This window comes from Sphaerotilus mobilis (genome assembly GCF_004216565.1).
In the GTDB taxonomy this organism is placed as follows: Bacteria; Pseudomonadota; Gammaproteobacteria; order Burkholderiales; family Burkholderiaceae_C; genus Sphaerotilus; species Sphaerotilus mobilis.
Genome location: NZ_SGWV01000007.1, coordinates 624,222 through 737,120, shown reverse-complemented (window position 1 = coordinate 737,120; position 112,899 = coordinate 624,222). Strand labels below are relative to the sequence as shown.

The following is a 112,899-nucleotide window of genomic DNA, read 5'->3' as shown; positions in this document are numbered from 1 at the left end:
GGCGACTCGCGGTGCTACGCTGGCGGGCGTGGCGGCGCTTCGGGATGGGCGGCATTTGTTCCACCTCTTTGTGGCGCCTGAATTTCAGAAGCACGGCTTGGCTCGGAAACTCTGGTTGGCGTTGAAGTCCAGGGCGGCGCGAGGTGTCGAGGTATTCACCGTGAATTCGACGCCGTTTGCGGTGCTGGTCTATGAGCGGCTTGGTTTTGTGGTTGCTGGACCGAAGGTGGAAACGAATGGCATTGCATTTGTTCCCATGACGTTGTCGCCCAAGGCTGTGGCGGGTTGATGATTCTTGCAACGCTGATCCAGACCGGAGCCTTCATGTCCTTCAGTCACCAGACTTTTACACCACCCGATTACCACAAAGAGCAATCCAGTGACTATTTCCCTGCGCACCTGCCTCTGGTTCCGTGACGGTCGAGGCCGGGAGGCCGCCGAGTTTTATTGCGGGTTGATTCCGGGGAGCCGGGTCGAAGCGGCCTTTGATATTTCTGGGGACGGTACTTCGTGGGTCATCGATTTCACGCTGGGCGGCGTGCCCTATCAGATCCTGGATGCGGGGCCGATGTTCACGCTCAGTGAGGCGGTGTCGATTTCGGTCGAGACCGATGATCAGGCGGAAACCGACAGGCTTTGGGTGGCGCTCACCTCCAACGGCGGGGAAGAGGGCCACTGCGGTTGGCTGAAGGACCGCTATGGGGTGTCGTGGCAGGTGTTTCCCCGTCGCTTGACCGAATTGACCTTGAGGGCCGACAGGGCCGTGGCTGCCAAGGCGATCGCGGCGATGATGCTGCAGAAGAAGATCGACATCGCCGCCATCGAGGCGGCGGTGGCTGCTTGACGGGCGACGGCGCCAAGGATTCAATCAGGCCGATTCGACCGGGTTCCGTTCACGTGCCATCGGTCGTCCAGGCGGCGCCATCCGGCGTCGTGACATTTTCGGGTCGGCCCGGCCGGCCTCAACCCCCACACGTCATGGAGATTCTGATGGAACCCAGGTTTGTCGATCGTGCCCCGCTGCAGGTCACCGGCATGAAGATCATCACGAAGCCCATGTCGCCGGAAATCCCGCAGCTCTGGCCACGATTTGTGAGCCGGATTGAAGAGATTGATGCCATTCTGGAACCGGAGGTCAGCTACGGCGTCATGGAGATGCTGTCTGGAGAACCTGGCGGATTGAGCTATCTGGCCGCAGTCTCGGTCGCGCACGCCAAGCTCCCACTGCCCGAGGGGATGACGTCTGAAGAGATTCCCGGCGGGCCGTACGCGGTCTTCGAGTTCCCGCTGGCCGACGTGGGGTCCGCCTTCGGCTACATCTTTGAAACCTGGTTGCCGGCATCGGACTATGTGCAGGCCGCGTCGCCGATCTTCGAGCGATACAACGAGAAATTCGATCCCACGTCGCCGTCGTCGCTGGTCGAGGCCTACATCCCGATTCGCCCGCGAAGCAGCGTCGCGTGATCGCTGGTCGGGGAACCCTGACCAGCCTGTGGCGCAACAGGGCTTGCCCCCGGGCGGCTCGATGTGCTCGGTCTTTCCCGATAACCCCACCCCAACCCGAGCACCCACCATGGCCGACCCTGAAAAGCAGATCCTCCGCGCCCTCGACACCTACAAGTCGGCCGTTCTGGCCAAGAACGTCGAGACCTTCATGCACCTCTACGACAAGGACGCGCGGGTGTTCGACACCTGGGGCATCTGGTCCTACGAAGGGGCGGCGGCGTGGCGGGTGGCGGTGGAGGGCTGGTTTGCCTCGCTGGGCAGCGAGACCGTGCGGGTGACGTTCGACGGCGTGAAGATCGTCGGCGACGAGGACTTCGCTTCGGTCAGCGCCTTCGTGCGCTACGCCGCCGTGTCGGCCGAGGGCGTGGAGCTGCGGTCGATGCAGAACCGGATGTCCTGGGCCATGAAGTCCAAGAGCCATGTGCTGCGCATCGTGCACGAGCACACCTCGACGCCGATTGGCTACGAGGACACGAAGGCGATCTTTCAGCGTGATGTGAAGGGCTGAGCGGGCTGGGCGGGCTGGGCGACGGCGGCCGCGCCCTTAAGCATCTCCCGATGCTCCACCCGCAAATACGGCCACAACAGCGCCATCGCCTGCACTGTGCCGCGTGAGATCGCGGCGTCGGCGTTGTCGGGTTCGAGGGCCTGACGCGGGGCGCGCACGTATTCGTAGCTCAGCCAGTAGGTCAGCAGGACGACGATGGACGTGGCCAGGGCGTCGGCGCCGGGCGCGTCCAGGGGCTGGCCGTCGAGGTGGCACAGGGCGGCGACGCGGGCGCGGATCGCGGTGGTCTGGCGTGCCAGGGCGGCTTGGCAGTGCGTTTCGAGCTGGCGGTTGCGGGTCAGCAGGTCGTTCAGGTCGCGGAAGATGAAGCGGTAGTCCCAGGCGAGGCGCAGCAGGGCAGGGACCAGGCGCCAGGCGCCGATGGCGTCGTCGTGGTCGCCGGCCTCGGCCAGGGTGGCGTCGAGCGCCAGTTCGTAGCGTTCGACCAGGGCGTTGACCAGCTCTTCCTTGGCGGGGTAGTGGTAGTAGAGGTTGCCGGGGCTGATGCGCAGTTCGGCGGCGATCACCGTGGTCGACACGTTGGGCTCGCCGTAGCGGTTGAACAGCGCCAGGCTGTGGTCGAGGATGCGCTCGGCCGTGCGGCGTGGCGGCTTGCGCTCGCCGCGGGTCTCGCCATCGAGCGGCATCGGGTCGGTGCGGGTCGGGCGGGAGGTCATCGCAAGGCGGTGGGCGGGCGGATCGTGGGGCAATCTAGCACCGGGTCGGTGCGGCCAGACCGGGGGTTTACGTCGTTCCAGGCGCGGTCTGACCATCAGGCAGCAGTGCCATGGGGCCTGCCTACAATCGCCCGCCGATGAACCCGGCGATTTCCTTCCAGCAGGTCGGTAAGACCTTCCAGACCCCGCGCGGCGCGTTGAACGCGCTGTCCGATGTCTCCTTCGACATCCATCCAGGCGAGTTCTTCGGCCTGCTCGGACCCAACGGCGCGGGCAAGACGACGCTGATATCCATCCTGGCCGGGCTGGCCCGCGCCACCTCCGGGCGGGTCACCGTGCATGGGCATGACGTGGTCGAGGACTACGCCGCCGCGCGCAAGTCGCTCGGCATCGTGCCGCAGGAACTGGTCTTCGATCCCTTCTTCAGCGTGCGCGAGACCCTGCGCATCCAGAGCGGCTACTTCGGCGTGCGCGGCAACGACGCGTGGATCGACGAGCTGCTCGACGGCCTCGGTCTGGCCGACAAGGCCGGCGCCAACATGCGCCAGCTCTCGGGCGGCATGAAGCGCCGGGTGCTGGTCGCCCAGGCGCTGGTACACCGCCCGCCGGTGATCGTGCTGGACGAGCCGACCGCCGGTGTCGACGTTGAACTGCGCCAGACGCTGTGGGGCTTCATCGCCCGCCTGAACCGCGAGGGCCACACCGTCTTGCTGACCACCCACTACCTCGAAGAGGCCGAAGCCCTGTGCGGGCGCATCGCCATGCTCAAGCAGGGCCGGGTGGTCGCGCTGGACCGCACCAGCAACCTGCTGGCCGGCACCGCCAGCACGATGCTGCGCTTCAAGACCGATGACGTCCTGCCGCCCGATCTGGCCGCGCAGGCCCGTGTGACCGGTCGCATCGCCCAGGTCAAGGCGGCCGATGCGGCGGCGGTCGAGGCCGTGCTGGCGCGGCTGCGTGCGGCCGGCATCAAGGTCGAGGACCTGGAGATTGGCCGGGCCGACCTGGAGGATGTCTTCCTGGAGATCATGCAAGGGGCAGGATCGACACGACCGACGATCGCCGAGGAGGCCGCATGAAGGACCCCGTGAGCCCCACCCACCTGCTGTCCGGTGCCCGCACGCTGTTCTACAAGGAGGTGCTGCGCTTCTGGAAGGTCAGCTTCCAGACCGTGGCAGCGCCGGTCCTGACGGCCATGCTCTATCTGCTGATCTTCGGCCATGTGCTGGAGGACCATGTGCAGGTCTATGAGCAGGTCGGCTACAGCAGCTTCCTGATCCCCGGCCTGGTGATGATGAGCGTGTTGCAGAACGCCTTCGCCAACAGCTCGTCCAGCCTCATCCAGAGCAAGATCACCGGCAACCTGGTGTTCCTGCTGGTGACGCCGCTGAGCCACTGGGCGTGGTTCGTGGCTTATGTCGGTGCCTCGGTCGTGCGTGGCCTGGCGGTGGGCGCGGGTGTGTTGCTGGTGACGGTCTGGTTCGCGCCGCCCGGTCTGGCGCAGCCGCTTTGGGCGCTGGTCTTCGCGATCCTGGGCGCCGCGCTGATGGGCACGCTGGGCCTGATCGCCGGTCTGTGGGCCGAGAAGTTCGATCAGATGGCGGCCTTCCAGAACTTCATCGTCATGCCGATGACCTTCCTGGCCGGCGTCTTCTATTCGATCCACAGCCTGCCGGCCTTCTGGCAGGCGGCCAGCCACCTGAACCCGTTCTTCTACATGATCGACGGCTTCCGCCACGGCTTCTTCGGCGTCAGCGATGTCTCTCCCTGGCTCAGCCTGGCGGTGGTCGGCGGCAGCCTGGCGATCGTCTCGACCATCTGTCTGCGGCTGCTGGCAAGTGGCTATAAGTTGAGGCATTGAGGCCTGGGCGAAGTCGATCGCGCCCGGCCCTTCGCGGCCGAGGCGCGCGGAGCGGCCGGTACAATTTCCCACCATGGCCGATCCGACACCCCAGCACGTCCAGTCCCTCATTGCCGCCGGCATGTCCTGCGAGCACTTGCAGGTCGAGGGCGACGGCCGACATTTCTTCGCCACCATCGTCTCGACGCAGTTCGAGGGCCTGAGCCGCATCCGCCGCCATCAGGCTGTCTACGCGGTGCTGGGCGAGCGCATGCGCGAGGAGATCCACGCGCTGTCGATGAAGACGCTCACGCCGGCCGAATGGGCCGTCGCCGCGTCGACGCCCCAAGGCTGATCCGGCCCGGCAGCGCGGCGTCCTTGTGACTGCTGCTGCGCCGGTCTTCCACTTCCCAACGTCGAACCCGCCGATCCTGTTGTCTCGGTCTGCCGCGCCTTCTGCCACGGCCTGCCGTTGACGCCCGATCCCGCTGACGCCTCACGCACCGCACGCCCATGGACAAGCTCGTGATCCGCGGTGGCCGCACCCTGCAGGGTGAGGTCACCATCTCCGGCGCCAAGAACGCCGCCCTGCCCGAACTCTGTGCCGCGCTGCTCTGCCCGGAGGCGATGACGCTGGCCAACGTGCCGCGTCTGCAGGACGTCTCGACGACGCTGAAGGTGCTGCGCCACCTGGGCGTGAAGGCCGATCGCAGCGAGGCTTTGCCCGATCAGGTCGTGCTCGACGCGAGCGAGATCGTGACCCGCGAGGCGCCCTACGACCTGGTCAAGACCATGCGGGCGTCCATCCTCGTGCTGGGCCCGCTGCTGGCGCGTTTTGGCGAGGCGCGGGTGTCGTTGCCGGGCGGTTGTGCGATCGGCTCGCGGCCGGTCGACCAGCACATTAAGGGCCTGCAGGCCATGGGCGCGCAGATCGTCGTCGAACACGGCTACATCGTCGCCCGCGCCGAACGCCTGAAGGGCGCGCGCATCACCACCGACATGGTCACCGTGACCGGCACCGAGAACCTGCTGATGGCCGCCACGCTGGCCGATGGCGAGACGGTGCTGGAGAACGCCGCGCAGGAGCCTGAGGTCACCGACTTGGCCGACCTGCTGGTGGCGATGGGCGCGCGCATCGAAGGGCAGGGCACGCACCGCATCCGCATCCAGGGCGTTGACCGCCTGCACGCGCCGGTGCGGCCGCACGAGATCATTGCCGACCGCATCGAGACCGGCACCTTCCTGTGCGCGGTGGCCGCCGCCGGCGGTGATGTGACGCTGCGCCGCACGCGTGCCGATCACCTCGACGTGGTGCTCGACAAGCTGCGCGAGGCCGGCGTGCAGATCGACGCTGGCCCGGACTGGATCCGCGTGCGCGCCAGCGGCCGGCCCAAGGGCATCAGCCTGCGCACCAGCGAGTACCCGGCCTTCCCGACCGACATGCAGGCGCAGTTCATGGCGCTGAACTGCATCGCGCAAGGCACGTCGCGGGTGACCGAGACGATCTTCGAGAACCGCTTCATGCACGTCAACGAGCTGGTTCGGCTGGGCGCGCACATCGCGGTGGACGGCCACACGGCGATCGTCGAAGGCATCGAGCGCCTGTCTGGCGCGACCGTCATGGCGACCGACCTGCGCGCCTCGGCCAGCCTGGTCATCGCCGGCCTGGTGGCCGAGGGCGAGACCTGCGTCGACCGCATCTACCACCTCGACCGCGGCTACGACCGGATGGAAGAGAAGCTGCGCGGCATCGGTGCCGACATCGAAAGAACCCGGTGAGCGCGATGAGCGACGTGAGCGACGTGAACGAGATGAACGACACCATCACGCTGGCCCTGTCCAAGGGCCGCATCTTCGAGGAGACCCTGCCGCTGCTGGCCGCCGCCGGCATCGAGGTCACCGAGGACCCGGACAAGAGCCGCAAGCTGATCCTGGCGACCAACCGGCCGGACGTGCGCGTCGTGCTGGTGCGCGCCACGGATGTGCCGACCTATGTCCAGCACGGCGGTGCCGATCTGGGTGTGGCCGGCAAGGACGTGCTGCTCGAACACGGCGGCGAGGGCCTGTTCCAGCCGCTGGACCTGAAGATCGCGCGCTGCCGCATGAGCGTGGCCACGCGCGACGACTTCGACTACGACAGCGCCGTGCGCCAGGGCTCGCGCATCCGCGTGGCCACCAAGTACACCGAGATCGCCCGCCGCCACTTCGCCGACAAGGGCGTGCACGTCGACCTGATCAAGCTCTACGGCTCGATGGAGCTGGCGCCGCTGACGGGTCTGGCCGATGCCATCGTGGACCTGGTCTCGACCGGCAGCACGCTCAAGGCCAACCGGCTGCGCGAGGTCGAACCCTTCCTGGAAATCTCCTCGCGCCTGGTCGTCAACCAGGCCGCCCTCAAGCTCAAGCGCGATCGCCTGCGCCCGATGATCGACGCCTTCGCGGCGGCGGTTGCGGCGCGCGGCTGATCCTCCCAACGATCCGACCTTCGAAGCCGACATGTCCATCGCTGTTCGTCACCTCGACACCTCGTCCGCCACGTTCGAAGCCGACTTCCAGCGCGTGCTGCACTGGTCGGCCGAGACCGATGCCGAGATCGAGACCCGCGTGGCCGACATCCTGGCCGATGTGAAGGCACGCGGCGACGCAGCGGTGCTGGCCAACACGGCCCGCTTTGATCGCCTCGACGTGGCCGACATGGCCGCGCTGGAGCTGACCCGCGACGAGCTGAAGGCCGCCTTCGACGCCATCACGCCGGCCCAGCGCCATGCGCTGGAGACCGCCGCCCGGCGGGTGCGCAGCTACCACGAACGCCAGCTGCAGGCCTGCGGGCTGAGCTGGCGCTACCACGACGAGGACGGCACGCTGCTGGGCCAGAAGGTCACGCCGCTGGACCGTGTCGGCATCTATGTGCCGGGCGGCAAGGCGGCCTATCCGTCGAGCGTGCTGATGAACGCGCTGCCCGCCCATGTGGCCGGTGTCGGCGAGATCATCATGGTCGTGCCCACGCCGGGTGGCGAGCGCAACCCGCTGGTGCTGGCGGCCGCCTATGTGGCCGGCGTCAGCCGGGCCTTCACGATCGGTGGCGCGCAGGCGATCGCTGCGCTGGCCTATGGCACCGATCGCATCCCGCGCGTGGACAAGATCACCGGCCCGGGCAATGCCTATGTGGCGAGCGCCAAGCGGCGCGTGTTCGGCCAGGTCGGCATCGACATGATTGCCGGCCCGAGCGAGATCCTGGTGCTGGCCGACGGCACGACGCCGCCGGACTGGGTCGCGATGGACCTGTTCAGCCAGGCCGAACACGACGAGCTGGCGCAGAGCATCCTGCTGTGCCCGGATGTCGCCTACCTCGACGCGGTGCATGCCGCGATGGACCGCCTGATCGACGCCATGCCGCGCCGCCAGGTGATTCGCGCGTCGCTGGAAGGGCGCGGCGCGCTGATCCACACGCGTTCGATGGAAGAGGCGTGCGAGATCAGCAACCGCATCGCGCCCGAGCACCTCGAGGTCAGCTCGGCCGACCCGCACCGCTGGGAGCCGCTGCTGCGCCACGCCGGGGCGATCTTCCTGGGCGCCTACACCAGCGAAAGCCTGGGCGACTACTGCGCCGGACCGAACCATGTGCTGCCGACCTCCGGCACCGCGCGCTTCTCCTCGCCGCTGGGCGTCTACGACTTCCAGAAGCGCAGCAGCCTGATCGAGGTCAGCCAAGCCGGCGCCCAGCAGCTGGGCCCGATCGCGGCCGAGCTGGCCTACGGCGAAGGCCTGCAGGCACATGCGCAGGCGGCCGAGTTCCGCCTCCAGCGTTGACCGGACGAGAAGGAGCCGGCGCCATGTCGAACGCTTCCTTGCCGACCCGCCTGGGCCGCACGCTGCGCCAGGATGTGCAGGACATGCATGCCTACGTGGTTCAAGGTGCCGCCGGGCTGGTCAAGCTCGATGCGATGGAGAACCCGCACACCCTGTCGCCCGAGCTGCAGGCCGAGCTGGGCCGGCGCCTGGGCGCGGTGGCGATCAACCGCTACCCGGGCGAGCGCATCGACACGCTCAAGGCTGCGCTGGCCGCTCACGCCGGCCTGCCCGAGGGCTGGTCGCTGATGCTGGGCAATGGCTCGGACGAGCTGATCTCGCTGCTGGCGCTGGCCTGTGACCGGCCCGGCGCGAGCGTGCTGGCGCCGCTGCCGGGCTTCGTCATGTATGCGATGTCGGCGCAGCTGCAGGGCCTGCGCTTCGTGGGTGTGCCGCTGACGCCGGACTTCGAGCTGGACGCCGAGGCGATGCTCGCGGCCATCGCCGAACACCGCCCGGCGATCACCTACATCGCCTATCCGAACAACCCGACGGCCAACCTGTTCGACGACGCCACGATCACGCGCATCGTCGATGCGGTCGCGGCGCAGGACGGCCTGGTCGTCATCGACGAGGCCTACCAGCCCTTTGCCGCGCGCAGCTGGCTCGGCCGGGCCGGCGCACACGACCATGTGCTGGTGATGCGCACGCTCAGCAAGTTCGGTCTGGCCGGCATCCGGCTGGGCTATCTGTGCGGCCCGGCCGCGTTGATCGGCGAGCTGGACAAGGTCCGCCCGCCCTACAACGTCAGCGTGCTCAATGCCGAGGCGGCGCTGTTTGCGCTCGACCATGCCGACGTCTATGCCGCCCAGGCCGCCGCGATCCGCGACGAGCGCCAGCGCCTGCTGGCCGCGCTGGCGGCGATGCCGGGCGTGCGGCGGGTCTGGCCCAGCGAGGCCAACATGATCCTGATCCGCGTGGCCGACAGTGCCGCCACCTTCGCCGCCCTCAAGGCCGCGGGCGTGCTGATCAAGAACGTCGCCGGTCTGCACCCGCTGCTGGCCAACTGCCTGCGCCTGACGGTGGGCACCGCCGACGAGAATCGCCAGATGATCGATGCGTTGCGGTCGTCGCGCTGAACCTGCCGCGCCGCTTTCCCTTCGTTCCCTCCGTTCCCACTGTTCCCCTTGCCGAGAGACCTGCCGTGAGCACCTCCGCCAGCCCCGCCCCCGTCGACGCCGTCGCACGCATCGCCGAGATCAGCCGCCACACCAACGAGACACGCATCACCGCGCGCATCAACCTCGATGGCAGCGGCGTGTCCAAGCTGGCCACCGGCATCGGCTTCTTCGACCACATGCTCGACCAGATCGCGCGCCACGGCCTGATCGACCTCGACATCCAGGCCGACGGCGACCTGCACATCGACGGCCACCACACGGTCGAAGACGTGGGCATCACGCTGGGCATGGCCGTCGCGAAGGCGGTCGGCGACAAGAAGGGCATCACCCGCTACGGCCACAGCTATGTGCCGCTGGACGAGGCGCTGTCGCGCGTGGTGGTCGACTTCTCCGGCCGTCCCGGGCTTGAGATGGACGTGCATTTCACCGCCGGCTCGATCGGCCAGCTCGACACGCAACTGGTCTACGAGTTCTTCCAGGGCTTCGTCAACCACGCGCTGGTCAGCCTGCACATCGACAACCTCAAGGGCAAGAACGCGCACCACCAGTGCGAGACCATCTTCAAGGCCTTCGGCCGCGCGCTGCGCATGGCGCTGACGCCCGACCCGCGCAGCGCCGGCGTGATCCCGTCGACCAAGGGGAGCCTGTGATGTCGGGCGAGCGTTCGCTGGGGGGATCCACGAACGTACCCGTTCGGCGAGGGGCTCGACGAACAGTTGCCGTGGTGGATTACGGCATGGGCAACCTGCGCAGCGTCTCGCAGGCGGTCATGCATGTCGCGCAGGACTCGGGGCTGGAGGTGATCGTCACGCGCCACCCGGACGATGTGCGCGCCGCCGAACGGGTCGTGCTGCCCGGCCAGGGCGCCATGCGCGACTGCATGCGCGAACTGCACGACTCAGGTCTGCAGGAGGCCGTGCTCGAAGCCGCTGCCAGCAAGCCGCTGATGGGCGTGTGCGTGGGCATGCAGATGCTGCTGGACCATTCCGAAGAGCAGGACACGCCCGGCCTGGGCCTGATCGCCGGACGCGTCAAGCGCTTCCAGCTTGCGGGCCGCATCCAGGCCGACGGCAGCCGCTACAAGGTGCCGCAGATGGGCTGGAACCGCGTCATGCAGGCGCGCACGCACCCGGTCTGGGCGGGGGTGCCCGACGGCGCCTGGTTCTATTTCGTGCACAGTTTCTTTGCCGCCCCGGTCGATGCCGCACACAGCGCGGGTGAAACCGAATATGGCGAGCGCTTTACCAGCGCAGTGGCACGGGATAATATTTTTGCCACCCAGTTCCACCCCGAGAAAAGCGCCGACCAAGGTCTGGCCCTTTATCGCAACTTCCTCAGCTGGAAGCCGTGAAACCTGCCGATGGGACCACCCGCCCGGTCCTGCGCTCGATGTCCCCCCTCGTCGGTGTCCCGCACCAGCGCCTCGCGCGCCATGGTGATGCTGGGTGCCATCCTTTTGACCTCTCCTGACTGACCCACAGCCATCATGCTGCTGATCCCGGCCATCGACCTCAAAGACGGCAAGTGCGTGCGCCTGAAGCAAGGCGACATGAACGACTCCACCACCTTCGGCGAGGACCCGGCTGCCATGGCGCGCCGCTGGGTTGATGCCGGCGCGCGGCGTCTGCACCTGGTCGACCTCAACGGCGCGTTTGCCGGCAAGCCCGTCAACGAAGGCGCGATCAAGGCCATCCTGGCCGAAGTCGGCGACGAGATCCCCGTGCAGCTGGGCGGTGGCATCCGCGACCTCGACACCATCGAGCGCTACCTCGACGACGGCCTGAGCTACATCATCATCGGCACGGCTGCGGTCAAGAACCCCGGCTTCCTGCGCGATGCCTGCACGGCCTTTGGCGGCCACATCATCGTGGGCCTCGATGCCAAGGACGGCAAGGTCGCCACCGACGGCTGGTCCAAGCTGACCGGCCACGAGGTCGTCGACCTGGCGCGCAAGTTCGAGGACTACGGCGTCGAAGGCGTGATCTACACCGACATCGGCCGCGACGGCATGCTCACCGGCATCAACATCGAGGCGACCGTCAAGCTGGCGCAGGCGCTGTCCATCCCGGTGATCGCCTCGGGCGGCCTGTCCAACCTGGCCGACATCCGCGCGCTCTGCGGCGTCGAGAGCGAAGGCGTCGAAGGCGTGATCTGCGGCCGCGCGATCTACACCGGCGACCTGGACTTTGCGGCGGGCCAGAAGCTGGCAGACCAGCTCAATGGCGACGGTGCCTGAGGATGCTCGCCAAACGCATCATTCCCTGCCTGGATGTCACCGGTGGCCGCGTCGTCAAGGGCGTCAACTTCGTCGAACTGCGCGATGCCGGTGACCCGGTGGAGATCGCCGCGCGCTACAACGAGCAGGGCGCTGACGAGCTGACCTTCCTGGACATCACCGCGACCAGCGACGGTCGCGACCTGATCCTGCACATCATCGAGGCGGTGGCCTCGCAGGTCTTCATCCCGCTGACCGTGGGCGGTGGTGTGCGCAGCGTCGAGGACGTGCGCCGGCTGCTCAACGCGGGGGCCGACAAGGTCAGCTTCAACTCGGCAGCGGTGGCCAATCCGCAGGTCATCCGCGATGCGTCGGACAAATACGGCGCGCAGTGCATCGTGGTGGCCATCGACGCCAAGCGCCGGGTCGGCGAGGACCTCGCCAGCAAGGGCCCGGGCTGGGACGTCTACACCCACGGCGGGCGCAAGAACATGCACCTCGATGCGGTGGCCTGGGCCACGCACATGGCGCAGATGGGTGCCGGCGAGATCTTGCTGACCAGCATGGACCGCGACGGCACCAAGAGCGGCTTCGACCTCGACCTGACGCGCGCCGTGGCCGACGCGGTGCCGGTGCCGGTGATCGCCTCAGGCGGCGTTGGCAACCTGGAGCACCTCGCCGAAGGCGTGCAGACCGGTGGCGCCGACGCGGTGCTGGCCGCGAGCATCTTCCACTACGGCGAATACACCGTCGCCGAAGCCAAGGCCGTCATGGCCTCACGCGGCATCCCAGTGAGACTGTGATGTTGGCCCCTCGCCCGGCGGGTACGCCGGGCGATCCCCCGAGGGGATCCCGTGCCGGCTTGGGGCGGCCCGGCGCTCGGCACGGGTGGAGCCCCTCACCCGGCGGGCGCTACACCAGCCCATTCCGGATGGCGTAGACCGTCATCTCGGAGTTGTTCGCCAGGCCCAGCTTCTCCAGCACGCGGGCGCGGTAGACGCTGACGGTCTTGGGGCTGAGCGTCAGTTCGTCGGCGATATCGGACAGGCGCTTGCCCGAGGCGATCATCACCAGCGTCTGAAGTTCGCGGTCGGAGAGCTTGTCGTGCGCCGCCTCGGGTGCGGACGTGGTGAGGTTCTCGACCAGCATCTGCGCCATCTCGGCCGTGATGTATTTGCGGCCCTGGGCGACCATGCGCACGGCGGCGACGATCTGGGCCGGGTCGCCGCCCTTGTTGACATAGCCGTAGGCACCGGCCTTCAGGGCCCGAAGCGCGTACTGGTCCTCGGGATACATCGAGACGATCAGGACCTTGACCGGCGCGCCTTCCTCCTTGAGCGCATGCAGCACGTCCAGGCCGCTGCGGCCGGGCAGGTTGATGTCGAGCACCAGCACGTCGCAGCTCTGCAGGCGCATCAGCGCTCGCAGCTCGCCGTAGTCGCCGGCCTCGCCGACGACCTGCATGTCGGGCTGTTCGGCCAGCGTGTCGCGGATGCCGCGCCGGATCAGGGCGTGGTCATCGCACAGGATCACCCGTGTCATAGCTCTCCCCAGGTCGAAGGGTCGTGGGCACTGCTGCCAGGTGTGGAGGTCGCACGATCGGGCGGTGTGCTGTTCTCGCCGTCGCCCTCGCCGTCGTGGCGCAGGGCGGCGCGGGTGTCCAGCGGCACCGACAGGATCAGCGTCGTCCCCTGCGGCGTGCTCGACAGCTCGACCCAGCCGCCGACCGTGTCGGCCCGCTCATGCAGGCCGCGGATGCCGAAGGATCGTGACTTGCCCAGGTCGCCACTGGCCAGGCCGCGGCCGTTGTCGCTGATCTCCAGCGAGAGCACGCCGGCGGCGATCGTCAGGTCGACCTGCACCCGCGTCGCGCGGGCATGCTTGGAGATGTTGGTGAGCGCCTCCTGAGCCGTGCGGTAGGCCACCAGCGGCACGCCGGCCGGCAGGCGCAGGTGGTCGTGGCTGGTGCGGAAGGTGGTGGCGATGCCGCTGCGGCGCTCGAAGCGCTGGGTCATCCACTGCAGCGCGGCCACCAGGCCCTGCTCCAGGATCGCCGGCCGCAGGTTGTGCATGATCCGCTGGCTGGCCTCGATCGCGTGGTTGAGCGTCTCCAGCGCCTGCTGGGTGCGTTCGACCACGGCCGGGTCCTTGGCGTGGCGCATCAGCCAGGCGAGGTCGAACTTGACCGCCGTCAGCGAGCCGCCGACGTCGTCGTGGATCTCGCGGGCGATCGCCGTGCGCTCCATCTCGATGCTGGTCTGCAGGTGCTGGGCCAGCTCGGACAGGCGCTTGCGCGAGTGCGCCAGTTCCTCGTCAGCCCGCCGTCGGGCGCGCTGGCTCTCGCTCGCATCGACCGCTTGCAGCACCGCCGGCACCAGCCGCGTCAGGTTGCTCTTGAGCAGGTAGTCGGAGGCGCCGTTGCGCATCGCCTCCACAGCGGTGTCCTCGCCGATCTCGCCCGAGACCAGGATGAAGGGCATCAGCTTGTCGCGCTCGCGCAGGAGCTCCAGCGCGATCAGGCCGGAGAAGCCCGGCAGGTTGTAGTCCGACAGCACGATGTCCCAGTCCTGCCCGAGGGCGGCGAGGAAATCGATCTCGTTGTCGACCCGGTGGATCGCCGGTTCGATGCCACCACGGCGCAGGTGGGCCAGCAGCAGCTGGTGGTCCAGTTCGGCGTCTTCCAGGTGCAGCACGCGCAGGCGGCGTGGCTTGGTGGAGCGTTGCATGCGGTGGCCCGTCGGTGGACGGCGAGTTGGCAGACGGTTGAGGGACGAGAAATGGGGCGGGAATCACCGCGTCATCCGGCCAACGACAAATCCCCCATCCGAAAAAATTCTACCCATCGATGCCCCCCAGCGGGGTGCCGCACACACCCTCGTGGCCTGCCTAAATCACGGCAGGACCGCGCCTGTCACGCCACGGAGCCGACATGCCGATGTCCGATCAGCCGAATCCCGATGCGGAACCCCCGTTCCCGCTGCTGCTGGCTGCCGAGCTTCAGGACCATCTGCTGAGCGCGGGCAATGACCTGGACCGCCTGCAGCGGCTGCTGAGCGATGCCAGCGAAGCCCTGATGACCTCGTTCTACGGCGCCAACTCCAGCCTCAACGGGCTGCTGCACCAGGCCGCCGCCATGCCGCATGTCGACACCCATGCGCTGCACGACGCGATGCAGAACCTGGCGGCAGCCGTCACCGCGCTGCAGTTTCAGGACATGGCCTCGCAACTGATCCACCACACCCACCACCGCCTTCGATCCTGCGCCGACCAGTTGGCGCGCGAGGCGATGGGCGGTGACGACGAGGGCGAGACCGTCGTCGAGGCGCCGCCCTTGCGGCCCAACCCGGTCACCCAGGACGAGATGGACGCCGGCTCGGTCGAGCTGTTCTAGCGCCGTCGCCACCCCTCTCGCCTTTCCTCACGCCGCTGTACTCGTCAATCCGTCTTCAACGACACCGCCTTTTTTCCGGAGCGCGACATGCAATCAATCCTCGCCGTGGACGACTCGGCCTCGATGCGCCAGATGGTCTCCTTCACCCTCAAGAGCGCCGGCTACAACGTGGTCGAAGCCGTGGACGGGCAGGACGCCTGGGAGAAGGCCGGCAGCCGCACCTTCGATCTGGTGCTAACCGACCAGAACATGCCCCGCATGGACGGCATCACGCTGACCAAGAAGCTGCGCGAGACCAGCCAGTTCAAGACCACGCCCATCCTGATCCTGACCACCGAGTCGGGTGACCAGATGAAGCAGGCCGGTCGCAGTGCCGGTGCCACCGGCTGGCTGGTCAAGCCCTTCGACCCGACCAAGCTGATCGAGGTCATCAAGAAGGTCGTTCGCTGACCCACCCCACCAACCCGCGCTTCGGCGCGGGCGACCGGACGCCAGCAGGCGCACCGGACTTCCATCGCATCACGGATCACTGGATTCCACCATGGCAGAAATGACCAGCGAGGGCGGCGTCGGCGGCGGCGCCGGCATCGACCTCAGCCAGTTCTTCCAGGTCTTCTTCGAGGAGGCCGGCGAGAACCTGCAGCGCATGGAGCAGCTGCTGCTGGAGCTCGACATCGAGGCCGCAGACGACGAGGCGATGAACGCGATCTTCCGTTGCGCCCACTCGATCAAGGGCGGCGCGGCGACCTTCGGCTTCAGCGACGTCGCGGCCCTGACCCACGAGATGGAGACGCTGCTCGACAAGCTGCGCCGCCATGAGCTGGCCCTGCACGCCCGCATGATCGACGTGCTGCTGGAAGCCGGCGACGCGCTCGGTCACCAGCTCGGCCGCCATCAAGGTTCCGGTGCGGATGCGCTGGACACCAGCGAGCTGCTGCTGCACATCAAGTCGCTGGCCTCGGGCGAAGCCCCGCCGCCCGCTGCGCCACCGGCGCCGGTGGCGGCCGCACCCGTGTCCGCCGCGCCCGTGTCCGCCGTGTCGGTGGCTCGTCCGGTGATCCAGGCCCCGGTCATCGCCGCGCAGCGCGAGCTGGACTTGCGCGTCGGCCCGCTGGCCGACCCGAAACAGGCCGACAACCTGATCGAGCTGTTTGCCGAGATCACCGACCTCGGCACCATCGAGCCGCTCGACATGGGCCAGTCCAGCGACGGCATGCGCCGCTTCAAGGTCGTGACCCGCAGCACCGATGCCGAGCTGCTGGACCTGTTCACCTTCCACGTCGCCCGCGAGGTCGTGCAGCTGAGCCCCTTCGGCGCCGGCTACGGCTTCCATGCCGGCAACCCGGGCGTGCCGATGGGCGCTGCGCCGCTGGACACCGACCCGGCACCGGTGGCCGCGCCCGCACCGGCGGCCGTCGATCCGGGCTACGGCTTTTTCGACGACGCACCTGGCGCGCCGGGTACCGCTGCGGCCACGCCAGCTAGCCCCGCCGCACCCGCGCCGGACGTCGCCGAGCACAAGGCCGCTGTCGTCGCCAAGCCGGCCGCCGTGCGCCACGAGAAGCCCGCCAGCGGCGGCCTCGACTCAAGCACGCTGCGCGTCTCGGTGGAGAAGGTCGACCAGCTCATCAACCTGGTCGGCGAACTCGTCATCACCCAGGCCATGCTGGCGCAGAACAGCCGTGACCTGGACCCCGTCGTCTACCAGACCCTGATCGCCGGCCTCAACGACCTGGACCGCAACACCCGCGACCTGCAAGAAGCGGTGATGTCGATCCGCATGATTCCGATGTCGACGGTCTTCAACCGCTTCCCGCGGATGCTGCGCGACCTTGCCGCCAAGCTCGGCAAGAAGGTCGAGCTGATCACGCAGGGCGAGGCCACCGAGCTGGACAAGGGCCTGATCGAGAAGATCACCGACCCGCTGACCCACCTGGTGCGCAACTCCTGCGACCACGGCTGCGAGATGCCCGAGGACCGGCTGGCCTGTGGCAAGCCCGAGACCGGCACGATCACGCTGTCGGCCTCGCACCAGGGCGGCTCGGTCGTCATCGAGGTGCGTGACGACGGCCGCGGCCTGTCGCGCGACAAGCTCATCCGCAAGGCCCGCGAGCGCGGCATCGACGCGCCCGACTCGATGACCGACGCCGAGGTCTGGGGCCTGATCTTCGCGCCCGGCTTCTCCACCGCCGAACAGGTCACCGACGTGTCCGGCCGCGGGGTCGGCATGGACGTGGTCAAGAAGAACATCACCAGCCTGGGCGGCACCGTCGAGATCGATTCGGCCGAGGGCTATGGCATGAGCGTCAAGGTGCGCCTGCCGCTGACGCTGGCCATCATGGACGGCATGAGCGTGGGGGTGGCCGACGAGGTCTACATCCTGCCGCTGGCTTCGGTGGTGGAGAGCTTCCAGGTCACCGACAAGACCATCAAGACGATCGGCGGCAATGGCCGCGTCGTGCAGGTGCGCGACGAGTACATGCCGGTGATCGAGCTGGAAAAGGTGTTCGAGGTGCCACGCTTCGACTTCGAGCACATCGCCGCAATCATGGTTGTGGTCGAGGCCGAAGGCGGGCGTGTCGCCCTGCTGGTCGACGAGCTGCTTGGCCAGCAGCAGGTCGTGGTGAAGAACCTCGAAGCCAACTACCGCCGCGTCCCGGATGTCTCGGGCGCCACCATCATGGGCGACGGCCGTGTCGCGCTGATCCTCGACACCGGCTCGCTGGTGCGTCGAACCCGCCACTGAGTCACCCACGCCGTCAGACCCGCCTCGGTCCTGCACGGCGGTCCCTTCGGAGCCACGATGGACACCCTCAAGAATCTGCTGCGCCAGTTCACCATCCGCACCCGCATGAACGGTGCCATCGCGATGGTGCTGGCGCTGTTCATCGCCTTCGCGGGCATCGGTGTGGCCATCGGCAAGCACCTGCAGGACCTCAACCTGCACTTCATGGAGCACTCTGTGGCGGAGTCCGGCCATGTCGCCGACCTGCGCTCGCTGCTCGGCGAGGTCCGCATCGCCGAGAAGAACATGGTGATCGACTACGACCAGCCTGAGCGGCTCAAGGCCCACAAGGTTGCCTGGGACCAGGCCCAGGTCGCGCTGCGCAAGGCCTTCGAGGACATGACGCTGGGCGAGGCCGACGACGACAACCCGATCGCGCTGGACGCGATCAAGCGGCTGGACGAATACGTCGCCGCCACCGCCCGAGCGGTCGACAACACGATGACCGGTGCCTACGACGGCCACCATGCCGTCGACCGGGTGCTCGATCGCTCCAAGGTCCTGATGGACGGCATCGTCAAGAACGTCGCTGCCATCGATGAGATCGTCCGGGCCGAGGCCGAGGCGACCCAGGCTGAACTGGCCGAGGCGTCCCGCCAGGCCTTGGTGATCTTCGGGATCGCGCTGGGTCTGGTGATCCTGGTCGTCGCGCCGCTGACGCTGATGAATTCGCACAGCATCGTCGGCCCGATCGACGAGGCCCGCCGCTTTGCCGATGCCATCGCGGGTGGCGATCTGAGCGCCCGGCTGAAGGTTGTCGGCCAGGACGAGCCGGCCGAGCTGATGCGCGCGCTGGGCTCGATGCAGCAGTCGCTGCAGGGCATCGTCGGCAACATCCGCCACACGGCCGAATCGATCTCGGTTGCCAGCGCCCAGATCGCCACTGGCAACCAGGACCTGTCGGGTCGCACCGAACAGACCGCCAGCAGCCTTCAGCATGCCGCCAGCTCGATGGAGCAGGTCAGCGGCACGGTGCGCCAGACGGCCGAATCGGCCCGCACCGCCAACCAGCTCGCCAGCTCGGCCGCCGATGCGGCACACCGCGGCGGCACGGTGGTCTCGCAGGTCATCACGAACATGGAGGAGATCAACACCTCCAGCCGCAAGATCGCCGAGATCATCGGCGTGATCGACGGCATCGCCTTCCAGACCAACATCCTCGCGCTCAACGCGGCCGTCGAGGCGGCGCGTGCCGGTGAACAAGGGCGCGGCTTCGCGGTCGTGGCCGGCGAGGTCCGCAGCCTGGCCCAGCGCAGCGCCAACGCCGCGCGCGAGATCAAGAGCCTGATCGGCGCCAGCGTCGAGAAGGTCGACAGCGGCGCCCGCCTGGTCCATGACGCCGGCAGCACGATGACCGAGATCGTCGCCAGCGTGCAGCGCGTCACCGACATCATCGGCGAGATCACCGCCGCGACGACCGAACAGAGCGGCGAGCTCGGCCAGGTCAGCAGCGCCGTCACCCAGCTCGACCAGATGACGCAGCAGAACGCCGCGCTGGTCGAACAAAGCGCGGCAGCCGCCGAAAGCCTGCGCGAACAGGCGCTGAGCCTGAGCAGCGTGGTCAGCCAGTTCCGCGTCGATGAACACAGCGCAGCCTCGCTCGCGCCGTCGCCGGCCCGCGTGTCGGCGCCGCTGTCCGCATCGCTGTCCGCATCGGTACCCGCTGCCCAGGCGATCCCTGCGAAGGCGACCCCACCCAAGTCGACCGCATCGAAGATCACCCACACCCCGAAGGCTCAGGCCGCCCGACCGTCGCCCCCCAAGGCGGCCGTGCCGGCGCTGGCGGCCACCTCATCGGCATCCGCCGCGATCACCGCGCCGGACGACGACTGGACCAGCTTCTGAGCCGACCGGTCAGCCCCCTAAAGAGATCCGAGACAAGTCCATGAACCTCACCTTGCGCCGCCTGCTGTGGCTGCCGCCCGTCCTGATCGGCCTGGTCCTGGCCGTTGCCGCCACCCTCGCCTGGATCGCCACCAGCCGCGACGTCGACCGCTCCGGCGCGCTGATCATCGAAAGTCAGACCAAGCTGGAGACCAGCATGCGCTGGTCCGGCCTCACCCAGGTCAACGCAGCCCGCACGATGGCCCTGCTGGTCAGCCGTGACGAGGCCCTCAATGCCACGCTCAAGACCGAGATGAAGGCCACCAGTGCCGAGATCTCGACGTTGCAGAAGGCGCTGGAAGCCCGCAGCGACGATGCTGAGCTGCAGGCCTCGCTGGCCGAGGTCGGCGCGCGTCGCAAGGCCTACATCGCCGCCCGCGATGCCGCGCAGGCCCGCAAGGCCGCCGAGCCCGATGTCGACAGCCAGGCGCTGCGCGACATGGTCTTGCCGGCGCTGCAGGCCTACACCGCCGCGCAGCAGGCCACCGTCAAGCTCGAGTCCGAACAGACCGCCCAGCAGATGAACGCATCGGGCGACCGGCGCATGCTGACCATCACGCTGGTGTGCGGTCTGCTGGCCTCGATCGTCGTGGGTCTGGGTGTCTCCAGTGCCGTGCTGGTGCGCAAGATCTGCGGCCCGATCGAATCGGTCTGCGCCCAGGCCGAACGCATGGGCGCCGGTGACCTGACGCAGCGCTTCGAGACCTCGCGGCGCGACGAGATCGGCGACCTGCAGCGGGCCTTGGCCACCACGCAGGAGGCCTTGGGCCGCACGGTCTCCGAGGTGCGCGTGTCGGTCGACTCGATCCACACCGCATCGCGCGAGGTCGCCGCCGGCAACCAGGACCTGTCGGGCCGGACCGAACAGACCGCCGGCAGCTTGCAGCAGACCGCCAGCTCGATGGAGCAGCTCAACGGCTCGGTGCGCCAGACGGCCGATGCCGCCCGCACCGCCAACCAGCTCGCCAACTCGGCGTCCGATGCGGCCCAGCGCGGCGGTCAGGTCGTCTCGCAGGTGGTCAGCAACATGGACGAGATCAACGCCGCCAGCCGCAAGATCGCCGAGATCATCGGTGTCATCGACGGCATCGCCTTCCAGACCAACATCCTGGCCCTGAACGCAGCGGTCGAAGCCGCACGGGCCGGCGAACAGGGCCGCGGCTTCGCCGTCGTCGCCAGCGAGGTCCGCAGCCTGGCCGGCCGCTCGGCCGAGGCCGCCCGCGAGATCAAAAGCCTGATCGGCGCCAGCGTCGAAAAGGTCGACAGCGGCTCACGCCTGGTCAGCGACGCCGGCTCGACGATGCAGGAAATCGTCGCCAGCGTGGCCCGCGTCAACGACATCATTGCCGAGATCACGGCGGCCACCAGCGAGCAGAGCAGCGAACTCGGCCAGATCAACGGCGCGGTGCTGCAACTCGACCAGATGACCCAGCAAAACGCCGCCCTGGTCGAACAGAGCAGCGCAGCGGCCGAGAGCCTCAACGACCAGGCCCAACGGCTCAACCAGGTCGTGCAGGTCTTCCGCACCAGAGAAGGCGCGCACGCCTGAGCGTCTCGATTCGTCGCTGCCAACACAGGCCGCGTCCCGCAAGGGGCGCGGCTTTTGTCATTTGTGGGGCGGGGCTGGTCGCACGACTGCGCCGGCCCTACCGGGCTGCATGGCCGATGCCCGGCCGGGCGAGGCCCCCTCGTCCAGCCACGGCAGATCGATGCCAAGTACCTTCTGATGCAGCAACTGCAGCGCCGTCCGCGCCTGCGACGGCGTCGACGCACTGACGTTGCGCTCGGACGCCAGATGCGTCAGGAAGGCCGTTACCTCCGGTTCTCCCAAATCTTGATGATGACGCCGGCCGTGAAAATGAATATAGCGCCGAGCCCAACCGACATATACCTCCTCGGTCCGCAGGGCATATTGACGGACACGGATGGCCTGGCGCAGCCGGGTCAGCAACCTGGGCTGGGGCGATGCAGGTGCGTCGGCCAGTTCTTCGCTCATGGATACCTTCGGGAGTTCGATGTGGGAGGCCAAATTTAGGCGGCCTATTCACGCCGCATCGTCACCTTCAAGAGGGGGGCGACGGGGGCTGTTCACCTCGGGCCGAGAGCGCTAGGATCCGCGCGAGGGCGGCATCGGGACTGCGCGTTAGGCTGCAGGTTTTCGTATGTTGGGTGCTGCCTAAACAACGTTAGGCCACTCGCCCATTCATGCCCGAACCGCGTCAATCATGAAAACCGAGCCCCTCACGCTGTTCACCGCTGCTGCCCAACTTCACACGCTGGCGCGTCCGGCCTCGGTTTCTTGCCGCCGCGTGTCGCTCTGGCCGTTCCAAACGTTGGTTAACCCGCGAGCCAAATACAGCCAAGGTTTGCGCCTAACCCGGCATTCAAGCGGACTGCCTTCGGCAGCCGCTTATTTTTGACGTTGGGCGTCATGCTGAACACACGCGCAAATATAGCCGATGAGCTTGCTTGGTTGGCGTCTGAACTCAGGGGACCAATGCCGCCAGCCTGCACGAAGGACGGTTGGTCGCAGGAAATATGGCAAAAGTGGCAGTCCATTTTCGAAACACTTCATGCACGCGTGGTAGCTGGAGAGTCGGACTTCTCTGGTGCAATAGCTCGCGCAATGGACTTTGACGGTGTGATCAATGGGCAAATCCTGGAGCGCGCCGCAGCTGTGGGGAATGCTCTTGGTCGCCTCTAAACTGCGCCCTATCCGAAGGTCCCAATTCGTGAATCACCGAACGCCCAACCCATCATTCCACCGGACCGCCTCCGGCGGCCGGTGAATTCAAACGTTAGGCGTCACAAGCGTATTTGCATGCTTCCACCACGTCTCGTCCTTGCTCTATGCGTTGCGGCATCGGCTTCGGCTTGCGGACAGCGGCCAACTGCCGAGTTAAGCCGAGCCCTGCCACCGAACATGCTGGCGACCTGCGAGCCGCCATCGGAACGGGAGCTAAAAGTTCTTGACACGGCCGCCGATGCCATCGCACTGGACGAAGAGCCGATTTCCAACTGGTTGACCATCGGCGCACAGAAGACCCTTGGAAATGGTCTCATCCGTAGCGGGCCGAAAGGGAGTGTGCCAATTTGCACTCCTGACACAGTGATGAACAGAGTTGGGGCCTCACTCAAAGCACCGAAGGGTTTAGGGGCTGGACAGCTTGTCGAGTACCAGCTTCAGCTCGCCAGCAAAATACCAATGCCGGATGAAATCGTGATCGAGCAGGTCGGCAAGGCGGCCTTCAATGAATCTAAGCAGCACTCCGAAGTGTTCCCTCGCCAAGACATTCGGCCACTTGGCCGGTCCACACTCGCCACTTTCGGCAAGAGAGCAATTGCATTCCGAGACGTTGCAGTACAGCAGATGTCCGGCGAAACACCACTTGGGACAGGCGCAGCGCAAGTAGCCGCGGTTGTGGGAGATCCCACAGCTCTTCCTCGGATAGTCGAGATGATCAACGTCAAGGTCGGAAACCTGCCCCCGAATGCGGTCATCCAACTGGACGCACGAGACCGACTTCTTGAGCTGGCATGGGCCATCTACTTCGCCGGGGATGCCGGTCGCACCGCAAGTGCATCCATCCACAAGGTAATGGAGCGCAAGGTTGAGAGCCGTGCACCACCGTTTGGAATCGTCGAGCTCAACCCCAAGCGCTTCTGCCGCGTCCTTGAACTAATCGAAGGACCGGCCGCAACTGTCGCGTATCCGTACTGCAGCGATCCATCTGTTCCATTCGAGCAATGACGCCTAACCTGTCGCTCGAGCCGACTCGCGTCGGCAAGCCGCCGCTCGCGGCTCAGCTTCAACGTTGAAGCGCATGGACACTCGCTGGTACACGTTCGCTGAGATTTGCAGCCGCGACTTTGCGGAGTGCTCGTTTAAGGGCGAACTAGTGGCCAGTTGCGGCGGAAGCGAAGACATTGCTTGGGCATTGTTCTTTCATCTTCGGGGCGAAAGTCTCGCTTGGCTTCAGCGCAGCGTTCCGGCGCTGGACAACCAAATGCCCGCCAGGCTCATTGCCGACGGGCAAGCAGATCGTGTTCGCGACTGTCTCTGGAGCATGCCATGCTGATGCGCTTCAACCATTCGCTGCAGCGGACGGCTTCGCCGTCCGCTGAGCTCAAACGTTAGGCGTCACAAAGACAAACCACCCTATGGCAGCACCCGGAGGCCCCGATCCCGAGACTTGCCGCAAGATGAGTCCAAGAGCCCGATTAATCTATTGGATCGTGATATCAGCCATTGCAGGCTGGATCATCTATGGATTGATTCGATAGAAAACGCACTAAATCGAATCGCGAAACAGCCAGAGGTATCAATGAGGTATACAACGTTTTCCCAGATGCCAGAGACCTGGTTGCGACAGGTGCTGTATACCGTCTACGCAGCGCCATTTTCACGAAAGCAAACATGAAACAATGGTAACGGATGTTGAAAGAGAGAAGTAGCCCAACATCCTCAGCGCACCCTCGGGTTCATGGGTACATACATGTTCAACTTCCATCAGGCGAAGCTCGAAGTCATGCGCAGCACCGCAGTGACGCCTAACCATTCGCTCAGCCGGACCCATTGCGGCATGCGGCTAAAGGCCCGTCATTTCATTCTGGACCTTTAGCCACATACCGCAACGGTCCGGTTAGCTCAAACGTTAGGCTCCTCCGCAAGCATATGAGCACCTCTCCAAAACCATCAGCCTTCTGGCTTTTCATGCTTTGGATCGCCATAACCCTAGTTTGGGCGTTATCCGGTTTCTTGCTCGATGGAGTGAAGGAGCGCGGGACCTTTGGTGACATGTTTGGGGCAGTAAATGCGCTTTTTTCCGGACTAGCGTTTGCCACCCTGATATACACGACATGGATGCAGCGCGATGAACTGGCTCTTCAACGAGAAGAGTTGGCTTCAACCAGAGAGGAACTCGCCGGACAAAAGGAGCAACTTGAACAGCAAAGCGCCACCTTTGAGCTACAGCGCTTCGAGTCAACATTCTTCTCACTTCTTGAAGCGCATGGGCAAATCGTTTCGTCAATGGATCTTGTAAGTGACGGCAACCGCGTTACGAAGTCTAGGGATTGCTTTAAGGTCTGGTTCAATCGATTAAAAAATCATCACGCGGCCCACGCCGTTTATCCGCCTGAGGCGGGCGCAGCGTTAGCCACCGTGCAAGATGTCTATTCGCGCTTTTACGAAGAACACCAATCGGAGGTCGGTCATTACTTTCGCACCCTCTATCACATCATCAAGCTTGTCGATGAGTCGGGGGTACCGAATAAGCGCCGCTACACAAGTCTTGCAAGAGCTCAACTGTCAAGTTACGAGCAGGCTTTTTTGTTCTACAACTGCTTAAGCCAGAATGGGAACAAAAAATTCAAACCACTTGTGGAGCGCTATGCCCTGCTAGAAAACATGCCGACCAATTTGCTTCTTGCTCCCGATTTGCACATACCACTGTATGCCCCATCTGCATACGGTGACGACTACGCGCAAATCAAAGAGCGCTACAAACTGGGTTAACTTTATGCAAAGCAGAAAGGCGCCTAACTGGGCGGTCAAGCGGACGCCAACAAAGCCCATGGCTTCGCCATTTTCATGGGCTTTGTTGGTGCCCTCCACTCGCTGCGCTCCTTCCGGCGCCGCTTACCTTGGGCGTTAGGCGTCGCAGGCCACCGCTATCACCAACCGAGCGCAGAAGCCAATGTCACCCTCCAGTCCTTCGTACAGCCTTTCGGATGTCTTCAACGAGAGCGATCTACCAGTGCTCACCTTCGTCCAGCCCAGTGAGTTCGACGATATGGTTGGCTCACTGGTCACGGCTGGAAAGCACCTCACGCTCAGTGGCCCATCGGGCTGTGGCAAGACCACTCTTGCCAAGAAGGCGCTCGAAGAAGCGCAGTTCGGCCCTGGGAACACAGTGTGGATATCTGGAAGAGACCACACCAGTGCTCAAACCGTTGGCGACCTATTCTCCAAGGCCTTGTCGTGCAACAACTCAGAAGAAGAGGTAGTTGCGCTCCTCGCAGCAGCTGGAATCGTAGTCCTTGATGACTTCCATCACCTCCAAGAGATGCTCCGGAAAGATATCGGCTACAAGCTTAAGCGCTGGAACGAACTCGGCCTCCGATTCTTCATTATCGGAATCGCTAGCTCCAACAAGAAGATGCTGGATATTGATCCGGAACTTGGCATCCGTAACGATGTATACGAGATCAAGCGGCAGTCTGACAAGTTCTTGACCGACATTCTTGAGCTGGGTGAGAAGCACTTAAACGTGAAGTTCTCGCCCTCCGCGAGATCGGACTATGTCAAAGCAGCCTCCGGAATTCCGTCTGCGATTCAGGTTATTTGCCGCGTCGCGTGCATTCGAAGTAAGGTGCTCAAGACACACCCCGAGCCAGAGCCGAAGCCTATTGATCTCGGCATGGATTCCGTGAAAGACGGAGTGCTCAGAATATATCGAGGCAAATACCACAACCGCCTGATTGGGCTTTGCAAAGGAAAACAGCAGGCTAGGTCAGTTCACAACACTTATTTCGACATAATCAAGATCATTAGCCTGATCGGGAAGAGCGAGGTTCAGTTTCAAGAGGTTCAGCAGCGCTTGCTCTACGGGCTGGACGATGCCAAAGAACGGGCAAAAAAGACCACTTCGTTTCACAACTGCCTAAAGTATCTTCCTTCAGTGATTGAGGAACGTGGCCTTGACGACGCGATCTACTTGAATAAGGACTCTGAGAGCATCACTATCGAGGATCCCTCATTTGGCCTCTACCTCACGCTTGCGAATCTCGACGAGATAGGGCAAGCCATCCGCCTGCGGCGTTCTGGCTACCCCTGGGATGTTGCAGTGTCCTTTGCTGGGGAAGATCGCGAGGTCGTAGAGCGCTTGAAGAATATCTTGAACGATTCGGGATACACGGTCTTCTACGACTTCGATGTACAGCATCAATTGTGGGGCATAGATCTTCGAGCAAAGTTGGCTGACGTTTATGCGAATGACGCGCAATACATGCTCATATTTCTTTCCAGGCATTATCCTGAGAAAGACTGGACCAACTTCGAGTTCGAGATCGGCAAGGATGCTCGCTCAAAGAGAACGGCAACCTACCTTCTGCCGGTCCTAATTGATGATGTCACCGTTGTGGGTCTCTCTAGCAACGTTGGGCATATAGATTTGCGTCGCTGTAGCGTCGAGCAACTTGCTGCGAGTCTGATCGACAAGATCGAGCAGGAATGAATGCCCACCCAACTCATAGCGTGGCGACGCCTAACCATTCGTTCAACCGGACGCAGTGGGGCATGCCGCCGTTTGGGGCTCCATTTCATTCAGCCCCAAACGTCGTCATACCCCACCGCTCTGGTTAACTCGCACCCCCAGTCTGCATTTGTTTTCTCTTTTCGATGTTGATTTTCTTGAGCTGCCGACGCGCGCTGAAACGGCTGAACAGAGAACAGACTGCCACTCTACAGACGGCCTTGTTGCAACTGGCGGTGCGCACGCGCGATGCCAGCGGCGGACCCAGATACGAGTCGCTGAGCGGGGCTCCACTCCTATCGCATGGCTTCGGCCTTGCGGCCCCACCAGGGGTTAGTCGAGCTTGCCCGCTGCTGGTCTGACCTGTCAGTGCATCTTCATCGTGTCGTCGTGCAAGGAAGCGATGGCGCCAGTGGCGCGATTCATGCCGGCCTTGGATTCATCGACGTTGAGGTTTGTCTGGCGGCGGGTTGGACGCTGACGTGATGGTGATCGAAGCGGTCAAACCGCATCAACACCGCCCACAGAATGCGGGCATTCTTGTTGGCCAGCGCCACCACCGCCTTCTGCCACCCTGACCGCTCGTTCAAAGCGAGCACCCAGCAGCTGATCGGGTCGCTGCGCGAATCGGCGGTATTGACCACGGATTTCGCCCCCTGAATCAGCAGCGTGCGCAGGTACACGTCACTGCGCTTGGTGATGCTGCCCAGTTTGGTTTTGCCGCCCGTCGAATTCTGTTTGGGCACCATGCCCAGCCAAGCGCCGAAGGGGTCGGCACTCTTGAACCGCTTGTGAAGCAGTGGCGGACTCCAACAGCTTCAGTTTGAGGGAGCTACCCGCCGCTTCACTCCTGCGCCCGCCTCAACGTCTCCGTCACCGGCCGCCTGAGCACCTCGCGCAGGCTGTACCAGCCGGCGGCCCCGGCGAGCAGGGCGCCGGAGAGGCCGCCGGCTGGGACGGTCCACCAGGGGGCTTGCCAGTTGAAGTTGAAGGCGTACTTCGCCAGCGCCCAGCCGACCGCCAGGGCGGCGATGCTGGCGAGCGTGCCGGCGAGTGCGCCGGTGCCCAGCAGTTCGGCGCGCTGAACGGTTGCCAGCAAGGTCTGGCGGGCGCCCATGGCGCGCATCAGGGCGTATTCGCGCTCACGCGCCTCGCGGGTCGCGCTGACGGCGGCGAACAGCACCAGCAGGCCGGCGGCGAGGGTGAACAGGAAGAGGAACTCGACCGCCGCGATGACCTGGTCGAGGACTTGCTGGACCTGGGCGATCTGGGTCGACACGTCGATCACCGTCAGGTTGGGAAACTGCTTGAGCAGGGCGCTGTCGAAGCCCCGGCCGTCGGGTGCGCGGAAGGCCGCGATGGTGGTTGACGGCAGCTCGGGCATGGATGCGCGCGGCGCCATCACGAAGAAGTTGACCCGCATCGAGGTCCAGTCGACCTTGCGCAGGCTGGTGATGCGCCCGCTCATCGGCAGGCCGGCCACGTCGAAGCGCAGGTGGTCGCCGAGCTTGAGGCCGAGCGTGTCGGCCAGGCCTTGTTCGACGCTCATGGCGTCGGGCTCGTCGTCGGTCCACTGGCCGGCGCTGACCTCGTTGTGCGACGGCAGCACAGCAGCGTGGCTGAGGTTGAACTCGCGGTCGACCAGGCGGCGGGCGCGGTCGTCGCGGTAGGCGTCGACCTGGATCTCGCGGTCGTTGATGGCCACCAGCCGGCCGCGGATCATCGGGTACCAGTCGTAGCGGGTGACGCCAGCGGCCCGCAGCGCGGTCTGGAAGTCGTCGCCTTGCTCGGGCTGGATGTTGATGACGAAGCGGTTGGGCGCATCGGCCGGCGTGGCCGCGCGCCAACTGGCGATCAGGTCGGTGCGCAGCAGCACCAGCAGCACCAGCGCCATCAGGCCCAGGGCCAGCGAGCTGACCTGCAGCACGACCAGGGCCGGGCGCGCGCCGAGCTGGCGCGTGGCCAGCGTCAGCCAGCGCGGCGCGGTGGCCTCGGGTACGTAGCGGCGCAGTGCCCGCACGGCGAGGTAGGACAGGCCGGCGAACAAGGCCCAGGCGGCGGCGAAGCCGCCGATGGCGATGCCGCCGAGCTTCCAGTCGGCGGCGACCGCCAGCAGCAGCGCGGCATAACCGGCCACGCCCGCGATCAGCACCACCGCGCTGGCGGCCTGGGTCTGGCCCAGCTCGCGCCGGATCACCCGCAGCGGCGGCACCCGTGCCAGTTGCAACACCGGCGGCAGGCCGAAGGCGGCCAGCAGCACCAGCCCGACCAGCATGCCGAAGCCGGCCGGCCACAGGCCCGGTGCCGGCAGCGAGGTGTTGACCAGACCGGCCAGCAGCCAGACGAAGACCTGATGCACCAGCAGGCCCAGCAAGACGCCGGCCACGCTGGCGGCAAGGCCGACCACGCCGATCTCGATCGTGTAGATCGCCGCGATGCGCCGCTGCGGCTGGCCCAGCACACGCAGCATCGCGCAGCCGTCCAGGTGCCGGGCCGCGAAGCCGCGCGCGGCGATGCCGACCGCGACGGCGGCCAGCAGCGCCGACAGCACGGCCACCAGGCGCAGGAACTGGCCGGCGCGGTCGAGCGTCTGGCGCATTTCCGGACGGGCGCTTTCCAGCGATTCGACCTGCGCGCCGCGCACCTTGTCGCGCGCGATGCGGTCTTCGGCCCATTGCAGGTAGCCCTTCACGGCGGCGTCGCCACCGCGTCCTTCGCGGGCGGCCACCGCCAGACGCCAGCGGATCCGGCTGGCCGGCTGGACCAGGCCGGTGGCGGCGAGATCGGCCTCGGCCAGCATCACGCGCGGGGCGAAGTTGATGAAGCCGGCGCCGCGGTCGGGCTCCTGCACGATGACCTGGGCGATGCGCAGGCGGGCGTCGCCCAGCAGCAGGCTGTCGCCGACTTGCAGGGCCAGGGCATCGAGCACGGCGGCATCGACCCAGACGGTGCCGGCCGCAGGACCGCTGCGGACCTTGCGCAGCGGGCCGTCGACCGCGTCAGCCACCTGCAGCGCACCGCGCAGCGGGTAGCCCGGCGCGACGGCCTTGAGCGAGACCAGACGGGCGGCGCCGCCCTGTGCATCGTCGGCCCGGGCCATGCTCGGGAAGGACGCGCTGCGGGCGCTCGCCAGGCCCATTTCGGTGGCGCTGAGGCTGAAGCTGTCGGGCAGGGGCTGGTCACTGGCGACCACCGCGTCACCGCCGAGCAGCGCCAGGGCGTCTTGCGCCATGCCCTGCTGCAGCCGGTCGGCGAAGAAGGCGACCGCACACATCGAGGCCACCGCCAGCGTGACCGCTGCGGCCATCAAGCGCAGCTCGCCGGCCCGCAGATCGCGCAGCAGCTGTCGCAGCGCCAGCAGCCAGACCGAAGCCGGTCGCAGGGCCGGGCGGGGACGCGCCTGGGGCACGGGCAGGGGAGTGGCGGGGGGCAGCGTGGAGCTCATCGGGGCAGGCGTCCTGACGGGTGTCGATGGGGTTCGATCGGCGAAGGCCGCACGCTACACCAAGGCCGTTGCCGGCCCGAACGCAGCATGCAAATGACCCGAATGACACCCGCCGGGTCGCGTGCTGCAATCGCCTCACCATGAAACACAGCTTCCCCCCACTCTACGTGTCGCACGGCTCGCCGATGATCGCGCTCGAGTCATCGCCGGCCGCCCGCTTCCTCGACCGGCTCGGCCCGGCGGTTGAAGCCGCCTTTGGCCGGCCGAAGGCCGTGCTGGTCGTGTCGCCGCACTCGTCGACCCGCGAGACGATGCTGCTGGGCGGCCTGCGCCATGAGGCGATCCACGACTTCGGTGGCTTCCCGCAGGCGCTCTACGAGCAGCGCTACGACGCACCCGGCGCGCCCGCGCTGGCCGCAGAGATCGCCCGCTCGCTGGCCGACACCGGCGTGGCCGCGCAGTCTGTCCCCGCCAGCGGTCTGGACCACGGCATCTGGACGCTGATGAAGCGCGCCTGGCCGGGCGCCGACCTGCCGGTGCTGCCGCTCACGCTGGTGCCCAACGCGTCGCCGGCGCGCCAGTTCGCGCTCGGCGAGGCGCTGTCGCGCTGGGCCGACGAGGGCGTGCTGATCATCGGCAGCGGCTCGCTGACCCACAACCTGCGGCGCTTCTTCAGCAGCCCGAACGCGCACGAGGGCAACCGCGAACTGCCGGTCTCGCCCGACGTCGCCGAGTTCCAGGAATGGGTCCGCGCGCGCGGCGCCGACCGCGACTGGGACGCCCTGATCGACTACCGCAAGCAAGCCCCGCACGCGGCCCTGCAGCACCCGACCGACGAGCACTGGCTGCCCTACTACATCGCGGCCGGTGCCGGTGGCCGCACGTCGCCGGCGGTGCGCATCCACGCCAGCGTCGACGCCGGCATGCTGGCGATGGACGCCTATGCCTTCGGCCCACAGGCGGGACGCATGGCCGAGGCGCTGGGCGAAGTCCAGGCGGCCTGACGGGACGGCCAGCATCGCCGATCATCACGGCCATGCTGACCGTCCACCACCTTGAAAACTCGCGCTCGCAGCGCGTCCTCTGGCTGCTCGAAGAACTGGGTCTGACCTATGAGGTCCGGCGCTACGAGCGTGATCGCACGACGATGCTGGCGCCGCCCGAACTGCGCGCGGTGCACCCGCTGGGCAAGTCGCCCGTGTTGACCGACGTGGCCGACGACGGCTCGACGGTCACGGTGGCCGAGACCGGCGCCATCGTCGAGTACCTGATCGAACGCCACGGCAACGGTCGCCTGAAGCCGGTGGCGGGCTCGCCCGACCTGCTGGCCTGGCGCTACTGGCTGCACTTCGCCGAAGGCTCGGCGATGACGCCGCTGCTGCTCAAGCTGGTGTTCGACCGCATCGCCAGCGCGCCGATGCCCTTCTTCGCCCGCCCGATCGCCAAGGCCATCGCGGCGCAGACCGAGAAGGCCTTCTTCGGCCCGAACCTGCGCAGCCACGCCAGCTACATCGAGGCCGAGCTGACACGCCAGCCCTGGTTCGCGGGCGCCGAGTTCAGCGCCGCCGACATCATGATGAGCTTCCCGCTCGAAGCCGCCGCGCACCGCGCGGGCCTGGGTGCCGAGGGGCGGCATCCCCACGCCAAGGCCTGGCTCGAACGCATCCACGCCCGGCCGGCCTACCGCCGAGCCCTCGAAAGTGGCGGACCCTACGCCTACGCCTGAGCCGCTTCGATGGGCCCGGGGGGCGCGGGCTCAGGCCGGGTTGTCGATGTCGATGTGGGTGTGGCGCAGCCCGTGAAGTGCGGCGACATGCGCCGCCAGCGCCTGGGCGCCGTAGCGCTCGGTGGCGTGGTGGCCGCAGGCCACGAAGGCCACGCCGGTCTCGCGCGCCAGATGGGCCTGCGGCTCGGAGATCTCGCCGGTCAGGAACAGATCGGCACCGGCGGCAATCGCCGGCTCGAACCAGCCTTGGGCGCCACCGGTGCACCAGGCCACCCGCCGGACCGGGCGGCCGTCGCCCGGGACCAGGACCGGCGTGCGTTGCAGGCGCTGGCCGATGTCGGCCGCAAGGGCCTCGGCCGCTCGGGGCGCGTCGTCACCGGGTGTGCCGATCCAGCCCAGGTCCTTGTCGCCGAAACGGCCATCGGCCGACCAGCCCAGCACCCGTCCCAGCTGCGCGTTGTTGCCCAGTTCGGGGTGGGCATCGAGCGGCAGGTGGTAAGCATAGAGGTTGATGTCGCGGGCCAGCAGCGCGGCCAGCCGGCGCTTCATCCAGCCGGTCACGCGGCCGTCCTGGCCACGCCAGAACAGGCCGTGGTGGACGACGATCGCATCGGCCCCCGCCTCGACGGCAGCCTCGATCAATGCGAGGCTGGCGGTCACGCCGCTGACCAGGTGACGGACCTCCGCGCGGCCCTCGACCTGCAGACCGTTCGGACCATAATCTGCCACGCGGTCCGACTGCAGCAGCGTGCCGAACACCTCGGCAAGTTCATCGCGACCGATCACCACATCCGTTCTCCATGTTGATGCGCAGGCTCTGGCTGACATTCTCCCAGGCGGTCACGGTGGCCGTCGCCGTCGTCTTCGTGCTGGCCACCTTCAAGCCGGACTGGTTGCCAGGCGGCCAGGCGCCGGGCTTGTCGCCGGGTCTGCCAACGACCGAGGCGACGCGACCGGTCCCGCCCTCGTCGGTGACACCCGACGTGTTGCCGACCACGACGGCCATTGCGGCCAGTCAGGGCGCGACCAGCTTGGCGCAAGCCGCACGCAGGGCCGCTCCGTCGGTCGTCAGCGTCGTCACCACGGGCACCGCGCAGTCGCAGGCCGAGGCCTCGGGCCCGCAGGGCACGGAGCCCTGGTTCCGGCGCTTCTTCGGCGAAGGCAATGGCAACCCGCCGGTGCCGTCCACCGGCATGGGCTCGGCGGTGATCGTGTCGGCAGATGGTTATCTGCTGACCAACAACCACGTCATCGAAGGCGCCGAGCGCATCGAGGTCGTGCTCAATGATGGCCGGCGCCTGTTGGCCCGCACGGTTGGAGCCGATCCGGAGAGCGACCTTGCGGTGCTCAAGGTCGATGCCCAGGGCCTGCCGATGGTGACCTTCGGCCAGTCCGATGCGCTGCAGGTCGGCGATCTGGTGCTGGCCATCGGCAACCCCTTCAACGTTGGCCAGACGGTGACCTCGGGCATCGTCAGCGCGCTCGGGCGTTCGGGTCTGGGGCTCAACACCTTCGAGAGCTTCATCCAGACCGATGCGGCCATCAACCCGGGCAACTCGGGCGGTGCGCTGGTCGATGCCGAAGGCCGCCTGCTGGGCATCAACACGGCGATCTACTCGCGTTCGGGCGGCAGCATGGGCATCGGCTTCGCGATCCCGGTGGTCACCGCGCGTCAGGTCATGGACGGCCTGATCCGCAATGGCGTCGTCACCCGGGGCTGGATCGGCGTGCAGCCGCGCGACCTGACGCCCGAACTGGCGCAGTCCATCCAGATCGCCGAGGACACCCGCGGCGTGCTGATCGTCGGCGTGCTCGACGATGGTCCGGCCAGCGTGGCGGGCGTGCGCCCCGGCGACGTCGTGCAGCAGGTTGCCGGCCATGCCGTGAACAGCACGGCCCAGCTGCTCAACGAGGTGGCGGCCCTGCCGCCGCAAAGCCGCGCCAATCTGCGGCTGCTGCGCGCGGGTCGGGCGATCGACGTGCAGGTCAAGGTGGCGCAACGGCCGCGTCAGCGACCGCAGGCCGAACAGAAGTGACGCGTCAGGTCGACGCGCCGTCGGCCTCTTCGGGCGCCTTGGTGTGTTTGATGAAGAACTGGGCGGCGTGGATGCCGACCTCGTAGAGCAAGCCCATCGGCACCAGCAGCGCGATCATCGACACCGCATCGGGCGGCGTCACCAGGCCCGCCACGGCAGCGGCGGCGACCCAGAAGTAGCGCCGGAAGCTGCGCAGCTGCTCGATGGTCACGACGCCCAGGCGGGCCAGGATCACCACCGCCACAGGCACCTCGAAGGCCACGCCGAAGGCCAGGAACATCGTGATGACGAAGTCCAGGTAGGCCTCGATGTCGGGGCTGACCGCCACCGACGTCGGCGCCATCGACTGGATCGCGGGGAAGGCTTGCCCGAACACGAAGAAGTAGCAGAACGCCACGCCGGTGTAGAACAGCAGCGTGCTGGTCACCACCAGCGGCAGCACCAGGCGTTGCTCGTGCTTGTAGAGACCGGGCGCGACAAAGGCCCAGACTTGGTAGAGCACCCAGGGCAGAGCCGCCCCGAAGGCCGCCAGCGCGGTCACCTTGATGGGGATCAGGAAGGGCGAGACAACGCCCACCGCGATCATCTTGGAGCCCTGCGGCAGGGCGGCGACCAGCGGATGCGCCAGCAGGTCGTAGAGCTGCGAAGGGCCGGGGTAGAGCGCCAGCAGCGCGAAGATCGCGCCGATGCCGTAGACGGCCTTGAGCAGGCGGTCGCGCAGCTCGATCAGGTGGCTGACGAAAGGCTGCTCGCTGCCGGCCAGTTCGTCTTGGGGGTTGGGGGTCGGGCTCACGGGCGGCGGGCGATCTGGAGGAGGGGAGCGCAACCACCGCCGACGTGGCGGGATCGCGGGACGGGGCTCAGCCGAGCCGGCGTGGCGTGTGGCGCTGCACCCGTGCGGCACCCGACTGCACGTGGCGTCGCACGCCCTCGCGCTGCTTGTACCACTGCGGCATGGCGCCCTTCTTGACGCGCCACTTCTTGCCAGGGTGGCGGTACTCGGGCGGCGGCGGCTCCCAGCCGGTGCCGTTCAGGTAAGGGTCGATCGACGAGGACGATGAGCCAGACGATGAACCGTCATCGACGCTGCCGTCCAGGCCCGTGCCGATCTGGTTCATGCTGTCGTTGACGCTGCGGTCGATGTCGCGTGCCGCGTCATCGAACTGCGCCTTCATCTTGTTGATCTCTTCGATCTCGATCGAGCGGTTGACCTCGGCCTTGACGTCCGAGACGTAGCGCTGGGCCCGGCCGAGCAGCGTGCCGGCCATGCGGGCGACCTTGGGCAGGCGCTCCGGGCCGATCACGACCAGCGCGATGCCGCCGATGATCAGCAGCTTGGTGACACCAATGTCGAGCATGGATCAGGCGATGCGGCACGACCGCGCCATGTCGGTCACGGGGACCGACCGGCTGCGGCCGTCGAGGAAGGGGATGCGGCGCGGCTGCGCGGCAGGACTCACTTGACCTTGGCTTCGACGTCGACGGTCTGGCCGTCGGCGGCGCGCTTGGCAGCGGCTTCGGCCGTCACCTGGGCGGTCGGTGCGGCGGCGGCGGCATCGGCGGCGGCCTTGTCGCCGTCCTTCATGCCGTCCTTGAAGCCCTTGACCGCGCCGCCGATGTCGGAGCCGATGTTCTTGAGCTTCTTGGTGCCGAAGATCAACACGATGATGACGAGGAAGATGATCAGGTGGGTGGTCGACAGGCCCATGATGTGGCTCCGGTGGGTCAGTTCAGTTCAAAAAGATTCTAGACGGGGGCTTGTGTGGCCCCCGTGTCAGAGGCAATCCCGGCGCAGGGGTTCAACCGTGTTTCCACGGGCGCGGGCCACCCATCACGTGCAGGTGCAGGTGGTGGATCTCCTGCCCGCCGTCGTGACCGGTGTTGATGACGACGCGAAAGCCGTTGCTCGCCCCCTGTTCAAGCGCCAGCTTCGGCGCCAGCGCGAGCATGCGGCCCAGCAGCGGGGCGTGGCTCGCATCGGCATCGGCCAGGCTCGCGATGTGCGCCTTGGGGATGACCAGCAGGTGCACCGGCGCGGCGGGATGGATGTCCTTGAAGGCGAGCAACTCGTCGTCTTCGTACACCTTGGCTGCAGGAATCTGGCCGGCGGCGATCTTGCAGAACAGGCAGTTCGGGTCGTGGCTCATCGCGGGTGGGTCTGGCGGGAGGGATCGGAAGGTTCAGGACGGCTTGCGCTGGGCAAATTCCTGCAGGCCGGACAGGCCTTCGCGGCGGCGCAGCTCGGCCAGCACGTCGTCCGGGCCGAGGCCGAACTGCGACAGCACGATCAGGCTGTGGAACCACAGGTCGGCGGCCTCGTAGACGATCTGCTCGCGGTCACCATCCTTGGCGGCGATGACCAGCTCGGTGGCTTCCTCGCCGACCTTCTTGAGCATGCTGTCCAGGCCCTTGTGGACCAGCTTGGCGACGTAGCTCTTGCTCGGATCGGCGGCGCGGCGCTCGGCGATCACGGCGGCGAGGGCGCGCAGGGTGTCGCTGCTGTCGCTGCTGTCGGGAGCCGATGGATTCGAAGGGTTCGTCATGCGCGGTAGATCGTGGCCGGGTCCTTCAGGACCGGTTCGACGCTGACCCACTGGTCGCCGTCGAGGCGCTGGAAGAAGCAGGAGTGGCGGCCGGTGTGGCAGGCGATGCCGGGCTCGTGGCCGAGCTGCTCGACGCGCAGCAGCACGACGTCGTTGTCGCAGTCCAGGCGGATCTCGTGGACCTTCTGCACATGGCCCGATTCCTCGCCCTTGTGCCAGAGCCGGTTGCGCGAGCGGCTGAAGTAGACCGCCACGCCGCGTTCGGCGGTCAGGGCCAGGGCTTCGCGGTTCATCCACGCGAACATCAGCACGTCGTTGCTGTGCCATTCCTGGGCAATCACGGGCACCAGGCCGTCGGCGGTCCAGGTGATGTTGTCGAGCCATTGCATGGGTTCAGTGTAGCAATCGACCTGTGACGCAAGTCTCGTGCGCGGGCATCGACAATGGCCGCGAACCTGCCGTGCTGACACGCCTGCCCATGCCTCCGAACACCAACCGTTGCGACCTTCCCTTGCTCGTCTCGATGGGCGATCCCTGCGGCATCGGGCCCGAGACGATCGTCGCGGCGGCGTGGCGCGGCGAATTGCATGACGCCGTCGTCGTGGGGGATGTGGCCGTGCTGCGGCGCGCGGCCGGCTTCGTGCGGCGTGCGCAGCACCCGGACGCACGCGACGACGGTCCGCGCCTGCCCCTCGTGCAGGTGGGTTCGCTGGCCGATGTCCACGCGTTGCCGCCGGGTGCGCTGGCGGTCTGGCCGCTGCAGGGCCTGTCGTCCGACCTGTTGGCGCTGACCGTCGGCGAGGTCCATGCCGATGCGGGCCGGGCGGCGGCGGCGGCCGTGCGCCAGGCCGCAGCGGCGATCCAGGCCGGGCAGGGCGCGGCACTGGTGACGGCGCCCCTGCACAAGGAAGCGCTGGCCGCTGCGGGCGAGCACCACCCGGGTCACACCGAGCTGCTGGCCGAGCTGGCCGGCGCGCCGGGCCAGCCGGCCGACGTGCGCATGATGCTGGCCAATGAACACCTCAAGACTGTGCTGGTGACGGTGCATTGCGCCTTGCGCGAGGCCATCGACCGCGTCACGTTCCAGGCGGTGCTCGACACCTTGCGGATCGCCCATCGCAGCGCGGCGGCCTGGGGTCAGGCCAGGCCGCGCATCGCGGTGGCGGGCCTCAACCCGCATGCGGGCGAGGGCGGGCTTTTCGGCCGCGAGGAGATCGAGACCATCGCGCCGGCCATCGCCGCCGCGCGGGCCGAAGGCATCGATGCCAGCGGGCCCCATGCGCCCGACACCGTCTTCATGCGGGCCCGCCAGGGCGAGTTTGATCTGGTGCTGGCGATGTACCACGACCAGGGCCTGATCCCCGTGAAGTACCTCGGTCTGGACGAGGGCGTCAATGTCACGCTGGGCCTGCCCTTCGTGCGCACCAGCCCGGACCACGGCACCGCCTTCGACATCGCCGGACGCGGCATCGCCGACCCGGCCAGCCTGGTCGCCGCGCTGCGCATGGCGCGGCGGCTGATCGGCCGCGCGCCGCGTCAGACGGCGTAGGACAGGGCCACGCCCGCGAACACCGCGAAGCCGAGCCAGTGGTTGGCGCGGAAGGCGCGGAAGCAGCCGTCACGGCTGCGCGCCCGGATCAAGCCGAAGTGCCAGACCGCCTGCCCGCCGGCCACCGCCAGCCCGGCCAGGTAGACCGCGCCGAGTCCCTGCGACAGGCCCATCCAGCCCCAGCTCAGCAGGTGCACGGCATAGAAGGCCATCACGCCGACCACGTCGAAGCGGCCCAGCGTGATCGCCGAGGTCTGGATGCCGATGCGCAGGTCGTCGTCGCGGTCGACCATGGCGTATTCGGTGTCGTAGGCCAGCACCCAGAACAGGTTGCCCAGCAGCAGGCCCCAGGCCAGCAGCGGGACCTCGCCGCGCACGGCGGCAAAGGCCATCGGGATGCCGAAGCTGAAGGCCACGCCGAGGACGGCCTGCGGCATCGCGACATGGCGCTTGGCGTAGGGATAGATCAGCGCGACGGCCAGCGCCGCGAAGGACCAGGCGATGGTGGCCGCGTTGGTTGTCAGCACCAGGCCGAAGGCCAGCAGTGCCAGCACCGCGCCGACGGCCAAGGCCTCGCGCACCGACAGCGCGCCGCGTGTGACCGGACGCTGCGCCGTGCGCTTGACGTGGCGGTCGAACTCGCGGTCGGCCACGTCGTTGACGCAGCAGCCAGCGCTGCGCATCAGGATGGTCCCGAGCGTGAACACCGCCAGCAGGTGCCAGCCGGGGAAGCCGCCCGCCGCCAGCCACAGCGCGGCCAGCGTCGGCCACAGCAGCAGCAGCCAGCCGGCCGGGCGGTTCCAGCGGATCAGGTCAAGGTAGAGGGCAAGGCGGGAACTGGGCGGTGCGGCGAGGTCCATGGCGAGAAATTATCGGCCGGCCGGTGTGGCCAGCTTCAGCGGCTGGCCTCAGCAGCCTGCTCGCACGCCATGACGGCCGTCGACTCAGCCCAGTGACATCGGCGACGTCACCAGGCCGACCCCGGCAGCCGTGGCCGGCATGGCCGGTCCCCGTCTTGACGGGGTGGCCGGGCTGGGCAGGCTTTCGTCCCAGGGAATCGGCATGACGTCGGTCACGCCGGGCTGGAAACCGGTCGGCACGTCAGGCCGCTGTTCTCGCCAGTTGCGCAGGAAGGCGCGGATGTCTTCGGCGGGCATGGGCCGTGCGGCCAGGAAGCCCTGGATCTGGTCACAGCCTTCGCCGTCGAGCACCAGCACCTGGGCCGGTTCCTCGACGCCTTCGGCCACCGTCGTCATGCGCAGCGACTTGGCCAGCGCGACGATGTTGCGCACGATCGCGCGGGCGTCGCGGCTGACCAGCAGCTCGCGCACGAAGGCGCGGTCGATCTTGAGCGTGTCGAAGGGGAAGCGGCGCAGGTAGGCCAGCGACGAATAACCGGTGCCGAAGTCGTCCAGCGCGATGCGCACGCCCAGGTCGTGCAGCGCGCGCAGCTGGCGCACGGTGGTCCTGTTCTCCTGGATGAAGACCGATTCGGTGATCTCCAGCTCCAGGCGCTGTGCCTGCAGGCCACTGCTGGTGAGTGCGGCCTGCACCAGTCCGACGATGTTCTGCGCCATCAGCTGGACCGGCGACAGGTTGACCGCCAGCGTCAGCTCGGCGGGCCAGCGCGTGGCGCAGCGGCAGGCCTCGTTCAAGGCCCACTCGCCCAGCGACGGGATCAGGCCGCAGTCCTCGGCGATCGGGATGAACTCGCCCGGCGGGATGTTGCCGTGCTCGGGATGACGCCAGCGCATCAGGGCCTCGAACCCGGTCACCCGCCAGCTGCTCAGGTCGATCTTTGGCTGGAAGGCGAGCGAGAGCTGACCTTGGTCGATCGCGTCGCGCAGGTCCCGCTCCATGATCTGGCGCCGGCGCACCTGTTCGCCCAGACGCTGCACGTAGAAGCGCGCGGAGCCGGGCGCATTCGCCTTGGCGTCGTAGAGCGCCAGGTCGGCGTTCTGCAGGAGTTCGTCGACGACCAGGCCATCGGCCGGGAAGCGCGAGATGCCGATGCTCATGCGCACCGGCACCTGGGTGGACTGGGCCTGGACGGGCTCGGCCAGGCCGTCGAGCAGTCGCTGTGCCACGGCCATGATCGGCGCTTCGTCGACCAGGCCTTCCAGCAGCACCGCAAACTCATCGCCACCCAGGCGCGCCACGACCGCGTCTCGCGGCAGGCTGCGGCGCAGCCGTTGGCCGACCTCGGCCAGCAGCGCATCGCCGGCCGGGTGGCCATGGGTGTCGTTGATGACCTTGAAGTTGTCCAGGTCCATGCACAGGACCGCGCCGCCACCGGCACCACTGCCACGGGCGCCACCCGGCCGCAAACGCTGGATGGCGCCTTCGAGCAGGACGCGGAAGTGGGCCCGGTTGGTCAGGCCTGTCAGGGTGTCGAAATGGGCCAGCCAGGACAGCCGGCGATCGGCCAATCGGGCCTGGGTGACGTCGCGGGCGACGCCGCGCCAGCCGAGTGTCGAGCCGTCCTCGTCGGTCAGCGGCTTGGCCGTCAGCGACCACCAGCAGGACTGGCCGCGGACCTGCAGCGGCACCAGGAGGTCGCGGAACGGGCGGCCCTCGGTGAGGCATTGCTGCAGCAGCCCGCGCGATTCCCGTTCGCCGTCCGGCAGGTCGCGCTGGAGCTGCTGGATCACGCCCAGCAGCGGGCGGCGGTTCAGTTCCGACAGAGGCAGGCCGAGCGCGCCCGCCAGGCGTCGCGTAACCCGCTGCAGCCGGCCGCTGGCGTCGATCTCCCAGAGCACGTCGGCGCCCTGGTCCTCGAAGTCGCGCAGCAGCAGGCTGATCAGCTGGCCCTGTTGTTCGGCCAGGTGCTCGGCGCGCACGCGCGCCTGCAGGCTCGACGCGGTCCAGCGCACCGTGCTGGCCAGCACGGCGATGCAACCCACCCACAGCAACAGGCCGATGCCGTCGAAGGCGCCGGGATAGAGCCCCTGCATCACCAGCAGCGCCGCGCTCAGGCCACCCAGGAAGGCCCAGGCGGCCACCGGCACGCTGGCCAGCGTGACCGCGCCGATGGCGCACAGGCCGATCAGTCCGGCCGTCACCAGGCTGCGGTCGCCGCCGGACTGCACCAGCATCCAGCCGGGCATCAGGCCCCACACCAGGCCGTAGAGGCCGGCGCCGACGCTCAGCCGACGCAGCACATCCGCGCCGACGCGGCGACGGGGTTCACGGCGGCCGCGCCACCAGAACTGCGCCAAGGCCAGCTCCATGGCCGTCACCAGCAGGGCCCACAGCCAGACGCTCGGCTCGATCGCTGCCCGTGGCCCGAAGGCCGCCAGCAGCAGCGTGATCACCAGGCTGGCGCCAACGGCGGTCGGCAGATGGCGCTGCAGGGCGTCGAACTGGCGCTGGCGCAGCAGTTCGGCGCTGGCGCGCTGTTCGCTTTCTGCCCGTGCCGAGCGCACCGGACGGACCTCAGCCCTGCGCTGCGGTCGACGACGCTCGCCCGTGCCGCCCGGGCGCGTGACGGCATCGGCGGCGGGGCTGGAACTCTTGCGGGACGGGGTCTTGGTCTCTGGCATGGCGGGCTCGACGCCGCCCAGGAGGTGGAACGGCCGATTCCGCAGTTTCGGCCGCGCCGTCCGGCACTTGAGCCCGCCGCCCGACGCCGGGGCGCCAGGCGTGAGCCTTGCCTCAGTCCGTCAGCCGCTTGGCACCCGCCAGCTCGCAGGCATAGATCGCGTTGCGCAGGGCCGCGATCGCCTCATAGCGGGTGAAGGTGCGGCGCCAGGCCAGCACGACCCTGCGGGTCGGCACCGGATCGCTGAACGGCACGTAATGGATCAGGGGCGGGCTGTCGGAGTGGCCGCTGCGCGGGATCGACAGGCGCGGCACCACGGTGATGCCCATGCCCGAGGCGACCATGTGCTTGATGGTCTCCAGCGACGAGCCCTCGAAGCTCTTGCGGATGCCTTCGGCGTCGCTGGCGAAGCGGGCGAACTCGGGGCAGACCTCCAGCACATGGTCGCGAAAGCAGTGGCCGGTGCCCAGCAGCAGCATGGTCTCCTGCTTGAGCTCGGTCGAGCTGATCGCGCTGCGGGAGGCCAGCGGGTGCTTCTCGGGCATGGCGATGACGAAGGGCTCGTCGTAGAGCGGCGCGATCGCCAGGCCGGTGTCGGGGAAGGGCTCCGCGAGGATGGCGCAGTCCAGCTCGCCGGTGCGCAGCATCTCCAGCAGGCGCACGGTGAAGTTTTCCTGCAGCATCAGCGGCATCTGCGGCACCCGCTCGATGGCCTTGCGCACCAGGTCAGGCAGCAGGTAGGGACCGATGGTGTAGATCACGCCCAGCCGCAGCGGGCCGGCCAGCGGGTCCTTGCCGCGCCGGGCGATCTCCTTGATCGAGGCGGCGTTCTCCAGCGTGGCCTGCGCTTGTCGCACGATCTCCTCGCCCAGCGGCGTCACGCTGACCTCGCTGCCGCCGCGTTCGAACAGCTTGACCTCAAGCTCCTCTTCCAGCTTCTTGATCGCCACCGACAGCGTCGGCTGCGAGACGAAGCAGGCCTCGGCGGCGCGGCCGAAATGGCGCTCGCGGGCCACGGCGACGATGTAGCGCAGTTCGGTCAGGGTCATCTCGTGCGTGCCGGTCGTGGGAGGGGGCGAAGAGCGGATGCATGGCCGGGCCCGATCCGATTCGTGGCGTTGATTGTGCTGAAAATCGGCGCCAGGGGGATGCCGTCCAGCCTGCTTCGACCGCCGCCCGGACACCCGGATCAACCCTGCTCCGGCGTCGCAAGGCAAGCCTCAGTGTGGTGCCTAGGCATCGCCCGTCGGCGGCCCGGACCGGGCCGGACGTGACGACCGGTGGGGCCTTCCTATAATTGCGGGTTGGTATCAATGACCGGCATCAAGCACACCCCATGAAGAATTTGCTCTCTGCGCACGCTGTCCTTCGGGCGGTGACTTTCGCGACGCTGACCTTGGTCGGCGGTGTCTCGACCGCCCAGGCCCAGGACGTCAAGGGTGATGTGGCCGCCGGCCAGACCAAGGCTGCCATGTGCATCGGCTGCCACGGCATCCCGGGCTACCGCGCCAGCTTCCCCGAGGTCTACCAGGTGCCGATGATTTCCGGCCAGACCCCCGGCTACATCGTCTCGGCCCTGAACGCCTACCAGAAGGGCGATCGCAAGCACCCCACGATGCGCGGCATCGCCGGCTCGCTGACCGAACAGGACAAGGCCGATCTGGCCGCCTTCTACGCCTCGCACGGGGAAGGCGCTGCGGTGGCGGCTGCGGCCCAGCCCTCGGGCGCGGTTGCCGAATTGCTGACCAAGGGCGCTTGCGCCGGTTGCCACGGCGACAACTACAACAAGCCGGCCGATCCGAACTCGATCCCGAAGCTGGCAGGCCAGCCCGCCGACTACCTGTACGCCGCGCTGCGGTCCTACAAGATCGAGGGCAATGCCAACGTCGGTCGCGCCAACGCGATCATGGGTGGCCAGGTCAAGCAGTTCAAGGACACCGAACTGAAGGCCATCGCCAAGTACCTGTCGTCGCTGCCGGCCGAACTGTCGGTCAAGCCCAACGCCAAGTTCCGCTGAACGCGCGACCAGCGCGCCTGAACAAGCCCGGCACCGTCCGGGCTTTTTCACGCCTGAGGGGCGGACATATTCGGCATCCGTCCCACCGGCCGTGCTGGAAACGCTCAGGTCGGCGTCGACGCGGTCGATACTGGACGAAGTGCTTGCCCGGCACCGCCGTCCACCGTCCGCCACCGCCTCCCCGATGCTCAAGCGCATTTCCGTCGACCAGCTCCGGCTGGGCATGTTCCTGCATGAGCTGTGCGGCTCGTGGATGGACCATCCCTTCTGGCGCAAGAAGTTCCTGCTGCAGGACCCCGAGGACCTGCGCCGTGTGCGCGAATGTGGCATCGGCGAGGTCTGGATCGACATCTCGCGCGGCCACGACGTCGAGGGCGGGCTGACCGAGGACGAGGTCGCCGTGCAGGTCGAGCGTGAACTGGAGGAGGTCGCCGAGGCCCCCACCCGCCTGCCGCCGACCGCGCCGAGACCTGCGGTTGCCGCGACCGAATCCCTGACGCCCTGCCGCGCCGCCGACGAATATGGCCGCGCCGCCCGCATCGTCGATCTGGCCAAGCAGCAGGTCGAGAGCCTCTACGCCGACGCCCGCATGGGCCGCGTGCTGCAGGTCGACGGCTGCATGCCGCTGGTCGACGACATCATCGGCTCGGTCACCCGCAACCACGCGGCACTGACCAGCCTGGTCCGCCTGAAGACGCAGGACGAATACACCTACCTGCACTCGGTCGCCGTCTGCACATTGATGGTGGCGTTGGCGCGCACGCTCAAGCTGAGCGATGACGAGGTCCGCGTGGCCGGCCTCGCGGGCCTGCTGCACGACATGGGCAAGGCGCGCATCCCGCTGGCCATCCTCAACAAGAACGGCCGCCTGAGCGACGACGAATTCCGCATCATGAAGATGCACCCGGTCTGGGGCCACGAGATGCTGGTCGCCGCCGGCTCGGCGCCGGCCATGGCGCTGGACGTCTGCCTGCACCACCACGAGAAGGTCGACGGCGCGGGCTACCCCAAGGGGCTCAAGGCGAACCAGATCAGCCTGCATGCCCGCATGGGCGCGGTCTGCGACGTCTATGACGCCGTCACCTCGGTGCGTCCCTACAAGGGCGCCTGGGACCCGGGCGAGGCGGTGCGCCAGATGGCGCAGTGGAAGGGCCATTTCGACCCGGCCATCTTCCAGGCCTTCGTCAAGACGGTGGGCATCTACCCGATCGGCACGGTGGTGAAGCTCGAATCGGGCCGCATCGGCGTGGTGCTGGAGGCCAACGAGGCCTCGCTGCTGATGCCGCGCGTCAAGGTGTTCTTCTCCAGCAAGTCGGACCTGCCGATCACGCCCGAGACCATCGACCTGGCCCGTGGCACGGACCGCATCACCGGCGTCGAGCCGGCCGAGCGCTGGAAGGCCGAGATGCTGGCCGACCTGTGGCTGGACGGGGCCCTGCCGCGCCGCTAAAGCGCTGTTTTCACGGCGCTTTTCGCGCTCAAGTTTTCCCGCGCGCTGAGAACAATCGGCCGGTACCCGGAGTGGACCGTTCATGGCCGACAGCGCACAAGACAAACAACTGCCAGCAACCGAGCAGCGCCTGAAGAAGGCGCGCGAGGAAGGCCAGGTCGCCCGTTCCCGCGACCTGGGTCACTTCGCGGTGATCGCCGCCGGGCTGTCGCTGGTGATGCTGGCCTCGCCGATGCTCACGCAGTGGCTGCGTGACCTGCTGGCCGCCGGTCTGCGTTTTGACGTCAACGCCGTGGTGCAGCCGCGCATGATGCAAGAGCGCCTGGGCCAGCTGATCGCGCCGGCCTTGCTGATCGCGCTCGGGCTGGGCGGCGTGACCGCGCTGGTGGCGCTGGCCGCTGCGGTGATCTCGGGCGGCTGGAACTTCACGCTCCAGCCGCTGATGCCGAAGTTCTCCAAGCTCAACCCGCTGACCGGACTGGGCCGCATCGTCTCCAAGGCCCAGCTGGGCGACATGCTCAAGGCCTGCCTGCTGGCGCTGCTGTTGGGCGTGATCGGTGCGTCCTACCTCTGGAACCACATCGAGGACTTCGCGCTGACCCAGGCCATGCCGCTGCCGGCGGCCTTTGCCGCTGCGGGCGATCGGGTCGCCTCGGGCCTGTGGCTGCTGCTGCTGGTGCTGGCCGTGTTCGCCGCCGTCGATGTGCCGCTGCAGCGCTTCATGCACCAGTCGCAGCTCAAGATGAGCCTGCAGGAGGTCAAGGAAGAGCACAAGCAGCAAGAAGGCAGCCCCGAGCTGAAGGGCCGCCTGCGCCAGCGCATGCGCGAGGTCTCGCGCCGCCGCATGCTGGCCGCTGTTCCCAGCGCCGACCTGGTCGTGATGAACCCGACCCACTATGCGGTGGCGCTCAAGTACGAGGACGGCAAGCAGGCCGCGCCGCGCATCGTCGCCAAGGGCGCCGACCTGATGGCGCTGAAGATCCGCGACCTGGCCCGCGAGGCCAAGGTGCCTGTGCTGCAGGCCCCGCCGCTGGCGCGGGCGCTCTACACACACGGCGAGGTCGACCGCGAGATTCCCTACGCGCTCTACAGCGCCGTGGCCCAGGTGCTGGCCCATGTGTTCCAGCTGCGCGCCGCCCTGTCGGGCCGGGCGCCCTGGCCGGCCGACCTGCCGGCGATCGCCGTGCCGCCTGAGCTCGATCCCCATCACGTCAAGACCGTGCAAGCCTGATGAAGCTCGACAACGCCCTGCCGTTCCTGGCCCCGCTGCAGCGGGCCTTCGGCGCCAACTCGGCCGCCATCAAGGGCATGGCCGCGCCGCTGCTGATCATCCTCGTGCTGGCGATGATGGTGCTGCCGCTGCCGGCCTTCGCGCTCGACCTGTTCTTCACCTTCAACATCGCCACCGCGCTGATGGTGATGCTGGTGGCGTCCTACATGATCAAGCCGCTGGACTTCTCGGCCTTCCCGACGGTGCTGCTGCTGACCACGCTGTTGCGGCTGTCGCTGAACGTGGCCTCCAGCCGGGTCGTGCTGATGGAGGGCCACACCGGCCCGGGCGCGGCCGGCGCGGTGATCGAGAGCTTTGGCCACTTCCTGATCGGCGGCAACTTTGCGGTCGGCCTGATCGTCTTCGCGATCCTGGTGGTCATCAACTTTGTCGTCATCACCAAGGGTGCGGAACGCATCGCCGAGGTCGGCGCGCGCTTCACGCTGGACGCGATGCCCGGCAAGCAGATGGCGATCGATGCCGACCTGAACGCCGGCAACATCGACGAGAAGGAGGCCAAGCGCCGCCGCGTCGAGGTGCAGGAAGAGGCAGAGTTCTTCGGCTCCATGGACGGTGCCAGCAAGTTCGTGCGCGGCGACGCCATCGCAGGCATCCTGATCCTGTTCATCAACATCATCGGCGGCTTCATCATCGGCATGGTCCAGCACGGCCTTGGCGCTGGCGAGGCGGCCAGCAGCTACATCCTGCTGGCCGTCGGTGATGCGCTGGTCGCGCAGATCCCGGCGCTGCTGATCTCGGTCGCGTCGGCGATGGTGGTCTCGCGGGTGGGCAAGGACCAGGACGTCGGCAACCAGATCGTCGGCCAGATGTTCCGCTCGCCACATTCGGTGGCCATCGTGGCCGGCGTGATCACGCTGCTGGGCGTCATCCCGGGCATGCCGCACCTGGTCTTCCTGATGATCGGTGGCGGCCTGGCGGCGTTGTCGCGCTGGATGTTCAAGGAAGCCGAGCGGGCCCGCGCCACACCACCACCGGCCGAGGCCGCGCCGCCGCCGGCCAACCCCAACGCCGAGGCCAGCTGGGACGATCTGCAGCCGGTTGACACCCTGGGCATGGAGGTCGGCTACCGCCTGATCGCGCTGGTCGACAAGGGCCGTGGCGGCGACCTGCTCAACCGCATCCGCGGGGTGCGCAAGAAGTTCGCCCAGGAGGTCGGCTTCCTGCCGCCGGCCGTGCACATCCGCGACAACCTCGAACTCAAGCCCAGCATGTACCGCATCACGCTGCGCGGCGCGGTGATCGGCGAGGGCGAGGCCTTCCCCGGCATGCACCTGGCGATCAACCCGGGCCATGCCTCGCTGGCCTTGCAGGGGCCGACGACCACCGATCCGGCCTTCGGATTGCCCGCCACCTGGATCGACGAGCGTCAGCGCGAAAGCGCCCAAATGGCGGGGTACACGGTGGTTGATTCCTCGACCGTCGTGGCGACCCATCTCTCACACTTGATGCAGATGAACGCGGCCCGTCTGCTGGGCCGCACCGAGACCCAGGCCCTGGTCGAGCATGTGACCAAGCTGGCGCCCAAACTGATCGAAGACGTGGTTCCCAAGATGATCGCCATCGCCCCCCTGCAAAAGATCCTCCAGCTGCTGCTGGAAGAGGGCGTGCACATCCGCGACATGCGCTCGATCATCGAGGCGCTGGCCGAACACGCCGGCCAGGCGACCGACCCGACCGAGCTGGCCCGCCGCCTGCGCATCGCGCTGGCCCCGGCCATCGTGCAGCAGATCTACGGCAGCTTGCGCGAGCTGGACGTCATCGCCATCGAGCCCGAGCTGGAGCGTCTGCTGTCGCAGGCCCTCAACTCGCCGCATGGCGCGGTGCTCGATCCGGGCGTCGCCGACCACCTCTCGCGCGGTGCCGCCGATGCGGCGCGCCGCCAGGAAGACCTTGGCCACCCGGCCTGCCTGCTGGTGCCGGACTCGATCCGCTCGCAGGTGGCCCGTCTGCTCAAGCGCGCCGCCCCCCGGCTGCGCGTGCTGGGCCACAGCGAGATCCCGGACACCCACTCGATCCGCATCGGCTCGATCATCGGAGCGAACGCATGACCCCGCACGCCCACATCGGTTTGCACACCCACGGGGACGGCGCCGCCTTCCCTGAGTCGGCCCGGCAGGAGGCAGCATGAACGTCAAGCGATTCGTCGGGCGCAACTCCCGCGAGGCGATGCAGAAGGTCCGTCAGGCCTTTGGCGACAACGCGGTCGTGCTGTCCACCAAGCCCTGCACCGAAGGGGTCGAGATCCTGGCCATGCCGCCCGAGAGCGTCGAGCAGATCGAGCGCTTCGGTGAAGGCGTCGCCGCTGGCGTGAGCCGCCCGGCGCCGCTGGCCCCGCGTGCGGCAGCGCCCGCGCCGTCCCGTCACACCTTGCGCGACCGGGCCGAACAGCAGGTCCCGCAGGCCCGTCCGGAACAGCCGGTGCAGGAAGACGTCGGCCAGCTGGCGATGAGCACGCTGTCCTTCCAGGACTATGTGCGCGAGCGCATGCTCAAGAAGCGCCAGGCCGAGATGCGCGCCCAGGCGATGCAGCCGGTGCCTGTCTCGCCCGAGGCGATCGAACAGCGCCTGGCCCGCCGCGACGCGCCGCCCGAGCACCTGCCGACCTATGCCGAGCTGGTCTCGCCGCAGTCTGCCGGCGTCAATGGCGGCGTGATGCACGAAGGCCTGTTGCAGGCCGAGCGTGCGGCCCGCATCGCCCAGCAAAAACAAACGTCCGCGCCGCCGCGCCAGGAGCCGCACGCCCAGCAGGCGGCCCCGTCGCGCCGCAGCCGCCCGGTCCAGCCCGTGCTGGACTCGGAACTCGGCAGTGGCCTGACCACGCCGGCCGAACTCGATGCGCTGCACGGCAGCGACCGCCGCAACAGCAACAGCAGCAGCGCCAGCCGCAGCGGTGCGGCCGACCACGCCATGATGAGCGAGCTGCGCGCCATGAAGGGCCTGATCGAGGAACGCTTCGGCGCGCTGGCCTTCATGGAGCGCCTGCAGAAGAGCCCGAAGCAGGCCCAGCTGACCGCCCGCCTGATCGACTGCGGCTTCTCGCCGGCCCTGATCCGCAAGCTGGTCGACGGCCTCGGTGACGAGGTAGCCGACGAGGCCGCCTGGGCCACCGACATCCTGCAGCGCAACCTGGTCACCGGCGAGGCCGATCCGGCCATCGAGGACCAGGGCGGCGTGTTCGCACTGGTCGGCTCGACCGGCGTGGGCAAGACCACGTCGACCGCCAAGCTCGCCGCCGCCTTCGCCACCCGCCACGGCGCGGCCAACCTCGGCCTGATCACGCTGGACGCCTACCGGCTTGGCGCCCATGAGCAACTGCGCGCCTATGGCCGCATCCTCGGCGTGCCGGTCCACACCGCGCATGACCGCGTCGCGCTGGAAGACCTGCTCGACCTGCTGTCGTCCAAGAAGATGGTGCTGATCGACACCGCCGGCCTGGCCCAGCGCGACTCGCGCACCCGCGAGCTGCTGGAGATGCTGTCGCACCGCTCGATCAAGCGCCTGCTGGTGGTCAATGCCGCTGCGCAGGGCGAGACCATCGAGGACGTGCTGATCGCCTACAAGGCCACGCAGGCCAAGGGCATCGTGCTGTCCAAGGTGGACGAGGCCGTCAAGCTCGGCCCGGCGCTGGACGCGCTGATCCGCCACCGCCTGAAGGTCGTCGCCGTCGCCAACGGCCAGCGCGTGCCGGAAGACTGGCATCGCCTGACCGCCCATGCGCTGATGCAGCGCGCGCTGCGCAACAGCGGCACGCAGGCCTGGCGGCTCGATGCCAACGACGTCAACTTGCTGTTCGCCACCCCGCCGGCACCGCCCGCACCGCGCCGCAGCAGCCGCTCGTCGGCCGCGCCGAGCGCCGGCCGCAGCGGCCGCAGCGACGCCTGATGAGCGCCGCTCGCCGCCCGTCGACCCGCCCCGTCACGTCTCGCCTGCACCGGACGCACAGCACCATGGCCAGCAAGATCCAGCACGCCGCCGCACCGTCGATCGACACGCTGCTGGGTCAACCCGGCCTGCGCCGCAACCACCCGGCCGACCAGGCCGACGGCCTGCGCCGCTTGTTCTCGCAACGCTCGCTGCGCTTCATCCCGGTCGTCTCCAACCCCTTCATCGCCCACGGTGGCGTGCTGATCGAACGCCTGTGCAGCGCGCTTGAACTGATGGAGCTGGACACGCTGCTGGTCGATGCCTCCGAGCGCGGCGCGCCGCCCGAGGAGCTTGCCAGCTTCGACCTTGCCGAGGGCATCGAGCCCTTGTCCAAGCGCGTGCACTACCTCGCCGCCCGTGGCCTGCCGGTGCGTTGGGTCGACAGCCGGGGTTCGACCCGCGGCTTCCTCGATGCCGTGGTCGACGCCGCGCCGCAGGTGCAGGTCGTGCTGGTGCATGCCAGCGCCACCGAGATCGCCCGCTTGTTCGGCCGTGGCGACGCGGCCCTGAGCCGGCCGCGTCCGATCGTGCTGTGCGATGACCAACCCGATGCCATGACCCACGCCTATGCCGCCATGAAGGTCTTCGCCCAGCGCGCCGACTGGCTCAGCCACGACCTGCTGCTGTGTGCGCCGCCCGAGTCGCCCCGCGCCCAGGCCGTCGCCGATCGTCTGGCCCATTGCGCCGACCTGTTCCTGGGCGGCGTGCAGCACAGCAGCGTCCGGGTCGACCCGGCCGAGCCGCCGACCGCCGTGCCCTCGCGGGCCCTCATGGCCCTGGTCGAGGCCGCGCTGGCCGCCGCCGCCGTTCTGGCCGCGAGCGAACAAGACCACGCCGGACTGCGCAGCGCGCTGCCGGCGCCCCGCCTGTCGATGAGCTGATCGCGGAGACCCACATGTACACCGCCAAGGGACAACTTGACGTCAACGCGCTGCTCAAGCAGTACAGCCCGCTGGTGCGCCGGCTGGCCCACCAGATGATCGCCAAGCTGCCCGCCAACGTTGAGATCGACGACCTGATCCAGGTCGGCATGATCGGCCTGACCGATGCACTGAGCCGCTTCGACAGCGGCCAGGGCGTGCAGTTCGAGACCTTCGCCACCCAGCGCATCCGCGGCGCCATGCTCGACGAGCTGCGCGGCACCGACTGGATGAGCCGCGGCAACCGCAAGCATCAGCGTGACATCGAGGGTGCCGTGCACCGCCTCGAACAGCGCCTGGGCCGCACGCCGCAGGAAAGCGAGATCGCCAAGGAACTCGGCGTCACGCTGGCCGAATACCAGGACCTGCTCAACAAGGTGCGTGGCACCCAGCTGATCTATCTGGAGGACATCGGCGGCGACGACGGCGACAACGACTACCTCGACCGCCACGTGGCCGACGAGGGCGGCGATCCGCTGGCGCAGCTCAACGACCACCGCATGCGCCAGGCGTTGGTCGACGCGATCAAGAACCTGCCCGAGCGCGAGCAGTACGTCATGAGCATGTACTACGAGCAGGACATGAACCTCAAGGAAATCGCGGCCGTGCTGGGCGTGACCGAATCTCGGGTCTGCCAACTGCACAGCCAGTCGATCGCCCGCCTGCGCGCCAAGCTGCGCGCCTGGTGAGCGGCGCATCGATGTCGACCTGATTCGGCCTGTCCCGAGTCCATACCTGGAGACCGCCGATGCTGGCTTTTTTCCGCGGTCGCCACCGCGACCCCAACCCGGACCTGCAAACGACCGTACCGGCCGAGCCGACCGGGCCGGTGCTCGACCCTGAACTGATCGGCCGGCTGTCCGGCCAGGCCTCGCAGATCGGCCGTGACGCGGCCCAGGCGCGCGGCGCCATCGAGGACACCCAGAAGGTCGTCGTTCGTCAGGTCGAAGCGCTGGGCGAACTCAACCTCGAACTCGATGCCGTGCAGGCCGCCCAGACGGCGATCGGCGGCGCCACCGAAGCCAGCCTGGCCGCCGTGGCCCATGCCCGCGAGGTCGCACGCCAGGTGGCCGACGAGGTGGCAGGCATCGTCACCGTCCTGCAGCAGGTCTCGGCCGCAGCGGGCGACATCTCCCAGATCGCCTTGCAGACCCGGTTGGTGGCCTTCAACGCCTCGGTCGAGGCCAAGCGGGCCGGCGATGCCGGACGCGGCTTTGGCGTCGTGGCCGATGCGGTGAAGGATCTGGCCGGACGGGTCGAAACGTCGTCCAAGACCATCATGGGCACCTTGAAGCAGCTCGATGAGCGCATCGAAACCTTTTCCCAGGACATCCGGGTCGAGCCAGACCGTGCGCCGACCCGTGGCATCCACCTGGCCTTTGCGCGTGTCGAGGCCGGTGTGGCCCGCATCGACGAGGCCGCCGTGCTCAGCCGCACCACCTGTGCGGCGGTGAGCGACAAGACCCACGTGCTGGGCGCCGAAATGCAAGCCGCCATGATCAACCTCGATGACGCCATGGGCTGCAGCGACCGTTTCCTGAAGCTGTCCGAAAGCCTGATCGACGACCTGGCTGGCAGCGGCATCGAGACCGTCGACACCCCGTTCATCCGCGCGGTCCAGGAAGCCGCCGGGCGTGTCTCGGCAGCCTTCGAGCAGGCCGTGGCGCAGGGCCGCATCTCGATGGCCGACCTGTTCGACGAGCACTACCAGCCGATCGCCGGCACCACCCCGGCGCAGCACCTCGCCCGTCACACGGCCTTGTCCGATGACCTGCTGCCGTCGATCCAGGAACCGATGCTGGGCTGGAGCGACAAGGTCGTCTTCTGCATCGCCACCGACCGCAACGGCTACGTGGCCACCCACAACCGCAAGTACTGCCACCCGCAGCGCGGCGACCTCGCCTGGGACACCGCCAACAGCCGCTACCGCCGCATCTTCAACGACCGCACCGGCCTCGCCTCCGGCCGCAACCAGCGCCCCTTCCTGCTCCAGACCTACCGCCGCGACATGGGCGGCGGCCAGTACGTGCTGATGAAGGAAGCCAGCGCACCGATCCAGGTCGGCGGGCGGCATTGGGGTGGGCTGCGGTTGGCGTTCAAGTTCTAAGCGGCTACTCGGCTGGCACGCTGATGCCACTCGGGTCCAGGCGATGGCCGACCAGGCGAACAATGTCGACGACGCCTGGTCGCTCGACGTACCAGTAGCTCATCGGGTATCCCTCGATGCGCCACGTGCGCAGCCCGGTGATGCCGAGCATTTGGCCCAGCCTGGGTGAACCGATCGCGGGGTTGCTCAGCAGCATCTGTTGGGCCGTGGACAGCGCCCGGACCAGACGTTCAGCGACGTCAGGGCCTGCTGTGAGCCGGTAGTACCGCACCTCGGCCTTGCGGTCCTCGCGGGCGCGAGGTCGCCAGACGCAGACCGTCACGCCAGATCGCCACGGGCAATGGCTTCGAGCTCCTGCCAGTCCTCATCGGTGTCCGGTCGTGGGGCACCGCTGGCCAGTCCGTCTTCGAGCATGCGACGCAGGCGTGCCAGGTCCTGCTCATGCTGGTCGCGCCTGATCAGGTCCCGGACGTATTCGCTGGTGTTGCCATATTGGCCGGACGCGACCCGCTCGGCCACGTAGGCACGAAGCGGTTCGGGCAGCGCAATGTTCATGGTGCTGGTCGTGCTCATGCACCGATGGTGGATGGCTTGGCAATGGTTGTCAACGCGGGCCCGTGCGCCCCTGCACCGTATGCAGCCAATCACAGCGCAGCCATCCGCTGCGGTGCAGGCGGCGTCGCAGCGACCAGTAGCCCAGCGGGAGCAGGTGGCTCGCCAGCGAGAGCGGGAGCCAGTTCCATTCCTGCAGCACCAGCATCACCGGCAGGGCCATCCAGCCCATCACCCAGGCGCAGAGGATGCCGTCGCAGACGGCGGACTCGACCGTGTGGCCTCGGGGGTGGCCAAGGTGCCAGTGCTTGAAATCCTGGAGCTGCTGCAGCGACATTGCGGGCCTCCTGAAGGGACTCGCGCGGGGTCGGCAGGGGATGCGGCAAGGCGGCGAGTTCGGGTTCGACTCTAGTCCTGCCGCTTCCGCTTGTCAGCCAGATGTCAGGCAGGAAACCCGCCTGATTTCGCGTTTCAGGCGTCGCTGCAGCTCAGGCTGCCGCAGCCGGCGATGGCCGCTGCGGGTTCGCAGGCGCGACCTTCGGCAGTGGCCTGGGCGCGGGCCTGTTCGGCCTCGGCGATCACCGAGGCCAGGCCGGCATCGGCGGCGCGGGCGTGGCCGTCGAACCACTGGACCAGGCCGGGCAGCAGCTCGCCCAGCAGTTCCACCTGACCTTGTTCGACGATGCGCTTGCGCACCTCGTGCAGGACCGTCAGCACCTGCGTGTGCTGCAGGCTGTGGCAGTTCTCGGCAGCGAAGCCGTTGGCCTGCATCCAGGCGTCCTCGCGGCCGAAGTGGTCGGTGGTGTGCGCGATCAGCTCGTCGTAGACCGGCAGCAGCGTGGCCGCGTCAGCACCGCGCACGGCCTCGACCCGGTCCAGCAGGTCGATGAACTCCCGGTGGGTCTGGTCCATCTCGGCGTGGCCGGTGGCGAGTTCGTCGGTCCAGGCGAGCAGCGTCATCGTGGGGCTCCATGTCGTTCGGTCAGGCAAGGCGGCGGAGCTTAGACGACGCGCCGGGGCGCGGACTTGCGTCAGGACAAGAGACGCCAGCTTGCGTCAGGACAAGAGACGCAAGCCCGTGCCCCGTCAGTCTCAGCCGATCACGGGTAGAGCCCGCGCTCCTGCCGCGCCATCAGGATGCGTTCGCAGGCGACCGCGAAGGTGGCGGTGCGCAGCGTGATGCGGTAGCGGTCGGCGGTGTCCCAGATGCGGCGCAGCGCGTCGACCATGATCTTGTCCAGCCGCAGGTTGATCTCGTCCTCGCTCCAGAAGAAGCTGGAGAAGTCCTGCACCCACTCGAAATAACTGACCGTCACGCCGCCGGCGTTGCAGATCACGTCGGGCACGACCAGCACGCCGCGCTCGGCCAGCGCGTCATCGGCCTCGGGCAGGGTGGGGCCGTTGGCGCCTTCGAGCACCAGCTTCGCCTTCAGCCGTTCGACCCGTGCCGGGGTGATGACGCCTTCGAGCGCCGCCGGGATCAGCACGTCGCAATCGAGGTCCCAGAAGGCCTCGTCGTCGATCCGTTCGGCGCCACTCGGGTGGCCGGCAAAGCCCGCCACGCCGCCCTGGCGCTTGACCAGCGGCAGCAGCTCGGACAGGTCCAGCCCCTTGGGGTTGACGATGGTGCCGGTGTGGTCCTGCACCGCAACGATCTTGGCGCCGGCCTGGCCGAACAGCTCGGCCGCCGCCGAGCCGACGTTGCCGAAGCCCTGCACCATCACCTTGGCGCCGTCGAGGTCCAGCCCGATGCGGCGTGCCGCCTCGCGGCCGGTGACAAACACACCGCGCCCGGTCGCCTTGACCCGGCCCAGCGAGCCGCCCAGGTGGATGGGCTTGCCGGTGACGACACCGCTGGCCGAGCCACCGATGTTCATCGAGTAGGTGTCCATCATCCACGCCATGATCTGCGGGTTGGTGCCCACGTCCGGCGCCGGGATGTCCTGATTCGGGCCGATGATGATGCCGATCTCGCTGGTGTAGCGCCGCGTCATGCGCTCCAGTTCCTTGGTCGACAGGCTGCGCGGATCGACCCGGATGCCGCCCTTGGCGCCGCCGTAGGGCAGGTTGACGGCGGCGTTCTTGACCGTCATCCAGGCCGACAGCGCCATCACCTCTTCCAGCGTCACGTCCGGGTGGTAGCGCACACCGCCCTTGCCGGGGCCACGGCTCAGGTTGTGCTGAACCCGGTAGCCCTCGAAGTGGCGGACGCTGCCGTCGTCCATCTCGATGGGCACGTCGACGATCAGCGCGCGCTTCGGGCGCTTGAGCGTCTCGCCCCAGCGGGCCAGGTCGCCCAGGTAGGGCAGCACCCGGTCGACCTGAGACAGATACGTGCTCCAGGGACTGTGGGCGGACGGGTGGATGTAGGACAGGGGTGCGTGGGACATGTCGTGTGCGGCCCGCTCGTGACGGGCTGGTCTGCCGTGGTGGAGCGGCCAATGTAGGAGCCGCTCCCCGCGCCTGAGCACCGACGTGATGCAAGGCCGACATGCCGACCGGGCGTGGACTTCATCCGTGTACGGCCGGTCTGGCACCGGCCTGTCAGGCGTTCAGCGCCCGAACTCGTCACCCAGCTCGCGGGCGCGGGTCTGTGCGGCCAGCATCGCGGCGATGAAGGCCGGGCCCACGCCAGCGGCGTCCATCGATGTCAGCGCGGCATAGGTCGTGCCGCCCTTGGACGTGACCCGCTCGCGCAGCGTTGCCGGTGTCTCCGGGCTGCGCCGCGCCAGCTCGGTCGCGCCGGCAAACGTGGCGATCGCGAGCTGCTTGCCGGCCTCGGCACCCAGGCCCATGCGCTCGGCCGCCGCCATCATGGTCTCGATGAAGTGGAAGACATAGGCCGGACCGGACCCCGACAGCGCGGTCACGGCGTCCAGGTCGCTCTCCTGCGCCACCCACAGCCGCTCGCCGGTGGCGGCCAGCAGGTGCTCGACCAGCGCACGATCCGCCGCCGTCACGGCCGCGCGGGCATACAGGCCGGTGATGCCCATGCCGATCAGCGCCGGCGTGTTGGGCATGCTGCGCACGACCCGCTCGGTGCCGGCCGCCTGCGCGATCGCGTCGCTGCGGATGCCCGCCATCACCGACAGGTGCAGCGCCCCGCCGACATGCGCCGCGCAAGGCCCGGCCGCATCCTTGAAGCTCTGCGGCTTGACGGCCCAGACGCACGCATCGGCCCGCGCCAGCGCCGGCCCGGCCTCTGCCAGCGCCTCGATCCCGAAGTCCGCCCGCAGCTTGTCGCGCTGCACGTCCCAGGGCTCGACCACAAGCAGCCGCCCCACCGGCGTCCCGCCGCGGATCAGCCCGCCGATGATGGCGCTGGCCATGTTGCCGCCGCCGATGAAGGCGAGGGTGGGGGAGGAGGGGGTGCTCATGTTCGGCGGCTCTCGGGATTGGGGTTGGTTGTGGACGGACTGGAAAAGTCGTACGAATGTGCGTCGATACGGTTTGGCAAGGAAAACTGGGTACCGCTCAGATCGTCACGCTCCTGAGGCGGGCTATCTTCGCGGCCGTCTTCGAGGAAGTCGGCGGGCAGGCCTGCGAGAGCGTCGACCACCGCAATGGCATCAGGTCGGTCCTCATCGATGTTCATGTTTGGGTCGATCGTCATGGCTCGGGCTCCAGCGGCCGAGGAATATACGGCTAGTCCGATCCATCAATCCGATCGCCCCGCCCCCGCCAGCAAGGTCGCATTCCCCCCCGCAGCCGCCGTGTTGACCGTCAAGGTCTGTTCGCTGCAGAAGCGGTAGAGGTAGTGCGGTCCGCCGGCCTTGGGGCCGGTGCCGGACTGGCCTTCGCCGCCGAAGGGCTGGACGCCGACCACCGCGCCGATCATGTTGCGGTTGACGTAGACGTTGCCGACGCGGGCGCGGTCGGCGATGCGCTGGGCGCGGCCGTCGATGCGGCTGTGCACGCCCAGCGTCAGGCCGTAGCCCATGGCGTTGATGCCGTCGACCAGCGCGTCGACCGGGCCGGTCCAGCGCAGCACATGCAGCACCGGGCCGAAGACCTCCTCGCGCATCGCCTCCAGGCCCGCAATCTCGTAGGCGACCGGGGCGATGTGGGTGGTTGCACACGTCGCCGGCAGCGCCGTGCGGGCGATGCGCCGGGCGCTGGCGTCCAGGCGTTCGACATGGGCCGACAAGTGGGCGTGCGCTTCGGCGTCGATCACCGGACCGACGTCGACCGCCCAGCTGCTGGCCGCGTCGCGCGGATCGCCCAGGCGCAGCTCGGCCATGGCGCCGGCCAGCATCTCCAGCAGCTTGTCGGCCACTTCCTCGTGCACACACAGCAGGCGCAGCGCCGAACAGCGCTGGCCGGCGCTGCGGAAGGCGCTCTGCACGACCGCGTCGACGACCTGCTCGGGCAGTGCGCTGGAGTCCACCACCATCGCGTTGAGCCCGCCGGTCTCGGCGATCAGCGGCACGATCGCGCCCGGCCGGTCGGCCAGCGTGCGGTGGATGGCGCGCGCCACGGCGGTCGAACCGGTGAAGCAGACGCCGCCGCAGGCCGGATGCCCGACCAGCGCCGCGCCGACCGTCTCGCCCGGGCCCGGCAGCAAGGTGAGCGCCTGCTCCGGCAAGCCGGCGTCCTGCAGCAGGGCGACGAAGGCCGCCGCCACTGCCGGGGTCTGTTCGGCCGGCTTGGCAGCGACCGTGTTGCCGGCGACCAGGGCCGCGACCACCTGGCCGGCAAAGATCGCCAGCGGGAAGTTCCACGGGCTGATGCAGACGAACACGCCTCGGCCATGCAGGCGCAGCGTGTTGCGCTCGCCGGTCGGGCCGGGCAGTTCCTGCGGCGCCAGCCGGGTCGACGCCTGTTCGGCGTAGTAGCGGCAGAAGTCGATCGCCTCGCGCACCTCGGCCACCGCGTCACCGAGGGTCTTGCCGCCTTCATGGACCAGCCGTGCGCAGAACTCGTCCAGGCGCGCTTCGAGCTGGTCGGCGGCGCGTTGCAGCACGGCGCAGCGGTGGTCCAGCGGCGTGGCGTTCCAGCTCGGTTGGAAGCGGGCCAGTGCGCGCATCGCGGCATCGGCCTCGGCGAGGCTCGCATCGGCCGGTCGTGCGTGTCCCCGATGACGCCAGGCGTCGAGCGCCGCCAGCAGCGGCAGCCGATGCGCGGCGATGTGCGGATCGCGGCCGGCGCTGTTGGCGCGGCCGGCGCCGTACAGCGCCGTCGGCAGCGGCAAGGTCGACCGGGCCGGCGGCAGCAGCGGCGAGGCCAGCAGCGTCGGCAGGTCCACCGTCGGGTCGGCCAGCTGGTGGACGAAGGAGCTGTTCGCGCCGTTCTCCAGCAGCCGTCGCACCAGATAGGCCAGCAGGTCGCGGTGCTCGCCGACCGGCGCGTAGATGCGCAGCGGCGGCGCGTCAGGACGGCCCGCCAGGCTGGCTTCGACCTCCCGATGCACCGCCTCGCCCATGCCGTGCAGGCGCTGGAACTCGTAGCGCGGGGTGGTCGGGTGCGCGGCACCCACGGCCGGCTGGGCCATTTGCAGGATGGCGGCCAGCGTGACCGCGTTGTGGGTGGCGAACTGCGGGTAGACGCAGTCCGGCGCGGCCAGCAAGGCCTGCGCGCAGGCCAGGTAGCTCAGATCCGTGTGGCGCTTGTCGGTCCAGACCGGGTAGGCGGCCAGGCCCAGCTCCTGCGCCCGCTTGATCTCGCTGTCCCAGTAGGCGCCCTTGACCAGCCGCACCATCAGGCGTCGGCCGTGGGTGCGGGCGATGGCGATCACGGCGGCGACCGTGTCCAGAGCGCGGGTCTGATAGGCCTGCACCGCCAGGCCCAGGCCCTGCCACTGCGGATGGGCGCTGCGGGCGTGCGCGGCCAGCGCGTCCAGCACCCACAGCGACAGCTCCAGGCGTTCGCTCTCTTCGGCGTCCAGCGTCAGGTTGATGTTGGCCCGCGCGGCCGCGTCGACCAGGCCGATGACACGCGGCAGCAGGCGCTGCGCCACGGTGTCGGCATGGGCCGCCTCGTAGCGGGCATCGAGCGCCGACAGCTTGATCGAGATGCCGTCGGCCGATTCCGGCGACGCGGCACGGCCCTGTGCGCCGATGGCGGCGATGGCGCCGTGGTAGGCCGCCAGGTAGCGCTGCGCGTCGGCGTCGGTGCGGGCACCTTCGCCCAGCATGTCGTAGCTGTGCACGCGGCTGCGGTGCTCGGCCCGGTCGGCGCGGGCGGTCTTCAAGGCCTCGCCGATGGACTGACCCAGCACGAACTGGCGGCCCAGCAGTTGGATGGCGCGCACGGTGGCCGCCACCACGGTCTGCCCGCCCAGCCGGGCCAGCAGCCCGGGCTGGCCGGCGCCGTCGGTCTCCGGCAGCAGGCGGCGCGAGAAGTCCAGCGAACGTGCCGCCAGCGCCGCGACCAGCGGGTGCGCGCTGGCACCGCTGCGCTGATGTTCGGCCGCATGGGCGCTGAAGTCGGCCCGGCCCAGCTGGTCAGCGGTCAGGGCCATGGCGGTGGCCGTGTCCGGCACCCGCAGCAAGGCCTCGGCCAGCCGCATCAGCGCCAGGCCTTCGGCGCTGGAGATGGGGTATTCGTGCAGCAGCGATTCCAGCGCCCAGAAAGGGGCCGGCTGGCGCCGCACCGCCTCGACCCAGGGGGCGGCCGTGGCCATCACCCGCGACCACGCCAGCGGCGCCTGCGCGGCCGGCCCCGTCAGGGCGCCCAGCAGGCGCTGAACTTGCTCGATCTCGTCGCGCAGCGGGGACGGCAGACGGTCACCCGCCAGCGGCGACAGGGCCGTTGGCGTGGGCTGGAATGGGCTCTGGGAAGGCTGGGTCTGGATCATCGCGAACCTCGGCGTCTTTGGTGAATGCCGCAACAGTACGCTTGCCACCCTTGAATTTTTCGCCAAAGATGGTGGTCGGCACCGCAAGAAATCCAATGCACAGGGAGCCATGAAAACCATCGCCGACCTCGACAAGACCGATCGCAAGATCCTGCGCCTGCTGCAGACCGACGGCCGCATCTCCAACCTCAAGCTCGCCGAGGCGGTGCACCTGTCGCCCACCGCGGTGCTCGAACGGGTGCGTCGCCTGACCCGCGACGGCTATGTGCTCGGCTACGAGGCCCGGCTCAACCCCAAGCTGCTCGACGCCGGGCTGATGGTCTTTGTCGAAGTCCTGCTCGACCGCACGGTGCACGACGTCATGGACACCTTCAAGGCCGCCGTCCAGGTCCGCCCCGAGATCCTCGAAGCCCACCTCGTCGCCGGCGGCTTCGACTACCTCCTGAAGACCCGCGTTGCCGACATGGCCGCCTACCGCGAGTTCATCGGCAGCGTGATCTGGACGCTGCCGGGTGTGCGGGAGACTCGCACCTATGTGGTGATGGAAGAAGTCAAGAACACGGCGGCGATCGAAATCTGAGCGGCCGTCTGGCTCTCTGCGCGCGCTGACCCCGTGGCGGACCCTGTCTGGAAACCGGCCGCGCGCCCAAGGAGCCCACTTTCATGTCCTGGATCGACACCCTCGGCTACGCCGGTGCCCTGCTGACCTTGGCGACGTTTTCGATGAAGACCATGCTGCACCTGCGCATGGCGGGCATCGCCGCGAACCTGGCCTTCATCTCGTATGGGGCGGTCGGCAGCGTCTACCCGGTGCTCTTGCTGCACCTGACGCTGTTGCCGCTGAACGTGTGGCGGCTGCGGCAGCTGCTGCGGCTGACCCGGCAGATCCGGGAGGCGAGCCTCGGGAGGCTGTCGATCGACTGGCTCAAGCCGTTTTCGCGTTCGCGCCAGGTGGCGGCCGGCGAGACGCTGTTCCGGCGGGGGGATGCGGCCGACGAGGTCAGCTTCGTGCTCGGCGGGCGCTTCCGGGCGGTCGAGGCGGATGTCGCATTGACGGAAGGGGACGTGATCGGCGAACTGGGCCTGATCACCCGCGAACACCGGCGCACCCAGACGGTGGTCTGCGAACAGGCCGGCACGCTGCTGATGCTGAGCTACGACGAGGTTCGGCAGATGTACTTCCAGAACCCGGCTTTCGGCTTCTTCTTCCTGGAACTGGTTGCCGAGCGCCTGTCGCGGGATGCGCAGCGAACGCTGGCCGCAGCTGCGCCGTTGCGTTGATGCGGGTTCAAGCCCTCCCGCCAAACACCGCCGTCCCCACCCGCACCACCGTTGCGCCTTCTTGCACCGCCGCCTCCAGGTCGGCGCTCATGCCCATCGACAAGGTATCCAGGCGTGACAGGCCGCTGGCGCGCAGCTGCTCGAACAGCTCGCGCAGGGCGCGGTGGGGGATGCGCTGCGCGGCCAGGTCGGCGGCCGGTTCGGGAATGGCCATCAGGCCGCGCAGGCGCAGGCGAGGCAGGGCGTCGACGGCCCGGGCCAGCGCTGCGACATCGGCCGCAGCGACGCCGCTCTTGCTGGCCTCTGCGCTGATGTTGACCTGCAGGCAGACGTTCAGCGGCGGCAGGTGGGCGGGACGCTGTTCGGCCAGGCGCTCGGCGACCTTGAGGCGGTCGATGCTGTGGACCCAGTCAAAGGCCTCGGCGACGACGCGTGTCTTGTTGCTCTGCAAGGGCCCGATCAGATGCCAGCTGAGCTGGGCGCGCAGGTCGGCCAGCGCGGCGATCTTGTCGAGGGCTTCCTGGACGTAGTTCTCGCCAAAGGCGCACTGGCCGGCGGCGTGGGCGGCGCGCACCGCGTCGGCAGGCTGGGTCTTGCTGACAGCCAGCAACTGCACGTCGGCGACCGGTCGGCCGGCCTGCTGACAGGCCTGGTCAAGGCGGGTCCGAACGGTGCCCAAGCGAGAGGTGATCGTCTGCATAATCGTCCGGATTAGACCAACTCCGGCCCAACTTGCCGCATCGTGCGGCGGGCCCCATATCCCCCATGGACATCACCCAGCTGCTGGCGTTTTCGGTGCGCAACAAGGCCTCGGACCTGCATCTTTCGTCGGGCCTGCCGCCGATGATCCGGGTGAACGGCGATGTGCGGCGGCTCAACGTCGATCCGCTGCCGCACAAGGCGGTGCACGACATGGTCTACGACGTCATGAACGACGCCCAGCGCAAGGTCTTCGAGGAAACGCTGGAGTGCGACTTCTCGTTCGAGATCCAGGGGCTGGCGCGCTTCCGGGTCAATGCCTTCAACCAGAACCGTGGCGCGGGCGCGGTGTTCCGCACCATCCCGAGCAAGGTGCTGTCGCTGGAGGAACTGGCTTGCCCGAAGGTGTTCTCCGAGCTGTCGCTCAAGCCGCGTGGCCTGGTGCTGGTGACCGGCCCGACCGGCTCGGGCAAGAGCACGACGCTGGCGGCGATGGTCAACCATCGCAACGAGAACGAGTTCGGCCACATCCTGACGGTCGAGGACCCGATCGAGTTCGTGCACGAATCCAAGAAGTGCCTGGTCAACCAGCGCGAGGTCGGCACGCAGACGCACAACTTCTCGAACGCGCTGCGTTCGGCCCTGCGCGAGGACCCGGACGTGATCCTGGTGGGCGAGCTGCGCGACCTGGAAACCATCCGGCTGGCGCTGACCGCCGCCGAGACCGGCCACCTGGTGTTCGGCACGCTGCACACGTCCAGTGCGGCCAAGACCATCGACCGGATGGTCGATGTCTTCCCGGCTGGCGAGAAGGAGATGGTCCGCTCGATGCTGTCGGAGTCGCTGATCGCGGTGATCTCGCAGTCGCTGCTCAAGCGCCGCGACGGCAGCGGCCGCATCGCGGCGCACGAGATCATGTTGGGCAGCCCGGCGATCCGCAACCTGATCCGCGAGAACAAGGTGGCACAGATGTACTCGATCATCCAGACCGGGCAGGCCCAGGGCATGCAGACGCTGGACCAGTGTCTGGCCGATCTGGTGCGACGTGGATATGTCGCAGCGGCGGACGCACGCATGATCGCCCGCACCCCCGAGAACTTCCCCGGTTGATCCAGGAGCCCGCATGGAACGCGACCAGGCATCGAAATTCATCAACGACCTGCTGCGCCTGCTGGTCTCGCGCGGCGGCTCGGACCTGTTCCTGACCTCCGAATTCCCGCCGGCCATCAAGGTCGACGGCAAGGTCACCAAGGTGTCGCCGCAGGCCCTGTCGGGCCAGCACACGCTGGCGCTGGCACGTTCGGTCATGAACGACAAGCAGGCGGCCGAGTTCGAACGCACCAAGGAGTGCAACTTCGCGATCTCGCCGCAGGGCGTGGGACGTTTCCGCGTCAACGCCTTCATGCAGCAGGGCCAGGTCGGCATGGTCTTCCGCACCATTCCCAAGGACCTGCCGAGCATCGACAAGCTGGGGCTGCCGCACATCCTCAAGGACATCGTGATGACCAAGCGCGGGCTGGTGATCATGGTGGGCGCCACGGGCTCGGGCAAGAGCACCTCGCTGGCGGCGATGGTCGACCACCGCAACACGGTGGCCTATGACCACATCATCACCATCGAGGACCCTGTCGAGTTCGTGCACCCGCACAAGAACTGCATCGTCACGCAGCGCGAGATCGGCATCGACACGCTGGGCTGGGAAGCCGCGCTGAAGAACACGCTGCGCCAGGCGCCCGACGTGATCCTGATGGGCGAGATCCGCGACCGCGAGACCATGGAGCATGCCGTCGCGTTCTCGGAGACTGGCCACCTGTGTCTGGCCACGCTGCATGCCAACAGCGCCAACCAGGCGCTCGACCGCATCGTCAACTTCTTCCCCGAGGAACGCCGCAGCCAGCTGCTGATGGACCTGTCGCTCAACCTCAAGGCGATGGTCAGCCAGCGCCTGCTGGCGCGCGAGGAAGGCAACGGCCGCATCGCGGCGGTCGAGATCTTGCTGAACACGCCGCTGATCGGCGACCTGATCTTCAAGGGCGAGGTGGCCGAGATCAAGGAGATCATGAAGAAGAGCCGTGAGCTGGGCATGCAGACCTTCGACCAGTCGCTGTTCGATCTCTACGAGAGCCACTACATCACCTACGAGGACGCCCTGCGCAACGCCGATTCGGTCAACGACCTGCGCCTGCAGATCAAGCTCAAGAGCCACCGCGCACGCAACACCGACTTCGGCTCGGGCACCGAGCACCTGTCGATCGTCTGATTCCCGTTCCTTTGGAAACTTCCTGCATGAGCAACAAGACCTACGAATCCACCCCGTCGCGACGCGTCGCCTTTCTCGGTCTGGGCGTGATGGGCGGGCCGATGGCCGGCCACCTCGCCGCCGCCGGTCATCAGGTGACGGTCTACAACCGCACCGCCAGCAAGGCGGCCGCCTGGGCCGCGCAACACGGCGGTACCCATGCGGCCACGCCGCGCGAGGCGGTCGCGGGCGCGCAGATCGTGTTCGCCTGCGTCGGCAACGACGACGACCTGCGCTCGGTCGTGCTGGGCAATGACGGCGCGCTCGCCGGCATGGCCGCCGGCACGGTCTTTGTGGACCACACCACCGCATCGGCCGAGGTCGCCCGTGAGCTGTCGACTGTGGCGGCCGGGCGTGGCGTGGCCTTCATCGACGCGCCCGTGTCCGGCGGTCAGGCCGGTGCGGTCAACGGCGTGCTGACGGTGATGTGCGGGGGTGATGCGGCCGCCTTCGAGACCATCAAGCCGGTGGCGATGGCGTTCTCGAAGGCCGTGACGCTGCTGGGCGAGAGCGGCGCGGGCCAGCTCGCCAAGATGGTCAACCAGATCTGCATCGCCGGGCTGGTGCAAGGCCTGTCCGAGGCCATCGCCTTCGGCCAGAAGGCCGGCCTGGACATGCACCAGGTGCTCGACGTGATCAGCAAGGGCGCGGCCCAGAGCTGGCAGATGGACAACCGCGGCAAGACCATGGTGGACGACCGCTTCGACTTCGGCTTCGCGGTCGACTGGATGCGCAAGGACCTCGGTCTGGTGCTCGCTGAGGCGCGCCGCAACGGTGCCCGACTGCCGGTCACCGCGCTGGTCGACCAGTTCTATGCCGACGTCCAGCAGATGGGCGGCCAGCGCTGGGACACGTCCAGCCTGATCAAGCGGCTGCGCTGACCTTGCTGGCCGCGCCAGCCGCCCTGGCCCGGTGTCAGCGCGGCTTGCGGTCGGCCAGTTGCTCGGGCGTGATGATGTCGAGCAGGCGCACGACCTTCTTGACGCCGGAGATGGTGCGGATCAGGTCGATCGCGCGGGTGGCTTCGGCCTCGGTGACCTTGCCCATCAGGTAGACCGTCTCGCGTTCGGTGACGACCGTGAAGGCATTGGCCGTCAGGTCCTTGGCATCGACCAGCGTGGCCTTGACCTTGGTGGTCAGCAGCAGGTCGCGCGAGCGGTCGGCGGCGGAGGCCGGCCAGCCCACCACCAGATCGTTGACGACGTTGCGCACGTTCTCGACCTTGGCGACGGCGGCCTCGATGGTGGCCTTGTCGGCCTCGCTGAAGACCTCGCCGGTCAGCAGCACCTGACGGTCGTAGCTGGTCACCCGGACGCGCGATTTGTCGCCCACCGCGTCGCTGATGCGGTTCTGAGCCTTCAGCTCGATGCCCTGGTCCTCCAGCTGCGTGCCCGAGGTGCGACGGTCGGTGGCGACCAGCGCGCCGCCCAGCGCGGCACCGCCGACCAGCAGCGGCGCGCAGCCCGACAGCGCGGCCAGCAGTCCGGCACCGGCGAGCAGGCCACACAGGGAGCGGGCGGTGCGATGGGCGGTGCGTTGGGCGGTGCGATCGGCAAGTTTCTTCGTGTTCATCGGGGTTCGGTTCAAGATCAGGTCGCGGTGGCTCATGCGTCGGTTTCTCCGAGGAGTTGCAGGTCGATCACGTCACACAGGGTGTGGATGACCAGCAGGTGGACTTCGAGGATGCGGGCGGTGCGCTGGTGCGGCACGCAGATGTGCACGTCGGTCTCGGCCAGCGCGTTGGTCATCGCGCCGCCGCCCTGACCGGTCAGGGCGACCACGGTCATTTCCTTTTCGTGCGCGGCCTCGACGGCGGCCAGCACGTTGGCGGCGTTGCCGCTGGTGCTCAGCGCGATCAAGACATCACCGGGTTGACCGAGTGCGAGCACCTGCCGGGCGAAGATCTGTTCGAGGCCCTGATCGCGTCCAACCCCGGTCAACACGGAGGTGTCGCTCGACAGGCTGACGGCGGCCAGGCCTGGCCGGTCCTGCTCGAAGCGGCCGACCAGCAGGGCCGCGAGGCGCTGTGCATCGGCGGCCGAGCTGCCGTTGCCACAGGCCAGCACCTTGCCGCCACCGGTGATGCAGCCGAGCACGGCATGCACGGCATCGCCGATCGGTCGCGTGAGGGCCTCGGCAGCGGCGTACTTGAGGTCAGCGCTGTCGAAGAACTGCTGCTGGATGCGCTGTTCTGACATGCAGGAATGATATGCGAGCCCCCTCGACAAGGCCGTGACGAGGCGTGCCGGAGCAAGGGCTGCTCAGCCCGCGTCGAAGGCGGCAGGTATCCAGTTCAAGGCCTGGCTGTCGTCGCCATCGATGGCGACCAGGTCGAAGCGGCAAGGGGGCGGATCGGGGTGGCGCAGCAGGTAATGGCGGGCCGCGAGGATCAGCCGCGCGCGCTTGGCCGCGCCGACGCTGGCCGCTGCGCCGCCATGCCGGCTGCCGGCGCGGCGCGAGCGGACCTCGATGAACACGAGGGTCTGGCCGTCGCGCATGATCAGGTCGATTTCGCCGCCGGGCCGGCCGGGGCCACGGGCGACTCGATAATTGCGCTCGACCAGGCGCAGTCCCTGAGCCTGCAGATGGGCCAGCGCACGGTCCTCGGCGGCCATGCCGGGACGTTGCAGCGGCGTCGCTGCGGGCCGATCGACCGACGGGCCTTGCGCCTTCCCACCGGATCCCCACCGCTTGAACAACGACATCGCCCTTCCTTCCGCCGAACCGGTCGGCCCGAACCTGCCGCACGACCCGGCCTTGCCGCTGCTGCGCCAGGCCGCCGCGGCGGCCACCGCCGGGCAGCAGTTGCCGGCCGGCTCACTGTATGTGGTCGCCACGCCCATCGGCAACCTCGCCGACATCACGCTGCGGGCGGTGCATGTGCTGGGTCTGGTCGATGCGGTCGCCTGCGAGGACACACGGGTCAGCGGCGGCCTGCTGCAGCGCCTGGGCCTGCACAAGCCGCTGCTGTCGCTGCATGAGCACAACGAGGAACGCGCCGCCGCCCAGGTGGTGATGCGGCTGCAGGCCGGCGAGCGCATCGCCTACGTCAGCGATGCCGGCACGCCGGCCGTGTCGGACCCGGGCGCGCGGCTGGTCGCGGCGGTGCGTGCGGCCGGTCTGCGGGTCTTGCCGCTGCCGGGCGCGAGCAGCGTCGTCACGGCCTTGAGCGCGGCGGGCGACGTGGCGGCCGAAGGCTTCCGCTTCGTCGGCTTCTTGTCGCCCAAGACGCTGGCACGCCGGCAGGCCCTGCAGGCGCTGCAGGCCGACGCGGCGGCGCTGCGCCAGAGCCAGGTGCTGTTCGAGGCACCGCACCGCATCGAGGCCCTGGCCGAGGCGCTCGCCGAGGTCCTGCCCACGCGTCGCCTGACCGTCTGCCGCGAGCTGACCAAGCAGTTCGAGAGCCTGCACACGCTGGCCGCCGCTGACCTGCCGGCCTGGCTGGCGGCCGATGCCGACCGGCGGCGCGGCGAGTTCGTGCTGGTGCTGCACGCCCAGCCGGCGCCGGCCCGCACCGCCTCTGACGATGAAACGGCGGTCGACCCGGCGCTGGCCGCGCTCGACCCGTGGCTGCGCGCGCTGCTGCCGATGCTGCCGCTCAAGCAACTCGCCGCGCTGGCCGCCGGCATCAGCGGCCAGCCGCGCAATGCGCTGTACACGCGTTTGCTGGCGCTCAAGGCCGAGCTGGACGACGACGGGGACGACGACGGCGAGGACTCCGGCTTCGGCGATTGAACCCTGAGGTTGACGCCCACGCCTCGCCGCGCCTCCTCGCGTCCGCCCGCGTTTGCCCGTGTTTGCCCGCGTTTGCCCGCGTTTGCCAATATCCCAAGGGACTTTTGCTGCCGCGCCGTCCAGCCCACAATCGGCCGATGTTGTGGCGCCGGTTCATGTCGTACGTCGGGATCGGCTGGGCCGTGTCAGCGGTCTTGTTGGCACTGGGCTGGCCCCTGCGGGCGCGGGCCGATGTGCCCGCCGTGGTGCCCGGCACACCGGCACTGCCGGTGGTCCGCTTCGCGCCCGAGGCCGACTACGGCCCCTTCGTGTACCGCGACGCCGATGGCCGCATCCGCGGCCTGTCGGTCGACCTGCTCGACCAGGTCGCACGCCATGCGGGCGTCTCGATGCAGACCTTGCCCGCGCGGCCGCTGGCCGAGATCCTCGCCGGGGCGCAACGCGGCGAGGTGGACCTCATCACGTCCTTGCGGCCGACGCCCGAGCGGGCCGCCTACCTCGGCTTCACCCGGCCCTACGTGCAGGTCGACGCGATCGCGGTCGGACGCGCCGGAACGCCGGGCCCGGACCTGCGTGACCTGTCCGGCCGCAAGGTGGCCGTCGGCGCGGGCTATGCGGTTGAACACTTTGTGCGCCAGGCCTATCCGCAGGTGGTCTGGCAGGGCGTGGCCGATGACCGTGTCGGCCTAGCGCTGTTGCGCGCCGGGCAGGTCGACGCGGCCGTGGCCGACGTCGCCAGCGTGCATTTCATCGTCACCCAGCAGGGCTGGCCAGCGCTGGCGCTGGGGCGGCCGGTTGGCTTCAGCTACCCGCTGTCTTTTGCCTGGCGCAAGGACCTGCCCGAGCTGGGCGCGGCCCTGGAGGCCGGCCTGGCCGCCCTGACCCCCGACGAGCGCGCGGTGGTGCTGCAGCGCTGGTTGCCGGCCGAGGCACTGGCGGTGATCGACGACCGCCGCCTGCCCCTGCTGGCCGTTGGCGTCGCAGCCCTGCTGGCGGGCGCGGTGACGGTGCTGCTGGCACGGCGCCGCCGCGCCCGTCAGGCGCAACGCTCATGAGCTCGACCGAACCCGTCCCCCTGCTGTCGCCAACCGCCATGGGCGAGCCGATCGACGTCGACATCGACCCCGCCGCGCCGGAGCGGTCACTGGAGGCGCAGTTGCGCCTGCTGGCCGTGCAACACCCCTGGCTGACGGTGCTGGTGGCCGCGCTGGGCGCCTGGTTCTGGTCGTCGATGGCGATGTGGCTGTCGCGCTTTCCGGGGCAGGTGGCGGCCATCTGGTACACGAATGTGTGGGGTCTGGCGCTGCTGCTGGTGCTGCCGCGGCGGCAATGGCCGGGGGCCTTGCTGGCGACCGGGGTCGGCATCCTGGGGGCCAATTTGGCCTATGGCGACGACCTTGCGCTGGCCGCGTTGCTGGTCCTGCCCAACCTGGTGGAGATGCTGCTGGCCGTCTGGCTGCTGCAGCGCGGCGGCGATCACCGGCGCCTGCACCACGATCCGGGCGCGATGCTGCAGGTCATGCTGCGCGGCTCGCTGTTGCCGGCCTTGCTCGGCACGGCGCTGGCTGCGGTGCTGGTCGAACTGACGGGGCTCGGCCCGCCCGGGCAGATTGCCTGGGGCTGGCTGGACAGCTCGGCCGTGGGCTCGGCCACGCTGCTGCCGATCACGCTGGCCCTGCTGGCCAGCGATGGCGACACATTGGGCGATCAGTTGCTCGACGGTCGCGCGGCGGCGCTGGCGCTGATCAGCGTGGGCGTGGCGCTGCTGGCGATCCTGCTGCTGCCGTTTCCCTATGTCTACATGGTGCTGCCGCTGGCGCTGGGCGCGATGCGGCTGGGCTTCGTCGCGGTGGCGGCTGCCGTGGCGCTGGTGTCCCTGACGGTCGGCACGCTGATCGCGCAGGGCCTGTTCCCCGCCCCGCCGCAGACCGCGCAGTGGCAGCAGTTGCTGCTCTACACGCCCTTGCTGGCCGCCCTGATGCCGCCGCTGCTGCTGGCCGCCTCGGCCGAGCAGGTGCGCCGCCAGACCGTCGCGCTGGCGCGCAGCCGCGAGCGCTACCGATCGCTGTACGAGCGCACGCCGGCCATGATGGTCTCGGTCGACCGGGCCGGCCGTCTGATCGGCGTCAGCCGGCTGTGGCTCGAACGCATGGGCCTGTCTCAGGAGGACACGCTGGGCCGGCGCCTGGACGACTTCCTGACCGAACCGGCGCGCCTGCTGGCCAGCCTGCAGGTCTGGCCGACGCTGTTGACGGCAGGGCGTTGCCGGGATGTCGAGCTGCAGCTCGCACGCCACGACGGCCAGTCCATCGATGTGCTGGTGTCGGCCAGCACCGACCGCTCGTCCGACGGCCGCGTGCTGCGTGCCCACATCGTGCTGGAAGACATCACCCGCAAGCGCCTGGCCGAGCAGCTGGCGGCCGAGCACCTGCGCAGCAAGGTGACGCTGGAGAGCATCGCCGACGCGGTCATCACCAGCGACGCGCGTGGCCGCATCACCTACCTGAACCCGGTTGCGCTGACGCTGCTGGGGCAGCCCGAGGCCGTGTTGCTGGGCCGCCCCTATGGCGAGGCGCTGGGCCGTCGCCACATCGACGAGGGCGATCCACTGCCCGACCCGGTCGCCCTGTGCCTGCAGCAGCGCCGCCGTCCGCTGGCGCCGCAGCGGGTCCGGCTGGCCCATGCCGGCGGGGGCGACCACGTCGTGCAGGAATCCGTCTCGCCGATGCTGGCCGAGGGCCAGGTGATCGGCGTGGTGACCGTGCTGCACGACGTCACCGAGGCCCATGCGTTGGCGCTGCAGCTGGCCCACCGGGCCCAGCATGACGCCTTGACCGGCCTGCCCAACCGCCTGCTGCTGCACGACCGCCTGGTGCAGGCCCTGCAGATGGCGCGCCGGCAGCGCCGTGTGCTGGCCTTGATGTTCATCGATCTGGACGGCTTCAAGGGCGTCAACGACCGGCTGGGCCACGCCAGCGGTGATGCGCTGCTGTGCCAGGTCGCCGGCCGGCTGCTGGAGCAGCTGCGCGCCAGCGACACGGCCTGCCGGCTGGGCGGTGACGAGTTCGTCGTGCTGCTGCCGCAGGTCGAGTCGGTGATCGACGCCGGCCGGGTCGCCCACAACCTGCTGGAGGCGATCTCGCGGCCCTATGCGCTGGCGGGCACCGTCGTGCAGGTCGGCGCCAGCATCGGCGTGGCCTGCCACCCGGAGGCTGGGTACGACGAGTCGGCGCTGATGCGCAACGCCGACAGCGCCATGTACGAGGCCAAGCAGCGTGGCCGCAACCGGGTGCTGTTCTTCACGCCCCCGGCCACGCTGCCAGCGCCCTGATCAAGCCGCCACCGGCTCGCTCATGCCTTGATGGCGCAGCAGCGCATCGATGCGGGGCTCGCGGCCACGGAAGGCCTTGAAGTTGTCGATGGCGTCGCGCGCGCTGCCCGCTTCCAGGATCTCGGTGCGGTAGCGCCGGCCGGTGGCGGGGTTGAGGATGCCTTCCTCCTCGAAGGCGCTCCAGGCGTCCGCGCTCAGCACCTCGGCCCACTTGTAGCTGTAGTAGCCGGCCGCATAGCCGCCCGCAAAGATGTGGGAGAAGGTGTGCTGGTAGCGGTTGAAGGCCGGCGGCTTGAGCACGGCGACCTCGTCGCGGACCTCGTCGAGCGTGCGCTGGATCGCCTCGGCGCTGGCGCTGGCCGGCTCGGCGTGGATGCGCATGTCGAACAGCGCGAACTCGACCTGGCGCAGCGTCATCATGCCGCTCTGGAAGTTCTTGGCCGCCATCATCTTCTCGAACAGCGCGCGCGGCAGCGGCTCGCCGGTGTCGACGTGGGCGGTCAGTTGCTGCAGCACCTCCCACTCCCAGCAGAAGTTCTCCATGAACTGGCTCGGCAGCTCGACCGCGTCCCATTCGACGCCGCTGATGCCCGAGACGCCCAGGTCATCGACCTGGGTCAGCATGTGGTGCAGGCCGTGGCCGAACTCGTGGAACAGGGTCTGGACCTCGTCGTGCGTCAGCAGCGCAGGCTTGCCGTCGATCGGCGCGGTGAAGTTGCACACCAGGTGCGCCACCGGCGTCTGCAGCGTGCCGGTGTCCGGGCGCAGCCAGCGCGAGCGCACGTCGTCCATCCACGCGCCCGGGCGCTTGCCGGTGCGGGCGTAGGGGTCCAGGTAGAACTGGCCAACCAGCGCGCCCGCCCGTTCGATGCGGTAGAAGCGCACCGACTCATGCCAGACCGGCGCGTGATCGGGCGAGATCGTCACCTCGAACAGCGTCTCGATGATGCGGAACAGGCCGGCCAGCACCTTGGGCTCGGTGAAGTACTGCTTGACCTCCTGATCGCTGAAGGCGTAACGCGCTTCCTTGAGCTTCTCGCTCGCGTAGGCGCTGTCCCAGGATTGCAGCTCGGTGATGCCCAGCTCGGCGGCGGCAAAGGCCTGCAGCTCGGCCAGATCGCGCTGGCCGTGCGGCTTGGCGCGGCGGGCCAGGTCGCGCAGGAAGTCCAGCACCTGCTGCGGCGTCTCGGCCATCTTGGGCACCAGCGACAGGTGGGCAAAGCTCGCCAGACCCAGCAGCCCGGCCTCTTCCTGACGCAGGCGCAGGATCTCGGCCATCACCGGGCCGTTGTCACGCTCGGCCGGGCCGGTTTCGCAGGCCCGGGTGACGTAGGCGGTGTAGAGCTCGCGGCGCAGCTCGCGGTCGTCGGCGTACTGCATCACCGGCAGGTAGACCGGCATGTGCAGCGTCAGCTTGTGGCCGTCGTGGCCGTCCTTCTCGGCCGCCGCGCGGGTGGCGCTGCGCACGTCCTCGGGCACGCCGGCCAGGCGCTCGGCGGCGACCCGCATCGACCAGCCGTCGGTCGCATCCAGCACGTGTTCGGAGAAGGTCTGCGAGGCCATGGCCTGCGCTTCCTGGATCTGCGCGTACCGGGCCTTGGCCTCGCCCTGCAGCTCGGCGCCGCCGAGCACGAAGTCGCGCAGGCTGTGGGCCAGTTCCTGCTGGCGGGCGCGGTTCAGCGTCGCGGCGGCCGGGCCGGCGGCGATCGCCTTGTACTTGGCGTAGAGCCGCTCGTCGGCGCCCAGGCGGGTGTAGAACTCGGTGATCGCGGGCAGCTTGTCGTTGTAGGCCGCGCGCAGTTCGGGCGTGTCTGCCACGCCCTTGAGGTGGCTGATGGCGCCCCAGGCGCGGCCCAGCCTTTCGGTCGGCACCGACAGCACCCTCGACAGCGCCTCGTAGTCGGCCGGGGTGGCGTCGCTGACCGCCGTCTCCAGGGCGGTCTCGGCCTGCGCCAGCAGCGCGTCGATGGCGGGACCGACGTGTTCGGGCCGGATGGCGGCGAACTGGGGCAGGGGGGCGGCGTCGAGCAGGGGGTTGTCGGTGTGCATCGTGGGCATGGGTCTCGTGCAGGGGATGGCGGATTCTCTGACAGCCGTGTGCTGCCCTGACGCCATTTGGGCCTATCGGCGCGATGCACAAGTCCCTGCTGTCGAGGCGCCATGAACAAAGCCGCACGGACCGGGTGGTCGCGTGCGGCTGGAAGCGACGGCCGAGGGCCGTCGGGGGGTGGGCTTCGCCGATCAGTCGATCAGAAGAAGCCGAGCGCGTTCGGCGAGTAGCTCACCAGCAGGTTCTTGGTCTGCTGGTAGTGGTCGAGCATGGCCTTGTGGGTCTCGCGGCCGATGCCCGATTCCTTGTAGCCGCCGAAGGCCGCGTGGGCCGGGTAGGCGTGGTAGCAATTGGTCCAGACACGACCGGCCTGGATCGCGCGGCCCATGCGGTAGGCGCGGCTGCCGTCGCGGGTCCAGACGCCGGCCCCCAGGCCGTAGACCGTGTCGTTGGCGATGCGCAGGGCTTCGGCCTCGTCCTTGAAGGTGGTCACGGCCAGCACCGGGCCGAAGATCTCCTCGCGGAAGATGCGCATGTCGTTGTGGCCCTCGAACAGCGTCGGCTGGATGTAGTAGCCGCCCGCCAGGTCGCCGCCCATCGGTGCGCGGTCACCGCCGCACAGCACCTTGGCGCCTTCCTTCTTGCCCAGGTGCAGGTAGGACATGATCTTGTCCATCTGCATGGCCGAGGCCTGCGCGCCCATCATCGTCTCGGTGTCGAGCGGGCTGCCCTGCTTGATCGCGGCGACGCGCTTGAGGGCGCGCTCGATGAAGCGGTCATAGATCGATGCCTGGATCAACGCGCGGCTCGGGCAGGTGCAGACCTCGCCTTGGTTGAAGGCGAACAGCACCAGGCCCTCGATCGCCTTGTCGAGGAAGGCGTCGTCCTCGGCCATCACGTCGTCGAAGAAGACGTTCGGGCTCTTGCCGCCGAGTTCCAGCGTGGCCGGGATCAGGTTGGCCGCCGCAGCCTGCGCGATCACCTTGCCGGTTGCCGTCGAGCCAGTGAACGCGATCTTGGCGATGCGCTTGCTGGTCGCCAGCGGCGTGCCGGCTTCACGGCCGTAGCCGTTGACGATGTTGAGCACGCCCGGGGGCAGCAGGTCGGCGATCAGCTCGGTCAGCAGGAGGATGCTGATGGGCGTCGACTCGGCCGGCTTGAGCACCACGCAGTTGCCCGCACCCAGCGCCGGGGCCAGCTTCCAGGCCGCCATCAGGATCGGGAAGTTCCACGGAATGATCTGGCCGACGACGCCCAGCGGTTCCTGGAAGTGGTAGGCGATGGTGTGGCCGTCGATCTCCGACAGGGCACCTTCCTGGGCCCGCACGCAGCCGGCGAAATAGCGGAAATGGTCGACCGCCAGGGGGATGTCGGCGTTCAGCGTCTCGCGGATGGGCTTGCCGTTGTCGACCGTCTCGGCATACGCCAGCAGTTCGAGGTTCTGCTCCAGGCGGTCGGCGATCTTCAGCAGGATGTTGGCGCGCTCGGCCGGCGCGGTCGCGGCCCACTTCGGCGCGGCGGCGTGGGCGGCGTCCAGCGCCAGCTCGACATCGGCGGCGCCCGAACGGGCGGCCTGGGTGTAGACCTTGCCGCTGATCGGCGTGATCACGTCGAAGTAGCGGCCTTCGACCGGGGCGACGAAGCGTCCGCCGATGAAGTTGTCGTAGCGGGGCTTGTAGGCGATCTTGGCGCCGGCGGCGCCGGGGGCTGCGTAGAGCATGGATGTCTCCTCTGAGGGGTGGAAGAACCGTCTGGGTCCGCAGCCTCTTTCGCATCGGCCGTGCCAGGTCTGCCGGCCCGTGGGTTCGACAGGAAAGGCCGTTCCCTTGCTGATCCCGCGCAAGCAGCGCCCGTGGTCGCGGCCCCAGACTGCACCGCTGTGCCGGTCCCGTGGCACACCTGTCTCGAAGCGGGACAGGTGGCTGCGGGAATCTGCGCGATGGCCCGACGAACCGGGCTCGCCGACAGTCAAGGTGCCCGATGACAGGACGTCCTGGAGACCCGCCCATGCCCCCGATGACCCTCAGCCCGCGTTCGAGCGCCGACCGCTTGCGCGCTGCCCGCCGCCAGTGGCTCGACGGCGGCGAACTGGGCGATGACCTGATTGCCCCGGGACTGCTGGCAAGCTGGCAACGCAGCCGCCAGCACGGCCTGTTGCCCGATGGCCGCGCGCCGGGCTCGCCGCATGCCTCGGCGGCCCAGCTGGCGCGCGCGCTGGCGCAGCGCCACACGCTGGTCTCGCACGCCCGGCCGGTGATGGCCTTCTTGAATGACCAGATCCGCGACAGCGACAGCATCGTCGTCCTGGCCGATCCGCAGGGCATGCTGCTGCACGCGCTGGGCGACCTGGGTTTCGCCGACCGCGCCGCGCGTGTCGCCCTGCGGCCCGGTGCAATCTGGAGCGAACAATGGCGCGGCACCAACGCAATCGGCACGGCGCTGGCCGATGGCGCGACGGTGGTCGTGCACGGCGCCGAGCACTACCTGGAACGCAACGCCTTCCTGACCTGCGCGGCCGCGCCGATCGCCGATCCCGCCGGGCAGTTGCTGGGCGTGCTGGACATCTCCGGCGACCGCCGCGCCCACCACCGTCACACGCTGGGCCTGGTGCGTTCGGGCGCCCGCATGATCGAACACCAGTTGTTCGAGGACCGCCACGCCGCCGGCCTGCAGCTGCGCCTGCACGGCCAGGTCGAAGGGCTGGGAACGGTCACCGAAGGCCTGCTGGCGCTGTCCGAGGACGGCTGGATCACGGGTGCGAACACGGCGGCGCTGGAGCTGCTGGGCCTGCCGCGCAGTGCCATCGGCGCGTTGACGATCGAACGTGTACTCGACCTGGACATGGCCGCGCTGCTGGCTGCCGCCCGCCCAGGCCTGAACGGCACGCCGCGTGAGTTGCGCCGCGTCGACGGCAGCTGGCTGTGGGGCCGGCTGGACGTGGGCCGCACCGTGCGGGTCGGCCCGAGCGCGCTGGCCGCGCCGCGTGCGCAGGACATCGCGGCCACACCGATCCCGCCGCGCGTGGCCGCACCGGTGGACGCCCTGGCCGCGCTCGACCGTGGCGACGCCGCGATGCAGGCCGCCATCGAACGCGCCCGGCGCGTGCTGGACAAGCCGATCGCGCTGCTGCTGCAGGGCGAGTCCGGCGTCGGCAAGGAAGTCTTCGCCCGCGCGGTGCACCGCAGCGGTCCGCGTGCCGATCGGCCCTTCATCGCGGTCAACTGCGCGGCCTTGCCCGAGACCCTGATCGAGGCCGAGCTGTTCGGCTACCGCCCCGGCGCCTACACCGGCGCCAGCCGCGACGGCGCGCCGGGCCGCATCCGCGAGGCCCACGGCGGCACCCTGTTCCTCGACGAGATCGGTGACATGCCCTTGTCCATGCAGGCGCGTCTGCTGCGTGTGCTGCAGGAACGCCAGGTCGTGCCGCTGGGGGGCGGCAAGCCGGTCGATGTCGACTTCCGGCTGGTCTGCGCCACCCACCGCAAGTTGCGCCACGAGGTCGAGGCTGGGCGCTTCCGCGAGGACCTGTACTACCGCGTCAACGGCCTGTCGCTGACCCTGCCCAGCCTGCGCGACCGGGCCGACCTGAGCGCGCTGGTCGAGGCCATGCTGCGCGAGCTTGAACCGGGCCGAACGCTGGCGCTGTCAGCCGACGTGGCCCGCGACTTCGCCACCTGCCGCTGGCCCGGCAACCTGCGCCAGCTCGTCAATGTGCTGCGCACGGCCTGCGCGCTGCTGGACGATCACGGGCAGGTGATCGAGCGGGCCCATCTGCCGGAGGACGTGCTGGAGGAGTTGTTGGCGCAAGCGGTGCCGGTTGACCCGGCGAGCGATCCAGCCACCGATCCGTCCACCGATCTGCGCCAGCAGGCCGAGCGCTGCATCGGCGAGGCCCTGCGCAGCTGCGCCGGCAACATGTCCGAGGCCGCGCGTCGACTCGGCATCAGCCGCAACACGCTCTACCGCAAGCTGAAGGAACGAGGCGCTTGAGCGCCCTCAGCCCCGCTCGGCCGCCTCGATCGTGTTGACCAGCAGCATCGTGATCGTCATCGGGCCGACGCCGCCGGGCACCGGGGTGATCCAGCCGGCGATGTGCTTGACGGCCTCGAAGTCGACGTCACCGCAGAGCTTGCCCTCGTCGTTGCGGTTCATGCCGACGTCGATGACGACGGCGCCGGGCTTGACCATGTCGGCCGTCAGCACGTTGCGCTTGCCCACCGCCGCGACCACGATGTCGGCCTCACGGGTGTGGTGGGCCAGGTCGGCGGTGCCGCTGTGGCAGACCGTCACGGTGGCGTTGGCGGCCAGCAGCATCATCGCCATGGGCTTGCCGACGATGTTGCTGCGGCCGATCACCACCGCATGCTGGCCGCGCAGGTCCTTCCGGCCGATGGATTCGAGCATCTTCATGCAGCCATAGGGCGTGCAGGCCTTGAAGCCCTGCTCGCCGACCATCAGGGCGCCGGCGCTGGCGACGTGGAAGCCGTCGACGTCCTTGTCCGGCGCGATGGCCTCGATCACCGCGTGGTCGTCGATGTGTCCGGGCAGCGGCAGCTGGACCAGGATGCCGTGGATGCTCGGGTCCTTGTTCAGGGCATCGATGCGTGCGAGCAGCTCGGCTTGGGTCATCGAGGCCTCATGGCGCTCCAGCACCGAATGCAGGCCGCTCTCGGCGCAGGCCTTGACCTTGTTGCGCACATAGACCGCGCTGGCCGGGTTGTCGCCGACCAGGATCACGGCCAGGCCGGGCGTGATGCCACGCACGCCCAAGGCGGCGGCCCGTTGCGCGACATCGGCGCGGAGCTGGCGGGAAAGGGCGTTGCCGTCGATCAGTTGGGCGCTCATGGACTTGCTTGTCTGCGGGTAAGGGTTCGGGAAAACCGGGGATGAAAACACGAGAGGCCGCGCAAGGCGGCCTCTCGTTGGCTCAAAGATGTTCAGACCTTGGCGGCCGCGCCCAGCGCGATCTTCAGCAGGTCCGCCACGGTGTTGGCGTTGAGCTTTTCCATGATGTTGGCGCGGTGCGCCTCGACCGTCTTGATGCTGATGCCGAGGTCGTCGGCGATCTGCTTGTTCAGGCGGCCGGCGACGATGCGTTCGAGCACCTGCGCCTCGCGGGTCGTCAGGCGGGCCAGCAGCGCGTCACGGCTGGCCTGTTCCTGGTGGTGCGAGAACGAGGAGCGGGCCCGGTCCAGCATGCGCTCGACCAGCGTGACCAGCTCGTCTTCCTTGAAGGGCTTTTCGATGAAGTCCTCGGCGCCCTTCTTCATCGTCGTGACCGCCATCGGCACGTCGCCGTGGCCGGTGATGAAGACGATGGGCAGCGGGCTCTTGCGTTCGAGCAGGCGGTCCTGCAGTTCCAGCCCAGTCATGCCGTCCATGCGGATGTCGGCGATCAGGCAGGCCACCTCGCGCGGGTCGAAGCGGGAGAGGAAGGCTTCGGCGGAGTCGAAGCACTTGACCCGGTAGTCCTTGCCTTCGAGCAGCCATTGAAGGGAGTCGCGAACAGCCTCGTCGTCATCGACGACGTAGACCGTACCTTTCTTGGGGATCAGGCTCATGAGGACTCGGTGGACTTGGTGGGGGAATCGACGGGGTTCTGCGGGGCGGCTGGCAGGGGGGGCGGCGATGTGCTCATCGAGGCACTCATGGAGGCACTCATCGAAGCATTGACCGAGGACTGCACCGGCAGCAGGACCGTGAAACGGCAGCCCGTCACGAGGCCGGAATTGTAGAGGTTCTCCGCCTTGATCCGACCCTGGTGCGACTCGACGATCGAGCGGCACAGCGACAGGCCGATGCCCAGGCCTTCGGTCTTGGTCGAGAAGAAGGCCTCGTAGAGCCGGTTGATCACTTCCTCTTTCAGACCGGGGCCGTTGTCGCTGACGCTGAACTCGATCACGCCCCCCATTTCGGGGGTGTGGCGCGGCACCACGCGCAGCTCGATGTAGCGGCGCTTGGGCGGCAGCTGCGCGCCGTCGATGGCCTCGGCGGCGTTCTTGATCAGGTTGAGCAGCACCTGCTCGATCAGGATCGGGTCGACCTGCAGCACCGGCAGGCGCTGTGCCACGTAGGTGTGCAGCGTGATGTTGCGGCGGCGCAGTTCGATGCCGGCCAGCTCGACCGCGTCCTCGACGATGTCGGTGGCGCGGGCCTCCTGGCGCTGCGGCTCGCTGCGTTTCACGAAGGCGCGGATGCGGTGGATGATCTGCCCGGCCCGCAGCGCCTGGCGGCTGGTCTTCTCCAGCGCCGACAGCAGGTCCTCGTCGGTCAGCTTGCCGGCCTTGTGGCGCGAGATGATGCCGTTGCAGTAGTTGCTGATGGCCGCCAGCGGCTGGTTCAGCTCGTGAGCCACCGAGGACGCCATCTCGCCCATCGTCACCAGCCGGCTGGTCACCTGGGCCCGTTCGGCCTGCTGGGCGGCCAGTTCCTCGATGCGGCGACGTGCGGTGATATCGGTGGCGATGAGCATCTGCGCCAGCCGGCCGTCGGTCCACTGCAGGTAGCGGGCGCGCACGTCGAACCACTTCTCGAGCGTGTCGACGTAGACCTCGCGGGTGTCGGCGCTGGCATCGGTCAGCTCGGCGGTGGGCAGGCCGCCCAGGCCGTCGACGTCATCGACGCCTTCGCCCTCGGCCGCCCCGTCGGCCGCGTGCATGCCCGCGAGCAGGGCATGCCAGTGGGCATCGCCGCCGAACCAGAGCCGGTAGGACCGGTTGGCGAACAGCAGCTCGCTGTTCTGCACGGCCAGCACCGACACGGCCGCATCCAGCCCTTCGAGCACGGTGGTGAAGCGCTCGTGCGAGGCGGTCAGCTGGTCGCGGATGCGCTTGGCCTCGGTGATGTTGGTCATCGAGGTCATCCAGCCGGTCTGCTGGCCGCGCGAGTCGATCAGCGGCGAGACATACATGCGGGCGTCGAACTGCGTGCCGTCCTTGCGCAGCACCTTGACCTCGATGCCGCCAGCCGGGCTGCGGCCGGCCAGTTCCTGGGTCAGCAGCCGGCTGTTTTCCTCGATGCGGTCGGGCGGCCAGGTCGGGTAGGGCGGCATGCGGCCGATCAGTTCGGCCTCGCTGAAGCCGGTCATGGCGCAGAAGGCCGGGTTGACGTAGGTGATGCGGCCGTCCTGGTCCATCGCCCGCATGCCGGTCAGCATCGAGTTCTCCATGGCCCGGCGGAAGTTTGTTTCCTGCACCAGCGCGCCCTGGATCTGCAGGCGTCGGCGCATGTGGCGCCAGGTGCCGAGCAGCATCCAGACCGTCAGCACCGACAGCGCCAGCACCATCCAGAACAGCGTGTTGCCGATCAGGCCGAAGGACGTGCGGTAGCCCTCGCCGCGCAGCGTCAGACCTTGGCCGACGGTGCCGAAGCTGACGTCATAGATCAGCTTGCCGCGGCTGCGGCCGGGCTGGCTGGCCATCGTGCTGGCCAGCACCTTGTCGCTGCCGTCGAGCAGGCTGATGACGTGGCGCTGCTGCACGTCGACTGGCACGAAGTAGCGCAGCAGGGCCTCGATCGAGTACTCGACCATCAAGGTGCCGACAAAGGCGCCGTGGTCGATCAAGGGCACGTGCAGCTGGACCACGCCGATGCGCTCGTCGTGGATGAAGGGCAGCGAGTAGGTCGGCAGGCGCAGCTCGCGGGCGTCGTTGAAGGCCAGCCGGGCGGCATCGGGCAGCGGCAGGTTCGGGCCGGCGAGCGCCAGGTGGGGCAGGGCGCCGGCCAGATCGGGCGAGATCATGCGGGCCCGGGTCTGCTGGGCGGCGCCCAGCCAGCTGATGCCGATGATCTCGGGCCGGGTGCGCAACAGCGCCTCGGCCTGGGTGTCGAAATGACCCTTGTCGGCGCTGCGCTGCATCACCTCGCGGGCGACGCGCACGAACTGCTCCTGGTTCTCGATCAGGCGCAGCCGGATCTGCTGCTGGACCAGTTCGGCATCGCGCCGGACCGACTCGATCTCCCGCTCGACTTCCTCATTGCGCAGGTACCAGAACGCGGCCACGATCGCGGCCAGGAACAGCAGCACCGACAGGAGCGGTGCGAGGGTCGCCACCCGGTCCTGCCGGGCCGGCGACATGCCCCGCCACCAGGTCCAGAACAGGCGGCGCGGCCGGACCCGGGGTGGACTGCCGGGTGCGGTGGAAAGTCGTCGATCGCTCATCGCCGAATTATCCGTGTCGCCCTGCGGGTCTCGTCGATCGCCCTCCAGCGAACGATCGTTCGTGCGTGCATTTCATATAGTGAAATCGTTCGGCACGATTTGAAATTCGCATCCTCTTGTGCAACACTGCGGCCGGCCTCGCGTGGTGCGGGGCTTCAAGACGCCCCCCGAGACGCCCCCAGAGGAGACTGCATGTCCGCCCAGCCACAGAGCCAGCCCAGTCAGGCCGATGTAAACGCCCTGAACCAGGAAACCCGAGAGTGGCTCGATGCCCTCAGCGCCGTCATCCAGGCCGAGGGCGGCGAGCGCGCCCACCAGCTGCTCGAAGACCTGCTGGAGCACGCCCGCCAGAACAGCATCGACATGCCGTTCTCGGCCAACACCGGCTACGTCAACACGATCGAGCCGAACCAGGAAGCGCGCTGCCCCGGCAACATCGAGATCGAGGAACGCCTGCGCGCCTACATGCGCTGGAACGCGATGGCGATGGTCGTGAAGGCCAACCGCCACAACCCCGAGGACGGCGGTGACCTGGGCGGCCACATCGGCTCCTTCGCCTCGCTGGCCCACATGTTCGGCGCGGGCTTCAACCACTTCTGGCACGCCGAGAGCGAGAACCACGGGGGTGATTGCCTCTACATCCAGGGTCACGTCTCACCGGGCGTCTATGCCCGCGCGTACCTCGAAGGCCGTCTGAGCGAGGAACAGCTGCTGAACTTCCGCCAGGAAGTCGACGGCAAGGGCCTGTCGAGCTACCCGCACCCGAAGCTGATGCCCGAGTTCTGGCAGTTCCCGACCGTCTCGATGGGCCTGGGCCCCTTGATGGCGATCTACCAGGCCCGCTTCCTGAAGTACCTGCACGCCCGCGGCATCGCCAACACCGAGAACCGCAAGGTCTGGGTCTTCTGCGGTGACGGCGAGATGGACGAGGTCGAATCGCTCGGCGCGATCGGTCTGGCCGCACGCGAGAACCTCGACAACCTCGTCTTCGTCATCAACTGCAACCTGCAGCGACTGGACGGCCCGGTGCGCGGCAACGGCAAGATCATCCAGGAGCTCGAGAGCGAGTTCCGCGGTGCTGGCTGGAACGTCATCAAGCTGCTGTGGGGCAGCAACTGGGACCCGCTGCTGGCGCGCGACAAGGACGGCGCCCTGCGCAAGCTGATGATGGACACGCTCGACGGCGACTACCAGGCCTTCAAGGCCAACGACGGCGCCTACGTCCGCAAGCACTTCTTCGGCCGTGACCCGCGCACGCTGGAGATGGTCGCGCACCTGAGCGACGACGACATCTGGAACCTGCGCCGTGGCGGCCACGACCCGCAGAAGGTCTATGCGGCCTACCACCAGGCGGTCAACACCAAGGGCCAGCCGACGGTGCTGCTGATCAAGACCGTCAAGGGCTTCGGCATGGGCAAGGTCGGCGAGGGCAAGAACACCGTCCACCAGACCAAGAAGCTGACCGACGAGGACATCAAGATCTTCCGCGACCGCTTCAACATCCCGGTGCCGGACAGCGAACTCGCCAAGATCCCGTTCTACAAGCCGGCCGACGACACCCCGGAGATGCAGTACCTGCACGAGCGTCGCAAGGCACTCGGCGGCTATCTGCCGCACCGCCGCACCAAGGCCGACGAGAGCTTCACGGTGCCGGCGCTGGAAACTTTCAAGGCAGTGCTGGACCCGACCGCCGAAGGCCGCGAGATCTCGACCACCCAGGCCTATGTGCGCTTCCTGACGCAACTGCTGCGTGACCAGGCGCTCGGCCCGCGCGTCGTGCCCATCCTGGTCGACGAGGCACGCACCTTCGGCATGGAAGGCCTGTTCCGCCAGGTCGGCATCTACAACCCCGCAGGTCAGCAGTACACCCCGGTCGACAAGGACCAGGTCATGTACTACCGCGAGGACAAGGCCGGCCAGATCCTGCAGGAAGGCATCAACGAGGCCGGCGGCATGTCCAGCTGGATCGCGGCGGCGACGTCCTACAGCACCAGCAACCGCATCATGGTGCCGTTCTACGTCTACTACTCGATGTTCGGCTTCCAGCGCATCGGCGACCTGGCCTGGGCGGCGGGTGACATGCAGGCCCGTGGCTTCCTGCTGGGCGGCACGTCCGGCCGGACCACGTTGAACGGCGAAGGCCTGCAGCACGAGGACGGCCACAGCCACATCCTGGCCGGCACGATCCCGAACTGCGTCAGCTACGACCCGACCTTCGCCCACGAGGTCGCGGTGATCATGCAGCACGGTCTCAAGCGCATGGTCGAGAAGCAGGAAAACGTCTTCTATTACCTGACCCTGCTCAACGAGAACTACCCGATGCCGGGCCTGACCGCCGGCACCGAGGAACAGATCATCAAGGGCATGTACCTGCTCGAAAAGGGCGCCGCCGGCAGCAAGCTGAACGTCAACCTGCTGGGCTCGGGCACGATCCTGCGCGAATCCATGGCGGCCCGCACGTTGCTGGCCGCCGACTGGGGCGTGTCGGCCAATGTCTGGAGCTGCCCGAGCTTCAACGAGCTGGGCCGCGACGGCCAGGCTGCTGCGCGCTGGAACCTGCTGCATCCGACCGAGAAGGCGCGTGTGCCCTTCGTCGCCGAGCAACTGGCGCCGCACGCCGGTCCGGTGATCGCCTCGACCGACTACATGAAGGCCTATGCGGAGCAGATCCGCGCCTTTGTTCCGAAGGGCCAGAGCTACACCGTGCTGGGCACCGACGGCTTCGGTCGCAGCGACTTCCGCAGCAAGCTGCGCGAGCACTTCGAGATCAACCGCCACTACATCGTCGTGGCCGCGCTGCGGGCACTCGCCGACGAGGGCCTGCTGCCGGTGGCCAAGGTCGCCGAGGCGATCAAGAAGTACGGCATCAACGTCGACAAGATCAACCCGCTGTACGCCTGACGCAGCAACGGAGACAACAACATGGCATTGGTTGAAGTGAAGGTCCCCGACATCGGGGATTTCAAGGAAGTCGCGATCATCGAGTTGCTGGTCAAGCCCGGCGACACCATCAAGGCCGAACAGAGCCTGATCACGGTCGAGTCGGACAAGGCCTCGATGGAGATCCCCTCGTCGCATGCCGGCGTGGTCAAGGAACTCAAGGTCGCCATGGGTGACAAGGTCAGCGAAGGCACCTTGCTGCTGCTGCTGGAGGTCGCGGGTGCGGGTGCTCCGGCTCCGGCGCCGGCCGCTGCGGCTCCTGCCGCTGCACCGGCCGCAGCGCCCGCTGCCGCCGCGGTTGCCGCGGTTGCCGCGGTTGCCGCGCCAGCCGCCGCCGGCCCGATCGACATCTTCGTGCCCGACATCGGCGACTTCGCCGAGGTGGCGGTGATCGAGCTGCTGGTCAAGCCCGGTGACACCGTCAAGGCCGAGCAGAGCCTGATCACGGTGGAGTCCGACAAGGCCTCGATGGAGATCCCGTCGAGCCATGCCGGTGTGCTCAAGGAACTGAAGATCAAGATCGGCGACAAGGTGAGCAAGGGCTCGCTGATCGCCGTGATCGAGGGTGTTGGCGCGGCTGCCCCGGCCGCCCCGGCCGCCGCCCCGGCTTCCACGCCTGCTGCCGCTCCGGCCGCTGCATCCGCTGTGGCTGCAGCCGCGCCGGTGGTGGCCGCCGCCGCCGCCAGCGTGCCGGCCCACGACCCGACTGCCCAGAAGCTCAACCTGCCGCATGCCTCGCCGTCGATCCGCAAGTTCGCCCGCGAACTGGGCGTGCCGCTGGGCGAGGTCAAGGGCACGGGCTACAAGGGCCGCATCACCCAGGACGACATCCAGGGCTTCGTCAAGGGCGTGATGGGCGGCGCGGTTCAGACCGCAGCCCAGAAGGCCAAGGCCCCGGCCGCCGCGCCGGCCGCTGCTGGTGGCGCCTTCCCCGGCCTGCTGCCGTGGCCGCAGGTCGACTTCGCGAAGTTCGGCCCGGTCGAGCGCCGCGATCTCTCGCGCATCAAGAAGATCAGCGGTGCCAACCTGCACCGCAACTGGGTGGTGATCCCGCACGTCACGAACCACGACGAGGCCGACATCACCGAGCTGGAGGCCTTCCGCGTCCAGACCAACAAGGAGAACGAGAAGAGCGGCATCAAGGTCACGATGCTGGCCTTCATGATCAAGGCCGCCGTGGCCGCGCTCAAGAAGTTCCCCGAGTTCAACGCCTCGCTGGACGGCGACACGCTGGTGCTGAAGAACTACTTCCACATTGGCTTCGCGGCGGACACCCCCAACGGCCTGGTGGTCCCGGTGATCAAGGATGCCGACAAGAAGGGCATCTTCCAGATCAGCACCGAGATGGGCGAACTGGCCAAGAAGGCCCGCGACGGCAAGCTCGGCCCGGCCGACATGACCGGCGGCTGCTTCAGCATCTCGTCGCTGGGCGGCATCGGTGGCAAGTACTTCACGCCGATCATCAACGCCCCCGAGGTCGCGATCATGGGCGTGTGCAAGAGCACGATCGAGCCCAAGTGGGATGGCAAGGCCTTCCAGCCGCGCCTGATCCTGCCGCTGTCGCTGTCGTGGGATCACCGCGTCATCGACGGCGCGGCGGCGGCTCGCTTCAACGTCTACTTCGCATCGCTGCTGGCGGACTTCCGCCGCATCGTGCTCTGAACGGGAGCACGACATGGCATTGATCGAAGTTCAAGTCCCCGACATTGGCGACTTCAAGGACGTCGGCATCATCGAGATCCTGGTCAAGCCGGGTGACACGGTGAAGGCCGAGCAGAGCCTGATCACGGTCGAGTCCGACAAGGCCTCGATGGAGATCCCCTCGTCGCACGCCGGTGTGGTGCAGGCCATCCGGGTCGCCATCGGCGACAAGGTCAACCAGGGCAGCGTGATCCTGTCGCTGGAGGTGGCGGGTGCGGCGGTGGCGCCGACCCCGGCGGCCACGCCGGCGCCGGCCGCAGCTGCGCCCGTTGCTGCGCCGGTCACTGCGCCGGTCGGAGCGCCGGCACCCGCAGCCGTCGCCGGTCCTGCCGGCAGCTATGCCGGCGCGGCCGACGTCGACTGTGACCTGCTCGTGCTGGGTGCTGGCCCTGGCGGCTACTCAGCCGCCTTCCGGGCCGCCGACCTGGGCCTGAAGGTCGTCATCGTCGAGCGTTACGCCACGCTCGGAGGTGTCTGCCTCAACGTGGGCTGCATCCCGTCCAAGGCGCTGCTGCACGTGGCCGCGGTGATGGACGAGGTCAGCCACATGGCCGATCTGGGCGTGTCCTTTGGCGCACCGACCGTCAACGTCGACCAACTGCGCGGCCACAAGGAAAAGGTCATTGGCAAGCTGACCGGTGGCCTGGCGGCCATGGCCAAGATGCGCAAGGTCACCACCGTGCGCGGCATCGGCACCTTCCTCGACCCGTACCACGTGCAGGTGAGCGAGACGACCGGCACCGGCACCGAAGCCAGCGGCGGCAAGAAGGTCGTGAAGTTCAAGCACGCCATCATCGCGGCGGGCTCGCAGTCGGTGAAGCTGCCGTTCTTCCCGCAGGACGATCGCATCGTCGACTCGACCGGCGCGCTGGCCCTCAAGGGCGTGCCCAAGAAGATGCTGATCGTCGGCGGCGGCATCATCGGGCTGGAGATGGGCACGGTCTACAGCACGCTGGGCGCCCGCCTGGACGTGGTGGAGATGCTCGACGGCCTGATGCAGGGCGCCGACCGCGACCTCGTCAAGGTCTGGGAGAAGATGAACAAGGGCCGCTTCGACAAGATCATGTTGAAGACCAAGACCGTCGGTGCCGAGGCAACGCCCGAAGGCATCAAGGTCCAGTTCGAGGGCCTTGACGGCACCCGGTCCGAAGGCGTCTACGACCTGGTCCTGCAGGCGGTGGGCCGCAGCCCGAACGGCAAGAAGATCGGCGCGGACCAGGCCGGCGTCGCGGTGACCGACCGGGGCTTCATCCCGGTGGACATCCAGATGCGCACCAACGTCCCGCACATCTTCGCGATCGGCGACATCGTCGGCCAGCCCATGCTCGCCCACAAGGCGGTGCACGAGGCGCATGTGGCCGCCGAGGTCATCGCCGGCACGTTGCAGGGCAACAAGGAACTGGCGGCGGCGGCGTTCAACGCCCGGGTCATTCCGAGCGTGGCCTACACCGATCCGGAAGTGGCCTGGGTGGGCCTGACCGAGGACCAGGCCAAGGCCCAGGGCATCAAGGTCAAGAAGGGCCTGTTCCCGTGGTCGGCCTCTGGCCGTGCCATCGCCAACGGCCGCGATGAAGGCTTTACCAAGCTGCTGTTCGACGACTCGCCCGAGGCCCATGGCCACGGCAAGATCCTCGGCGGTGGCATGGTCGGCACCCACGCGGGCGACATGATTGGCGAGATCGCGCTGGCCATCGAGATGGGCGCGGACGCGGTCGACATCGGCAAGACCATCCACCCGCACCCGACGCTGGGCGAGAGCATCGGCATGGCCGCCGAGGTGGCGCACGGCTCCTGCACGGACCTGCCGCCCAGCAAGCGCTGATCGCCAGATCGCCGCTGCGACAGCCGCCCCGGTTCAGGCCGAGGGCGGTTTTTTCATGCTCAGGCCGCTTGTTTGGCCAGCCAGATCGCCAGCCCTTGCCCGTTGAGCCGGATGTCGATGTCCAGCCGTTCCGCGGCCGCGTCGTCGCTCAGGGGCGAGCCGGCGCGGCGGGCGGCGGACAGCAGGATCTGGCGCATCAGGGCGACCATCGCGGCCTCGCGCACCGCAGCGTCGGCGCCGGGGTGGGCGCGGGCCCAGGCCAGCGCGCCCTGTTCGAAGGCATCGACCTGTTCGAGGATCTGCGCAGCCAGCGCCGGCACGTTGCCAAGCCGGCCGTAGTGGGTCGGGTAGATCCAGTCCGGCGAAGCCGCCACCATGCGCGCGATCGACGAGCGCATCGCGTCGGGCTCGAACTGCACCGGCGTGCTGCTGGGCATGATGTAGACGCGGGGGGCGCCACCGGCGTGCAGCGGCGCGCCGTCGAGGTCGCGGTAGCTGATGCCGAAGGTGTCGCCGGTGAACCAGCCTCGGCTGGTCTCGTCCCAGATCGCGTGGTGGTGGCGGGCATGGCCGGGGCTGTCGATCAGGCGCAGCGCGCGGCTGCCGAGCATGACCGTCATCTCGTCGTGGCTCTCGGCCACGCGCGCCGCATCGATCGGCAGGATGTGGCCGTAGGTGCGCAGCACCTCCTCGGGCCCGTAGACCGCGCGGGCGCCTTCGACCAGGGCCAGCGGGTTGATCAGGTGGCGCGCGCCGCGCGGGTGGATCAGCGCCCGCGCCTGGGGCAGGTGGGCCATCAGCAGGCCGGCACCGCCGGCGTGGTCCAGGTGCACGTGGGTGGGGATGACCCAGTCGACCGCGTCGCGGCCCAGCCCGGCATGGTCCAGCGCGGCCAGCAGGCGCGGCACGGCGGCGTTGTGGCCGGTGTCGATGAAGGCGGCGCGGCCTTCCGGGCTGACGACCAGGTAGGCCGCGTCGAAGTCGGCACGGTGAAAGCCGGTGTCGACCACGGTGATGCCGTGGTCCAGCACCTGCAGGAAGGTTTCGGGGGACTCGGTCGAAGCAGTGATCAGGCTCATGGTCGTCGCATGCCGGCAAGGCGCTGGTTCAGGTCGGGCGCGATGATGCCAGCGGCCTGCGCGGTGGCCGCCAGCGTGAACGCTGCCCTTGAACTGGCGTGTGGATGCGGGGCTGTTGCGCCCCTGTGCCACGGGTGCCGCTGATACGATCGATTCGACGTGGCGGGCTTCGGTCTGGCTGTCGTCTTCACCTTCGTCTCGCGCCTGGAGCACCGCATGACCCGAACCGTCGTCCTCAGCCTGACCCTGATCGCGATGGTCGCGCCGGGTTGGGTGTGGGCCCAGTTCAAGGTGGTCGCGCCCGACGGCACGGTGACCTACACCGACCGCCAACCTGCCGATCGTGGCCTGAGGGTGCAGCCCTTGCGGCGCGACGGCTCGGCCACCGCCAGCAACGCGACGGTGCCCGAATTGCCGTTTGCCTTGCGCCAGGTGGTGGCGCGCTACCCCGTCACGCTCTACACCGCACCCGCCTGCGCCGCCTGTGACAGCGCCCGGGCGGCCCTGCGCAGCCGTGGCGTGCCTTACACCGAACGGGTCGCGGGCGACGACGAAGGTGTGCGCGAGCTGCGCCGGCTGGAGCAGACCACCGAAGTTCCGGTGCTGCGGCTGGGTCGTCAGCAGCTGGTGGGCTACACGCCCGACGAGTGGCAGGCGACGCTCGACGCGGCCGGCTACCCCCGCACGTCGACCCTGCCGTCGACCTGGCGTCCGCCGGTGCCCGAACCCTTGGCCGTGGCCCGCAGCGACGATGCGACGATCGCACCGCTCACGTCACCGTCGGCAACGTTCACGCCGATCGCGCCACTGGCCCCGGCCAACCCCGGCGCGGGCGGGATTCGTTTCTGATCCGAAGCAGTCTGCTGCCATCAGGCTCGCCATGCACCTATCCAACAGCCAGCAAAAAGCCCGCAGCAAGCGGGCTTTCGGGGCGGCGCGGCCAAGCCGGATCGATCAGGTTTGCGCGACCGAACTGGCGGTCTCCGCAGCGGCAACGGTGCCTGCTGCCGATCGGATGTTCTGCGCCAGCTTGCCCTTGGGGCCGTCGACCAGGTCGAAGTCGACCGAAGAGCCCTGCTTCAAGGTCCGGAAGCCGTCCATCTGGATGGCCGAGAAATGCGCGAAGACGTCTTCACCGCCGCCTTCTGGTTCGATGAACCCGAACCCCTTCACGTCGTTGAACCACTTGACGATGCCGCGTGCCATCTCTCGCTCCTCGTACCGGAATTTGTTTCAAGATTCTCGTTACCGCAAAACACCCTTGTCAACGCAGGAAAGACCCTGCCCGGGAACGTTTGCGCGGGTGCTTTTTGTGGGCATTCCGGACGCCAGCGGGCCGGCGTTGCGGCCGGTCTGCAGGACCATCGCCACGCTCAGGCATGGCCCGCAGGCCGTCTATAGAATGGGTTCATGACAGAGCGCAAGACTGACCCACCGCGTGTGCCGCCGTCCCCCGACGACGGCCAGGGCGCGGTCATTGCAGAGAAGCAGCAACAGCGCACGGAGCCCCCGCGCGTGTACCAAGTCCTGATGCTCAACGACGACTTCACGCCGATGGAGTTTGTCGTGATGGTGTTGCAGCAGTTCTTTCGTCACGACCTCGAGACCGCCACCCAGATCATGTTGAAGATTCATCATGAGGGCCGGGCGGTCTGTGGTGTCTATACCCAGGATGTCGCCGCCACGAAAGTGGAGATGGTGATGGCAGCCGCACGAAGGGCGGGTCATCCGCTGCAGTGCACGATGGAGGTCGCATGATCGCGCAAGAGTTGGAAGTCAGTCTGCACATGGCGTTCGTCGAGGCGCGCCAGCAGCGGCACGAGTTCATCACCGTCGAGCACCTGCTGCTCGCGCTGCTGGACAACCCGTCGGCGTCCGAGGTCCTCAAGGCCTGTGCCGCCAACATCGATGACCTGCGCAAGAGTCTTTCGCAGTTCATCAAGGAGAACACGCCCACGGTCGGGGGCACCGATGAGGTCGACACCCAGCCGACGCTGGGTTTCCAGCGTGTGATCCAGCGGGCGATCATGCATGTGCAGTCCACCGGCAACGGCAAGAAGGAAGTCACCGGCGCCAATGTGCTGGTGGCGATCTTCGGCGAGAAGGATTCGCACGCCGTCTACTACCTGCACCAGCAGGGTGTGACGCGCCTGGACGTCGTCAACTTCATCGCCCACGGCATCAAGAAGAGCGAGCCGCCCGAGCCCACCAAGGGCGGCGGCAGCGAGCCAACCGGCAACTCGTCGAGCGGCGAGGCCGACAAGGACGAGGGCGAGGGCAAGGGCTCGCCGCTGGACCAGTACACGCAGAACCTCAACCAGGCTGCGCGTGACGGCCGCATCGATCCGCTGATCGGCCGCGAGCACGAGGTCGAACGCGTCATCCAGGTGCTCTGCCGTCGTCGCAAGAACAACCCGCTGCTGGTCGGCGAGGCCGGCGTGGGCAAGACTGCCATCGCCGAGGGCCTGGCCTGGCGCATCACCCAGTCCGACGTGCCCGACGTGCTGGCCGAGTCCACCGTCTACTCGCTGGACATGGGCGCGCTGCTGGCTGGCACCAAGTACCGCGGCGACTTCGAACAGCGTCTGAAGGGCGTGCTCAAGCAGCTCAAGGAACACCCGCACGCGATCCTGTTCATCGACGAGATCCACACGCTGATCGGTGCCGGCGCGGCCTCGGGCGGCACGCTCGATGCGAGCAACCTGCTCAAGCCGGCGCTCAGCTCGGGCCAGATCAAGTGCATCGGTGCCACCACATTCACCGAGTACCGGGGCATCTTCGAGAAGGACGCGGCGTTGTCGCGGCGCTTCCAGAAGGTCGACGTGGTCGAGCCTTCGGTCGAGCAGACCATCGAGATTCTCAAGGGCCTGAAGTCGCGCTTCGAGGAGCACCACAGCGTCAAGTACGACCTGGGCGCGCTGCAGGCTGCGGCCGAGCTGTCGGCCAAGTTCATCAATGACCGCCACCTGCCCGACAAGGCGATCGACGTGATCGACGAGGCCGGTGCCGCGCAACGTGTGCTGCCCAAGAGCAAGCAGAAGAAGAAGATCACCCGCAACGAGGTCGAGGACATCGTCGCCAAGATCGCCCGCATCCCGCCGGCCAGCGTGTCCAGCGACGACCGCTCCAAGCTCAAGAGCCTGGACCGCGACCTCAAGAGCGTCGTGTTCGGCCAGGACCCGGCCATCGACGCGCTGTCCGGCGCGATCAAGATGGCGCGTTCCGGCCTGGGCAAGCCCGAGAAGCCGATCGGCGCCTTCCTGTTCAGCGGCCCGACGGGTGTGGGCAAGACCGAGGTTGCCAAGCAGCTGGCCTACATCCTGGGCATCGACCTGATCCGCTTCGACATGTCCGAGTACATGGAGCGCCACGCCGTCAGCCGCCTGATCGGTGCGCCTCCGGGCTATGTCGGCTTCGACCAGGGCGGCCTGCTGACCGAGGCGGTCACCAAGAAGCCGCACTGCGTGCTGCTGCTCGATGAGATCGAGAAGGCTCATCCGGATGTCTTCAACGTCCTGCTGCAGGTCATGGACCACGGCACGCTGACCGACAACAACGGGCGCAAGGCCGACTTCCGCAACGTCATCGTCATCATGACGACCAACGCGGGCGCCGAGACCATGCAGAAGGCCACCATCGGCTTCACGACGGCGCGCGAAAGCGGCGACGAGATGGGCGACATCAAGCGCATGTTCACGCCCGAGTTCCGCAACCGGCTCGATGCGATCGTCAGCTTCCGCGCGCTGGACGAGGAGATCATCCTGCGGGTGGTCGACAAGTTCTTGCTGCAGCTCGAGAGCCAGCTCGGCGAGAAGAAGGTCGAGGTCACCTTCACCGACGCGCTGCGCCAGCACCTGGGCAAGAAGGGCTTCGATCCGTTGATGGGCGCGCGCCCGATGCAGCGCCTGATCCAGGACACCATCCGCCGCGCGCTGGCCGACGAGTTGCTGTTCGGCCGTCTGACCGAAGGTGGCCGTCTGACGGTGGACATCGACGACAAGAGCGAGGTCACGCTCGACATCGAGCCGCGCAACAACAAGAGCGACAAGCCCAAGTCCGAGCCGGCGACCGCCTGATCGACGGACCGCGACCCCGCCCCGAAGCCCCGCCGTCGCGGGGCTTTTTTATGTCCGGGGCCGCAGGCTGCGGTGGGGTTGTGGCGGAAGGGAATGGGAGTCGAACCCACCCGGCGACGCATGGCGCCACCCACCGGGTTTGAAGCCCGGCCGACCCACCAGGGTCGTTTCCCCTCCTTGAATCCGATCTGTCCGGCGCACCCGAGGGTCAGGTCGCGCGGATCACCGCCGTGCGGGTCTGCCGGTCATCCCGGTCATCCCCGCTTTCCCGGTACAACTGGCTGTCCGCGCGCAGCCGGTGCACATCACCGACCCGTCGCAGCAGGCCGATGCGGTCGAGGCATTCGAGGATCTGGATCGCCCGCTTGCGGCCCAGCGACGTGGCGTCGCGGAACCGTGCGGCCGTGACCTCGCCGTCATGGGCGTGGGCGACCTCGCGGGCGATGGCGCAGAGTCTGGCCATCGTGGCCGGCGGGTAGTAGAGGTCTTTCACCACTTGCACCAGCTCGCCGCGCTGGGCGAGCCGGGCCAGCGTGACGCGCATCAAGGGCTCGGACTCCTTGGCATCACGCGCGAGGTCGCGCACCCAGGCGCCTTCGTAGCCTGCGGCGGCCAGGGCCGGGCTCACCTTCTGAGCCAGTCGTTCCTCGGTGGCTGAGAGCTGGATGCCGTGTTCGGGCAGGTGCACATAGGCACCCCGCACGAGCACCTGTGCAGCGGCCTGCAGGCCCGTCAGCAGGGCTCGGTAGAGCGGCTCGGGCAGGCGCGGCAGGGCCAGCCGGCGCAGCCGCGCGGTGTCCGGGCCGAGTTCTTCGGGATGACCGGCGTGGAAGCGCGACAGCGCGGCCAGCAGGGCCTGACGGGCCGCCTCGGACTGGCTCGAACCCAGGGCCCAGCCGTCGTGGCTGTGTGTGGTCGACGGCTTGTGGGGCCGCGCCTGCAAGGCGCTCAGCGGCTGACCTTGCGCAGCGGCCAGGCGGTTCAGGTCGACGCCGTTCGGTGCCGCGTCGATCAGCGCGGCCACCCGCTCGTCCAGCGTCGGCAAGGCCAGCGCCGCCAGTTCTGCCAGGCGCTGCGGTGTGCGCCGATAGCGCGTGGGCGCATGGGGGTCGAGCACGATGCCGCCGGCCAGCGTGCGGCTGGCCGAGGCGTCGCGCAGCACGACGCGGTCGCCATGCCAGGCGCCGACCGGGCTGCGCAGGATCAGCTGGACCCGCGCGGTCGCACCGGGCATCAAGCGATCGGTGGCAGGTCCCGGATCGCCAGAAACCCCGTGTTCATCGAGGATCGCGACCGTGCCCGGCATGTCGATCGCGCCGATGTGCACATGCACCGGTGTGCCGCTGCGCAGCGGCTTGGCCTCGTCGTGCCAGAGCGTCAAGCTCGCATCGAGCCGGTCGGTGGCCAGCGCAGCGGCAGGTGCCACGATCCACTGGCCGCGGCCGATCTCGTCCTTGGCCAGGCCGACCAGGCCGACCGCGCAGCGCTGGCCGGCCTCGGCGCGTTCGACCACGCGGTTCTGCGCGTGCAGGCTGCGCACCCGCACACGCTGCCCACCGGGCATGCGAACGAGTTCATCACCGACCGCGACGCTGCCGGCATGCACCGTGCCGGTGACGACCGTGCCGACGCCGTCGAGCGTGAAGGCCCGGTCGATCGCCAGCCGGAACGCCCCATCGCCACGGTCGTTGCGGCCGGCATGGGCCCGTGCAGCGGCCCAGAGCCGCTCGCGCAGCTCGGTCAACCCCAGGCCGCTGTGGGCCGACACCGCGAGCACCGGCGCGTCGGCCAGCGAGCTGCCCTGCACCAGTGCAAGGGCTTCGGCGCGCACGGCGGCGAGCCGCTCGGCGTCGACCCGATCGGCCTTGGTGATGACCACGGCGCCCTCGCGAAGACCCAGCAGGGACAGCACCGCCAGATGCTCGCGGGTCTGCGGCATCACGCCGTCGTCGGCAGCGACGAGCAGCAAGGCATGGTCGATGCCGGTCGCACCGGCCAGCATCGTGTGGACCAGCCGTTCGTGGCCGGGCACATCGATGAAGCCGATGCGCGGTGCTGTGTGCCCGTCGACCTCGGGCACATCGAGGAAGGCGTAGCCCAGCTCGATGCTGATGCCGCGCTTCTTCTCTTCGGGCAGGCGGTCGGTGTCGACGCCGGTCAGCGCCTTCACCAGCGTGGTCTTGCCGTGGTCGATGTGGCCGGCGGTGCCGACGATCATGGGGGTCTCCGGATGAAGGTGGGCGTGGGCTCAGGTGCTGAGTTCGCGTGCGCTGATCGTGTACTTGAAGCTGTCGGGTGAGGACTCGTCGAAACGGCCGCTGGCATTCTCGCCATTGGGATACATCAGGAAGGACTTGGTGCCACGGTCGGCACTGCCCGGCAGGACGAGGTCATTGACGGTGTTCCAGCCCACCCAGTTGCCTTCCCAGCTGCCAAACAGCCCCTTCATCACGGGCGCGACGATCGGGTGTGCAGGGTCCTTGATCCACTCGGCCGTTTCCTGGCGCATGACCTTGAGCACATCGGCCGGGTCCATGGCCACCCAGCCCGTGCCGGTGAGGTAGACCTCGGCACGGCAATGCTGGGCACCTTTGAGATTGGCCGGATTCCCGCCCAGTTCCTTGTAGCCAAAGGCGGACGGCACCAGACGCAGCCCGTAGACATCGCGCGCCGGCACACCCACCGCACGGCACAGGCCGACGAAGATCGCGTTCAGGTCAGCGCATTTGCCGCCCAGGTTGCCGGTCTCCAGCATGGCCTGGATGTCGCCGGTGCCGCAGCCGCGCGTCTTGGGCTCGCGCCAGCTGTTGGCAATCACCCAGCTGTAGAGCGCGCGAACCTTGTCCACATCGGTCGTGGCGCCCTTGGTGGCTTCCAGCGCCGTCTTGCGCACGATGCCGTCGAGCGGCTTGAGTTCGGTGGGCTGCAGATTGGCCTTGAGCACGGCGGGATCTTCGGCCTGCCCCGCGCGAGCGTTCCAGTCGACCGCGCGGTTGCGGGTGCGCAGCGTGCTGGTCAGCGTGACGGTCGGCTGGGCGTTGCTGGCGGCGAAGGTGGCGTGCAGCATCTGGACGCCATGCTTCGATTCGCGCGTCAGGCCGATCGTGTCGGCATTGCCGCTCCAGCGGTTGTCGACCGACTGCTGGTAGTCGGAGGTGATGTCGGGGATGGGCAGCCACAGCTGCGTCGCTCCTTGAACGTCGGCCACCTGGACGGTGGTCGTGACTTCGAAGGTGCGCCAGCCGGCGATCTGCGGTTCGAAGCGGCGCTCGGCGGCCTGGGCGCGGGCAAGGCCGGGCACGAACAGGGGTGCGGCCAAGGCTGCGCCGGTGGAAAGCAGGGTGCGGCGGTCCAGTCGGGTGTGTTTCATGGTGTTGACTCCAGGGTGATGAGGGGGAGGTCCGTCAAGTTGACGGTGCAGCGGGCTGAAGGATGGTGGTTGCGGTGTGTGGCGATTCAGAGCATGTCGCGCAGCCAGCGACGCGGTGCCGAACCGGCCCAATCGAGTTCGCCGATGACGCTGAAGGCGGCGCGACCCTGCCGATCGACCACCACGGTGGTCGGGAACACCCGAGCCGTCCATGCGCGCGAGGCGGCGCCGTCGCGGTCTCGCAGCACGGGCAGGGTCAGCGGATCGGCGGCCAGGTAGCGCCGCAGGGTGGCGTCGGTCTCGCGGTGGTTGACGGTGATGACCTGCACGCGGTCATCGACATGGCGCTGCGCCAGCAGCTCCAGCGATGGCAGTTCCTCGCGGCAGGGCTCGCACCAGGTGGCCCAGAAATTGATGATGACAACCTGCCCGCGGGCATCGGCCAATCGCCAGACCGGGCCTTCCCAGGTGGGCAGTTCGAGGGTTGGCGTGGGCAGTGCGGGTGGCCAGGGCGTTCGGTGTGCGCCGGGCGGGTCGGTCTCAAGCGCTGCGGCTGGCACAGCGTCGGGCAGGGTGGAGGCGGTCAGCAGCGCGAAACCCAGATGCAGCAGGCGGCGCCGGTCGGGCGTCGGGACTGCATCGGCTCCCGCCGGACCGGCGAGGAACGGATGTTCAGGGTTCATGGTTTGGGTTCGGTACTTGGCCTGTCAGGATGGTGGGGACTCGGCTCGCCTCAGGCCAGGCGATCCGGAAGCAGCGGCAGCTGGGCCGCAAAAGGGAAGTGATTCTCGATGCAGCGCAGGTCCAGCAGCAGGCGGTCCTCGGTGATGCGTCCGATCACTGGGCGGGGCAGCGTGCGCAGCGCGGTGGCGAGTTCGTCCAGGGCACGACCGGCACCTTTCTTCTGGATCGGCGCGATGGCCAAGCCAGCCGATGGCAGGCGGTCGATGGGCAACGAGCCCGAGCCGATCTGGCCCAGCAGGTCGTCGACCACTTGCACCGAGTAGCGCGGCGCGACGGCGCGTTCGACGTCTGCGTGCAGGGCGTTTGCCGTCGCCAGGATGTCGGCCAGCGGACGGGTCAGCAGGCGCAGCGTGGGCAGGTCGCGGGCCAGGCGCTCCGGGCGCAGGTACAGGCGCAACGTGGCCTCCAGCGCGGCCAGGGGCAGCTTGCTCATGCGCAGCGCCCGCTTCATCGGGTGCTTTCGAATGCGATCGACCAGCGCCCGCTCGCCGACGATCAAGCCCGCCTGTGGCCCGCCCAGCAGTTTGTCGCCGCTGAAGGTGACGAGCTGGCAGCCGGCGGCCAGTTGTTCCTGCGGCATGGGCTCGCGCGGCAGACCGTGGGCCGACAGGTCGATCAGCGAGCCCGCGCCCAGGTCGCTGACCAGCGGCAGGCCGTGGCGACGGGCGATGCCGGCCAGCGTGGCCTCGTCGACCGAGGCGGTGAAGCCCTGCACCTGGTAGTTGCTGGTGTGGATCTTCATCAGCAAGGCGCTGCGCTCGCCGATGGCGTTCTCGTAGTCGCGCGGGTGGGTGCGGTTGGTGGTGCCGACCTCGACCAGCCGGGCGCCGGCAGCGGTCATCACATCGGGGATGCGGAAGGCGCCGCCGATCTCGACCAGCTCGCCGCGCGAGACGATGACCTCGCGGTCTCGCGCCAAGGCCGCGAGGCTCAGCAGCACGGCCGCCGCGTTGTTGTTGACGACGGTGGCGGCCTCGGCGCCGGTCAGCTGACACAGCAGGCCCTCGACCAGGCTGTCGCGGTCGCCCCGACCGCCGCTGGCCAGGTCGTATTCGAGGTTGTTGGGACTGCCCATCAGCGCCATCACCTGCTGCAGCGCCGCGTCGGCCAGCAGGGCGCGGCCGAGGTTGGTGTGGATGACGGTGCCGGTGCAGTTGAAGACCGCTCGCATGGCCGGCGCCAACGTGGCGTCGATGCGATGCCGCAAGGCGCCGACCAGCGCGGCCGATGCGATGTCGGCGCGGTCGAGCGAGCCGGTGAGTGCCTGCGCACGCAAGCCGTCCAGCAGCATGCGTGCCTGGCCGGCCACCAGTGTGTGGCCGTGTTCGGCCAGCAGCGCGGTCACGTCGGGCAGACGCAGCAGCCGGTCGACGGCGGGGAGGTCCTTGGGGCCGGCTGGCTCAGAGGCTGAGCCTGTCTCGCCGGGGGCCTTGGAACCGTGAACCACGGATTCGTCGGGCCGCGCCATCACGCGCCTCCGGGATCGGGTGGCGTGCCGCCGGGGTCGGTGCCGTCGTCTGGCTCGCCGAACAGCAGCATCAGGTTCAGGCCATGGCGCTGCAGACCGGTCTCGGCGACCAGCAGGTCCAGCGTGATCGAGGCCAGATCGTCGGCCACCGGATCGACCGACGGGTCGCGGTCGGTGTGCATGATCTTGAGGTAGTGGCCGCAGTCGTCACAGGTCTCGGCCTGAATGGCGGCCTGGGCGGCGCGGGCCGAGCGGGCGGCGGCTTCGTCCTCGTCCAGGTCGGCGGCCAGTTCGGCGGTGTCCAGCGACTGGAAAGCGATGGACTTGCCACTGCCGCAGTGGGCGCACTGGATGCGCACCCGGTGCCATTCGGTGTTGCACAGGCCGCAGTGCAGGTAGCGCTGGCCCAGCGATTCGCCCTCGCTGCGGGTGATGCTGGCCACCGGCCGGCTGCCGCAGCAGGGGCAGACGCCGCTAGCGTCGTCGTCAGGTCGGCCGAAGGGTTGACCGCCGCCGATGTGCTGGCGTTGGACCTCCAGCACGAGATGGGTCCAGTAGACCTGCAAGGCGGCGGCGATCAGCGGCGCGCTCGCCAGGTCCAGACCGCGCATCAGCCCGGTCAGCAGCCGATCGGCTTGGTGTTCGAGGTGATCGCCTCCTGCGGCCAGCAGGCCGTCCAGCACCGCCTGCACCGGAGCCGGTGCGGTGGGTCGCAGGCCGCTGCAGATTTGGCGCAGCGCAGCCTGCCAGGCGGGGTCACGCGGCCAGTCCAGCGTCGACAGCGGCGGCTCGCCGCGCTGCGAGGCGCGGTCCAGCGCGGCGGCGTCGGGCAGCGGCACGGTGGTCGGGAAGTCCTGCAGGGCCTGGTGCTGGGCCAGGGCAAGGTCGGCCATGAAGGCGAGGAAATCGCCCATGGCGTGGCCACGAGCGAGTTGGCGCAGGCGCATGGCGCGCTCGGCGAACAGCGTCTGGCGTTGCGGCCAGCGGAAGTAGGGCGTCTCGCCGGCAGCGCGCGAGGCGATCTCTTCCGGGGTCATCACGCGGACCGTGGCGGTCGCTGTCATCGGGCGGGTTCCTTGGAACGACGGGGTGAAGGCAATCAGGTCGCAGAAGCGATCAGGCCGGGATTCTGTCTCGTCAAGACGGTCCCGGCCTGGGTGGAAAGACCGATGGCGCGTCAGCGGCGACGCGTCATTTCCTCATGCCACAGCGGGTGGTTCAACCGCGCCCAGTTCTCGGTCACGGTGCCGCGCGTCATCGCCCGGACGGTGCCCTTGACCCAGATCGCGGCGTAGACGTGCACGATCACCGACAGCACCAGCACGATCGCCGACACAGAGTGCAGCAGCACCGCGATGCGCAACACGTCGATCGGGAACAGCGGCGCGAACCACGGACGCCAGAACATCACGCCCGTGATCACCAGCACCGCGAGGCTGATCGACATGGCCCAGAACACCCGCTTCTGGCCGGCGTTGTACTTGCCGACCGGAGGCAGGTTGGCCTTGTTGCCGCGCAGCATCTCGCCCATGTGCTTGGACCACTCCTTGTCGGCGGCGGTCATCACGTTCTCTCGCCACAGCCTCACGAACAGGCCCAGGAAGGACACCACCATCAGCAGCCCCATGAAGGGGTGCAGGATGCGCGTCCAGGGCCCGCCCCCGAAGAGGTGGGTGAAGAAGAACAGGCTGGGGTGGAAGAAGGCCAGGCCCGACAGCCCGGCCAGCACGAACATCAGGGCGATGAACCAGTGGTTCATGCGCTCCGAGTCGCCATAGCGTTGCAGCAGACGGCTCATGACTTCTCCTCTTCCGACTCGATCGGACCGACCTTCATGTAGTGGAAGAAGCCGGCCACCATCGCGCCAACCATGCCCGCGACCGCCAGCGGCTTGGCGATGCCCTTCCAGACCGACACCATCGGGTTGATCGACGGGTTGGCCGGCAGGTCTTCCAGCTCGGGCTTGTCGGCATGCTTGAGCACGTACATGACGTGCGTGCCGCCGACGCCTTGCGGGTTGTAGAGACCCGCGTTCTGGAAGCCACGCTCCTTCAACTCACCGGCACGCTTCTCGCCATACGCCACCATGTCTTCCTTGGTGCCGAAGCCGATCGCGCCCGTCGGGCAGGTCTTGACGCAGGCCGGTTCCAGGCCCACGCCGACCCGGTCCGAACACAGCGTGCACTTGTAGGCCTTGTTGTCGGCCGCGCTGATGCGTGGCACGTCAAACGGGCAGCCCTTGATGCAGTAGCCGCAGCCGATGCAGTTTTCGCTGATGAAGTCAACGATACCGTTGCTGTACTTGACGATCGCGCCGGGTGAAGGACAGGCCTTCAGGCACCCCGGGTCCTCGCAGTGCATGCAGCCGTCCTTGCGGATCAGCCATTCGAGGCTGCCGTTCTCGGGCTCGACCTCGAAGAACTTCATCACCGTCCAGCTGCTGGCCGTCAGGTCGCTGGGGTTGTCGTACACGCCGATGTTGGTGCCGATGTCGTCGCGCAGGTCGTTCCAGTTCATGCAAGCCACTTGGCAGGCCTTGCAGCCGATGCACTTGGACTCGTCGATGAGCTTGGCGACCTGAGGGGCGTTGGTCCGCACCTGGGGCGTCGGGGACGTGGTGGCAGAACGGGCCACCACGTCCTGGGATTGCAGGCTGGCCATGGCTTCAGCTCACTTTCTCGATGTTGACGAGGAAGGCCTTGAACTCCGGCGTCTGCGAGTTGGCGTCGCCGACGAACGGGGTCAGGGCATTGGCCAGGTAGCCGTTCTGCGTCACCCCCTTGAAGCCCCAGTGGATCGGGATGCCGACGTGGTGGACCTTCTTGCCGTTGACGTCCAGAGCCTTCATGCGCTTGGTCACCACGCAGGCCGCGATGACCTCGCCACGCTTGCTGCGCACCTTGACCTGGTCGCCCTGCTTGATGCCCTTCTCCTTGGCCAGCTCCTCACCGATCTCGATGAAGGGCGCGGGCTGGACGATGGCATTGCTGCGCGAGTGCTTGGTCCAGTAGTGCAGGTGCTCGGTCAGGCGGTAGGTCGTGGCGGCATACGGGAACTCGTCTTGTTTGCCGAAGTTCTCGCGGTCACCCTTGTAGACCCGCGCCGCAGGGTTGCTGACCGCGCCCGGGTTGGTCGGACACATCAGGTTCACGCCCAGCGGGGTCTCGAAGGGCTCGTAGTGCTCGGGGAAGGGGCCCTCGTTCATGCCCACCGCATGCAGTCTCGCGACGCCTTCTGGGTTCATGATGAAGGCGCCAACGCCCTGCTCGGGAGCCGCGTCCGGACGCATGTCGGGGATGTCGGCCCCACCGGCCCAGGACGTTCCGTTCCAGGCCAGGTACTTGCGCGAGGGATCCCACGGCTTGCCGTCCTTGTCGGCCGAGGCGCGGTTGTAGAGGATGCGGCGGTTGGCCGGCCAGGCGAAGCCCCAGTTCGGGAACACGCCCAGTCCGGTCGGATCGCTGTTGTCGCGCCGTGCGGTCAGGTTGCCCGCCGGGCCCCAGCAACCGGCGTAGATCCAGTTGCCGCAGCTCGTCGAGCCATCGTCACGCAGCACCGCGAAGCCAGGGATCTGCTCGCCCGCCTTGACCAGCGGAGCGACCGGCGCCGCAGGGGCTGCGGCAACGGCCGGCTTGGCAGCGGCAGCGGCCGGCTTGGCACCTGCGATGGCTGCTGCAGCTGCAGGTGCGGCTGCGGGTGCGGGCGGGAACAGGTCGACCAAGGCCTTGCCGGAGATCTCGCGCAGCAACTCGCCCGGCTGGGGCACGTTGGCGTTCAGGTAGGGCCAGTTCAGCGCGGCGATCGGCTCGGGCAGCGCACCGCCGTCCTTGGCATACATGCCGCGCAGCTTGACGAACAGGCGCGCCATGATTTCCGAGTCCGGCTTGGCCTCGCCCGGTGGGTCGACAGCCTTCTCCTTCCAGCTGATGACGCGGCTGGAGTTGGTGAAGGAGCCGGTCTCCTCGGCGAAGCAGCTGGTCGGGAAGCGGAAGACCTCGGTCTGGATCTTGGAAGGATCGGCGTCGTTGAGCGGGCCGTAGTTCTTCCAGAACTCGCTGGTCTCGGTCTCCAGCGGGTCCATGATGACCAGGTACTTCAGCTTGGCCAGGCTCTCCGACAGCTTCTTCTTGTTGGGCACCGCCGCCAGCGGGTTGAAGCCCTGCACGATGAAGCCGTTGACCTTGCCCTGGTGCATGCGCTCGAAGATGGCCAGGATGTCGTAGGCGCCATCCCGCTTCGGGATCCAGTCGTAGGCGAACTGGTTGTCGGCCGTCGCGGCATTGCCGTAGTAGGCCTTCATCAGGCTGGTCTGCCACTTCGGGAAGTTCTGCGTGAAGGCCATCTGGCCCGGCCGCAGCGCCTTGCCGGTGCGTGCGGCCAGGTAGGTCGCACGGTCGACGTCCGCATCGGTCGGTGCACCGATGTAGCCCGACAACACCTCGGTGTAGGCACACATGTCGGTGATGCCCTGCACGTTGGCATGGCCTCGCAGCGCGTTGATGCCTCCACCCGGACGACCCATGTTGCCCAGCAGCAGCTGGATCATGGCCATCGTGCGGATGTTCTGCGAGCCCACCGAGTGCTGGGTCCAGCCCAGGGCGTAGCAGATGGTCATCACCTTGTCGGGCGCCGAGGTGCCGGCCAGCATCTCGCACACCTTCAGGAACTTGTCCTTGGGCGTGCCGGTGATCTGGCTGACCAGCTCGGGCGTGTACCGCGCATAGTGCTTCTTCATCTGCTGGAACACGCATTGCGGGTTCTGCAGGGTGTCGTCGACCTTGACGAAGCCGTCCTCGCCCAACTGGTAGCCCCAGCTGGACTTGTCGTAGCTGCGCTTCTCGGCGTTGTAGCCGCTGAAGAAGCCGTTATCGAACGAGTAGCCTTCCTTGACGAGGAAGGTGGCGTCCGTGTTCAGCTTGACGTAGTCGAGGTGGACCTTCTCGTTGCTCAGCAGGTAGTTGAGGACACCACCCAGGAAGGCGATGTCGGTCCCCACGCGGATCGGCGCGTAGAAGTCGGCCACGGCGGCCGAGCGCGTGAAACGTGGGTCGACCACGATGAGCTTGGCCTTGCGCTGCTGCATGGCCTCGGTCACCCACTTGAAGCCGCAGGGGTGGGCTTCGGCGGCATTGCCGCCCATGATCAGGACGAGATCGGTGTTCTTGATATCCGTCCATGAATTGGTCATCGCTCCGCGACCGAAAGTCGGGCCCAGACTGGACACCGTCGGTGCGTGTCAGATGCGTGCTTGCGTGTCCAGGGCAACCATGCCCAGGCCACGAGCGATCTTGACGCTCAGATAACCGGATTCGTTGGAGGAGGCGGACGAGATCAGGAAGGCGGACGTGTTCCAGCGGTTGACCGTCACGCCCTTGTCGTTGGCCTTGATGAAGTTCGCATCGCGGTCGGCCTTCATGTGCGTGGCCACACGCGTCAGCGCTTCTTCCCAGGACAGGCGCTTCCACTCGCTGCTGCCGGCTTCGCGGACCTGCGGGAACTTGACGCGATCCTTGGACTGGATCATGTCCATCACGCCGGCGCCCTTCGGGCACAGCGTGCCGCGGTTGACCGGGTGGTCGGGGTCGCCCTCGACGTGCACGATGGTCGACTTGACGTTCTTCGCCTTGTCGCCGAGCGTGTACATGATCATTCCGCAGCTGACCGAGCAATACGGGCAGATGCTGCGGGTCTCGGTGGTCCGGGCCAGCTTGAAGCTGCGCGTCTCGGCCAAGGCGGCCGTGGGCGAGAAGCCCAACGCGACGAGGCTGGACGCTGCCAACCCTGCTCCACTGACCCGGAAGAACTGTCTCCGGTCCATGTCCATGGGTGAGATCTCCTTGGGCGTTGCGCCCGACGTGTGCGAGGCCCTTCACAGGCCACTTTTGCAGAACCCGCTCGATTCAATCGCCGACGGCCGTGGCCAGCCATCGGGGCTGATCCTTAGGGGGTCCTGCCAATTTGTCGCAGACGCGGCGCCGCCGCCGGCGCGAGGGCTGCCGGGTCCTGCCGGTAGTAGCCCGACAGCAGCGCGTAGAGTGCCGGCTCATGGTCAAGCAGCCGTTCGGGCGCGACGAAGAAGGCCTCGCTGGCGACCGGGAAGAACTCCTCCAGGCCGTGCACGCCATAGGGATCCAGGGCGGTCGGCTCGCCCGCTTCGACCTGCCTGACCAGGCGGGCGTGGGCGGCCTCCATGACCTGCAGCCAGTGGCGGCGAGCGGCCGCATGGGGCTGAGGAGGCACCCCGTCGGCCTCGCCATCGAGCATGTCGAGGACATGCACAAACTCGTGGACGACGACGTTGTAGCCGTCCTCGGCGGTCTCGCCGCTGGCGGCGACCTCGCTCCAGGCCAGCATCACCGGACCGCCGGGCATGGCCTCGCCGGCCAGTTCCTCGCTGCCTTCGTGGCAGACGCCGTCCTCGTCGACCCACTGCCGCTGCGCCCGCACCTCGGCGGGGTGCAGCACGATGCCGACGAATCCGTCGTAGGCCGCCAGGTCGAGGTGCAGGACCGGCAGGCAAGCCTGCGCGGCCACCGCCACCGCCATCTCATCGGTCACAACCAGCCCGCCAGCGCCATGGAACTCGTGGCGGTCCAGGAAGACGGCGCAGTCCTCGCGCAGCTTGAGCAGGTCGGCCAGCGGTCGGCGCTTCAGGAAGGGCAGGCGGTGCAGCGTGTCCAGCCACAGCTCGTCGGGTATGGCGCGCTGCTGGCGGGCCCGGGCATCGCGCCAGCGGCGCCACCAGCTCAGCATGATCAGGCCCGACTCAGGACAAGTTGTCGCCGCAGGGCGGGCGGCGAGCCAGGCCCGTGGCGCTCCAGCGCAACACGTCGGCGCGCTGCAGTGCGTGGCCGCCGGGCAGGTCGTGCCAGTCGCTCAGGACCCAGCGCGACAGGCCGCCGCCCAGGTCGTGCCGGGCCGGTCGGTGCGTGTGGCCGTGCACCAGCGTGCGGGCGCCGGACTGTTGCAGTGCGGTGCGCACGGCGCGGTCGTCGAGGTCGCCGTAGGACTCGACGCCTTCGGACTGCTTGCGCGCTTCGCTGGCCTCGCGCAGCTGGCGGGCGATGGCGCGGCGCTCGGCCAAGGGCCGGGCCAGGAAGGAGTCCTGCCAGGCGGCGCTGCGCACCTGTGTGCGGAAGGCCTGATAGGCCGTGTCGTCCAGGCACCAGGCGTCGCCGTGGGCGACCAGCAGTCGTTCGCCCCATGGGGCGATCAGCACGGTGGGGTCGACCAGGGCCTGCAGGCCGGCGGCCATGCAGGCGGACGGGCCGAACAGGAAATCGCGGTTGCCGACGAGGAAGGCGAGCGCCAGTGGCCGCGCGCGGGTCCGCTGGGCGGCAACCAGCGCGGCCATCAGCGCGGCGATTGCGCGGGCCTCGAAGCTGCCCGGCTCGGCCAGGCTGTCGTCGCCGATCCAGACCTCGAAGATGTCGCCCAGCAGCAGCACCGCGTCGGCGTCGGTGTGCTGCAGGTGCGTGACCAGCGCGGCCAGCGAGGCGGGGGTGTCCTCGGCCAGATGCAGGTCGGCGATGAACTCGACCGCCTGCCAGTGCGCCGGCAAGGTCCACGCAGACGCCGCGATGGCGTCGACGTGGCGCTCCTCGGCCAGGGTCACGCGGTGACGACCACGGCCTTGGTGATGACCACGTCCTCGACCGGCACGTCGTCGTGGTGGCCACGGGTGCCGGTGCGGACCTTCTCGATCTGGTCGACGATCTCGGTGCCGGCGACGACGCGGCCGAACACCGCATAGCCCCAGCCCTGCGGCGACTCGGAGCGGAAGTTCAGGAAGTCGTTGTTGACGGTGTTGATGAAGAACTGCGCGGTGGCCGAATGCGGTGCGTTGGTTCGCGCCATCGCCAAGGTGTACTTGTCGTTCTTCAGGCCGTTGTTGGCCTCGTTCTGGATCGCGGCCTGGGTGGGCTTCTGCTTGAGGCCCGGCTCCATGCCGCCGCCCTGGACCATGAAGCCCTTGATGACGCGGTGGAACACCGTGCCGTCGTAGTGGCCGCTGGCGACGTAGCTCAGGAAGTTGGCGGCCGACAGCGGCGCCTTGGCGTCGTCGAGCTCGATGCGGATGACGCCGGCGGTGGTGTGAAGGTCGACTTGAGGGGCTGCCATGTTCATTTCTCCAGGGTGGCTTTCTTGATGATGACGGGTTCGTTGGGCACGTTCTGATGCATGCCACGGTTGCCGGTGGGCACGGCGCGGATCTTGTCGACCACGTCCATGCCTTCGACGACCTTGCCGAAGACGGCGTAGCCGTTGCCGTCCTGCGAGTTCGGCTGGTCGAGGAAGAGGTTGTCCTTGACGTTGATGAAGAACTGCGCGGTGGCCGAGTCCGGCACCATGGTGCGGGCCATCGCGATCGAGCCGCGCACATTGGACAGGCCGTTGCGGCTCTCCAGCGGGATCGGCGCCTTGGTGGTCTTTTCCTTCATGCTGGCGTCCATGCCGCCGCCCTGGATCATGAAGTTCGGGATCACGCGGTGGAACACCGTGCCGTCGTAGTGACCGGCCTTGACGTAGCCGAGGTAGTTCTCGACCGTCTTGGGGGCCTTGGCGGCATCGAGTTCGACGACGATGTCGCCGACCGTGGTCGACAGGCGCACCTTCTGTGCGAGGACCGCGCCGCTCAGCGCGAGGCCCAGGGTGAGAGCGGCAGCGCCGCGGGCCAAGGTGGCCAGTTTCATTCGAGGACTCCTTCGGAAAAGATGCGCCATTGTCCGCTGTCGTGCGACCAGTACTGGCGCCGCATCAGCCCGTGCGTGCTGCCGCGCAGCCGTTCACGGAAGGTCACCACCAGCAGTTCGCGTGGGTCGTTCCAGCTCAGCACGCTGAGCTCATCGAGCTCACGTTCGCGGCCCGCGCCGGCCTTGGCTTCGACGCGCAGCCGTTCGCGCCACGCATCGTAGCCATCCTCGCCGTTGTCGAAGTGCATCGAGTACAGCGCCATCAAACCATCGAGGTCCGGCTGCATGCGGGCCCGGCGCCAGGTCTCGATCAGGCCGAGCGCGGTCTGGCGCGGTGCCATCAGCGCCCGGGGCGCGACCCAGTCCAGCCGTTCGGCCACGATGACCGGCGTGTGCCGGGGCGCGAGCAGGCGCAGCCAGCGCGCCAGGTCGTCGTTGGCCATCACGATGCAGCCGTTGGTTGCCAGGGGCGCGCGGGCGTACTGGCCGGTCGGCGTGCCGTGGATCCAGATGTTGGCGCCGGTGCGGCCGAGCTGGCGATCGAGGTCGTTGGGGTAGTTCAGCGGCAAGGCGCCCGCGCCATAGAAGTCGCCTAGCTGGGCACCCGCCAGGTGGCTGGTGATGCTGTAGACCCCGAGCGGCGTGCGCTGGTCGCCCTCGCTGCGCTTGCCGGTGCCGCGGCTGCCGATGGAGACGTAGTGGTCGCCGACGATGCGCGGGCTGCCGGCCTGGTTCTCGATCACGTAGAGCCGCGCCCGCGTGGTGTCGACGGCAACCACATGCCGCACGCTGGCCGAGAGCTGCAGCACCTGACGCGGCCAGGTGCCCGCCGGCGGGGCCTCGCGCAGGGCCTGCAGGCGCAGCACGGCCTCACGCCGCAGAGCCTGTCCTTGCGGCGGGTTGGCGTTGGTCGTCGACGGGGTGAGGTCGCCGGTGGACGCCAGCAGCAGGTCGCCATAGACCAGCTGGGCCAGCGCGAACTGCGGCACGTCGCGGACCAACGATTCGACCGCCGCCAGCGCCTGCGGCAGGCGCGCCTGACCGATCAGGCGGTAGACCGCGATCAGGCGCGCCTCGGGTGCCGCCCCGCGCGGGGCCGACACGGCGTCGTCATCGGGCTGGATCGTCGTTGCATAGGCCGTTGCGAGGTCGATGTCATCGGCCGGGACCGCGCTGGCGATGGGCTTGTCGACCGGCCGTGTGCGGGCCCAGGCCAGCGACATGCCGCCCGCCAGCAAGGCGAGGCTGAGCAGCGCGACCCATGCCAGACGCGGCAACGCGGCAGGGGCCTCTGTGGACGTCATGGAGGCGAAAGGCGGGGTGTCGACGGTCACGTCAGGCGCGGCAGTCCGGGGTGGCGGTTCGGCGCTGGCCGCAGGGCTTGCGGCCAGCGCTGGATTGTCGGCGCGTGCCGGCGTCAGCGGACGGGATGCGGCCTTCGGCAAGGTCCACGGCAAGGTCAACGGCAAGCTGTCGCCGCGGGTCTGGCCCAGCGCTTGGTCATAGGCGTGGCGGGCCATCTGGCCATGCAACAGTTGCAGCAGCTCGTAGCTGCGCGCATGCATCGGGCTGGTCCGCAGGGCGGCCTCCAGATGGGACCGTGCGGCGGGCCCGTCCTGGTCCTGGATGGCCAGCGTCGCCAGGTTCATGTGGGGCTCGGGACGATCGGGCCAGCGACGCGCCAGCGCCTCCAGTTGCAGGCGGGCCGCGTCGCGTTGACCGCTGCGTGCCAGGCCCAGTGCGACGTCGAGCTCGATGGCCAAGGGGTCGTTGACCTGCAGGTCCGCCGAGGCTTGCGCGCGAGCCCCGTTAGCAAGGCCGATCAGCAGGCCCAGGACCAGCGCCAGCAGGGCTCCCATGCGGGCTGCCGGACCCTTCGAGCAGACCGGTCGACAGGCCGTCCGCGAGGGCGGTCGCAAGGGTGGCGCAAGGCTCACGTCAGAGGGTCCAGGGCTATACTGATTTCATTCTAGGGGAGGCTGCACGAGGGCCTGGACAGGCCCCGCAAGGTGGCCGTTCCGAGGGGCGCGCGACTTGCGGTTGTCAAGCCTGAATCCCCCTGTTCGAGCGGGTCCTGCGAGGTCTGACCAGGGTTGCACCCGCTCGATGTCACCAACATGCGAAGCGCCCGGAGTTGCGTCGTTCTATGCGCCTACACAACAGCCTGACCCGCGCGGTCGAGACCTTCGAATCGCAGGAGCCGGGTCACGTCCGGATGTACGTCTGCGGCATGACGATCTATGACCTCTGTCACATCGGCCATGCCCGCATGATGATGGCCTTCGACGTGGTCTACCGCTGGCTGCGAGCCAGCGGATACAAGGTCACGTATGTCCGCAACATCACCGACATCGACGACAAGATCATCCGCCGCGCGACGGAGCGTGGCATCACGATCCGCGCCCTGACCGACGAGATGATCGCGGCCATGCACCAGGACATCGGCGCGCTGGGCATCGAGCGCCCGACCCATGAGCCGCGTGCGACCGAATATGTGCCGCAGATGCTGGACCTGATCGGCCGCCTGCAGGACAAGGGTCTGGCCTACCGCAGCGGCACCGGCGACATGAACTACGCGGTGCGCCGCTTCGAGGGCTACGGCAAGCTGTCGGGCAAGTCGCTCGACCAACTGCGCGCCGGCGAGCGCGTGGCCGTCAACGACGGCAAGGACGACCCGCTGGACTTCGTGCTGTGGAAGTCGGCCAAGCCCGAGGAGCCGGCCGACGTCAAGTACGAGAGCCGCTTCGGCACCGGTCGTCCGGGCTGGCACATCGAGTGCTCGGCCATGAGCTGCGCGCTGCTAGGCGAGCAGTTCGACATCCACGGCGGCGGCCTGGACTTGCAGTTCCCGCACCACGAGAACGAGATCGCCCAGACCGAGGGCGCGACCGGCCGTCCGTGGGTGCGCTACTGGATGCACAACGGCTTCTTGAACGTCGACAACGAGAAGATGTCGAAGTCGTTGGGCAACTTCTTCACCATCCGCGACGTGCTCAAGAGCTACGACGGCGAGACGGTGCGCTTCTTCATGCTGCGGGTCCACTACCGCAGCCCCTTCAACTTCAGCGATGCCGGCCTGGACGATGCCCGCAACGCGCTGACCCGGCTCTACACCGCACTTGACGGTGTCGAGGTCGACGCCGATGCGCCGATCGACTGGACCGTGGACGCGGCCGCGCGCTTCAAGGCCGCGATGGACGACGACTTCAACACGCCGATCGCGGTGTCCGTGCTGTTCGAGCTGGCCGGTGAGGTCAACCGCAGCCGCGACCGCGTGTCCGCCAGCTTGCTGCGCCAGCTTGCGGGTGTGCTGGGCGTGTTGCAGCAGGCGCCGCGTGCCTACCTGCAAGGCGGGGCGAGTTCGGGTCTGGACGAAGCCGCGATCGCCGCTCAGATCGAAGCCCGCAAGGCGGCCAAGGCAGCGCGCAACTTTGCCGAGGCTGACCGCATCCGTGATGTCTTGGCGGCGCAGGGCGTGATCCTCAAGGACACCCCGCAGGGGACGACCTGGGTCAAGGCTTGAGCGCCCCGATGAGCACGCCCGCGACGTCGTCGCTGGTCACGCCCGACTACTGGGACGAGGCCTGCCGGCACCTGATGAAGCGCGATCGGGTCATGAAGAAGCTGATCCCGCGCTTCGGCGAGGCGCGGCTGCAAAGCCGCGGCGACGCCTTCACGACGCTGGCGCGCTCCATCGTCGGCCAGCAGATCTCGGTCAAAGCGGCCCAGTCGGTGTGGCTGCGCTTTCTGGCGCTCGGGGCGACAGCCGATGCGCCACTGCAGCCTGGCTGGGTCATCGATCTCGGGGTCGAAGCCATGCGCTCGGCTGGCTTGTCGGCCCGCAAATGCGACTACCTGCGCGACCTGGCCCAACACTTCATCGACGGCGAGGTGCATGAGTCGCACTGGTCGGCGATGGATGACGAGGCCATCATCGAAGAACTGGTGGCCATCCGCGGCATCGGCCGCTGGACTGCTGAGATGTTCCTCATCTTCCACCTGATGCGCCCGAACGTCCTGCCGCTGGACGACCTCGGCCTGATCAAGGGCATCAGCTTGAACTACTTCAGCGGCGAGCCGGTTTCGCGTGCCGAGGCGCGCGAGGTCGGGGACGCCTGGGCGCCCTTCCGGTCGGTGGCGACCTGGTACGTCTGGCGCAGCCTCGATCCCTTGCCGGTGGACTACTGATCTACACTGCCCACCCATTTCTAGCCACGTGCTGGCGCGGCATGTGCTTGTTACAGGCAACCGTCCAACCAGCCACAGGAAAGGCGCCCATGAGCAAACGACACTTCCTCGAATTCGAGCAACCGATCGCCGAACTCGAGACCAAGATCGAAGAGCTGCGCTACGTGCAGAACGAGTCTGCGGTCGACATCTCCGAGGAGATCGACCGGCTCTCCAAGAAGAGCCTTCAGCTCGCCAAGGACATCTACTCCAGCCTGTCGCCTTGGCAGGTCACGCTGATCGCCCGACACCCCC

General features: G+C 68.2%; 100 protein-coding genes, 1 tRNA gene and 1 pseudogene (2 of these 102 running past the window's edge). 53 read left to right on the top strand and 49 right to left on the bottom strand.

Annotated features, from left to right (window positions below; all coding sequences use genetic code 11):
* The 4 genes from EV685_RS03575 to EV685_RS03560 form a co-directional block, all read left to right on the top strand.
* Window positions 1–289 carry the 3' portion of a GNAT family N-acetyltransferase gene (locus EV685_RS03575; RefSeq protein WP_242615398.1) on the top strand. 188 nt of this gene lie to the left of the window's left edge, so the window shows 289 of its 477 coding nt (coding positions 189–477); its start codon lies off the left edge, out of view; it ends in the stop codon at window positions 287–289.
* Window positions 290–379: 90 nt separating this feature from the next.
* Window positions 380–844, top strand: a complete 465-nt coding sequence (locus tag EV685_RS03570) for a VOC family protein (RefSeq protein WP_130480575.1) — start codon at window positions 380–382, stop codon at window positions 842–844.
* A gap of 134 nt (window positions 845–978) precedes the next feature.
* Window positions 979–1,464: a GyrI-like domain-containing protein gene (locus tag EV685_RS03565; protein WP_130480574.1), complete on the top strand. Its 486-nt coding sequence runs from the start codon at window positions 979–981 to the stop codon at window positions 1,462–1,464.
* A 109-nt stretch (window positions 1,465–1,573) separates the two neighbouring features.
* A complete protein-coding gene (locus EV685_RS03560; RefSeq protein WP_165396701.1) occupies window positions 1,574–2,014 on the top strand; it encodes a YybH family protein in 441 nt (146 codons plus the stop codon).
* Here EV685_RS03560 and EV685_RS03555 read toward each other — a convergent pair.
* Window positions 1,993–2,730, bottom strand: coding sequence for a TetR/AcrR family transcriptional regulator (locus tag EV685_RS03555; RefSeq protein WP_242615397.1), 738 nt, complete (start codon window positions 2,728–2,730; stop codon window positions 1,993–1,995). The genes EV685_RS03560 and EV685_RS03555 overlap by 22 nt on opposite strands.
* A 137-nt stretch (window positions 2,731–2,867) precedes the next feature.
* Here EV685_RS03555 and EV685_RS03550 point away from each other — a divergent pair, with 137 nt between their 5' ends.
* The 11 genes from EV685_RS03550 (at window position 2,868) to hisF (ending at window position 12,558) form a co-directional block, all read left to right on the top strand.
* Window positions 2,868–3,809 carry an ABC transporter ATP-binding protein gene (locus tag EV685_RS03550; RefSeq protein ID WP_130480572.1) on the top strand — a complete coding sequence of 314 codons (942 nt, stop codon included), beginning with the start codon at window positions 2,868–2,870 and terminating at the stop codon, window positions 3,807–3,809.
* Window positions 3,806–4,591, top strand: coding sequence for an ABC transporter permease (locus EV685_RS03545; RefSeq protein ID WP_130480571.1), 786 nt, complete (start codon window positions 3,806–3,808; stop codon window positions 4,589–4,591). The genes EV685_RS03550 and EV685_RS03545 overlap by 4 nt, the downstream gene beginning before the upstream one ends.
* A 73-nt stretch (window positions 4,592–4,664) precedes the next feature.
* Window positions 4,665–4,925 (top strand): BolA family protein, encoded by a 261-nt coding sequence (locus tag EV685_RS03540; RefSeq protein ID WP_130480570.1) that lies wholly within the window; start codon window positions 4,665–4,667, stop codon window positions 4,923–4,925.
* A gap of 158 nt (window positions 4,926–5,083) precedes the next feature.
* On the top strand, window positions 5,084–6,349 hold the full coding sequence (gene murA, locus EV685_RS03535; protein WP_130480569.1) for a UDP-N-acetylglucosamine 1-carboxyvinyltransferase: 1,266 nt from the start codon (window positions 5,084–5,086) through the stop codon (window positions 6,347–6,349).
* A 5-nt stretch (window positions 6,350–6,354) separates the two neighbouring features.
* Window positions 6,355–7,035 (top strand): ATP phosphoribosyltransferase, encoded by a 681-nt coding sequence (gene hisG / locus EV685_RS03530; protein WP_242615396.1) that lies wholly within the window; start codon window positions 6,355–6,357, stop codon window positions 7,033–7,035.
* A gap of 31 nt (window positions 7,036–7,066) precedes the next feature.
* Complete coding sequence (gene hisD / locus EV685_RS03525) at window positions 7,067–8,380, top strand: histidinol dehydrogenase (protein WP_130480568.1); 1,314 nt, start codon at window positions 7,067–7,069, stop codon at window positions 8,378–8,380.
* A 23-nt stretch (window positions 8,381–8,403) separates the two neighbouring features.
* Window positions 8,404–9,498: a histidinol-phosphate transaminase gene (gene hisC, locus EV685_RS03520; protein ID WP_130480567.1), complete on the top strand. Its 1,095-nt coding sequence runs from the start codon at window positions 8,404–8,406 to the stop codon at window positions 9,496–9,498.
* A gap of 65 nt (window positions 9,499–9,563) precedes the next feature.
* Window positions 9,564–10,190, top strand: a complete 627-nt coding sequence (gene hisB / locus EV685_RS03515; RefSeq protein WP_130480566.1) for an imidazoleglycerol-phosphate dehydratase HisB — start codon at window positions 9,564–9,566, stop codon at window positions 10,188–10,190.
* Window positions 10,190–10,891, top strand: a complete 702-nt coding sequence (gene hisH / locus EV685_RS03510; RefSeq protein WP_130480565.1) for an imidazole glycerol phosphate synthase subunit HisH — start codon at window positions 10,190–10,192, stop codon at window positions 10,889–10,891. Before hisB ends, hisH begins: the two co-directional genes overlap by 1 nt.
* Before the next feature lie 135 nt (window positions 10,892–11,026).
* On the top strand, window positions 11,027–11,776 hold the full coding sequence (hisA, locus tag EV685_RS03505; RefSeq protein WP_130480564.1) for a 1-(5-phosphoribosyl)-5-[(5-phosphoribosylamino)methylideneamino]imidazole-4-carboxamide isomerase: 750 nt from the start codon (window positions 11,027–11,029) through the stop codon (window positions 11,774–11,776).
* A gap of 2 nt (window positions 11,777–11,778) precedes the next feature.
* Window positions 11,779–12,558: an imidazole glycerol phosphate synthase subunit HisF gene (hisF, locus tag EV685_RS03500; protein WP_130480563.1), complete on the top strand. Its 780-nt coding sequence runs from the start codon at window positions 11,779–11,781 to the stop codon at window positions 12,556–12,558.
* A gap of 109 nt (window positions 12,559–12,667) precedes the next feature.
* Here hisF and EV685_RS03495 read toward each other — a convergent pair whose 3' ends face one another.
* Window positions 12,668–13,297, bottom strand: a complete 630-nt coding sequence (locus tag EV685_RS03495; protein WP_130480562.1) for a response regulator — start codon at window positions 13,295–13,297, stop codon at window positions 12,668–12,670.
* Complete coding sequence (locus tag EV685_RS03490) at window positions 13,294–14,481, bottom strand: hybrid sensor histidine kinase/response regulator (protein ID WP_130480561.1); 1,188 nt, start codon at window positions 14,479–14,481, stop codon at window positions 13,294–13,296. Before EV685_RS03490 ends, EV685_RS03495 begins: the two co-directional genes overlap by 4 nt.
* 203 nt (window positions 14,482–14,684) lie before the next feature.
* Between EV685_RS03490 and EV685_RS03485 the strand changes: the two genes are divergently transcribed.
* The 5 genes from EV685_RS03485 (at window position 14,685) to EV685_RS21150 (ending at window position 21,364) form a co-directional block, all read left to right on the top strand.
* Window positions 14,685–15,146, top strand: coding sequence for a hypothetical protein (locus tag EV685_RS03485; protein ID WP_130480560.1), 462 nt, complete (start codon window positions 14,685–14,687; stop codon window positions 15,144–15,146).
* A gap of 87 nt (window positions 15,147–15,233) precedes the next feature.
* A complete protein-coding gene (locus EV685_RS03480; protein ID WP_130480559.1) occupies window positions 15,234–15,596 on the top strand; it encodes a response regulator in 363 nt (120 codons plus the stop codon).
* A 91-nt stretch (window positions 15,597–15,687) separates the two neighbouring features.
* Window positions 15,688–17,892, top strand: a complete 2,205-nt coding sequence (locus EV685_RS03475; RefSeq protein ID WP_130480558.1) for a chemotaxis protein CheA — start codon at window positions 15,688–15,690, stop codon at window positions 17,890–17,892.
* Window positions 17,893–17,949: 57 nt separating this feature from the next.
* On the top strand, window positions 17,950–19,776 hold the full coding sequence (locus EV685_RS03470; RefSeq protein WP_130480557.1) for a methyl-accepting chemotaxis protein: 1,827 nt from the start codon (window positions 17,950–17,952) through the stop codon (window positions 19,774–19,776).
* Between the two features lie 40 nt (window positions 19,777–19,816).
* Window positions 19,817–21,364, top strand: coding sequence for a methyl-accepting chemotaxis protein (locus tag EV685_RS21150; protein ID WP_130480556.1), 1,548 nt, complete (start codon window positions 19,817–19,819; stop codon window positions 21,362–21,364).
* A gap of 57 nt (window positions 21,365–21,421) precedes the next feature.
* Here EV685_RS21150 and EV685_RS03460 read toward each other — a convergent pair whose 3' ends face one another.
* The gene (locus EV685_RS03460) at window positions 21,422–21,811 is read right to left on the bottom strand and encodes a site-specific integrase (protein WP_130480555.1); all 390 of its coding nucleotides are present in this window, start codon (window positions 21,809–21,811) and stop codon (window positions 21,422–21,424) included.
* Between the two features lie 927 nt (window positions 21,812–22,738).
* On the opposite strand from EV685_RS03460, the gene EV685_RS03455 reads away from it, so the two are divergent.
* The 3 genes from EV685_RS03455 (at window position 22,739) to EV685_RS03440 (ending at window position 27,053) form a co-directional block, all read left to right on the top strand.
* The gene (locus EV685_RS03455) at window positions 22,739–23,566 is read left to right on the top strand and encodes a hypothetical protein (RefSeq protein WP_130480554.1); all 828 of its coding nucleotides are present in this window, start codon (window positions 22,739–22,741) and stop codon (window positions 23,564–23,566) included.
* Window positions 23,567–24,490: 924 nt separating this feature from the next.
* The gene (locus EV685_RS03445; RefSeq protein ID WP_130480552.1) at window positions 24,491–25,333 is read left to right on the top strand and encodes a putative phage abortive infection protein; all 843 of its coding nucleotides are present in this window, start codon (window positions 24,491–24,493) and stop codon (window positions 25,331–25,333) included.
* Between the two features lie 181 nt (window positions 25,334–25,514).
* Window positions 25,515–27,053 (top strand): TIR domain-containing protein, encoded by a 1,539-nt coding sequence (locus EV685_RS03440; RefSeq protein WP_130480551.1) that lies wholly within the window; start codon window positions 25,515–25,517, stop codon window positions 27,051–27,053.
* Window positions 27,054–27,493: 440 nt separating this feature from the next.
* Here EV685_RS03440 and EV685_RS03435 read toward each other — a convergent pair.
* Together EV685_RS03435 and EV685_RS03430 are read right to left on the bottom strand one after the other, a co-directional pair.
* Window positions 27,494–27,838: pseudogene (locus EV685_RS03435) on the bottom strand (transposase); the annotation flags it as partial.
* Between the two features lie 77 nt (window positions 27,839–27,915).
* Window positions 27,916–30,453, bottom strand: coding sequence for an ABC transporter permease (locus tag EV685_RS03430; RefSeq protein ID WP_165396721.1), 2,538 nt, complete (start codon window positions 30,451–30,453; stop codon window positions 27,916–27,918).
* A 203-nt stretch (window positions 30,454–30,656) separates the two neighbouring features.
* Between EV685_RS03430 and EV685_RS03425 the strand changes: the two genes are divergently transcribed.
* Together EV685_RS03425 and EV685_RS03420 are read left to right on the top strand one after the other, a co-directional pair.
* On the top strand, window positions 30,657–31,520 hold the full coding sequence (locus tag EV685_RS03425; RefSeq protein WP_130480549.1) for a dioxygenase family protein: 864 nt from the start codon (window positions 30,657–30,659) through the stop codon (window positions 31,518–31,520).
* Between the two features lie 32 nt (window positions 31,521–31,552).
* On the top strand, window positions 31,553–32,242 hold the full coding sequence (locus EV685_RS03420; protein WP_130480548.1) for a glutathione S-transferase: 690 nt from the start codon (window positions 31,553–31,555) through the stop codon (window positions 32,240–32,242).
* Between the two features lie 30 nt (window positions 32,243–32,272).
* Here the strand turns inward: EV685_RS03420 and EV685_RS03415 are convergent, their stop codons facing one another.
* A complete protein-coding gene (locus EV685_RS03415) occupies window positions 32,273–33,070 on the bottom strand; it encodes a Nif3-like dinuclear metal center hexameric protein (RefSeq protein WP_130480547.1) in 798 nt (265 codons plus the stop codon).
* Here EV685_RS03415 and EV685_RS03410 point away from each other — a divergent pair.
* A complete protein-coding gene (locus EV685_RS03410; protein WP_130480964.1) occupies window positions 33,049–34,278 on the top strand; it encodes a trypsin-like peptidase domain-containing protein in 1,230 nt (409 codons plus the stop codon). The genes EV685_RS03415 and EV685_RS03410 overlap by 22 nt on opposite strands.
* A 4-nt stretch (window positions 34,279–34,282) precedes the next feature.
* Here EV685_RS03410 and tatC read toward each other — a convergent pair whose 3' ends face one another.
* From tatC to hisI, 6 genes are all read right to left on the bottom strand, one after another.
* Window positions 34,283–35,071, bottom strand: coding sequence for a twin-arginine translocase subunit TatC (gene tatC / locus EV685_RS03405; protein ID WP_130480546.1), 789 nt, complete (start codon window positions 35,069–35,071; stop codon window positions 34,283–34,285).
* A gap of 67 nt (window positions 35,072–35,138) precedes the next feature.
* Window positions 35,139–35,636, bottom strand: a complete 498-nt coding sequence (gene tatB / locus EV685_RS03400; RefSeq protein WP_130480545.1) for a Sec-independent protein translocase protein TatB — start codon at window positions 35,634–35,636, stop codon at window positions 35,139–35,141.
* A gap of 98 nt (window positions 35,637–35,734) precedes the next feature.
* Window positions 35,735–35,986, bottom strand: a complete 252-nt coding sequence (gene tatA / locus EV685_RS03395; RefSeq protein WP_130480544.1) for a Sec-independent protein translocase subunit TatA — start codon at window positions 35,984–35,986, stop codon at window positions 35,735–35,737.
* A 91-nt stretch (window positions 35,987–36,077) separates the two neighbouring features.
* Window positions 36,078–36,425, bottom strand: coding sequence for a histidine triad nucleotide-binding protein (locus tag EV685_RS03390; RefSeq protein ID WP_130480543.1), 348 nt, complete (start codon window positions 36,423–36,425; stop codon window positions 36,078–36,080).
* Window positions 36,426–36,458: 33 nt separating this feature from the next.
* Window positions 36,459–36,821, bottom strand: a complete 363-nt coding sequence (locus EV685_RS03385; RefSeq protein ID WP_130480542.1) for a phosphoribosyl-ATP diphosphatase — start codon at window positions 36,819–36,821, stop codon at window positions 36,459–36,461.
* A complete protein-coding gene (hisI, locus tag EV685_RS03380; protein ID WP_130480541.1) occupies window positions 36,818–37,210 on the bottom strand; it encodes a phosphoribosyl-AMP cyclohydrolase in 393 nt (130 codons plus the stop codon). The genes EV685_RS03385 and hisI overlap by 4 nt, the downstream gene beginning before the upstream one ends.
* An 89-nt stretch (window positions 37,211–37,299) precedes the next feature.
* On the opposite strand from hisI, the gene pdxA reads away from it, so the two are divergent.
* Complete coding sequence (gene pdxA, locus EV685_RS03375) at window positions 37,300–38,370, top strand: 4-hydroxythreonine-4-phosphate dehydrogenase PdxA (protein ID WP_242615393.1); 1,071 nt, start codon at window positions 37,300–37,302, stop codon at window positions 38,368–38,370.
* Here the strand turns inward: pdxA and ubiA are convergent.
* From ubiA to EV685_RS03360, 3 genes are all read right to left on the bottom strand, one after another.
* Window positions 38,358–39,230 carry a 4-hydroxybenzoate octaprenyltransferase gene (gene ubiA / locus EV685_RS03370; protein WP_130480540.1) on the bottom strand — a complete coding sequence of 291 codons (873 nt, stop codon included), beginning with the start codon at window positions 39,228–39,230 and terminating at the stop codon, window positions 38,358–38,360. The two genes, pdxA and ubiA, sit on opposite strands and share 13 nt — an antisense overlap.
* Window positions 39,231–39,314: 84 nt before the next feature.
* Window positions 39,315–41,912 (bottom strand): putative bifunctional diguanylate cyclase/phosphodiesterase, encoded by a 2,598-nt coding sequence (locus EV685_RS03365; protein WP_130480539.1) that lies wholly within the window; start codon window positions 41,910–41,912, stop codon window positions 39,315–39,317.
* A 112-nt stretch (window positions 41,913–42,024) separates the two neighbouring features.
* Window positions 42,025–42,960: a LysR substrate-binding domain-containing protein gene (locus EV685_RS03360; RefSeq protein ID WP_130480538.1), complete on the bottom strand. Its 936-nt coding sequence runs from the start codon at window positions 42,958–42,960 to the stop codon at window positions 42,025–42,027.
* 287 nt (window positions 42,961–43,247) lie between these two features.
* Here EV685_RS03360 and EV685_RS03355 point away from each other — a divergent pair, with 287 nt between their 5' ends.
* The 8 genes from EV685_RS03355 (at window position 43,248) to EV685_RS03320 (ending at window position 53,620) form a co-directional block, all read left to right on the top strand.
* Window positions 43,248–43,928: a c-type cytochrome gene (locus EV685_RS03355; RefSeq protein ID WP_130480537.1), complete on the top strand. Its 681-nt coding sequence runs from the start codon at window positions 43,248–43,250 to the stop codon at window positions 43,926–43,928.
* 184 nt (window positions 43,929–44,112) lie between these two features.
* Complete coding sequence (locus tag EV685_RS03350) at window positions 44,113–45,378, top strand: HD-GYP domain-containing protein (RefSeq protein ID WP_130480536.1); 1,266 nt, start codon at window positions 44,113–44,115, stop codon at window positions 45,376–45,378.
* Between the two features lie 82 nt (window positions 45,379–45,460).
* On the top strand, window positions 45,461–46,609 hold the full coding sequence (gene flhB, locus EV685_RS03345; protein WP_130480535.1) for a flagellar biosynthesis protein FlhB: 1,149 nt from the start codon (window positions 45,461–45,463) through the stop codon (window positions 46,607–46,609).
* A gap of 77 nt (window positions 46,610–46,686) precedes the next feature.
* Window positions 46,687–48,717: a flagellar biosynthesis protein FlhA gene (flhA, locus tag EV685_RS03340; RefSeq protein WP_242615439.1), complete on the top strand. Its 2,031-nt coding sequence runs from the start codon at window positions 46,687–46,689 to the stop codon at window positions 48,715–48,717.
* Window positions 48,718–48,793: 76 nt separating this feature from the next.
* The gene (gene flhF / locus EV685_RS03335) at window positions 48,794–50,551 is read left to right on the top strand and encodes a flagellar biosynthesis GTPase FlhF (RefSeq protein WP_130480533.1); all 1,758 of its coding nucleotides are present in this window, start codon (window positions 48,794–48,796) and stop codon (window positions 50,549–50,551) included.
* A 65-nt stretch (window positions 50,552–50,616) separates the two neighbouring features.
* Window positions 50,617–51,474, top strand: a complete 858-nt coding sequence (locus EV685_RS03330) for a flagellar biosynthesis protein (RefSeq protein WP_242615392.1) — start codon at window positions 50,617–50,619, stop codon at window positions 51,472–51,474.
* A 14-nt stretch (window positions 51,475–51,488) separates the two neighbouring features.
* Window positions 51,489–52,202, top strand: a complete 714-nt coding sequence (locus tag EV685_RS03325) for an RNA polymerase sigma factor FliA (RefSeq protein ID WP_130480532.1) — start codon at window positions 51,489–51,491, stop codon at window positions 52,200–52,202.
* Window positions 52,203–52,261: 59 nt separating this feature from the next.
* Window positions 52,262–53,620, top strand: coding sequence for a methyl-accepting chemotaxis protein (locus EV685_RS03320; RefSeq protein ID WP_130480531.1), 1,359 nt, complete (start codon window positions 52,262–52,264; stop codon window positions 53,618–53,620).
* 4 nt (window positions 53,621–53,624) lie between these two features.
* Here the strand turns inward: EV685_RS03320 and EV685_RS03315 are convergent, their stop codons facing one another.
* The 8 genes from EV685_RS03315 to EV685_RS03280 form a co-directional block, all read right to left on the bottom strand.
* Window positions 53,625–53,942 carry a type II toxin-antitoxin system RelE/ParE family toxin gene (locus EV685_RS03315; RefSeq protein ID WP_130480530.1) on the bottom strand — a complete coding sequence of 106 codons (318 nt, stop codon included), beginning with the start codon at window positions 53,940–53,942 and terminating at the stop codon, window positions 53,625–53,627.
* Complete coding sequence (locus tag EV685_RS03310) at window positions 53,939–54,193, bottom strand: type II toxin-antitoxin system ParD family antitoxin (RefSeq protein WP_242615391.1); 255 nt, start codon at window positions 54,191–54,193, stop codon at window positions 53,939–53,941. The genes EV685_RS03315 and EV685_RS03310 overlap by 4 nt, the downstream gene beginning before the upstream one ends.
* Window positions 54,194–54,224: 31 nt before the next feature.
* A complete protein-coding gene (locus tag EV685_RS03305) occupies window positions 54,225–54,509 on the bottom strand; it encodes a hypothetical protein (RefSeq protein WP_130480529.1) in 285 nt (94 codons plus the stop codon).
* Window positions 54,510–54,643: 134 nt separating this feature from the next.
* The gene (locus tag EV685_RS03300) at window positions 54,644–55,132 is read right to left on the bottom strand and encodes a bacteriohemerythrin (RefSeq protein WP_130480528.1); all 489 of its coding nucleotides are present in this window, start codon (window positions 55,130–55,132) and stop codon (window positions 54,644–54,646) included.
* 140 nt (window positions 55,133–55,272) lie between these two features.
* Window positions 55,273–56,562, bottom strand: a complete 1,290-nt coding sequence (locus tag EV685_RS03295; protein WP_130480527.1) for a Glu/Leu/Phe/Val family dehydrogenase — start codon at window positions 56,560–56,562, stop codon at window positions 55,273–55,275.
* Between the two features lie 162 nt (window positions 56,563–56,724).
* On the bottom strand, window positions 56,725–57,549 hold the full coding sequence (gene proC, locus EV685_RS03290) for a pyrroline-5-carboxylate reductase (protein ID WP_130480526.1): 825 nt from the start codon (window positions 57,547–57,549) through the stop codon (window positions 56,725–56,727).
* Window positions 57,546–57,785 (bottom strand): hypothetical protein, encoded by a 240-nt coding sequence (locus EV685_RS03285; protein WP_130480525.1) that lies wholly within the window; start codon window positions 57,783–57,785, stop codon window positions 57,546–57,548. Before EV685_RS03285 ends, proC begins: the two co-directional genes overlap by 4 nt.
* Before the next feature lie 45 nt (window positions 57,786–57,830).
* Window positions 57,831–60,968: an L-glutamate gamma-semialdehyde dehydrogenase gene (locus EV685_RS03280; protein ID WP_130480524.1), complete on the bottom strand. Its 3,138-nt coding sequence runs from the start codon at window positions 60,966–60,968 to the stop codon at window positions 57,831–57,833.
* Window positions 60,969–61,077: 109 nt separating this feature from the next.
* Between EV685_RS03280 and EV685_RS03275 the strand changes: the two genes are divergently transcribed.
* Both EV685_RS03275 and EV685_RS03270 read left to right on the top strand, forming a co-directional pair.
* Window positions 61,078–61,548 (top strand): Lrp/AsnC ligand binding domain-containing protein, encoded by a 471-nt coding sequence (locus EV685_RS03275; RefSeq protein WP_130480523.1) that lies wholly within the window; start codon window positions 61,078–61,080, stop codon window positions 61,546–61,548.
* An 83-nt stretch (window positions 61,549–61,631) separates the two neighbouring features.
* Window positions 61,632–62,249 carry a Crp/Fnr family transcriptional regulator gene (locus EV685_RS03270; protein ID WP_130480522.1) on the top strand — a complete coding sequence of 206 codons (618 nt, stop codon included), beginning with the start codon at window positions 61,632–61,634 and terminating at the stop codon, window positions 62,247–62,249.
* Window positions 62,250–62,256: 7 nt separating this feature from the next.
* Here the strand turns inward: EV685_RS03270 and EV685_RS03265 are convergent, their stop codons facing one another.
* Window positions 62,257–62,949: a YggS family pyridoxal phosphate-dependent enzyme gene (locus tag EV685_RS03265; RefSeq protein WP_130480521.1), complete on the bottom strand. Its 693-nt coding sequence runs from the start codon at window positions 62,947–62,949 to the stop codon at window positions 62,257–62,259.
* A 65-nt stretch (window positions 62,950–63,014) separates the two neighbouring features.
* Between EV685_RS03265 and EV685_RS03260 the strand changes: the two genes are divergently transcribed.
* The 3 genes from EV685_RS03260 to EV685_RS03250 are packed head-to-tail and all read left to right on the top strand — an operon-like array spanning window position 63,015 to window position 66,128.
* Window positions 63,015–64,058 carry a type IV pilus twitching motility protein PilT gene (locus EV685_RS03260; protein WP_130480520.1) on the top strand — a complete coding sequence of 348 codons (1,044 nt, stop codon included), beginning with the start codon at window positions 63,015–63,017 and terminating at the stop codon, window positions 64,056–64,058.
* 13 nt (window positions 64,059–64,071) lie between these two features.
* Window positions 64,072–65,208 carry a PilT/PilU family type 4a pilus ATPase gene (locus EV685_RS03255; RefSeq protein ID WP_130480519.1) on the top strand — a complete coding sequence of 379 codons (1,137 nt, stop codon included), beginning with the start codon at window positions 64,072–64,074 and terminating at the stop codon, window positions 65,206–65,208.
* A gap of 26 nt (window positions 65,209–65,234) precedes the next feature.
* Entirely contained in the window at window positions 65,235–66,128 is an 894-nt protein-coding gene (locus EV685_RS03250; RefSeq protein WP_130480518.1) for an NAD(P)-dependent oxidoreductase, read from the top strand.
* A 34-nt stretch (window positions 66,129–66,162) separates the two neighbouring features.
* Here the strand turns inward: EV685_RS03250 and EV685_RS03245 are convergent, their stop codons facing one another.
* The 3 genes from EV685_RS03245 to EV685_RS03235 all read right to left on the bottom strand — a co-directional run bounded on the left by EV685_RS03245 (window position 66,163) and on the right by EV685_RS03235 (window position 67,952).
* Window positions 66,163–66,819, bottom strand: coding sequence for a BON domain-containing protein (locus EV685_RS03245; RefSeq protein ID WP_130480517.1), 657 nt, complete (start codon window positions 66,817–66,819; stop codon window positions 66,163–66,165).
* 32 nt (window positions 66,820–66,851) lie between these two features.
* Entirely contained in the window at window positions 66,852–67,445 is a 594-nt protein-coding gene (locus EV685_RS03240; RefSeq protein ID WP_130480516.1) for a phosphoheptose isomerase, read from the bottom strand.
* Window positions 67,446–67,508: 63 nt separating this feature from the next.
* A complete protein-coding gene (locus EV685_RS03235; RefSeq protein ID WP_130480515.1) occupies window positions 67,509–67,952 on the bottom strand; it encodes a YraN family protein in 444 nt (147 codons plus the stop codon).
* Window positions 67,953–68,010: 58 nt separating this feature from the next.
* On the opposite strand from EV685_RS03235, the gene rsmI reads away from it, so the two are divergent.
* The 3 genes from rsmI to EV685_RS03220 all read left to right on the top strand — a co-directional run bounded on the left by rsmI (window position 68,011) and on the right by EV685_RS03220 (window position 72,313).
* A complete protein-coding gene (gene rsmI / locus EV685_RS03230; protein WP_420820807.1) occupies window positions 68,011–68,982 on the top strand; it encodes a 16S rRNA (cytidine(1402)-2'-O)-methyltransferase in 972 nt (323 codons plus the stop codon).
* 155 nt (window positions 68,983–69,137) lie between these two features.
* Window positions 69,138–70,037: a transporter substrate-binding domain-containing protein gene (locus EV685_RS03225; protein ID WP_165396700.1), complete on the top strand. Its 900-nt coding sequence runs from the start codon at window positions 69,138–69,140 to the stop codon at window positions 70,035–70,037.
* Window positions 70,034–72,313: a diguanylate cyclase domain-containing protein gene (locus tag EV685_RS03220; RefSeq protein WP_130480512.1), complete on the top strand. Its 2,280-nt coding sequence runs from the start codon at window positions 70,034–70,036 to the stop codon at window positions 72,311–72,313. The genes EV685_RS03225 and EV685_RS03220 overlap by 4 nt, the downstream gene beginning before the upstream one ends.
* Here EV685_RS03220 and EV685_RS03215 read toward each other — a convergent pair whose 3' ends face one another.
* Window positions 72,314–74,362 carry a M3 family metallopeptidase gene (locus tag EV685_RS03215; protein ID WP_130480960.1) on the bottom strand — a complete coding sequence of 683 codons (2,049 nt, stop codon included), beginning with the start codon at window positions 74,360–74,362 and terminating at the stop codon, window positions 72,314–72,316.
* Window positions 74,363–74,562: 200 nt separating this feature from the next.
* Entirely contained in the window at window positions 74,563–76,083 is a 1,521-nt protein-coding gene (gene exaC, locus EV685_RS03210) for an acetaldehyde dehydrogenase ExaC (RefSeq protein ID WP_130480511.1), read from the bottom strand.
* Between the two features lie 287 nt (window positions 76,084–76,370).
* On the opposite strand from exaC, the gene EV685_RS03205 reads away from it, so the two are divergent.
* Entirely contained in the window at window positions 76,371–78,353 is a 1,983-nt protein-coding gene (locus EV685_RS03205; protein ID WP_130480510.1) for a sigma-54-dependent Fis family transcriptional regulator, read from the top strand.
* A gap of 6 nt (window positions 78,354–78,359) precedes the next feature.
* Here the strand turns inward: EV685_RS03205 and folD are convergent, their stop codons facing one another.
* The 3 genes from folD to EV685_RS03190 all read right to left on the bottom strand — a co-directional run bounded on the left by folD (window position 78,360) and on the right by EV685_RS03190 (window position 82,524).
* Window positions 78,360–79,208: a bifunctional methylenetetrahydrofolate dehydrogenase/methenyltetrahydrofolate cyclohydrolase FolD gene (gene folD / locus EV685_RS03200; protein ID WP_130480509.1), complete on the bottom strand. Its 849-nt coding sequence runs from the start codon at window positions 79,206–79,208 to the stop codon at window positions 78,360–78,362.
* 92 nt (window positions 79,209–79,300) lie between these two features.
* On the bottom strand, window positions 79,301–79,924 hold the full coding sequence (locus EV685_RS03195; protein WP_130480508.1) for a response regulator transcription factor: 624 nt from the start codon (window positions 79,922–79,924) through the stop codon (window positions 79,301–79,303).
* Window positions 79,921–82,524 (bottom strand): PAS domain S-box protein, encoded by a 2,604-nt coding sequence (locus tag EV685_RS03190; RefSeq protein WP_130480507.1) that lies wholly within the window; start codon window positions 82,522–82,524, stop codon window positions 79,921–79,923. The genes EV685_RS03195 and EV685_RS03190 overlap by 4 nt, the downstream gene beginning before the upstream one ends.
* 192 nt (window positions 82,525–82,716) lie before the next feature.
* On the opposite strand from EV685_RS03190, the gene aceE reads away from it, so the two are divergent.
* From aceE to lpdA, 3 genes are read left to right on the top strand one after another with little or no spacing between them, the layout of a single operon-like run.
* On the top strand, window positions 82,717–85,425 hold the full coding sequence (gene aceE / locus EV685_RS03185) for a pyruvate dehydrogenase (acetyl-transferring), homodimeric type (protein ID WP_130480506.1): 2,709 nt from the start codon (window positions 82,717–82,719) through the stop codon (window positions 85,423–85,425).
* Window positions 85,426–85,446: 21 nt separating this feature from the next.
* Window positions 85,447–87,126, top strand: coding sequence for a dihydrolipoyllysine-residue acetyltransferase (gene aceF / locus EV685_RS03180; RefSeq protein WP_130480505.1), 1,680 nt, complete (start codon window positions 85,447–85,449; stop codon window positions 87,124–87,126).
* A gap of 13 nt (window positions 87,127–87,139) precedes the next feature.
* Window positions 87,140–88,987, top strand: coding sequence for a dihydrolipoyl dehydrogenase (gene lpdA / locus EV685_RS03175; RefSeq protein ID WP_130480504.1), 1,848 nt, complete (start codon window positions 87,140–87,142; stop codon window positions 88,985–88,987).
* 59 nt (window positions 88,988–89,046) lie between these two features.
* Here the strand turns inward: lpdA and EV685_RS03170 are convergent, their stop codons facing one another.
* Window positions 89,047–90,066: an MBL fold metallo-hydrolase gene (locus tag EV685_RS03170; RefSeq protein ID WP_130480503.1), complete on the bottom strand. Its 1,020-nt coding sequence runs from the start codon at window positions 90,064–90,066 to the stop codon at window positions 89,047–89,049.
* A 216-nt stretch (window positions 90,067–90,282) separates the two neighbouring features.
* Between EV685_RS03170 and EV685_RS03165 the strand changes: the two genes are divergently transcribed.
* Window positions 90,283–90,915: a glutaredoxin family protein gene (locus EV685_RS03165; RefSeq protein WP_130480502.1), complete on the top strand. Its 633-nt coding sequence runs from the start codon at window positions 90,283–90,285 to the stop codon at window positions 90,913–90,915.
* Between the two features lie 105 nt (window positions 90,916–91,020).
* Here EV685_RS03165 and EV685_RS03160 read toward each other — a convergent pair whose 3' ends face one another.
* Window positions 91,021–91,272 (bottom strand): cold shock domain-containing protein, encoded by a 252-nt coding sequence (locus tag EV685_RS03160; RefSeq protein WP_130480501.1) that lies wholly within the window; start codon window positions 91,270–91,272, stop codon window positions 91,021–91,023.
* A 204-nt stretch (window positions 91,273–91,476) separates the two neighbouring features.
* Between EV685_RS03160 and clpS the strand changes: the two genes are divergently transcribed.
* Together clpS and clpA are read left to right on the top strand one after the other, a co-directional pair.
* A complete protein-coding gene (gene clpS, locus EV685_RS03155) occupies window positions 91,477–91,824 on the top strand; it encodes an ATP-dependent Clp protease adapter ClpS (protein ID WP_130480500.1) in 348 nt (115 codons plus the stop codon).
* Complete coding sequence (clpA, locus tag EV685_RS03150; protein WP_130480499.1) at window positions 91,821–94,142, top strand: ATP-dependent Clp protease ATP-binding subunit ClpA; 2,322 nt, start codon at window positions 91,821–91,823, stop codon at window positions 94,140–94,142. Before clpS ends, clpA begins: the two co-directional genes overlap by 4 nt.
* An 81-nt stretch (window positions 94,143–94,223) precedes the next feature.
* On the opposite strand, the gene EV685_RS03145 is transcribed toward clpA, so the two are convergent.
* The 14 genes from EV685_RS03145 to EV685_RS03075 form a co-directional block, all read right to left on the bottom strand.
* Window positions 94,224–94,319: transfer RNA gene (locus tag EV685_RS03145), tRNA-Sec, on the bottom strand.
* Window positions 94,320–94,350: 31 nt separating this feature from the next.
* Window positions 94,351–96,360 (bottom strand): selenocysteine-specific translation elongation factor, encoded by a 2,010-nt coding sequence (selB, locus tag EV685_RS03140; protein WP_130480498.1) that lies wholly within the window; start codon window positions 96,358–96,360, stop codon window positions 94,351–94,353.
* Window positions 96,361–96,390: 30 nt separating this feature from the next.
* Entirely contained in the window at window positions 96,391–97,512 is a 1,122-nt protein-coding gene (locus EV685_RS03135; protein WP_130480497.1) for a transglutaminase-like domain-containing protein, read from the bottom strand.
* 86 nt (window positions 97,513–97,598) lie between these two features.
* Entirely contained in the window at window positions 97,599–98,195 is a 597-nt protein-coding gene (locus tag EV685_RS03130; protein ID WP_130480496.1) for a TlpA disulfide reductase family protein, read from the bottom strand.
* Window positions 98,196–98,245: 50 nt separating this feature from the next.
* Window positions 98,246–99,724 (bottom strand): L-seryl-tRNA(Sec) selenium transferase, encoded by a 1,479-nt coding sequence (gene selA / locus EV685_RS03125; RefSeq protein WP_130480495.1) that lies wholly within the window; start codon window positions 99,722–99,724, stop codon window positions 98,246–98,248.
* Entirely contained in the window at window positions 99,724–100,788 is a 1,065-nt protein-coding gene (gene fdhE / locus EV685_RS03120; RefSeq protein WP_130480494.1) for a formate dehydrogenase accessory protein FdhE, read from the bottom strand. The genes selA and fdhE overlap by 1 nt, the downstream gene beginning before the upstream one ends.
* 113 nt (window positions 100,789–100,901) lie before the next feature.
* Complete coding sequence (locus EV685_RS03115; RefSeq protein WP_130480493.1) at window positions 100,902–101,522, bottom strand: formate dehydrogenase subunit gamma; 621 nt, start codon at window positions 101,520–101,522, stop codon at window positions 100,902–100,904.
* A complete protein-coding gene (gene fdxH, locus EV685_RS03110) occupies window positions 101,519–102,385 on the bottom strand; it encodes a formate dehydrogenase subunit beta (protein WP_130480492.1) in 867 nt (288 codons plus the stop codon). The genes EV685_RS03115 and fdxH overlap by 4 nt, the downstream gene beginning before the upstream one ends.
* A gap of 4 nt (window positions 102,386–102,389) precedes the next feature.
* Entirely contained in the window at window positions 102,390–105,548 is a 3,159-nt protein-coding gene (gene fdnG / locus EV685_RS03105) for a formate dehydrogenase-N subunit alpha (protein WP_165396699.1), read from the bottom strand.
* A gap of 116 nt (window positions 105,549–105,664) precedes the next feature.
* On the bottom strand, window positions 105,665–106,477 hold the full coding sequence (locus EV685_RS03095) for a M90 family metallopeptidase (protein WP_130480489.1): 813 nt from the start codon (window positions 106,475–106,477) through the stop codon (window positions 105,665–105,667).
* 13 nt (window positions 106,478–106,490) lie between these two features.
* Window positions 106,491–107,339 (bottom strand): UDP-2,3-diacylglucosamine diphosphatase, encoded by an 849-nt coding sequence (locus tag EV685_RS03090; RefSeq protein WP_338054425.1) that lies wholly within the window; start codon window positions 107,337–107,339, stop codon window positions 106,491–106,493.
* A complete protein-coding gene (locus EV685_RS03085; protein ID WP_130480488.1) occupies window positions 107,336–107,845 on the bottom strand; it encodes a peptidylprolyl isomerase in 510 nt (169 codons plus the stop codon). Before EV685_RS03085 ends, EV685_RS03090 begins: the two co-directional genes overlap by 4 nt.
* A 2-nt stretch (window positions 107,846–107,847) precedes the next feature.
* Window positions 107,848–108,417 (bottom strand): peptidylprolyl isomerase, encoded by a 570-nt coding sequence (locus tag EV685_RS03080; RefSeq protein ID WP_130480487.1) that lies wholly within the window; start codon window positions 108,415–108,417, stop codon window positions 107,848–107,850.
* A complete protein-coding gene (locus EV685_RS03075) occupies window positions 108,414–110,276 on the bottom strand; it encodes a L,D-transpeptidase (RefSeq protein ID WP_130480486.1) in 1,863 nt (620 codons plus the stop codon). Before EV685_RS03075 ends, EV685_RS03080 begins: the two co-directional genes overlap by 4 nt.
* Window positions 110,277–110,563: 287 nt before the next feature.
* Between EV685_RS03075 and cysS the strand changes: the two genes are divergently transcribed.
* From cysS to EV685_RS03060, 3 genes are all read left to right on the top strand, one after another.
* Window positions 110,564–111,940: a cysteine--tRNA ligase gene (gene cysS, locus EV685_RS03070; protein WP_130480485.1), complete on the top strand. Its 1,377-nt coding sequence runs from the start codon at window positions 110,564–110,566 to the stop codon at window positions 111,938–111,940.
* An 8-nt stretch (window positions 111,941–111,948) separates the two neighbouring features.
* A complete protein-coding gene (locus tag EV685_RS03065; protein WP_130480484.1) occupies window positions 111,949–112,605 on the top strand; it encodes a DNA-3-methyladenine glycosylase family protein in 657 nt (218 codons plus the stop codon).
* A gap of 89 nt (window positions 112,606–112,694) precedes the next feature.
* A protein-coding gene (locus EV685_RS03060; protein WP_130480483.1) for an acetyl-CoA carboxylase carboxyltransferase subunit alpha crosses the window boundary here: on the top strand, window positions 112,695–112,899 show its 5' end (the start). The gene runs 764 nt beyond the window's last position; 205 of the gene's 969 nt are visible here — the first part of the coding sequence; it begins with the start codon at window positions 112,695–112,697; its stop codon lies beyond the right edge, outside the window.

Bases quoted from the DNA above. Each gene is read 5' to 3' on its own strand.
- hisA (WP_130480564.1), top strand. From the start codon at position 11,027: ATGCTGCTGATCCCGGCCATCGACCTCAAAGACGGCAAGTGCGTGCGC.
- EV685_RS03085 (WP_130480488.1), bottom strand. From the start codon at position 107,845: ATGGCAGCCCCTCAAGTCGACCTTCACACCACCGCCGGCGTCATCCGC.
- aceF (WP_130480505.1), top strand. From the start codon at position 85,447: ATGGCATTGGTTGAAGTGAAGGTCCCCGACATCGGGGATTTCAAGGAA.
- selB (WP_130480498.1), bottom strand. From the start codon at position 96,360: ATGATCGTCGGCACCGCCGGCCACATCGACCACGGCAAGACCACGCTG.
- EV685_RS03250 (WP_130480518.1), top strand. From the start codon at position 65,235: ATGAGCAACAAGACCTACGAATCCACCCCGTCGCGACGCGTCGCCTTT.
- EV685_RS03440 (WP_130480551.1), top strand. From the start codon at position 25,515: ATGTCACCCTCCAGTCCTTCGTACAGCCTTTCGGATGTCTTCAACGAG.
- EV685_RS03560 (WP_165396701.1), top strand. From the start codon at position 1,574: ATGGCCGACCCTGAAAAGCAGATCCTCCGCGCCCTCGACACCTACAAG.
- EV685_RS03255 (WP_130480519.1), top strand. From the start codon at position 64,072: ATGGAACGCGACCAGGCATCGAAATTCATCAACGACCTGCTGCGCCTG.
- EV685_RS03425 (WP_130480549.1), top strand. From the start codon at position 30,657: ATGAAACACAGCTTCCCCCCACTCTACGTGTCGCACGGCTCGCCGATG.
- EV685_RS03240 (WP_130480516.1), bottom strand. From the start codon at position 67,445: ATGTCAGAACAGCGCATCCAGCAGCAGTTCTTCGACAGCGCTGACCTC.
- flhA (WP_242615439.1), top strand. From the start codon at position 46,687: ATGGCCGCGCCGCTGCTGATCATCCTCGTGCTGGCGATGATGGTGCTG.
- EV685_RS03320 (WP_130480531.1), top strand. From the start codon at position 52,262: ATGCTGGCTTTTTTCCGCGGTCGCCACCGCGACCCCAACCCGGACCTG.
- folD (WP_130480509.1), bottom strand. From the start codon at position 79,208: ATGAGCGCCCAACTGATCGACGGCAACGCCCTTTCCCGCCAGCTCCGC.
- EV685_RS03495 (WP_130480562.1), bottom strand. From the start codon at position 13,297: ATGACACGGGTGATCCTGTGCGATGACCACGCCCTGATCCGGCGCGGC.
- hisI (WP_130480541.1), bottom strand. From the start codon at position 37,210: ATGCAATGGCTCGACAACATCACCTGGACCGCCGACGGCCTGGTGCCC.
- EV685_RS03190 (WP_130480507.1), bottom strand. From the start codon at position 82,524: ATGAGCGATCGACGACTTTCCACCGCACCCGGCAGTCCACCCCGGGTC.
- EV685_RS03080 (WP_130480487.1), bottom strand. From the start codon at position 108,417: ATGAAACTGGCCACCTTGGCCCGCGGCGCTGCCGCTCTCACCCTGGGC.
- tatB (WP_130480545.1), bottom strand. From the start codon at position 35,636: ATGCTCGACATTGGTGTCACCAAGCTGCTGATCATCGGCGGCATCGCG.
- proC (WP_130480526.1), bottom strand. From the start codon at position 57,549: ATGAGCACCCCCTCCTCCCCCACCCTCGCCTTCATCGGCGGCGGCAAC.
- murA (WP_130480569.1), top strand. From the start codon at position 5,084: ATGGACAAGCTCGTGATCCGCGGTGGCCGCACCCTGCAGGGTGAGGTC.
- pdxA (WP_242615393.1), top strand. From the start codon at position 37,300: ATGCCTCCGAACACCAACCGTTGCGACCTTCCCTTGCTCGTCTCGATG.
- EV685_RS03115 (WP_130480493.1), bottom strand. From the start codon at position 101,522: ATGAGCCGTCTGCTGCAACGCTATGGCGACTCGGAGCGCATGAACCAC.
- EV685_RS03160 (WP_130480501.1), bottom strand. From the start codon at position 91,272: ATGGCACGCGGCATCGTCAAGTGGTTCAACGACGTGAAGGGGTTCGGG.
- EV685_RS03270 (WP_130480522.1), top strand. From the start codon at position 61,632: ATGTCCTGGATCGACACCCTCGGCTACGCCGGTGCCCTGCTGACCTTG.
- EV685_RS03415 (WP_130480547.1), bottom strand. From the start codon at position 33,070: ATGTCAGCCAGAGCCTGCGCATCAACATGGAGAACGGATGTGGTGATC.
- EV685_RS03565 (WP_130480574.1), top strand. From the start codon at position 979: ATGGAGATTCTGATGGAACCCAGGTTTGTCGATCGTGCCCCGCTGCAG.
- EV685_RS21150 (WP_130480556.1), top strand. From the start codon at position 19,817: ATGAACCTCACCTTGCGCCGCCTGCTGTGGCTGCCGCCCGTCCTGATC.
- EV685_RS03365 (WP_130480539.1), bottom strand. From the start codon at position 41,912: ATGCCAGAGACCAAGACCCCGTCCCGCAAGAGTTCCAGCCCCGCCGCC.
- EV685_RS03325 (WP_130480532.1), top strand. From the start codon at position 51,489: ATGTACACCGCCAAGGGACAACTTGACGTCAACGCGCTGCTCAAGCAG.
- hisD (WP_130480568.1), top strand. From the start codon at position 7,067: ATGTCCATCGCTGTTCGTCACCTCGACACCTCGTCCGCCACGTTCGAA.
- EV685_RS03300 (WP_130480528.1), bottom strand. From the start codon at position 55,132: ATGACGCTGCTCGCCTGGACCGACGAACTCGCCACCGGCCACGCCGAG.
- EV685_RS03355 (WP_130480537.1), top strand. From the start codon at position 43,248: ATGAAGAATTTGCTCTCTGCGCACGCTGTCCTTCGGGCGGTGACTTTC.
- fdxH (WP_130480492.1), bottom strand. From the start codon at position 102,385: ATGGCCAGCCTGCAATCCCAGGACGTGGTGGCCCGTTCTGCCACCACG.
- EV685_RS03065 (WP_130480484.1), top strand. From the start codon at position 111,949: ATGAGCACGCCCGCGACGTCGTCGCTGGTCACGCCCGACTACTGGGAC.
- EV685_RS03305 (WP_130480529.1), bottom strand. From the start codon at position 54,509: ATGTCGCTGCAGCAGCTCCAGGATTTCAAGCACTGGCACCTTGGCCAC.
- EV685_RS03130 (WP_130480496.1), bottom strand. From the start codon at position 98,195: ATGAACCCTGAACATCCGTTCCTCGCCGGTCCGGCGGGAGCCGATGCA.
- hisF (WP_130480563.1), top strand. From the start codon at position 11,779: ATGCTCGCCAAACGCATCATTCCCTGCCTGGATGTCACCGGTGGCCGC.
- EV685_RS03360 (WP_130480538.1), bottom strand. From the start codon at position 42,960: ATGACCCTGACCGAACTGCGCTACATCGTCGCCGTGGCCCGCGAGCGC.
- hisH (WP_130480565.1), top strand. From the start codon at position 10,190: ATGTCGGGCGAGCGTTCGCTGGGGGGATCCACGAACGTACCCGTTCGG.
- EV685_RS03480 (WP_130480559.1), top strand. From the start codon at position 15,234: ATGCAATCAATCCTCGCCGTGGACGACTCGGCCTCGATGCGCCAGATG.
- cysS (WP_130480485.1), top strand. From the start codon at position 110,564: ATGCGCCTACACAACAGCCTGACCCGCGCGGTCGAGACCTTCGAATCG.
- selA (WP_130480495.1), bottom strand. From the start codon at position 99,724: ATGGCGCGGCCCGACGAATCCGTGGTTCACGGTTCCAAGGCCCCCGGC.
- EV685_RS03235 (WP_130480515.1), bottom strand. From the start codon at position 67,952: ATGTCGTTGTTCAAGCGGTGGGGATCCGGTGGGAAGGCGCAAGGCCCG.
- EV685_RS03295 (WP_130480527.1), bottom strand. From the start codon at position 56,562: ATGTCCCACGCACCCCTGTCCTACATCCACCCGTCCGCCCACAGTCCC.
- EV685_RS03195 (WP_130480508.1), bottom strand. From the start codon at position 79,924: ATGAGCCTGATCCCCAAGAAAGGTACGGTCTACGTCGTCGATGACGAC.
- clpA (WP_130480499.1), top strand. From the start codon at position 91,821: ATGATCGCGCAAGAGTTGGAAGTCAGTCTGCACATGGCGTTCGTCGAG.
- EV685_RS03275 (WP_130480523.1), top strand. From the start codon at position 61,078: ATGAAAACCATCGCCGACCTCGACAAGACCGATCGCAAGATCCTGCGC.
- EV685_RS03455 (WP_130480554.1), top strand. From the start codon at position 22,739: ATGCTGGCGACCTGCGAGCCGCCATCGGAACGGGAGCTAAAAGTTCTT.
- EV685_RS03330 (WP_242615392.1), top strand. From the start codon at position 50,617: ATGGCCAGCAAGATCCAGCACGCCGCCGCACCGTCGATCGACACGCTG.
- EV685_RS03095 (WP_130480489.1), bottom strand. From the start codon at position 106,477: ATGCTGAGCTGGTGGCGCCGCTGGCGCGATGCCCGGGCCCGCCAGCAG.
- EV685_RS03550 (WP_130480572.1), top strand. From the start codon at position 2,868: ATGAACCCGGCGATTTCCTTCCAGCAGGTCGGTAAGACCTTCCAGACC.
- EV685_RS03555 (WP_242615397.1), bottom strand. From the start codon at position 2,730: ATGACCTCCCGCCCGACCCGCACCGACCCGATGCCGCTCGATGGCGAG.
- hisG (WP_242615396.1), top strand. From the start codon at position 6,355: ATGAGCGACGTGAGCGACGTGAACGAGATGAACGACACCATCACGCTG.
- EV685_RS03410 (WP_130480964.1), top strand. From the start codon at position 33,049: ATGCGCAGGCTCTGGCTGACATTCTCCCAGGCGGTCACGGTGGCCGTC.
- EV685_RS03350 (WP_130480536.1), top strand. From the start codon at position 44,113: ATGCTCAAGCGCATTTCCGTCGACCAGCTCCGGCTGGGCATGTTCCTG.
- EV685_RS03445 (WP_130480552.1), top strand. From the start codon at position 24,491: ATGAGCACCTCTCCAAAACCATCAGCCTTCTGGCTTTTCATGCTTTGG.
- exaC (WP_130480511.1), bottom strand. From the start codon at position 76,083: ATGCTCTACGCAGCCCCCGGCGCCGCCGGCGCCAAGATCGCCTACAAG.
- EV685_RS03215 (WP_130480960.1), bottom strand. From the start codon at position 74,362: ATGCACACCGACAACCCCCTGCTCGACGCCGCCCCCCTGCCCCAGTTC.
- EV685_RS03165 (WP_130480502.1), top strand. From the start codon at position 90,283: ATGACCCGAACCGTCGTCCTCAGCCTGACCCTGATCGCGATGGTCGCG.
- EV685_RS03385 (WP_130480542.1), bottom strand. From the start codon at position 36,821: ATGACGAACCCTTCGAATCCATCGGCTCCCGACAGCAGCGACAGCAGC.
- EV685_RS03470 (WP_130480557.1), top strand. From the start codon at position 17,950: ATGGACACCCTCAAGAATCTGCTGCGCCAGTTCACCATCCGCACCCGC.
- flhF (WP_130480533.1), top strand. From the start codon at position 48,794: ATGAACGTCAAGCGATTCGTCGGGCGCAACTCCCGCGAGGCGATGCAG.
- EV685_RS03490 (WP_130480561.1), bottom strand. From the start codon at position 14,481: ATGCAACGCTCCACCAAGCCACGCCGCCTGCGCGTGCTGCACCTGGAA.
- EV685_RS03545 (WP_130480571.1), top strand. From the start codon at position 3,806: ATGAAGGACCCCGTGAGCCCCACCCACCTGCTGTCCGGTGCCCGCACG.
- EV685_RS03420 (WP_130480548.1), top strand. From the start codon at position 31,553: ATGCTGACCGTCCACCACCTTGAAAACTCGCGCTCGCAGCGCGTCCTC.
- EV685_RS03280 (WP_130480524.1), bottom strand. From the start codon at position 60,968: ATGATCCAGACCCAGCCTTCCCAGAGCCCATTCCAGCCCACGCCAACG.
- EV685_RS03475 (WP_130480558.1), top strand. From the start codon at position 15,688: ATGGCAGAAATGACCAGCGAGGGCGGCGTCGGCGGCGGCGCCGGCATC.
- aceE (WP_130480506.1), top strand. From the start codon at position 82,717: ATGTCCGCCCAGCCACAGAGCCAGCCCAGTCAGGCCGATGTAAACGCC.
- EV685_RS03135 (WP_130480497.1), bottom strand. From the start codon at position 97,512: ATGAAACACACCCGACTGGACCGCCGCACCCTGCTTTCCACCGGCGCA.
- tatA (WP_130480544.1), bottom strand. From the start codon at position 35,986: ATGGGCCTGTCGACCACCCACCTGATCATCTTCCTCGTCATCATCGTG.
- EV685_RS03225 (WP_165396700.1), top strand. From the start codon at position 69,138: ATGTCGTACGTCGGGATCGGCTGGGCCGTGTCAGCGGTCTTGTTGGCA.
- EV685_RS03075 (WP_130480486.1), bottom strand. From the start codon at position 110,276: ATGGGAGCCCTGCTGGCGCTGGTCCTGGGCCTGCTGATCGGCCTTGCT.
- fdhE (WP_130480494.1), bottom strand. From the start codon at position 100,788: ATGACAGCGACCGCCACGGTCCGCGTGATGACCCCGGAAGAGATCGCC.
- EV685_RS03170 (WP_130480503.1), bottom strand. From the start codon at position 90,066: ATGAGCCTGATCACTGCTTCGACCGAGTCCCCCGAAACCTTCCTGCAG.
- lpdA (WP_130480504.1), top strand. From the start codon at position 87,140: ATGGCATTGATCGAAGTTCAAGTCCCCGACATTGGCGACTTCAAGGAC.
- EV685_RS03260 (WP_130480520.1), top strand. From the start codon at position 63,015: ATGGACATCACCCAGCTGCTGGCGTTTTCGGTGCGCAACAAGGCCTCG.
- EV685_RS03245 (WP_130480517.1), bottom strand. From the start codon at position 66,819: ATGAACACGAAGAAACTTGCCGATCGCACCGCCCAACGCACCGCCCAT.
- EV685_RS03390 (WP_130480543.1), bottom strand. From the start codon at position 36,425: ATGAGCCACGACCCGAACTGCCTGTTCTGCAAGATCGCCGCCGGCCAG.
- flhB (WP_130480535.1), top strand. From the start codon at position 45,461: ATGGCCGACAGCGCACAAGACAAACAACTGCCAGCAACCGAGCAGCGC.
- EV685_RS03265 (WP_130480521.1), bottom strand. From the start codon at position 62,949: ATGCAGACGATCACCTCTCGCTTGGGCACCGTTCGGACCCGCCTTGAC.
- ubiA (WP_130480540.1), bottom strand. From the start codon at position 39,230: ATGGACCTCGCCGCACCGCCCAGTTCCCGCCTTGCCCTCTACCTTGAC.
- hisC (WP_130480567.1), top strand. From the start codon at position 8,404: ATGTCGAACGCTTCCTTGCCGACCCGCCTGGGCCGCACGCTGCGCCAG.
- EV685_RS03540 (WP_130480570.1), top strand. From the start codon at position 4,665: ATGGCCGATCCGACACCCCAGCACGTCCAGTCCCTCATTGCCGCCGGC.
- clpS (WP_130480500.1), top strand. From the start codon at position 91,477: ATGACAGAGCGCAAGACTGACCCACCGCGTGTGCCGCCGTCCCCCGAC.
- EV685_RS03205 (WP_130480510.1), top strand. From the start codon at position 76,371: ATGCCCCCGATGACCCTCAGCCCGCGTTCGAGCGCCGACCGCTTGCGC.
- EV685_RS03485 (WP_130480560.1), top strand. From the start codon at position 14,685: ATGCCGATGTCCGATCAGCCGAATCCCGATGCGGAACCCCCGTTCCCG.
- EV685_RS03285 (WP_130480525.1), bottom strand. From the start codon at position 57,785: ATGACGATCGACCCAAACATGAACATCGATGAGGACCGACCTGATGCC.
- EV685_RS03310 (WP_242615391.1), bottom strand. From the start codon at position 54,193: ATGAGCACGACCAGCACCATGAACATTGCGCTGCCCGAACCGCTTCGT.
- EV685_RS03460 (WP_130480555.1), bottom strand. From the start codon at position 21,811: ATGAGCGAAGAACTGGCCGACGCACCTGCATCGCCCCAGCCCAGGTTG.
- EV685_RS03220 (WP_130480512.1), top strand. From the start codon at position 70,034: ATGAGCTCGACCGAACCCGTCCCCCTGCTGTCGCCAACCGCCATGGGC.